The organism is Mycolicibacter hiberniae, from assembly GCF_010729485.1.
GTDB classification, from domain to species: Bacteria; Actinomycetota; Actinomycetes; order Mycobacteriales; family Mycobacteriaceae; genus Mycobacterium; species Mycobacterium hiberniae.
The window spans coordinates 4173500-4288842 of sequence record NZ_AP022609.1; the positions used below are offsets into that span (position 1 = coordinate 4173500).

101 protein-coding genes, 2 pseudogenes and 1 riboswitch (2 of these 104 running past the window's edge) are annotated in these 115343 nt (G+C 68.9%); of the genes and pseudogenes, 63 read left to right on the forward strand and 40 right to left on the reverse strand.

The window, feature by feature from the left end:
• Positions 1-916, reverse strand: the 5' portion of a protein-coding gene (glnX, locus tag G6N14_RS19450; protein WP_085126886.1) for a protein kinase G-activating protein GlnX. Its footprint begins 404 nt before the window's first position; only the first 916 of its 1320 coding nucleotides appear in the window; it begins with the start codon at positions 914-916; its stop codon lies off the left edge, out of view.
• A gap of 165 nt (positions 917-1081) precedes the next feature.
• Here glnX and G6N14_RS19455 point away from each other — a divergent pair, with 165 nt between their 5' ends.
• Positions 1082-1543 (forward strand): NUDIX hydrolase, encoded by a 462-nt coding sequence (locus G6N14_RS19455; protein WP_085126884.1) that lies wholly within the window; start codon positions 1082-1084, stop codon positions 1541-1543.
• A gap of 93 nt (positions 1544-1636) precedes the next feature.
• Here G6N14_RS19455 and thiE read toward each other — a convergent pair whose 3' ends face one another.
• Positions 1637-2326 carry a thiamine phosphate synthase gene (gene thiE / locus G6N14_RS19460; RefSeq protein WP_085136446.1) on the reverse strand — a complete coding sequence of 230 codons (690 nt, stop codon included), beginning with the start codon at positions 2324-2326 and terminating at the stop codon, positions 1637-1639.
• A 61-nt stretch (positions 2327-2387) separates the two neighbouring features.
• Between thiE and thiO the strand changes: the two genes are divergently transcribed.
• From thiO to G6N14_RS19495, 7 genes are all read left to right on the forward strand, one after another.
• Positions 2388-3404 (forward strand): glycine oxidase ThiO, encoded by a 1017-nt coding sequence (thiO, locus tag G6N14_RS19465; RefSeq protein WP_085136447.1) that lies wholly within the window; start codon positions 2388-2390, stop codon positions 3402-3404.
• Between the two features lie 50 nt (positions 3405-3454).
• The gene (thiS, locus tag G6N14_RS19470) at positions 3455-3652 is read left to right on the forward strand and encodes a sulfur carrier protein ThiS (protein WP_046319713.1); all 198 of its coding nucleotides are present in this window, start codon (positions 3455-3457) and stop codon (positions 3650-3652) included.
• Positions 3645-4406 carry a thiazole synthase gene (thiG, locus tag G6N14_RS19475; RefSeq protein WP_085136448.1) on the forward strand — a complete coding sequence of 254 codons (762 nt, stop codon included), beginning with the start codon at positions 3645-3647 and terminating at the stop codon, positions 4404-4406. Before thiS ends, thiG begins: the two co-directional genes overlap by 8 nt.
• Before the next feature lie 34 nt (positions 4407-4440).
• Complete coding sequence (locus G6N14_RS19480; RefSeq protein ID WP_085136449.1) at positions 4441-5199, forward strand: SGNH/GDSL hydrolase family protein; 759 nt, start codon at positions 4441-4443, stop codon at positions 5197-5199.
• A gap of 36 nt (positions 5200-5235) precedes the next feature.
• Positions 5236-6735: a M28 family metallopeptidase gene (locus tag G6N14_RS19485; RefSeq protein ID WP_109559886.1), complete on the forward strand. Its 1500-nt coding sequence runs from the start codon at positions 5236-5238 to the stop codon at positions 6733-6735.
• Positions 6732-8189, forward strand: a complete 1458-nt coding sequence (locus G6N14_RS19490) for a M28 family peptidase (RefSeq protein WP_085136450.1) — start codon at positions 6732-6734, stop codon at positions 8187-8189. Before G6N14_RS19485 ends, G6N14_RS19490 begins: the two co-directional genes overlap by 4 nt.
• A gap of 101 nt (positions 8190-8290) precedes the next feature.
• Positions 8291-9571 carry a TetR/AcrR family transcriptional regulator gene (locus tag G6N14_RS19495; protein ID WP_163787267.1) on the forward strand — a complete coding sequence of 427 codons (1281 nt, stop codon included), beginning with the start codon at positions 8291-8293 and terminating at the stop codon, positions 9569-9571.
• A 144-nt stretch (positions 9572-9715) separates the two neighbouring features.
• Here the strand turns inward: G6N14_RS19495 and G6N14_RS19500 are convergent.
• A pseudogene (locus G6N14_RS19500) lies at positions 9716-10081 on the reverse strand (NAD(P)/FAD-dependent oxidoreductase); the annotation flags it as partial.
• A gap of 259 nt (positions 10082-10340) precedes the next feature.
• On the opposite strand from G6N14_RS19500, the gene G6N14_RS19505 reads away from it, so the two are divergent.
• A complete protein-coding gene (locus G6N14_RS19505) occupies positions 10341-11342 on the forward strand; it encodes a beta-ketoacyl-ACP synthase III (protein ID WP_085136452.1) in 1002 nt (333 codons plus the stop codon).
• Here G6N14_RS19505 and G6N14_RS19510 read toward each other — a convergent pair whose 3' ends face one another.
• The 3 genes from G6N14_RS19510 to thiC are packed head-to-tail and all read right to left on the reverse strand — an operon-like array spanning position 11343 to position 14457.
• Entirely contained in the window at positions 11343-11978 is a 636-nt protein-coding gene (locus G6N14_RS19510) for an alpha/beta hydrolase family protein (RefSeq protein ID WP_085136453.1), read from the reverse strand.
• A complete protein-coding gene (gene thiD, locus G6N14_RS19515; protein WP_085136454.1) occupies positions 11975-12814 on the reverse strand; it encodes a bifunctional hydroxymethylpyrimidine kinase/phosphomethylpyrimidine kinase in 840 nt (279 codons plus the stop codon). Before thiD ends, G6N14_RS19510 begins: the two co-directional genes overlap by 4 nt.
• Positions 12814-14457 (reverse strand): phosphomethylpyrimidine synthase ThiC, encoded by a 1644-nt coding sequence (gene thiC, locus G6N14_RS19520; protein ID WP_085136733.1) that lies wholly within the window; start codon positions 14455-14457, stop codon positions 12814-12816. Before thiC ends, thiD begins: the two co-directional genes overlap by 1 nt.
• A gap of 260 nt (positions 14458-14717) precedes the next feature.
• On the opposite strand from thiC, the gene G6N14_RS19525 reads away from it, so the two are divergent.
• The gene (locus tag G6N14_RS19525; RefSeq protein ID WP_085136455.1) at positions 14718-16484 is read left to right on the forward strand and encodes an MFS transporter; all 1767 of its coding nucleotides are present in this window, start codon (positions 14718-14720) and stop codon (positions 16482-16484) included.
• Between the two features lie 147 nt (positions 16485-16631).
• A riboswitch (M-box (ykoK) riboswitch) is annotated at positions 16632-16799 on the forward strand.
• A 227-nt stretch (positions 16800-17026) separates the two neighbouring features.
• Entirely contained in the window at positions 17027-17221 is a 195-nt protein-coding gene (locus G6N14_RS19530; RefSeq protein ID WP_085136456.1) for an Rv1535 family protein, read from the forward strand.
• Positions 17222-17247: 26 nt separating this feature from the next.
• On the opposite strand, the gene G6N14_RS19535 is transcribed toward G6N14_RS19530, so the two are convergent.
• The 6 genes from G6N14_RS19535 to G6N14_RS19560 form a co-directional block, all read right to left on the reverse strand.
• The gene (locus tag G6N14_RS19535; protein ID WP_085136457.1) at positions 17248-17523 is read right to left on the reverse strand and encodes a hypothetical protein; all 276 of its coding nucleotides are present in this window, start codon (positions 17521-17523) and stop codon (positions 17248-17250) included.
• Complete coding sequence (locus tag G6N14_RS19540; protein ID WP_085136458.1) at positions 17520-21998, reverse strand: cation-translocating P-type ATPase; 4479 nt, start codon at positions 21996-21998, stop codon at positions 17520-17522. Before G6N14_RS19540 ends, G6N14_RS19535 begins: the two co-directional genes overlap by 4 nt.
• Before the next feature lie 10 nt (positions 21999-22008).
• Positions 22009-22545: a hypothetical protein gene (locus G6N14_RS20595; protein WP_085136459.1), complete on the reverse strand. Its 537-nt coding sequence runs from the start codon at positions 22543-22545 to the stop codon at positions 22009-22011.
• A gap of 106 nt (positions 22546-22651) precedes the next feature.
• Entirely contained in the window at positions 22652-23455 is an 804-nt protein-coding gene (locus G6N14_RS19550; protein ID WP_085136734.1) for an exodeoxyribonuclease III, read from the reverse strand.
• Between the two features lie 37 nt (positions 23456-23492).
• Positions 23493-24413, reverse strand: a complete 921-nt coding sequence (locus G6N14_RS19555; protein ID WP_085136460.1) for an N-acetylglutamate synthase, CG3035 family — start codon at positions 24411-24413, stop codon at positions 23493-23495.
• An 11-nt stretch (positions 24414-24424) separates the two neighbouring features.
• Positions 24425-25018 (reverse strand): peptide deformylase, encoded by a 594-nt coding sequence (locus G6N14_RS19560; RefSeq protein WP_085136461.1) that lies wholly within the window; start codon positions 25016-25018, stop codon positions 24425-24427.
• 283 nt (positions 25019-25301) lie between these two features.
• Between G6N14_RS19560 and G6N14_RS19565 the strand changes: the two genes are divergently transcribed.
• From G6N14_RS19565 to G6N14_RS19585, 5 genes are all read left to right on the forward strand, one after another.
• Entirely contained in the window at positions 25302-25610 is a 309-nt protein-coding gene (locus tag G6N14_RS19565) for a nucleoid-associated protein NapA (RefSeq protein WP_019735830.1), read from the forward strand.
• 66 nt (positions 25611-25676) lie between these two features.
• Positions 25677-26147, forward strand: coding sequence for a LytR C-terminal domain-containing protein (locus G6N14_RS19570; protein ID WP_085136462.1), 471 nt, complete (start codon positions 25677-25679; stop codon positions 26145-26147).
• A 9-nt stretch (positions 26148-26156) separates the two neighbouring features.
• Positions 26157-26867 carry a superoxide dismutase[Cu-Zn] gene (sodC, locus tag G6N14_RS19575; protein WP_085136463.1) on the forward strand — a complete coding sequence of 237 codons (711 nt, stop codon included), beginning with the start codon at positions 26157-26159 and terminating at the stop codon, positions 26865-26867.
• Positions 26848-28014, forward strand: a complete 1167-nt coding sequence (locus tag G6N14_RS19580; protein ID WP_085136735.1) for a glutamate--cysteine ligase — start codon at positions 26848-26850, stop codon at positions 28012-28014. The genes sodC and G6N14_RS19580 overlap by 20 nt, the downstream gene beginning before the upstream one ends.
• Positions 28014-28652 (forward strand): LON peptidase substrate-binding domain-containing protein, encoded by a 639-nt coding sequence (locus G6N14_RS19585; protein ID WP_085136464.1) that lies wholly within the window; start codon positions 28014-28016, stop codon positions 28650-28652. Before G6N14_RS19580 ends, G6N14_RS19585 begins: the two co-directional genes overlap by 1 nt.
• Positions 28653-28787: 135 nt before the next feature.
• Here the strand turns inward: G6N14_RS19585 and G6N14_RS19590 are convergent.
• Together G6N14_RS19590 and G6N14_RS19595 are read right to left on the reverse strand one after the other, a co-directional pair.
• Positions 28788-28892 (reverse strand): annotated as a pseudogene (locus G6N14_RS19590) (SDR family mycofactocin-dependent oxidoreductase); the annotation flags it as partial.
• A gap of 97 nt (positions 28893-28989) precedes the next feature.
• A complete protein-coding gene (locus G6N14_RS19595; protein WP_085136465.1) occupies positions 28990-29583 on the reverse strand; it encodes a TetR/AcrR family transcriptional regulator in 594 nt (197 codons plus the stop codon).
• A 125-nt stretch (positions 29584-29708) separates the two neighbouring features.
• On the opposite strand from G6N14_RS19595, the gene G6N14_RS19600 reads away from it, so the two are divergent.
• Positions 29709-30989 carry a cytochrome P450 gene (locus G6N14_RS19600; RefSeq protein ID WP_085136736.1) on the forward strand — a complete coding sequence of 427 codons (1281 nt, stop codon included), beginning with the start codon at positions 29709-29711 and terminating at the stop codon, positions 30987-30989.
• Positions 30990-31032: 43 nt separating this feature from the next.
• Positions 31033-31398, forward strand: coding sequence for a bleomycin resistance protein (locus tag G6N14_RS19605; protein ID WP_085136466.1), 366 nt, complete (start codon positions 31033-31035; stop codon positions 31396-31398).
• 8 nt (positions 31399-31406) lie between these two features.
• Here G6N14_RS19605 and G6N14_RS19610 read toward each other — a convergent pair whose 3' ends face one another.
• The gene (locus G6N14_RS19610; RefSeq protein WP_085136467.1) at positions 31407-33599 is read right to left on the reverse strand and encodes an AAA family ATPase; all 2193 of its coding nucleotides are present in this window, start codon (positions 33597-33599) and stop codon (positions 31407-31409) included.
• Between the two features lie 75 nt (positions 33600-33674).
• Here G6N14_RS19610 and G6N14_RS19615 point away from each other — a divergent pair, with 75 nt between their 5' ends.
• Positions 33675-34235 carry a chorismate mutase gene (locus G6N14_RS19615; protein WP_085136468.1) on the forward strand — a complete coding sequence of 187 codons (561 nt, stop codon included), beginning with the start codon at positions 33675-33677 and terminating at the stop codon, positions 34233-34235.
• Between the two features lie 8 nt (positions 34236-34243).
• On the opposite strand, the gene pssA is transcribed toward G6N14_RS19615, so the two are convergent.
• The 4 genes from pssA to G6N14_RS19635 are packed head-to-tail and all read right to left on the reverse strand — an operon-like array spanning position 34244 to position 38065.
• Positions 34244-35149 (reverse strand): CDP-diacylglycerol--serine O-phosphatidyltransferase, encoded by a 906-nt coding sequence (gene pssA, locus G6N14_RS19620; RefSeq protein ID WP_085136469.1) that lies wholly within the window; start codon positions 35147-35149, stop codon positions 34244-34246.
• Complete coding sequence (locus G6N14_RS19625) at positions 35146-35853, reverse strand: phosphatidylserine decarboxylase (RefSeq protein ID WP_085136470.1); 708 nt, start codon at positions 35851-35853, stop codon at positions 35146-35148. Before G6N14_RS19625 ends, pssA begins: the two co-directional genes overlap by 4 nt.
• 41 nt (positions 35854-35894) lie before the next feature.
• Complete coding sequence (gene moeA, locus G6N14_RS19630) at positions 35895-37127, reverse strand: molybdopterin molybdotransferase MoeA (RefSeq protein WP_085136471.1); 1233 nt, start codon at positions 37125-37127, stop codon at positions 35895-35897.
• 14 nt (positions 37128-37141) lie between these two features.
• A complete protein-coding gene (locus G6N14_RS19635; protein WP_085136472.1) occupies positions 37142-38065 on the reverse strand; it encodes an SDR family NAD(P)-dependent oxidoreductase in 924 nt (307 codons plus the stop codon).
• A 101-nt stretch (positions 38066-38166) separates the two neighbouring features.
• Between G6N14_RS19635 and G6N14_RS19640 the strand changes: the two genes are divergently transcribed.
• On the forward strand, positions 38167-38703 hold the full coding sequence (locus G6N14_RS19640) for a PH domain-containing protein (RefSeq protein WP_109559871.1): 537 nt from the start codon (positions 38167-38169) through the stop codon (positions 38701-38703).
• Positions 38704-38747: 44 nt separating this feature from the next.
• Positions 38748-40193 (forward strand): PH domain-containing protein, encoded by a 1446-nt coding sequence (locus tag G6N14_RS19645; RefSeq protein WP_085136738.1) that lies wholly within the window; start codon positions 38748-38750, stop codon positions 40191-40193.
• A gap of 16 nt (positions 40194-40209) precedes the next feature.
• On the opposite strand, the gene G6N14_RS19650 is transcribed toward G6N14_RS19645, so the two are convergent.
• A complete protein-coding gene (locus tag G6N14_RS19650) occupies positions 40210-41904 on the reverse strand; it encodes a DEAD/DEAH box helicase (RefSeq protein WP_085136473.1) in 1695 nt (564 codons plus the stop codon).
• A 56-nt stretch (positions 41905-41960) separates the two neighbouring features.
• Here G6N14_RS19650 and G6N14_RS19655 point away from each other — a divergent pair, with 56 nt between their 5' ends.
• The 3 genes from G6N14_RS19655 (at position 41961) to G6N14_RS19665 (ending at position 45992) form a co-directional block, all read left to right on the forward strand.
• Positions 41961-42671: a M24 family metallopeptidase gene (locus G6N14_RS19655; protein WP_085136474.1), complete on the forward strand. Its 711-nt coding sequence runs from the start codon at positions 41961-41963 to the stop codon at positions 42669-42671.
• A 225-nt stretch (positions 42672-42896) separates the two neighbouring features.
• Positions 42897-44522 carry a chaperonin GroEL gene (gene groL / locus G6N14_RS19660; RefSeq protein WP_085136475.1) on the forward strand — a complete coding sequence of 542 codons (1626 nt, stop codon included), beginning with the start codon at positions 42897-42899 and terminating at the stop codon, positions 44520-44522.
• 132 nt (positions 44523-44654) lie between these two features.
• Positions 44655-45992 (forward strand): bifunctional adenosylcobinamide kinase/adenosylcobinamide-phosphate guanylyltransferase, encoded by a 1338-nt coding sequence (locus G6N14_RS19665; protein WP_085136476.1) that lies wholly within the window; start codon positions 44655-44657, stop codon positions 45990-45992.
• Here G6N14_RS19665 and G6N14_RS19670 read toward each other — a convergent pair.
• Both G6N14_RS19670 and G6N14_RS19675 read right to left on the reverse strand, forming a co-directional pair.
• Complete coding sequence (locus G6N14_RS19670) at positions 45973-46374, reverse strand: pyridoxamine 5'-phosphate oxidase family protein (RefSeq protein ID WP_085136477.1); 402 nt, start codon at positions 46372-46374, stop codon at positions 45973-45975. The two genes, G6N14_RS19665 and G6N14_RS19670, sit on opposite strands and share 20 nt — an antisense overlap.
• A 27-nt stretch (positions 46375-46401) precedes the next feature.
• Positions 46402-46788, reverse strand: a complete 387-nt coding sequence (locus tag G6N14_RS19675; protein WP_085136478.1) for a hypothetical protein — start codon at positions 46786-46788, stop codon at positions 46402-46404.
• 61 nt (positions 46789-46849) lie between these two features.
• Here G6N14_RS19675 and G6N14_RS19680 point away from each other — a divergent pair, with 61 nt between their 5' ends.
• Positions 46850-47866: an aldo/keto reductase family protein gene (locus G6N14_RS19680; RefSeq protein ID WP_085136479.1), complete on the forward strand. Its 1017-nt coding sequence runs from the start codon at positions 46850-46852 to the stop codon at positions 47864-47866.
• 4 nt (positions 47867-47870) lie between these two features.
• Here the strand turns inward: G6N14_RS19680 and G6N14_RS19685 are convergent, their stop codons facing one another.
• Together G6N14_RS19685 and G6N14_RS19690 are read right to left on the reverse strand one after the other, a co-directional pair.
• Positions 47871-48674 carry a class I SAM-dependent methyltransferase gene (locus tag G6N14_RS19685; protein ID WP_085136480.1) on the reverse strand — a complete coding sequence of 268 codons (804 nt, stop codon included), beginning with the start codon at positions 48672-48674 and terminating at the stop codon, positions 47871-47873.
• A 73-nt stretch (positions 48675-48747) separates the two neighbouring features.
• Positions 48748-50472, reverse strand: coding sequence for an N-acyl-D-amino-acid deacylase family protein (locus tag G6N14_RS19690; RefSeq protein WP_085136481.1), 1725 nt, complete (start codon positions 50470-50472; stop codon positions 48748-48750).
• 46 nt (positions 50473-50518) lie between these two features.
• On the opposite strand from G6N14_RS19690, the gene G6N14_RS19695 reads away from it, so the two are divergent.
• The 5 genes from G6N14_RS19695 (at position 50519) to G6N14_RS19715 (ending at position 55102) form a co-directional block, all read left to right on the forward strand.
• Entirely contained in the window at positions 50519-50902 is a 384-nt protein-coding gene (locus G6N14_RS19695) for a VOC family protein (protein WP_085136739.1), read from the forward strand.
• Between the two features lie 10 nt (positions 50903-50912).
• Positions 50913-51440, forward strand: a complete 528-nt coding sequence (locus G6N14_RS19700; RefSeq protein WP_085136482.1) for a mycothiol transferase — start codon at positions 50913-50915, stop codon at positions 51438-51440.
• Positions 51441-51499: 59 nt separating this feature from the next.
• Positions 51500-53023, forward strand: a complete 1524-nt coding sequence (locus G6N14_RS19705; RefSeq protein ID WP_085136483.1) for an aldehyde dehydrogenase family protein — start codon at positions 51500-51502, stop codon at positions 53021-53023.
• Entirely contained in the window at positions 53023-53853 is an 831-nt protein-coding gene (locus G6N14_RS19710; RefSeq protein ID WP_085136484.1) for a hypothetical protein, read from the forward strand. Before G6N14_RS19705 ends, G6N14_RS19710 begins: the two co-directional genes overlap by 1 nt.
• A 94-nt stretch (positions 53854-53947) precedes the next feature.
• A complete protein-coding gene (locus G6N14_RS19715) occupies positions 53948-55102 on the forward strand; it encodes a YciC family protein (RefSeq protein ID WP_133054936.1) in 1155 nt (384 codons plus the stop codon).
• Here G6N14_RS19715 and G6N14_RS19720 read toward each other — a convergent pair.
• Positions 55099-57135: a prolyl oligopeptidase family serine peptidase gene (locus G6N14_RS19720; RefSeq protein WP_085136486.1), complete on the reverse strand. Its 2037-nt coding sequence runs from the start codon at positions 57133-57135 to the stop codon at positions 55099-55101. The genes G6N14_RS19715 and G6N14_RS19720 overlap by 4 nt on opposite strands.
• Before the next feature lie 56 nt (positions 57136-57191).
• Between G6N14_RS19720 and exaC the strand changes: the two genes are divergently transcribed.
• The 6 genes from exaC to lpdA all read left to right on the forward strand — a co-directional run bounded on the left by exaC (position 57192) and on the right by lpdA (position 62685).
• A complete protein-coding gene (gene exaC, locus G6N14_RS19725) occupies positions 57192-58715 on the forward strand; it encodes an acetaldehyde dehydrogenase ExaC (RefSeq protein ID WP_085136487.1) in 1524 nt (507 codons plus the stop codon).
• Positions 58715-59119 carry a DUF779 domain-containing protein gene (locus G6N14_RS19730; protein WP_046315350.1) on the forward strand — a complete coding sequence of 135 codons (405 nt, stop codon included), beginning with the start codon at positions 58715-58717 and terminating at the stop codon, positions 59117-59119. Before exaC ends, G6N14_RS19730 begins: the two co-directional genes overlap by 1 nt.
• A 29-nt stretch (positions 59120-59148) precedes the next feature.
• On the forward strand, positions 59149-59427 hold the full coding sequence (locus tag G6N14_RS19735; RefSeq protein ID WP_085136488.1) for a putative holin: 279 nt from the start codon (positions 59149-59151) through the stop codon (positions 59425-59427).
• Positions 59420-59971 carry a hypothetical protein gene (locus tag G6N14_RS19740; RefSeq protein ID WP_085136489.1) on the forward strand — a complete coding sequence of 184 codons (552 nt, stop codon included), beginning with the start codon at positions 59420-59422 and terminating at the stop codon, positions 59969-59971. The genes G6N14_RS19735 and G6N14_RS19740 overlap by 8 nt, the downstream gene beginning before the upstream one ends.
• A gap of 159 nt (positions 59972-60130) precedes the next feature.
• Complete coding sequence (locus tag G6N14_RS19745) at positions 60131-61033, forward strand: hypothetical protein (RefSeq protein ID WP_133054937.1); 903 nt, start codon at positions 60131-60133, stop codon at positions 61031-61033.
• A gap of 257 nt (positions 61034-61290) precedes the next feature.
• Entirely contained in the window at positions 61291-62685 is a 1395-nt protein-coding gene (lpdA, locus tag G6N14_RS19750) for a dihydrolipoyl dehydrogenase (protein ID WP_085136491.1), read from the forward strand.
• 10 nt (positions 62686-62695) lie between these two features.
• Here lpdA and G6N14_RS19755 read toward each other — a convergent pair whose 3' ends face one another.
• From G6N14_RS19755 to ramB, 3 genes are read right to left on the reverse strand one after another with little or no spacing between them, the layout of a single operon-like run.
• Positions 62696-64150, reverse strand: coding sequence for a DUF92 domain-containing protein (locus G6N14_RS19755; RefSeq protein WP_234808969.1), 1455 nt, complete (start codon positions 64148-64150; stop codon positions 62696-62698).
• 6 nt (positions 64151-64156) lie between these two features.
• Entirely contained in the window at positions 64157-64696 is a 540-nt protein-coding gene (locus G6N14_RS19760; RefSeq protein WP_085136492.1) for a carboxymuconolactone decarboxylase family protein, read from the reverse strand.
• Positions 64693-66120 carry an acetate metabolism transcriptional regulator RamB gene (gene ramB / locus G6N14_RS19765; RefSeq protein WP_085136493.1) on the reverse strand — a complete coding sequence of 476 codons (1428 nt, stop codon included), beginning with the start codon at positions 66118-66120 and terminating at the stop codon, positions 64693-64695. Before ramB ends, G6N14_RS19760 begins: the two co-directional genes overlap by 4 nt.
• 85 nt (positions 66121-66205) lie before the next feature.
• Here ramB and G6N14_RS19770 point away from each other — a divergent pair, with 85 nt between their 5' ends.
• The 3 genes from G6N14_RS19770 to G6N14_RS19780 all read left to right on the forward strand — a co-directional run bounded on the left by G6N14_RS19770 (position 66206) and on the right by G6N14_RS19780 (position 69686).
• A complete protein-coding gene (locus G6N14_RS19770) occupies positions 66206-67021 on the forward strand; it encodes an acyl-[acyl-carrier-protein] thioesterase (protein ID WP_085136494.1) in 816 nt (271 codons plus the stop codon).
• Positions 67022-67332: 311 nt separating this feature from the next.
• Positions 67333-68619, forward strand: coding sequence for an isocitrate lyase (gene aceA, locus G6N14_RS19775; RefSeq protein WP_085127603.1), 1287 nt, complete (start codon positions 67333-67335; stop codon positions 68617-68619).
• A 212-nt stretch (positions 68620-68831) separates the two neighbouring features.
• Positions 68832-69686: a 3-hydroxybutyryl-CoA dehydrogenase gene (locus G6N14_RS19780; protein WP_085136496.1), complete on the forward strand. Its 855-nt coding sequence runs from the start codon at positions 68832-68834 to the stop codon at positions 69684-69686.
• A gap of 122 nt (positions 69687-69808) precedes the next feature.
• Here G6N14_RS19780 and G6N14_RS19785 read toward each other — a convergent pair whose 3' ends face one another.
• Positions 69809-70543, reverse strand: a complete 735-nt coding sequence (locus G6N14_RS19785) for a TetR/AcrR family transcriptional regulator (protein ID WP_275986589.1) — start codon at positions 70541-70543, stop codon at positions 69809-69811.
• 73 nt (positions 70544-70616) lie between these two features.
• On the opposite strand from G6N14_RS19785, the gene G6N14_RS19790 reads away from it, so the two are divergent.
• The 6 genes from G6N14_RS19790 to deoC all read left to right on the forward strand — a co-directional run bounded on the left by G6N14_RS19790 (position 70617) and on the right by deoC (position 74560).
• On the forward strand, positions 70617-71969 hold the full coding sequence (locus G6N14_RS19790; RefSeq protein WP_234808970.1) for a DUF445 domain-containing protein: 1353 nt from the start codon (positions 70617-70619) through the stop codon (positions 71967-71969).
• An 87-nt stretch (positions 71970-72056) separates the two neighbouring features.
• On the forward strand, positions 72057-72449 hold the full coding sequence (locus G6N14_RS19795; protein ID WP_085136743.1) for a helix-turn-helix domain-containing protein: 393 nt from the start codon (positions 72057-72059) through the stop codon (positions 72447-72449).
• Between the two features lie 61 nt (positions 72450-72510).
• Positions 72511-73137 carry a heparin-binding hemagglutinin gene (locus G6N14_RS19800; protein WP_085136497.1) on the forward strand — a complete coding sequence of 209 codons (627 nt, stop codon included), beginning with the start codon at positions 72511-72513 and terminating at the stop codon, positions 73135-73137.
• A 61-nt stretch (positions 73138-73198) separates the two neighbouring features.
• On the forward strand, positions 73199-73462 hold the full coding sequence (locus G6N14_RS19805) for a DUF2516 family protein (RefSeq protein WP_179960905.1): 264 nt from the start codon (positions 73199-73201) through the stop codon (positions 73460-73462).
• Positions 73463-73466: 4 nt separating this feature from the next.
• Entirely contained in the window at positions 73467-73868 is a 402-nt protein-coding gene (locus G6N14_RS19810; protein ID WP_085136501.1) for a DUF2599 domain-containing protein, read from the forward strand.
• 8 nt (positions 73869-73876) lie between these two features.
• Positions 73877-74560 carry a deoxyribose-phosphate aldolase gene (gene deoC / locus G6N14_RS19815; protein ID WP_085136744.1) on the forward strand — a complete coding sequence of 228 codons (684 nt, stop codon included), beginning with the start codon at positions 73877-73879 and terminating at the stop codon, positions 74558-74560.
• Between the two features lie 16 nt (positions 74561-74576).
• Here deoC and G6N14_RS19820 read toward each other — a convergent pair whose 3' ends face one another.
• Together G6N14_RS19820 and G6N14_RS19825 are read right to left on the reverse strand one after the other, a co-directional pair.
• On the reverse strand, positions 74577-75167 hold the full coding sequence (locus G6N14_RS19820; RefSeq protein ID WP_085136503.1) for a cysteine hydrolase family protein: 591 nt from the start codon (positions 75165-75167) through the stop codon (positions 74577-74579).
• Positions 75168-75219: 52 nt separating this feature from the next.
• Positions 75220-75864 (reverse strand): winged helix-turn-helix transcriptional regulator, encoded by a 645-nt coding sequence (locus G6N14_RS19825; RefSeq protein WP_163787272.1) that lies wholly within the window; start codon positions 75862-75864, stop codon positions 75220-75222.
• Positions 75865-76001: 137 nt separating this feature from the next.
• Here G6N14_RS19825 and G6N14_RS19830 point away from each other — a divergent pair, with 137 nt between their 5' ends.
• The 5 genes from G6N14_RS19830 to G6N14_RS19850 are packed head-to-tail and all read left to right on the forward strand — an operon-like array spanning position 76002 to position 80400.
• Positions 76002-77030: a ferritin family protein gene (locus G6N14_RS19830; RefSeq protein ID WP_133054938.1), complete on the forward strand. Its 1029-nt coding sequence runs from the start codon at positions 76002-76004 to the stop codon at positions 77028-77030.
• Complete coding sequence (locus G6N14_RS19835; RefSeq protein WP_163787274.1) at positions 76994-77380, forward strand: MmoB/DmpM family protein; 387 nt, start codon at positions 76994-76996, stop codon at positions 77378-77380. The genes G6N14_RS19830 and G6N14_RS19835 overlap by 37 nt, the downstream gene beginning before the upstream one ends.
• Positions 77377-78879: a ferritin family protein gene (locus tag G6N14_RS19840; protein WP_085136508.1), complete on the forward strand. Its 1503-nt coding sequence runs from the start codon at positions 77377-77379 to the stop codon at positions 78877-78879. Before G6N14_RS19835 ends, G6N14_RS19840 begins: the two co-directional genes overlap by 4 nt.
• Complete coding sequence (locus G6N14_RS19845; protein ID WP_163787276.1) at positions 78876-79925, forward strand: 2Fe-2S iron-sulfur cluster-binding protein; 1050 nt, start codon at positions 78876-78878, stop codon at positions 79923-79925. The genes G6N14_RS19840 and G6N14_RS19845 overlap by 4 nt, the downstream gene beginning before the upstream one ends.
• A gap of 46 nt (positions 79926-79971) precedes the next feature.
• The gene (locus tag G6N14_RS19850) at positions 79972-80400 is read left to right on the forward strand and encodes a rhodanese-like domain-containing protein (RefSeq protein ID WP_085136512.1); all 429 of its coding nucleotides are present in this window, start codon (positions 79972-79974) and stop codon (positions 80398-80400) included.
• Between the two features lie 37 nt (positions 80401-80437).
• Here G6N14_RS19850 and G6N14_RS19855 read toward each other — a convergent pair whose 3' ends face one another.
• Genes G6N14_RS19855 through G6N14_RS19870 form a run of 4 tightly spaced genes read right to left on the reverse strand, consistent with a single transcriptional unit; the run spans position 80438 to position 83583 of the window.
• Positions 80438-81211, reverse strand: coding sequence for an LmeA family phospholipid-binding protein (locus tag G6N14_RS19855; protein WP_085136513.1), 774 nt, complete (start codon positions 81209-81211; stop codon positions 80438-80440).
• Positions 81212-81220: 9 nt separating this feature from the next.
• Positions 81221-82237 carry an LmeA family phospholipid-binding protein gene (locus G6N14_RS19860; RefSeq protein WP_165756893.1) on the reverse strand — a complete coding sequence of 339 codons (1017 nt, stop codon included), beginning with the start codon at positions 82235-82237 and terminating at the stop codon, positions 81221-81223.
• A complete protein-coding gene (locus G6N14_RS19865; RefSeq protein ID WP_085136516.1) occupies positions 82234-83052 on the reverse strand; it encodes a carbon-nitrogen hydrolase family protein in 819 nt (272 codons plus the stop codon). The genes G6N14_RS19860 and G6N14_RS19865 overlap by 4 nt, the downstream gene beginning before the upstream one ends.
• Positions 83053-83061: 9 nt before the next feature.
• A complete protein-coding gene (locus tag G6N14_RS19870) occupies positions 83062-83583 on the reverse strand; it encodes a DUF2505 domain-containing protein (protein WP_085136517.1) in 522 nt (173 codons plus the stop codon).
• Positions 83584-83609: 26 nt separating this feature from the next.
• On the opposite strand from G6N14_RS19870, the gene G6N14_RS19875 reads away from it, so the two are divergent.
• Positions 83610-84677 carry a UDP-N-acetylmuramate dehydrogenase gene (locus G6N14_RS19875; protein WP_085136519.1) on the forward strand — a complete coding sequence of 356 codons (1068 nt, stop codon included), beginning with the start codon at positions 83610-83612 and terminating at the stop codon, positions 84675-84677.
• Between the two features lie 12 nt (positions 84678-84689).
• Positions 84690-86036 carry a L,D-transpeptidase gene (locus G6N14_RS19880; protein WP_179960906.1) on the forward strand — a complete coding sequence of 449 codons (1347 nt, stop codon included), beginning with the start codon at positions 84690-84692 and terminating at the stop codon, positions 86034-86036.
• A gap of 151 nt (positions 86037-86187) precedes the next feature.
• Here G6N14_RS19880 and G6N14_RS19885 read toward each other — a convergent pair whose 3' ends face one another.
• Complete coding sequence (locus tag G6N14_RS19885) at positions 86188-86961, reverse strand: SDR family oxidoreductase (protein ID WP_085136521.1); 774 nt, start codon at positions 86959-86961, stop codon at positions 86188-86190.
• A gap of 210 nt (positions 86962-87171) precedes the next feature.
• Here G6N14_RS19885 and G6N14_RS19890 point away from each other — a divergent pair, with 210 nt between their 5' ends.
• Genes G6N14_RS19890 through G6N14_RS19900 form a run of 3 tightly spaced genes read left to right on the forward strand, consistent with a single transcriptional unit; the run spans position 87172 to position 90321 of the window.
• Entirely contained in the window at positions 87172-88455 is a 1284-nt protein-coding gene (locus G6N14_RS19890; protein WP_085136523.1) for an ROK family protein, read from the forward strand.
• 22 nt (positions 88456-88477) lie between these two features.
• Positions 88478-89815, forward strand: coding sequence for a D-inositol-3-phosphate glycosyltransferase (gene mshA / locus G6N14_RS19895; protein WP_234808971.1), 1338 nt, complete (start codon positions 88478-88480; stop codon positions 89813-89815).
• Positions 89812-90321, forward strand: coding sequence for a type III secretion system chaperone family protein (locus tag G6N14_RS19900; RefSeq protein WP_085136525.1), 510 nt, complete (start codon positions 89812-89814; stop codon positions 90319-90321). The genes mshA and G6N14_RS19900 overlap by 4 nt, the downstream gene beginning before the upstream one ends.
• 3 nt (positions 90322-90324) lie before the next feature.
• Here G6N14_RS19900 and G6N14_RS19905 read toward each other — a convergent pair whose 3' ends face one another.
• Positions 90325-91728 carry a wax ester/triacylglycerol synthase family O-acyltransferase gene (locus tag G6N14_RS19905; protein ID WP_085136526.1) on the reverse strand — a complete coding sequence of 468 codons (1404 nt, stop codon included), beginning with the start codon at positions 91726-91728 and terminating at the stop codon, positions 90325-90327.
• A 235-nt stretch (positions 91729-91963) separates the two neighbouring features.
• Here G6N14_RS19905 and G6N14_RS19910 point away from each other — a divergent pair, with 235 nt between their 5' ends.
• The 8 genes from G6N14_RS19910 (at position 91964) to G6N14_RS19945 (ending at position 111469) form a co-directional block, all read left to right on the forward strand.
• Complete coding sequence (locus G6N14_RS19910) at positions 91964-92713, forward strand: phosphoglyceromutase (RefSeq protein WP_085127627.1); 750 nt, start codon at positions 91964-91966, stop codon at positions 92711-92713.
• A gap of 130 nt (positions 92714-92843) precedes the next feature.
• Positions 92844-94013, forward strand: coding sequence for a sensor histidine kinase (locus G6N14_RS19915; RefSeq protein ID WP_085136528.1), 1170 nt, complete (start codon positions 92844-92846; stop codon positions 94011-94013).
• Between the two features lie 64 nt (positions 94014-94077).
• Positions 94078-94761, forward strand: coding sequence for a winged helix-turn-helix domain-containing protein (locus G6N14_RS19920; protein ID WP_046317457.1), 684 nt, complete (start codon positions 94078-94080; stop codon positions 94759-94761).
• 173 nt (positions 94762-94934) lie between these two features.
• Complete coding sequence (locus tag G6N14_RS19925) at positions 94935-102062, forward strand: type I polyketide synthase (protein ID WP_085136529.1); 7128 nt, start codon at positions 94935-94937, stop codon at positions 102060-102062.
• Complete coding sequence (locus G6N14_RS19930) at positions 102059-107479, forward strand: non-ribosomal peptide synthetase (protein WP_085136531.1); 5421 nt, start codon at positions 102059-102061, stop codon at positions 107477-107479. Before G6N14_RS19925 ends, G6N14_RS19930 begins: the two co-directional genes overlap by 4 nt.
• 4 nt (positions 107480-107483) lie before the next feature.
• The gene (locus tag G6N14_RS19935; RefSeq protein ID WP_085136532.1) at positions 107484-108473 is read left to right on the forward strand and encodes an NAD-dependent epimerase/dehydratase family protein; all 990 of its coding nucleotides are present in this window, start codon (positions 107484-107486) and stop codon (positions 108471-108473) included.
• Between the two features lie 249 nt (positions 108474-108722).
• Entirely contained in the window at positions 108723-110699 is a 1977-nt protein-coding gene (locus G6N14_RS19940) for an ATP-binding cassette domain-containing protein (RefSeq protein WP_085136533.1), read from the forward strand.
• A 14-nt stretch (positions 110700-110713) separates the two neighbouring features.
• Complete coding sequence (locus G6N14_RS19945; protein WP_085136746.1) at positions 110714-111469, forward strand: energy-coupling factor transporter transmembrane component T family protein; 756 nt, start codon at positions 110714-110716, stop codon at positions 111467-111469.
• Here G6N14_RS19945 and G6N14_RS19950 read toward each other — a convergent pair.
• The 3 genes from G6N14_RS19950 to G6N14_RS19960 form a co-directional block, all read right to left on the reverse strand.
• The gene (locus G6N14_RS19950; RefSeq protein ID WP_163787278.1) at positions 111443-112948 is read right to left on the reverse strand and encodes an amidase family protein; all 1506 of its coding nucleotides are present in this window, start codon (positions 112946-112948) and stop codon (positions 111443-111445) included. The two genes, G6N14_RS19945 and G6N14_RS19950, sit on opposite strands and share 27 nt — an antisense overlap.
• A 93-nt stretch (positions 112949-113041) precedes the next feature.
• On the reverse strand, positions 113042-114409 hold the full coding sequence (locus G6N14_RS19955) for an FAD-binding oxidoreductase (RefSeq protein ID WP_085136535.1): 1368 nt from the start codon (positions 114407-114409) through the stop codon (positions 113042-113044).
• Positions 114410-114438: 29 nt separating this feature from the next.
• Positions 114439-115343: the end of an FtsX-like permease family protein gene (locus tag G6N14_RS19960; protein ID WP_234808972.1), read on the reverse strand. 1627 nt of this gene lie beyond the right edge of the window; the window shows 905 of its 2532 coding nt (coding positions 1628-2532); the start codon falls outside the window, past its right edge; it ends in the stop codon at positions 114439-114441.

Sequence of the window (115343 nt, forward strand, 5' to 3'; positions counted from 1 at the left end):
TGCGGGTCTCCTCGTCACCGCGCCGGATCAGTGACAGCGTCTCGTCGGCGCGCGCCTGCTGCGCGGTGATCGCCAGGTTGGTGATCGCCTTGAGCGATTCGGCCCCGGTGTCTTTGGCATTGCGGCTGCCCGCGGTGGAGATCACCAGCACCGTGCCGACCCAGATGATCATGAGCAGGATCGCCAGGCCGCCGGCGACCAGGCCGGGGTTGATCCGGCGCCGGGTGTGCCGGGCCAGCCAGCGGTGGGCGAAAGCCCCGAACAGCACGGTGGTCGCCACCACCAGGATCACCGGGGCCGGCACCCGCGTGGACGCCGTGGTCTGCTGATCCACCGCCGCCGAGGTCGCCTGGTAGAGACGCTGGGCGTCGGGAAGGATGGTGTGCTGCATCAGCTCGGAGGCTTCCGACAGGTAGGAGGAACCGACCGGATCGCCGGATCGATTGTTGGTCCGCGCCGTCTCGATCAGGCCGGTGTATACGGCCAGCTGCGCGTTGATCCGGCCGAGCAGTAGCAGCAGCGGCTCGTCGTCGAGGCCCCCCGAAGCCCGGGTCACCGCCACCGCCGCGGCGGTGATGGCCTGTTCATAGCGCTCCCGCACCGCCCGCGGCTCACCCTGGGCGATGAACGCGGTGGCCGCCGCGGCGTCGGCAACCGACAGGGTGGTGTAGAGCTGCCCGGCGGCGTACGCCAACGGCTCGGTGTGGTTGAGCACTGTGGTCAGGGTGTTCTGCCGGTTGTTGATGGTGGTGGCGGTGGCGAAGGCGCTGATTCCGCCGAGGGCGGCGAGGATGAGTCCGATGGCCAGAATGCGTCCGGGTGTGGTGGTGAAGAACCACCAGCGGGGTCGGGCCGGTTCGTTGGGCGACCGCGACCCCGCCGGCTCGGTTGACGGGTGCGCCAACTCAACGGTCACGTCTGATCGGACTCCATCTCTGCGGCTGCTCGCGGCACCAACGATAGTAAAAGGATTCTAAGAGCGCAGGCGGTGTCCGCGGGGACTCTCGATGCGGTTGGTGTCGAAAACGTCGCGCGATCTCGCCAGAACCGAGACCTTGCCAGTGCCGATACGCTTCCAGGCGTGCGTGGTGACGGCGATGGGTGGGCGTTCTCCGACACCGGCGCCCGGTTTTGGGGCCGGCATGGTGCGGCAGGTCTGCTGCTGAGGGCACCGCGTCCAGACGGTGTGCGCACCGTGTTGCTGCAGCATCGCGCCTGGTGGAGCCATCAGGGCGGGACCTGGGCATTGCCCGGTGGTGCTCGCGACAGCCACGAAACCGCCGAAGAGGCCGCCATCCGCGAGGCGCAGGAAGAGGCCGGCCTGCCCGCGGATCGGATCGTGGTGCGGGCCGCGGTGGTGACCGCATCGGCCAGCGGAACCAGCTGGACCTACACCACCGTGGTCGCCGACGCCGACGAACTGCTCCCGGTGGTGCCCAACGGCGAGAGCACCGAACTGCGTTGGGTGGATGAACATGAGGTCGCCGGGATGCCGTTGCACCCGGGTTTCGCCGCCAGCTGGGAGTTGTTGCGCGGGTATTGAGCTGGCGGCCGCCGCCCGGCCGCGGCGAACGTGCACTCAGGGCGAGAAATGCGGGGAAATCTCGGTCTCAGTGCACGTTCGGCGGCGCCGGGATCATCGAGTGTCTGCCAACCCCGCCCGCAGGGCGGCAGCGGCCGCGCGCGGATCCTCGGCGGCGGTGATCGCCCGCACCACCACCACCCGGCTGGCCCCGGCCGCGACCACCTCGCCGAGCCGGTCGAGGTCGATCCCGCCGATGGCGAACCACGGCTTGGGGTCGTGGCGGTCCGCGGCGAAGCGCACCAGCTCCAGTCCCGGTGCGGAGCGGCCCGGCTTGGTCGGGGTGGGCCAGCACGGCCCGGTGCAGTAGTAGTCGACCGCCTCGACCAGCGCCGTGCCGACCTGGTCGCGGTCGTGGGTGGAGCGCCCGATCAGCACGTCGGGTCCGACGATCTCGCGGGCGTCTGGCAGGGGCAGATCGTCCTGGCCCAGGTGCAGGACGTCGGCACCCGCGGCGCGGGCGATGTCGGCGCGGTCGTTGACCGCCAGCAGAGCCCCGTGCCGGCGTGCGGCGTCGGCCAGGATCTCGCACGCCGCCAATTCGCCCCGCGCCTCCAGCGGGCCGAACCGCTGCTCGCCCGCCGAACCCTTGTCCCGCAGCTGGATGATGTCCACGCCACCGGCCAGTGCGGCGTCGGCGAACTCGGCCAGGTCGCCGCGTTCCCGGCGGGCATCGGTGCACAGGTAGAGCCGGGCCTGGGCAAGCCGATCGAGGCGGGACGGACGGTCGGAGCGTTTATGCACACCGCGACGCTAGCGGCTAGCTTGGTGTGTTGACACGCGAGCAGGTGGAAGGGAGCAGCGCATGCCCGCACCCTCGCTCGGTTCGCTGGCCGTGATCGGCGGCGGCGTCATCGGGCTGTCGGTGGCGCGGCAGGCTGCCCGTGCCGGGTGGACGGTGCGGGTGCACCGCACCGCCGAGTTCGGCGCGTCCTGGGTGGCCGGTGGCATGTTGGCCCCGCACAGCGAGGGCTGGCCGGGCGAGGAGCAGCAGCTGCGGCTTGGCCTGCGCTCCCTGGAGCTGTGGCACGACTTCCTCGACGGGCTGCCCGTTGAGCTGGTCACCGCACGCGAGTCGCTGGTGGTGGCCGCCGACCGCGCCGACGTGGCCGACCTGCGCAGGGTCGCCGATTGGTTGTCCGCGCAGGGCCACCCGGTGTTCTGGGAGTCTGCGGCCCGCGACGTCGAACCGCTGCTGGCCGGCGGCATTCGGCACGGATTCCGCGCCCCCACCGAGCTGGCGGTCGACAACCGCGCGGTGGTGGGCGCGCTGGTCGGCGCCTGTGCGGAACTCGGGGTGTGCTGGGCTCCGCCGGTGCATGACTTGGCCGAGGTGGCCGCCGATGACGCTGTGGTGATCGCCAACGGGATCGACGCCCCGGCGCTGTGGCCCGGTCTGCCGATCCGGCCGGTCAAGGGGGAGGTGTTGCGGCTGCGCTGGCGCAAGGGCTGCCTGCCCCCGCCGCGGCGGGTGATCCGCGCCCGGGTACACGGCCGCGCGGTCTACCTGGTGCCGCGCCCGGACGGCGTGGTGGTGGGCGCCACCCAGTACGAACACGGCCGGGACACCGCGCCCGCGGTCTCCGGGGTCCGCGACCTGCTCGACGATGCCTGCGCGCTGGTCCCGGCGCTGGGGGAGTACGAGCTGGCCGAGTGCGCCGCGGGCCTGCGACCGATGACCCCGGACAACCTGCCGCTGGTGCACCGGCTCGATGCGCGGACGGTGGTGGCGGCCGGACATGGCCGCAACGGGTTCCTGCTGGCACCGTGGACCGCTGAACAGGTTGTGTCCGAATTACTTCCAGTGGGAGTGCAGCAATGATCATCCGCGGCGCCGACGATGCAGAGCGAAGCGATGAGGAGGAGCGGCGCATGATCGTCAATGTCAATCAGAAGGCGGTGGAAGTGGCCGAGCAGACCACGGTCGCGGCGCTGCTGGCTTCGATGGGGTATCCCGACCGCGGGATCGCGGTGGCGGTCGATGAGGCGGTGCTGCCGAAGTCGCGATGGTCCACCCCGCTGTCCGACGGTGCCCGGCTCGATGTGGTGACGGCGGTGCAAGGTGGTTGACGCCTCGAAGCTGACTATCGCCGGCCGGGAGTTCAGCTCTCGGCTCATCATGGGAACCGGTGGGGCGCAGAGTCTTACCGCCCTGGAAGAGGCGCTGGTGGCGTCCGGTACGGAGCTGACCACCGTCGCGATGCGCCGCGTCGACGCCGAAGGCGGAACCGGCATGCTGGATCTGCTGAACCGGCTGGGAATCACGCCGCTGCCCAACACCGCCGGCTGCCGCAGTGCCGCCGAGGCGGTGCTGACCGCCCAGCTGGCGCGTGAGGCCCTCGGCACCGAATGGGTCAAGCTGGAGGTCATCGGCGACGAGCGCACGCTACTGCCCGACGGCATCGAACTGGTTCGTGCTGCAGAGCAATTGGTCGACGACGGGTTTGTCGTTCTGCCCTACACCAATGACGACCCGGTGCTGGCCCGCCGGCTCGAGGACGCCGGATGCGCGGCCGTGATGCCGCTGGGCTCGCCGATCGGCACCGGCCTGGGCATCGCCAACCCGCACAGCATCGAGATGATCGTCGCGGCGGCCGGGGTGCCCGTGGTGCTCGACGCCGGAATCGGCACGGCCAGTGATGCGGCACTGGCCATGGAGCTTGGGTGCGACGCGGTGTTGCTGGCCACCGCGGTGACCAGGGCGGCCGACCCGCCGGCGATGGCCGCGGCCATGGCGGCCGCCGTCACCGCCGGGTATCTGGCGCGCCGCGCCGGCCGCATCCCCAAGCGGTTCTGGGCACAGGCGTCGAGCCCGGCCCTATGAGGCCGACCGGCCGCGTCCGGGCAGGCCGGCGGGCGTGAACCGCTATGTTGCCCTGGGAAGTTCGATGGCGGCAGGTCCCGGAATCCGTCCCCGCGCCATCGGGGCGCCCCGGGCCTCGGGCCGCTCCGCGCGCAACTACCCGCACCTGGTCGCCCGGGCGTTGAACCTCGATCTGGTCGACGTCACGTTCTCCGGCGCCACCACGGCCCATCTGCTCGGCGAGCGCCAACACGGCGCGCCACCGCAGATCGACGCCCTCGACGGTTCGGAATCTTTGGTCACCGTCACCATCGGCGGCAACGACGTCGGCTATGTGCCGCTGCTGATGGCTGCAACGTTGCCGGTGGCATTGCAGTGGCTGCCCGCTGTCGCGAACCTGCTCGATCCGCAGCAGCGCGAGCGGGCGCTGGGCGAGGTCGAAGCGGCGCTGCGAGCGGTGGGCGCAGCCGTGCGGGACCGGGCGCCGCACGCGCGGGTGATCTTCGTCGACTACCTGACTCTGCTGCCACCGGCCGGGCTCCGGGCCGGCCGGCTGCCGGCCGGCGTCGTGGACCTGGCCCGGCACATCGCCACCACGCTGGAACGCCACACCGCTGTGGCGGCGGCCGCGACCGGCTGTGAGATCGTCCGGGCCGGCCATGCCAGCCGCAAGCACCATCCGTGGTCGGCGCGCCCATGGACGGTGGGCGCCGGACTGCCGCTGCCGTGGCGGCCGTGGCCGTTTCATCCCAACGCCGCCGGGATGGCCGCGGTCGCCGAGTTGGTCGCCGTGCACTGCGGCGGCCGGGCCTGAGTCCATACCCCATGTGCACCCACTAACGTGGGCACGGTGGAGTACAAGTCGAAGTTGATCCCCGCCCTGAGCGTCGTGCTGGTCAGTGCACTGTTCGGCGCCGGCTGCAGCCGCACCACCGACGGGGTCGAGCACGCAGCCGATCCCGCCGCGGCGGCGGAGTTCGCCAACGGCCTGCGCGACAAGGTCGCCGTGGACGCGATGATGGCCCACCTGCAGAAGCTGCAGGAGATCGCCGATGCCAACAACGGCACCCGCGCCGTCGGCACCCCTGGCTACGAAGCCAGCGTCGAATACGTGGCGGGCAGCCTGCGGGAGCACGGCTTCGATGTGCAGACTCCGGAGTTCGTCGCCCGGGTGTTCAAATCCGAGCCCGGGTCGGTGCAGCTCGGCGGCAAGACCGTCGAGGCCCGTGCCCTGATGTACAGCCTGGGCACCCCGCCCGAGGGAGTCACCGGCCCGCTGGTGGCCGCTCCGGCTGACGACAGTCCGGGCTGCAGCGCCGAAGACTATGAGGGGCTGGCGGTCAAGAACGCCGTCGTACTGGTAGACCGCGGCACCTGCCCGTTCAAGGAGAAGATGGCCGTGGCCGTCGAACTGGGCGCGGTGGCGATGGTGGTTGCCGACAGCGTCGACGAACCCAAGATGGGCGGCACGCTCGGCGAGCAGACCGAGGTCAAGGTTCCGGTGGTGAGCGTGACGAAAGCTGACGGAGCGATGTTGCGCGCCGGACACGGTCCCATGACGGTCAAACTCGACGCGCACACCGACAACATCCCGGCCCGCAACGTGATTGCCCAGACCAAGACCGGAGCCACCGACAACGTCGTCATGGCCGGGGCGCACCTGGACAGCGTTCCGGAGGGGCCGGGCATCAACGACAACGGATCGGGTGTCGCCGCAGTGCTGGAAACCGCTCTGCAGCTGGGACATTCGCCGGACGTGCACAACGCCGTGCGGTTCGGCTTCTGGGGTGCCGAGGAGCTCGGCCTGATCGGATCGCGCAAGTACGTCCAGTCGCTCGACGTCGAGCAGCTCAAAGACATCGCGCTGTATCTGAACTTCGACATGCTGGGTTCGCCGAATCCGGGCTATTTCACCTACGACGGCGACCAATCGCTGCCGTTGGACAAGCGGGGTCAGCCCGTGGTGCCCGAAGGTTCGGCCGGTATCGAGCGGACGCTGGCCGCCTACCTCAAGTCCGCCGGCAAAGAGCCGCAGGACACTTCGTTCGACGGCCGGTCGGACTATGACGGCTTCACCCAGGCCGGTATTCCGTCCGGCGGGCTGTTCTCCGGCGCAGAGGCCAAGAAGTCGGCTGAGGAAGCGGAGCTGTGGGGCGGCACCGCCGACGAGCCCTTCGATCCGAACTATCACCAAAAGGGCGACAACATCGACAACATCGACCGCGACGAACTGGCCCTCAATGGCCGCGGTGTGCCCTACTCGATCGGGCTGTACGCGCAGGATCTCAGTGGCCGCAACGGAGTTCCGGTGCGCGACGACCGCACCCGCCACATTCTGACCCAGCCATGATCCGCCCGGCGGGAGTCCTGCTGGTCGCCGTCGGCGTGCTGGCGGGCTGCTCGCCGGAGCCGGCCCAACCGCTGCTGCCCGACCGGCTCGCCGAACAGGTCACCGTGGCGGCCATGCTCGTGCACCTGCAGCGACTGCAGGAGATCGCCGACGGGCACCAGGGGAACCGGGCCGACGGAACGCCGGGCTTCGACGCCAGCGCCGACTACGTTGCCAATGCCCTGCGCGACAGGGGTTTCGAGGTGACCACCCCGGAGCTGACCAGGTTGGACACCACCTCGCCGGGCAGGCCCTCGCTGACTGTCGGCGGCATCGGCTATCCGGTCGACCAGGCGTCGCTGCTGGTGCGCACGCCGGCCGGCGGGGTCAGCGGCCCGGTGATCCGGCCGGCGCGACCGTCGGGCTGCGCCGCCGCCGACTACCCGCCGGACATGCCCCGCGGGGCGGTCGCGGTGGTCGGCGATGCCGACTGTTCGGTGGTGGCCAAGCAGGATGCGGCAGCGCAACGGGGAGCTGCGGCCCTGGTGGTGGTGAGCCCGCCGAGTCGCGCCGGAGCGCCCGCCGGATTGTTTCCGCCCGACTACTACGACCAACTCAGGATGCCGGTCGCGGTGGCCGGGCGCGACGCGGACGGTGCGTTGCGCCGCACGACCGGCCGGGTGAAGCTGGTGCTGGACGGCGAAACCGTCAAGACCACCTCGCGGAATGTCCTGGCGCAGACGAAGACCGGCTCCGAGCGTGACGTGGTGATGGTGGGCGCGCACCTCGACGGTGCACGGGGCGGGCCGGGAATCAACAACAACGGTACGGGCGTGGCCGCAGTGTTGGAGACGGCGTTACAGCTGGGGCCGCAACCGGAGGTGGCCAACGCAGTCCGGTTCGCGTTCTGGGGTGCTGCCGAACAAGGGCTTGGGGGTTCCAGCGACTACGTGTTCGGGCTTGATCGTGATGAGCTCAACGACATCGCGCTCTACCTCGACTTCGACATGCTGGCGTCGCCCAACCCCGGGTACTTCACCTACGACGGCGACCAGTCGGCGCTGCCGGGCCGCGACATCGCCGCGTCCGATGTGCCGCTGGGTTCGGCCGGAATCGAGCGCACGCTGGCCGGCTACCTCAATCTGGCCGGGGTGCGGCCCGCCGATATGCCGCTGTCCAGTGACACCGACTACAGCCCGTTCGTCTTCGCCGGGGTGCCGGTCGGGGGGATCACCACCGGGGCGTCTGGGCTCAAGACCGCCGCGCAGGCCCGGTTGTGGGGCGGAACGGCGGGTGCGGCGTTCGACCCGAACTACCGCGGTCCCGGGGACACCGTCGAGCACATCGATCGCGGCGTGTTGGAGCTAACCGGCGCCGCAGCGGCGTTCGCAGTGGCACACTATGCGCAGTCCATCGGCGGACCCAACGGGGTCCCGGCCCGCGACAAACGTCAGCGGGCGCCAATGGGGCCGTAGGAACAAGCGGACTCAACGCCGAGGCCGCTGTAGGCCGTTAACCCGGCTGTGTTAATAATGCTGTGCACATGACAACGCTGACCTGAGTTGATCGGGGGGTGGTGACCTCGCTAGGTGCCACGAACGACCCTGTCGCCCGTAATGGCGCCCGAATAAAGCGGCGCCCCAAAGATCGCAAGGCCCAGATCACGCGTGCTGCCGCGGAGACCTTCAGCGCGCAGGGCTACCACGCCACCAGCATGGAGGCGATCGCTTCCAAGGTCGGGATCTCAGCGCCGGCGCTCTACCGGCACTACCCCAGCAAGTACGAGATGTTCGCGGTCGTCGTCGGCTCGCTCGGCCAGCAGTTGGTGGATTCCACGGCGTTTGTCGATGAGGTGTCCGATGGCGAGGTGCACGACGACCCCTCGGCCGTGCTGGACCGGATCATCGACGGGCTCATCACGTCATCGATCATCAACCGCGAGGCCAGCGGACTGTTCCGGTGGCAGGCCCGCTATCTGCAGTCCGACGACTACACCAAGCTCATGGCACAGATGCAGACGGTCGGTGCTCGCCTGAAACGGCCGATCGCCGTACTGCGTCCCGAACTGAACACACTGGAGCAGTGGACGCTGACGGTGGCGCTGGTCAGCGTCACCCGCAGCATTATCGGGCACCGGCTGCAACTGCCGGACGACGAGATCAAGCCGCTGCTCATCGCCGCGTCGCGATCCGTGGTCGCCGCGCAACTGCCGCGAGCCGACGAGATCGTGGTCAGCCGGCCCTCGGTGTGGCGCATCTTCACCCCGGACGCCGGCCCCTACGAGGCGCTGCTGCACTCGGCGGTGCTGCTGTTCGGCAAGCAGGGATATGCCGAGACCGGCGTGACCGAGATCGCCGACGCCGTCGGCGTGCCGGCGTCCGGCGTCTACCGCTACTTCTCCAGCAAGAGCGATATTTTGACCACCGGGCTGCAGCGCGCAGTGGACCGGATCGCCGGGGAGATGTCGGCCATCGCCGGTGTCTTCGCCGAGCCGGACGAGGCGCTGCGCCGGTTGATCGAGGCCTACGTGGCCACGGTATTCGCCAACCCCGAGTTGGCGTCGGTCTATGACACCGAGCGGGTCAACCTGGCGCCCGCCGAGCGCGAACTGTTGCGCGCTTCCGAACGAGCGTTCATCGAAACCTGGACCCGGCCGCTCATGACGATCCGGCCGGAGCTGGATCGCAAGCACGCGAAGTTCCTGGTGCACGCGCTGGCAGCACTCGTGGACGACTTGAGCCGGGTGGCCCGAGGCGGCGAGATTCCCGGTCCCGGATTCCTCGCCGGAGGACCGGGTTACGCGCAGGCCTGCCTGCGCAGACTGATGGAGTCCATCGTGTTCGACGGGATCAGCTGACGCGGATCGGCGAACTCGCCCGGCCTATGAGGCGGTTCCAGCTTCGCCTCTCCTGCGTCGAGCCTCGCTGAACCGCCCGGCCTATGAGGCGGTTCCAGCTTCGCCTCTCCTGCGTCGAGCCTCGCTGAACCGCCCGGTGGACCAGGCGATTTCGTAGTCCTCCAGCGGAAAGTGGGAGCCGTCGCGCACCGCGTTGCGCACCGTGGTGGGCCGCAGCAAGGTCGCTTCGCCGCTGGGCAGCTCGCCGAACAACCGGCCGATGTGGCGCATCTGGTACTCCATGGTGTTGAAGAACGACAAGCCGCAGAACGCATACGGGCTGGCCAGGCTCAGGAAGTTCGGGAAGGCCGGAATGGACACGCCCTGGTAGGCCTGGAAACGGGTCTCGCGCCAGCACTTTCCGAGGTTGCGGCCGCCGCGCCCGACGATCTCGATGGCCGGGAAGTTGGCCTCCCACATGTCGAAACCGGTGGCCAGCACCAGTGTGTCGATCTTGGCCTTGCGCCCGTCCACCAGCCAGCGCTGTGCTCGGAGTCCCAGCGGGCAGGCCACAACCATCCTCCGAAGCCCGCACCCACGATGACGACGTCGAACTGCTCCATACTCATGAAAATTACGGTGGCCGACCCCCGGTGGCCGCGATGCGGTGCTAAGGCGGGGCACGGGCGTGTACCGCTGCCGGCGGCGTACCGGTGGACGTGACGGCCTGTAAGGGCCGTTATGGTTAGGCGCTTGATTCAGCTGTTGCCTACCACCGAGAGACGTCCTGTTGAGCGAAATTCGCCACCCTGCGGCATCCAGATCGATCGGTCTGCTCGGCGTCGGGGCTGCTCGCCCGGCCCGGGTGGTCACCAATGACGAGATATGCGCGCGTATCGACTCCTCCGACGAATGGGTCTATTCCCGGACCGGGATCAAGACGCGCCGCTTCGCCGGGGACACCGACACGACGCTGAGCCTGGCCGTCGAGGCCGGCCGCGGGGCGCTGTCTCAGGCCGGTGTCGACGGGTCCGGGGTCGGCGCGGTGATCGTGGCGACCAGTACCAACTTCCGGCAGACGCCGTCGTGTGCGCCCGCGGTCGCAGTCGCCCTGGGCGCGAAAGGCGTCCCCGCCTTCGACGTGGCCACCGGCTGTGCGGGGTTCGGATATGCCCTCGGGGTGGCAGCGGATCTGTTGCGCGGCCGCACTATCGACACCGCTGTGGTCATCGGCTCTGAGGTGCTTTCCCGGACCATCGACATGGACGATCGCTCGAACTGCTTCATCTTCGGGGATGGCGCCGGTGCGGTCGTGGTCGGCGAGACGACGGGTAATGGCATCGGACCGACGGTCTGGGGCAGCGATGGCGAGAACTGCGAAGCGATTCGCCAGGACATCGACTGGATCAGCTACACCGAGCAGCCGCACGGTCCCCGGCCGTACCTGCGCATGGACGGCAATGCGGTATTCCGCTGGGCGGCCTACGAGATGAGCGGGGTGGGGCAGCGCGCCATTGCGGCGGCCGGACTGCAGGCCCACGACATCGATGTCTTCATTCCCCACCAGGCCAACTCCCGGATCAACGCGCTGATCGCCAAGAGCCTTGAGCTTCGTCCCGACGTGGTTGTCGCCAACGACATCGAGAACAGCGGCAACACCTCGGCGGCATCCATCCCGCTGGCGATGGAGCAGCTGCTGGCCGGTGGCCTCGCCAAGTCCGGCGACCTGGCCCTGCTGCTGGGATACGGATCGGGTCTGAGCTACGCGGCCAGCGTCGTCACGCTGCCCTGATCAGCGGGTTTCGCCCAGCAGTCGCAGCGCCGCGTCGACCGCCAGCGCCGGGACGTCCAGGGTCTTGGATGCCAGATCGTGGCGGGCGCCGGTGATCTCGACGACGTCGTGCGGCGCGGGCATGAGCGCGGCGGCGGCGCGGATCTCCGCGCAGGTGCCGAAGCTGTCGGAGCTGCCGTGCGTGAACACCGTCGGTACGCCGATCTCGGGCAGATGCTCGGTGCGGGTGCGCTCCGGCTTTCCCGGTGGGTGTAGCGGATAGGAGAACAGCGTCAGCAGGTCGACGCGTGCGTCGCCGGCGGCCACCACCATCGAGGTCTGCCGGCCGCCGTAGGAATGACCGCCGACGATCAGCGGACCGTCGGCCAGGGCACGGGCGTATCCGATCGCCTCGGTGATACCGTCTCGATCCCCGGCACCCGACCCCGACGGAGGGCCTTTGGGGCGGCGTCGCCGGAACGGCAGGTTGTAGCGGATCGCCAGGAATCCGCGGCGAGACCATTCGTCGCACAGCCGCTGCAGCATCGGTGAATCCCGGTCGCCCCCGGCGCCGTGGGTCAGCGCCACCACGCCGGTGGGTGTGCCGGCCGGGTGATGGGCGACCCCGGCCAGTTCCGGCAGTTCTTCGCAGCTCATGAGCCGTGGAGCCCCAGGCGGAACAACGGTGAGACGGGGCCGTGCCCGCGGCCCAGCGGGTATGCGGCGCGCAGGCACTCGGTCACCCAGCGTTTGGCGAACGCCACCGCGTCGACAACGCCGAACCCATGGGCCAGCGCGGCCGCTGCGGCCGCTGCCAGCGTGTCGCCGGCACCGTGGTCGTCGGCGGTGGCCACCCGTGGGCCGGGGAACTCCAGGAAATCGGTGCCGTCATAGAGCAGGTCCGGGCTGTGCTGCGCCGACGGCAGATGCCCCCCTTTGACCAGTGCCCACTGCGGCCCCAGCGCATGCAGCGCGCGTGCTGCCGCACGTTGGGAGGCGGCGTCCACTACCTCGATGCCGACCAGCAGCCGCACCTCGTGCAGGTTGGGAGTGACCAGAGTTGCCAAGGGAAAAAGCTTGTCGCGCAGCGCATCCAATGCCGATTCGGCCAGCAGTGCATCGCCGTGCATGGACGCCGACACCGGATCGACCACCAGGGGGACCGTCATGCCCAGTTCCCGCCAGGTGTCGGCCACCGCGGTGATGATCGGCGCGGAGGCCAGCATGCCGGTCTTGGCGGCCTGGATTCCGATGTCGGGCACCACCGCGGCGATCTGGGCGGCGACGGTGTCCGGCGGCACCTCATGAAAGCTTTTGACTCCCACGGTGTTTTGGACGGTCACCGCGGACACCGCGACGCAGGCGTGAACCCCGAGCAGCGCACAGGTACGCATGTCGGCCTGTATGCCGGCTCCGCCGCCGGAATCCGATCCGGCCACGGTGAGGATGCGCACCGGTGTGGCCCCGGGCGGGGCCAGCGGCAAAAACCCCACTAGGAGGAGATGGGCAGGTACACCCGGTTGCCGTGGTCGGCGAACTCGGCTGACTTCTCGGCCATGCCCTGCTGGATGGCGGCGTCGATGTCCTCCTGAGACTCCAGCCCGTGCTCGCTGGCGTAGTCGCGGACATCCTGGCTGATGCGCATGGAGCAGAACTTCGGGCCGCACATCGAGCAGAAGTGTGCGGACTTTGCCGGCTCGGCGGGCAGGGTCTCGTCGTGGTACTCGCGTGCGGTGTCGGGGTCCAGGGACAGTGCGAACTGGTCATACCACCGGAACTCGAAGCGCGCCTTCGACAGTGCGTTGTCACGCTCCTGGGCGTGCGGGTGTCCCTTGGCCAGGTCGGCGGCGTGCGCGGCGATCTTGTAGGCGATCACCCCGTCCTTGACGTCCTTGCGGTCGGGCAGGCCCAGGTGCTCCTTGGGGGTGACGTAGCACAGCATCGCGGTGCCGGCCTGGGCGATGATGGCGGCGCCGATCGCCGAGGTGATGTGGTCGTAGGCCGGTGCGATGTCGGTGGCCAGCGGTCCCAGCGTGTAGAACGGCGCCTCGTCGCACCATTCCTCTTCCAGCCGGACGTTCTCGACGATCTTGTGCATCGGGACGTGGCCCGGGCCCTCGATCATCACCTGTGCGCCGCGGGATTTGGCGATCTTGGTCAGCTCACCCAGGGTGCGCAGCTCGGCGAACTGGGCTTCGTCGTTGGCGTCGGCAATCGAACCGGGCCGCAGCCCGTCGCCGAGGGAGAACGTCACGTCGTAGCTGGCCAGAATGTCGGCCAGTTCCTCGAAGTGGGTGTACAGGAACGACTCCTGATGCCGCGACAGGCACCACGCCGCCATGATCGAACCGCCGCGCGACACGATCCCGGTGACCCGCTTGGCGGTCAGTGGTACATAGCGCAGCAGTACCCCGGCGTGCACGGTCATGTAGTCCACGCCCTGTTCGCACTGCTCGATCACGGTGTCGCGGTACAGCTCCCAGGTCAGTTTGGTCGGGTCGCCGTTGACCTTCTCCAAGGCCTGGTAGATCGGCACGGTCCCGATCGGCACCGGCGAGTTGCGCAAAATCCACTCGCGGGTCTCGTGGATGTCCTTTCCGGTGGACAGGTCCATGACGTTGTCGGCGCCCCAGCGGGTCGCCCACACCAGCTTGTCCACCTCTTCGGCGATCGAGCTGGTGACCGCCGAATTGCCGATGTTGGCGTTGATCTTCACCTTGAACGCCTTGCCGATGATCATCGGCTCCAGCTCGGGGTGGTTGTGGTTGGCCGGGATCACCGCCCGCCCGCGGGCCACCTCGTCGCGAACCATCTCGGCGGGAAAGCCCTCGCGGGCGGCGATGAAGGCCATCTCAGCGGTGATCTCGCCGGCTTGGGCGCGCTGCAGCTGGGTGCCCCGATTCCGCACCACACCCGGGCGCGGGGGCAGGCCTCGGTGCAGGTCGATGTCGGCATGAGCGTCGGTGTAGGGCCCCGAGGTGTCGTAGACGTCGAAATGCTCACCGGTGGTCAGGTTGATCCGCCGAAACGGCACCTTCATGACTACGCCGCCGGGGGCTTCGATCTCCCGGTAGACCTTCTCGCTGTAGGGGATGGGCCCGGTGGTCACCTGCGGCTGGACTGCGACATCAGTCATGATCTTCCTCTCCCTTGCCGGAATTACCCGGTCAGGTTCGTACGGTCGACGGCTCGGGCCGTCCTCTCAGCGCACCGGTTGCGCTCCCGCGGTTGTGTGGTGTGTGCACTGCGATCCGTGCACCTGCCACGCTATCGCAGCCGGGCAGCCGGCGTAAGACGCTGTGCTGGGTGCTGAGCGAGGAAGCCGGCCGGGGATTAGGCAACTGATCATTTGCTTAGCTAATATATGCGCCCAGGGAATAGGGAGCTGGGAGACTCATGACGGCGCAGATCGAGCGGGAGGGCCTCGGCGCCGGGGACCCGGGCGCCGGCGCCGAAGATGCCACCGCCGGTCGCCGCCTGCGCTTGGACCGCGATCACCCCCGATACAAGTGGATCGCGCTGTCCAACACCACATTGGGCGTACTGCTGGCCACCATCAACGGCTCGATCGTGCTGATCTCGATGCCGGCCATCTTCCGCGGGATCGGCCTGAACCCGCTGGAACCGGCGAACGTCAGCTATCTGCTGTGGATGCTGATGGGCTATCTGCTGGCTTCGGCGGTGCTGGTGGTGTTCTTCGGCCGGCTCGGCGACATGTTCGGCCGGGTGCGGATCTACAACCTGGGTTTCGTGGTCTTCACCGCCGCGGCGATAGCGCTGTCGATCGACCCCTTCGACATGGGCCGCGGCGCCCAGTGGCTGATCGGGTGGCGGGTGGTGCAGGGCATCGGCGGGGCGATGCTGATGGCGTCGTCGTCGGCGATCATCACCGACGCGTTCCCGGCCAATCAGCGCGGCATGGCCCTGGGGGTCAACCAGGTGGCCGCGGTCACCGGCTCCTTCGTCGGTCTGCTGATCGGCGGCGTCCTCTCCGAATGGGACTGGCGTGCGGTGTTCTGGGTGGGGGTGCCGATCGGCGTGCTGGGCACCGTCTGGTCGATGCGTTCCCTGCACGAGCTCGGTGAGACGGCGCGGGCGAAGTTGGACTGGGCGGGCACCGTGACGCTGGGACTGGGGCTGACGGTGGTGCTGACGGCCATCACCTACAGCATTCAGCCGCACGGGTCTGCGCCGACCAGTTGGACGAGTCCCGTCGTACTGGGTGCGCTGGTAGTGGGCGTGGCGCTGCTGGTGCTCTTCTGTGTCATCGAGCTTCGGGTTGCCGCGCCCCTGCTCGACGTACGCCTGTTCGCCGTTCCGGCGTTCGGCATGGCCAACGCGGCCGGGCTGTTGGCGGCGATCGGTCGCGGCGGCCTGCAGTTCATGCTGATCATCTGGCTGCAGGGCATCTGGCTACCGCTGCACGGCTACAGCTATGAATCGACCCCGTTGTGGTCGGGCATCTATCTGCTGCCGATGACCGTCGGGTTCCTGCTGGCCGGTCCGGTGGCCGGTTCGCTGGCGGACCGCCGTGGTGCCCGTCCGTTCACCGTCGGCGGCATGGTGCTGATGATGGCCACGTTCGTGGGGCTGGTGCTGCTTCCGGTGGACTTCGACTACCGGGTGTTCGCGGCGCTGGTGTTCCTCAACGGGCTGGGCGGCGGGATCTTCACCGCGCCCAACAGCGCCGTCATCATGTCCAGCGTGCCGGCCGCTCAGCGTGGCGCAGCCTCAGGTGTGCGGGCAACCTTCTTCAACGCCGGCACGTCGCTGTCGATCGGGATCTTCTTCTCGCTGATGGTGGTCGGCTTGGCCAATACGCTGCCGGCGGCTCTGAATGCCGGGCTCCAGCAGCAGGGGGTGCCCGCGGGTGTCGCCGAGCAGCTGGCCGACACCCCGCCGGTGGGCAGCCTGTTCGCGGCGTTTTTGGGCTACAACCCGATCGCCGAACTGCTGGGGCCGTCCGGAGCGCTGGGGCAGCCCGGCGTCGACGCCGCCACCCTGACGGGCCAGAGCTTCTTCCCGCAGTTGATCTCCGGACCGGTCCACACCGGGCTGGGTGTGGTCTTCACCGCCGCTGCGCTGATGATGCTGCTCGGGACGCTCGCATCGTTGCGCACCCCCGGCCGCTACGCCCTCGAACCGGTGCGCCTGCCAAGCTGAAACGGCGTGGGGCGACCCGCAATAGCGACCGGTGGGGCACCCGGAATACCGCAGGTGCAACGCCGGGGTGTCGGTTGGGCAACGGTGTGCCGAGACACGCCGATGTCGAGTTGACCGAGCCTGGTGCGTCGTGCACTATGGACAGTGCAAGCACCTCGCTAGGTGAGGCGTCTGCACGGACACAGGCCACTGACCCCGAACGTCGAAAGACGCCCCGGGTCAGGACAGCTCCTCCCGGCTTAAGGGTTGAGCCCAAGTGGCTTCCCGAATGGGACACGCCGTGCAGTGCCAAAGCTCTGACGAGAGGGGTGCGGTCTCCCGACAGTAGTCGGAGCAGCCTCCCTGAGCATGCGGTGAATCCGGCGCGCTGGTGCGCGCCCGCGACCGAGAGGAGGTGAGGGACGAATGAGTTCCGGTGATAGTCCGAGCCGATATCTGACGTCTGTTCCGTCCCCAGCCGAACGGTCGCATACCGCCTCCAGCTGAGCCCCTACCGGCCTCCAGCTGAGCGCGTAGCGCCGTTACGCGACAAGGAGGCCATCATGGTTGCAATCGCTTACACCGACATCACGGCTCCGGCTTCGCCTGCTGTCAGCATGGCCAAGAAGCTGGACCGCCGTCCCGCCGCGCCCGCATCGGACCCGGTGGTCGACGTGACCACTCGGCTGCTCAGCGGTCCGCTGCACCAGATGTACGCATTCCTGTGGCGCGTCGGCGTGCTGACGGTCAACGACTGAGCCGCGCTCACGCGTCGGCCGCGGCGTCAGGCCTCTTCCAGGGCCTCGCCGATCTGTTCGAGCACCTCGCTGCGGTGGTTGCTGGCCAGGATGTGGCCGGCAGCCACCGCCACGGCCACCGGCCAGTCGATGATCTCGAAAGCGGCCAGCAGGGCCAGCCCGCCGTAGTAGGCCAACTGCTCCGGCCGCGGCACAGCCACCTTGCCGATCACCGGCAAGTCGACGGCGAACCCCTCCGCCTCGCGAATACGGGCAACTGCCTCGCTCTGCGATGCGCTGCGCCGCGGCGTGTCCGCCATCATGAACCTCCTGGGGGCGACGTATCGCCGGATGATCGGGCCGCGACCGGCGCGCGGCGGGAGTCAGTGTCCTCATTGTGCACAAGCCGCAGTCGCGGCGCCGCCTGACCGTTGGCCGGTTGCGGGTGGTCGGGCTGCCGCGGTCCGGGAACGATGAACTCCCGGGGCTTGGCGGCGTTGTCCTGCACGCCCGACAGCAGCCGGGGCACCACGGCTGCCCCGAAGGTGGCGACTGTCGCGGTGCCCAGTGCCTGCGACCAGCCCAACGGGCCGATCGGGGTACAGCCCAGCAGCTGACTGATACCCGGGATGGTGATCAGCGTCCCCATCACCCCGAGCGAGCCGACAGCGGTCGCCACCACCAGGGGATCACGCGAGTCCAGCAACGTCTGCCCCAACTGGGTGGCCACCAGCGACACCAGCGCCACCGTGGAAGCCCGCTGCGGACGCCCGGTGACCGAGGCCAGTCCCCACGCGGCCACCGCGGCAGATGCTGTCGTCACGCCGCGCACCGCCACCGTGCGCCACAGCGCGCGCTCGTCGGGGCCGTGTCCGCCGTGGGCGGCCTGTTCGTTGAGCGAGCTGACCGCCAGTGCGGTGGCCGGAAGGGCGTCGGTCAGCATGTTGACCAGCAGCAGCTGGCGGGCGTTGAGCGGTGACCGACCGGTCAACGCACTGCCGATGATCGCGAACGCCACCTCGCCGGCGTTCCCGCCCAGCAGCACCGCCACCGCGGCCTGGACCCGCTGCCACAGCTCGCGGCCCTCGTCCAGCGCGTCCAGCAGGGTGTCAATCCGCTCATCGAGCAGAACCACATCGGCAGCGGTGCTGGCCGACTCGCTGCCGTGCGCCACCACCGCGATCCCGACGGTGGCGGCTCGGATCGCCGCGGCGTCGTTGGCGCCGTCGCCGACCATCGCCGACACCTTGCCGGCGCGCTCCAGCGTCTGGACGATCTGCACCTTGTTCTCCGGAGACATCCGGGCGAACACGACACGCTCGTTGACCGCCTGTTCCTGGCCTTTGCGGGACAGCGCATCCCACTGGGCCCCGCTGATCACCTGATCGTCGGCTACCTCCAGGCCCATTTCCCGGGCGATCGCCGTGGCGGTCAGCGGGTGGTCGCCGGTGATGAGCCGCACCGGGATCTGGCGGCGCCGCAGGTCGGCGAGCAGTTCGGCGGACTCGTCACGCGGGGTGTCGGACAGTCCGAGCAGACCGACGAAGGTCAGTCCGTCGTGGCAGTATTCGGCGATCTCCTCGGGCTCCGGATCCTCGCCCAGCGCCGCACGTTGGGCGGCGGTCAGCTCACGCCGGGCCACCGCGATCACCCGCAGGCCGTCGGCGGCCAGGGCAGCGACCGACTTCTTGATCGCCGGACCGGCCCCGGTGCAGGCCAGCACCACCTCGGGCGCACCCTTGAGGGTCAGTTCGGTTCCCCGCACCGACGCCGAGTACGGGCGCCCGGAACGGAACGGCAGGTGCGAGACGGGCCCCTCGGATGCGCCGATGACGACGCCAGCCTTGGCGGCGCCCTCCACGATGGCGGTGTCGGTGGCGTGCACCTGGCGGGCTCCGTTGGGCACCGGGGCCGCGCTGGCCGCGAACCGCAGCACGTCCTCGTCGCTGAAACCGGACGCGGGGTGTACCTGCGACACCCGCAACCGGTTCCGGCTCAAGGTGCCGGTCTTGTCGAAGCAGACCACGTCCACCCGGCCAAGCGCCTCCACCGAGCGCGGCACACGCACCAGCACCCCGGCTTTGGTCAACCGGCGGGCCGATGCCTGCTGTGACAGGGTGGCCACCAGGGGGAGCCCCTCGGGGATGGCTGCGACGCTGACAGCGATGCCGCTGGCCACCGCCTGACGCAGCCCGATCCGGCGGGCCGTGCCCAGGCCGGTCACCAGGGCGCCGCCGGCCAGGCTGATCCGCCACGCCTTACTGGTGAGCAGGCTCAGCTGATGCTGAAGTCCGACCGCCGACTGTTCGCCGGCCACCAGGTCGGCCGCCCGTCGCCCGTGGGTGTCGCCGCCGACGGCGGTCACCAGCGCCAACGCGGTTCCGGTCACCACGGTGGTCCCGGCGTAGATCATGCATTCGCGTTCGGCCAAATCGGCGCCTGGCGTGGCCTCGACCTGCTTGACCACCGTCAGCGACTCCCCGGTCAGCGAGGATTCGTCGACCTCCAGGTCGATCGCCTCGATCAACCGGCCGTCGGCGGGTACCACCTCGTGGGCGTGCACTTCGATCACGTCGCCCAGACGCAGTTCCTCAGCCGGAATCTCGCAATGGCTGCCGTCGGGCAGCACCTTGCGGGCCGGCGGCACCTGTTCGTTCAGCAGGACGTGGAGCCGGCGCTCGGCGATGAGGCGCTGCGCGGCCGCCAGCATCGCATTGCCGCTCAGGACCGAACCGACCAGAATCGCGTCGACGGGGGAGCCCAGCACCGCGCTGGCCGCGGCCCCCAGCGCCAGCACCGGGGTGATCGGGTCGGACAGCTCGCTGCGCACGGCCTGGGCGAACTGCAGCAGCAACCGGGGTGGCGCGGTCTTCTGCGCCCCGCGGCGTGCCAAGTCCACGGCGGCACGGGCAGCTGCAGCGGCGGGCGGCGCATGGCTTTGTTCCGGCTCCGGTGCCTCCGGCGCAGGCAGCGCCGCCCGGACCTGCTCGACCGACATCGCATGCCATTCGTGCGCCGGCGCCGGCCGCGGCACTGCGGCGTCCACGGCACGCCGCGCCAGCCAGTAACCCGACACTGCGCCCGCGGCCGCGCCGGTGATCACCGGTCCCGGCCCGCTGCCGCGCACGCCGGGCAGCAGCAGCAGTGAGCCCAATGCAGTTGCGCCCGTGGAGATTTCGACTCCACGGTGGCTGGCAGAGCGGGCGGCGGGCAAGGCGTGCAGCACGCGCCAGGCTGCAGCCAGGTCGGTCAGCAACACGTCGGCGCACCATGGCGGCGCGCCCCCGTCCGGCGCCACGCCCAGCGCCACGTCAGCGGCCGCCAGAGCTTCCACGGCCACCGAGGACAGCACCGCGACGTCGTGACCGTCGGCCTGGTAGGCCTCTACCGCGGCCAGCAGTGCCAGGTCTATGGACACCCCGTCCAGAGACCGGATCTCGTCGAAGATCGGCCGCAGCTCGCCGAGCACCTCGGCCTCTACCGAGACCACCTCGACGTCGGCACGGCGGGCCTCGGTCACCAACGCCGATGCCAGCGGCAGCAGCGCGGGCTGGAACGATGCCTCCACGCCGGGGCGTGGGCCGATCGGATGCCATCCGGCCTGGAGTTCGGGGTCGCTCAGCCGTGCCTGCGCCTGTGCCCACACGGCGCGCAGTTCGTCGTCGTCGGCGCCGCGCACGTGCATCACCCGCAGGTCCTCCCCGCAGAGCACCCGGGGGTCGATGATCACAGTGTCGACGCGGTCGAGCTCACGCAGGCTGCCCGGTCGCAGCACCACGGTGTCGTGCCGATCGGCCAGACCTCGGCCCAGGGTCGCGGCGAACGATTCGCGGGCGGTGCGGGTGGCCTTCGGCGCGGTCACCGCCGCGGCCGTTCCGGCCAGATCGGGATTCCTGGTTGCCGCGCCGATCACGCCGGCGCCGAGGACTTGCGCAAAGGCGCTGCGCGTCAGGTGGCGTTCCACCGGCCCCGGGGGCCGCGGCGCCGGGCGCTCAGGGACGTCGATCGCCGGCTGCTCGGCGTGGTCGGCGAGCGCCGGTTCACGGCGGCGCCAGGCCCGTGCCTCAGCGCGTTCCTCCCCGGCGCGCATCGCCTCCACCGACAGGTCGACCGCCAGCGCGGTGGGCGCCTGGTTGAGGGTGTGTACGCCGGCGCTGGCCAGTGCCAGCAGGGCATCGGTCGCCTGTTTGCCGATCCTGTCCTCCAGCACCCGGCGGATCCGAGGCTGGTAGTCGATGACCACCACCCCGGCCTCCAGGCCGAGGGGCAGGCCCGGCAGGCGCAGCAGCTGGCCCACCGTCGCCGCCCCCAGCCCGACGACGTTGGCGCCGACGGTCAGGGCGCGCAGCGCTTGGGTCAATCCGTCGCCGGGCAGGCTGACGGGGGCCTGCCCGCTGGTTTTCGCCGGGCGGAATCGGTGTTCGGTCTCGGCGACCACCTCGCACAGTTCACTCATCGAGACGACGCCGATGCCACCGGATTCGAGCCCGACCACCAGCCGCGACAAGGGCTGGTTCAACCGGACGGAGACGACACCGGGCAGAGCGCGGGCTGCGTCGAGGACGGCTGTCGCCAGTTCGGCCCCGGCCGGACCGTCGAGGCCCCGGATCTCGACCCAGGCCCGGCCCTCGCCGCGGAAGCACCGCCGGGACAGCACCTGGGCGCCCTGGCCGGTCGCCACAGCACCGATGAGGCCGGCGGTCTGAGTCGAGGCGTCGATCAGCGCCGATGTGAGTTGAGCACCGAAGTTTGCTGCACGCAGCGGGAGAGAGCGCCTGTCGGCACGGCCTGAATTCACTCGGACCCGTCTAGTGGCGAGTGCGGTTGCCGGCGGCAGTGCTGCGCGTCTGCCGGGCCGCCGTCTTCTTCGGAGCCGGGCTTCGACGCGACCGCGTGGACGCGCCGGTCGGCTTGGCAGCCGACTTCTCCACCGGCTTGGCCACGGACTTCGCCGCTGGCTTCGCGGCCGGCTTGGCCGCGGGCTTCGCCGCCGACTTCGGCGCTTGCGCCACCTTCAACGACCGTGCCGGCGCGGCGGGAGCCTGCCCGTCATGCGACCGGTTGGTCAGTTGCCTGAGCACCAGCGCGGTGCCGCCCACCGCCACCAGCACCGGCCACTCGACCAGTCCGGCCACACCGAGCGCGCCCAAGGTCAGTCCCGCCGCGGCGGTCGAGTGGCTGCCGGAACGCAGCCCCTGTTGCACACCGCTGGCTGCCCCCTTCACACCGCCGATCGCCCCGTTGATTGCGGCTCCGCCGATCGCTCCGGCAGCCTCAGTGGTCATGGTGACCGCGCGGTTCGCCGCTCCGGCCACCTTTTGTACCGTCCCTGCGACGGCGTTCATGGGAATTCCCTGCCCTTCGAATGAGCAAATTGGTTAATCCGCCTATCCTATGCGCGATTCGGGAATCGGGCCGAAATCCACACGGAATTCATAGAACCGCGCCCGCTCAATCCCGCCGGATGTCCACCAGCACAGGGGCGTGATCGCTCGGTGACTTGCCCTTGCGTTCCTCGCGGACGATCTCGGCGTGCGTGACGCGCGTCGCCAGCGCCGGTGAGCCCAGAATGAAATCGATGCGCATGCCCTGCTTCTTCGGGAACCGCAGCTGGGTGTAATCCCAGTAGGTGTAGACACCGGGTCCGGGCGTGAAGGGCCGCACCACGTCCAGGAACTGCGCGTCGGTGATCGCCTGGAACGCCTTGCGCTCCGGTTCGGAGACGTGTGTCGCTCCCTCGAAGAACTCCATGCTCCAGACGTCGTCGTCCTGCGGCGCGATGTTCCAGTCACCCGCCAGGGCGATCGGCGCCGACGGATCGTCGCGCAGCCAACCCGCCGCGGTGTCCCGCAGTGCGGCAAGCCAATCCAGTTTGTAGGCGTAGTGCGGGTCGGCCAGGGTGCGGCCGTTGGGGACGTAGAGGCTCCACACCCGCACTCCGCCGCAGGTGGCGCCCAACGCCCGCGCCTCCACGGCGGGATCGGCGTCGGCCTTGCCCCACGCCGGCTGGCCGGGAAACCCGATTTCGACGTCGTCCAGACCGACCCGCGAGGCGATCGCCACCCCATTCCACTGGTTGGCGCCGACATGGGCCACCTCGTAGCCCAGTTGGTGGAACGGCAGGGTCGGAAACTGCGCGTCGGTGCACTTGGTCTCCTGCATGGCCAGCACGTCGACCTCAGCGCGGGCCAGCCAGTCGGTCACCCGGTCCACGCGGGTGCGGATGGAATTGACGTTCCAGGTGGCCAGTCGCAGCGCAGTCACGCAGCCACCCTAGAACGCGGGCGCCGGGTCAGGGCCGCGCGGTGCGGGCGTCGATGTAGCGGGTGCGGTGCTGGCCGGCGAACCCCGCCGCCTCGAAGAACGTGAACGCGCGGGTGTCGGAGCTGGGCACCTGGACGTAACCGCGGGTGGCGCCACGTTCGGCCCCCCAGGACCGCAATGCGTCGCAGACTGCGCGGCCGTGGCCCTGCCGGCGCCGGTCCGCGCTCACCCGCAGCGCTGTCAGCCCCAGCCAGCGCGTTCCATCGGGCCCGTCGGTGACCGCGCCCCGCCCAACCGCCACCCCCGGGATCGTGGCGAAGACCACCTCGCCGCCGGCCACCGCGGTCAGCACCTGCAGCGGTGCCGCCGCGTCGTCGGTGCGGTAGACCGCGAGCCAGTCGGTGCCGGGCGCGGCGGCCAACACCACACCGTCCGGGGCCGTCGCGGTCGCGATGTCGCCCACCATGGTGCGGGTCTCATGCCGGGCCGGAAGGTCCGGCGACATCCGGAGCAGCCGCTCCGGCACCGCCAGGTAGGGCGGCAGGCCCCGCTGGGCGTACCAGTCGATGATCGCTGCCGCGGTGTTCAGGTGGGCGAACATGTCGAGTGGCACAGCCGAATTGGCGGCCAGGTCGGCGCCCGGCCCGGCCCGCAGCAGCCAGCCGTCGAGCCATTGGTGTTCGCTGCCCGGCCAGGCCAGCGCGGCGGCGTGCTCGACGGAGCGGATCGCCGAGTTCTTCACCGGCCGGTCGGTCAGCCGCCGCACGTACAACACATCGGCGTGCCGGCAGTCGTGGAGCGCGCCGTCGGCCGAGCGAACCCGCACCAGCGGCCCGGTCTGCTCCAGATGCCCGATCACGTCGCCCATCGGGGGCTGCGAACCGGGTGGCCGCAGATAACGCAGGCTCACCCGCGTTCCGACTTCGGGCAGTTCGGGCGGCGGGCTCATCGCCGGCTCAATCAGTGACCGAACGGATCGGGTACGTCGCCCGGCGTCCACGACAGGCCGGGGACACCCCAGCCGTTGGCCTTGACCGTCCGCTTCGCGCCGCGGGCGTACCGGCCCACCAGCATGTCCAGGTAGAGCAGTCCGTCGAGGTGGCCGGTCTCGTGCTGCAACATCCGGGCGAACAACCCGGTGCCCTCCAGAGTGACCGGGTTGCCGTCACCGTCCAGACCCGTGACTCGCGCCCATTCGGCTCGGCCGGTCGGAAACGATTCGCCGGGAACCGACAGGCAGCCTTCGTCGTCCTCGTCGGGGTCGGGCATGGTCTCGGGCCGCTCCGAGGTCTCCAGCACCGGGTTGATGACCACGCCGCGGCGCCGCGTGGTCGACCGTCGGTCGTCGGCGCAGTCGTAGACGAAGAGCCGCAGGCCCACGCCGATCTGATTGGCCGCCAAGCCCACACCGTTCGCGGCGTCCATGGTCTCGAACATCGTGGTGATCAAGTCGCCCAAGTCGGCCGGCAGCGAGCCGTCGTCGGCGACGGGCACCGGGCTGGTGGGGGTGTGCAGGACGGGATCGCCCACAATGCGGATGGGTAGGACGGCCATGACCGCAAATCTTAGGTGGGCGGTTTAGCGAGGCTCGACGGAGGAGAGGCGAAGCTGGGACCGCCGGGTTGGTGGGCGGTTTAGCGAGGCTCGACGGAGGAGAGGCGAAGCTGGGACCGCCGGGTTGGTGCCGCCGCCGGTCAACTGCAGCGGCCACGGCGACTCGCCAAGCGGGCTCCCCGTTCAACACGGCTTGCCGTGATTCAATATTCGCTCAGGACACGCCGCCGAAAATAAGCGAACGTTGCAGCGAGAGACTTTCCGGAAGGGCCCAGGAAACGATATGGACGGCGCCATGGCGCAGGCGAATCGGTCAGGGGACGATTCGGAACCCACCGACGGTCTGAGCCGTCGCGAACACGACATCCTGGCCTTCGAACGAGACTGGTGGAAGTACGCGGGCGCCAAAGAGGAGGCCATCAAGGAGCGCTTCGCGTTGTCGGCCACGCGCTACTACCAAGTCCTCAACGCGCTTGTCGACCGGCCTGAGGCGCTGGCCGCCGACCCGATGCTGGTCAAACGCCTGCGTCGGCTGCGCTCCAGCCGACAGAAGGCACGTGCCGCGCGCCGCCTCGGTTTCGACATCACCTGATCGCGCGACCACCTTGATTGCTGGGCGTTTATAGGTCATGGCCCGCCTCTGGATACAGTGGGCGCAATGAACGACCACGTTCCCGACTCCTCCCGCCTTCCGCTCCGGGCGATGGTGATGGTGCTGCTGTTCTTGGGCACCGTCTTTTTGCTGGTGGGATTCCAGGCACTCGGATCGTCGGGAACCGACGACGACACCGGCCAGCCGCCGACGGCGCAACCGGTCACCACCGTCTCGGCGCCGGCCAAGCCGGAACATCCCGTCCACAAGGCCGACGTGCGGGTCTTCAACATCTCCGAGCAGCCCGGCCTGGCCGGCCAAACGGCCGAGCGGCTACGCGAAGCCGGCTGGAACGTCACGGAGATCGGCAACCTCGAACTGCCCGAGGTAACGCAGACCACCGTCTACTTCGGCGACGCCGAAGGTGAGCAGGATGCGGCCCATTCGGTGGGCGAGGTGCTGGGAGCCGCTGTTGAGCCACGCATCCCGGACGTGGTGGAGCAGCCACCGGGCGTCATCGTGGTAGTCGCGGGTTAAGCTCCTCGCATGGTCACAGGTCACCGCAGAGCTCTCGCCGCCGTCGTTTTCGCCACCCCGGTTGTACTGCTGGCGGCGTGCAGTCCCCCCAACGAGGTGCCTTCCGACGTGCCCGGCACCACTCCGGCAATCTGGACCGGCTCGGCGGCGCCGTCGACCGAACCGGCAGAGCCGGGTGCCTCGGCCGGCGCGGACAACCTCGTCGCGCACCTGAACACCCCCGATGGCGGCCAGGTCGCCACCGCGACGTTCGAGTTCAGCAAGGCCGGCGGCAAGGAGTTCGCCACCGTGACCGTGCGGACCACCAGCGCCGGGGCGCTGACCCCCGGTTTCCACGGCCTGCACATCCACGCCGTCGGCAAGTGTGAAGCCGAGTCGGTGGCCCCCACCGGCGGGGCGCCGGGCAGCTTCCTGTCGGCCGGCGGGCACTTCCAGGCGCCTGGGCACAACGAGCACCCGCAGAGCGGGGACCTGACCTCGCTGCAGGTGCGCTCCGACGGCAGTGGGCTGTTGGTGACCACCACCGACGCGTTCACCAAGGCCGACCTGCTGGCCGGGGACGGAACCTCGATCATCGTCCACGCCGACGACGACAACTTCGCCAACATCCCCGCGGACCGCTACACGCAGGTCAACGGCACGCCGGGCCCGGACCAGACCACGCTGACCACCGGGGATGCCGGAAAGCGGATTGCGTGTGGTGTCATCGGCGCCGGATAGCCTGCCGGTCAACAGGGCTTCTGCGAGGTCGCAAGCCCGAATTGAGTTTGCCCGCAGCCCCCGGCCCACCATTGGCGTGGAATGGGAATTGGCTCTGGTCGACGCTCAGACCCGCGACCTGAGCAACGAAGCCAGCGCGGTCTTGTCCGAACTCGGCGAGAACCCGCGGGTGCACAAGGAATTGCTGCGCAACACCGTCGAGCTCGTGACGGGCATCTGCGACACCACCGGTGAGGCCATCGAAGATCTGCGCCAGACCCTGGCGACGGCCCGGCCCATCGTGCAGGGCCGGGGGATGGAGCTCTTCGGTGCCGGCACCCATCCGTTCGCCCGATGGTCGGCGCAGAAGCTGACCGATGCGCCGCGCTACGCCGAGCTGATCAAGCGCACCCAGTGGTGGGGCCGGCAGATGCTGATCTGGGGCGTGCACGTCCACGTCGGGATCTCCTCGGCGTACAAGGTGATGCCGATCATCACTTCCTTGTTGCAGCACTATCCGCACCTGCTGGCGTTGTCGGCGTCGTCGCCGTGGTGGGACGGTCACGACACCGGCTACGCCAGCAACCGCGCGATGATGTTTCAGCAGTTGCCCACCGCCGGTCTGCCGTTTCAGTTTCAGACCTGGGCGGAGTTCGAGGGTTTCGTCTACGACCAGAAGAAGACCGGGATCATCGATCACACCAACGAGATCCGCTGGGACATCCGCCCCTCGCCGCATCTGGGCACCATTGAGGTACGCGTGTGCGACGGCGTGTCCAACCTGCGCGAGCTAGGCGCACTGGTGGCGTTGACGCACTGCCTGATCGTCGACCTGGACCGGCGGCTGGAGGCCGACGAAGCCCTGCCCACCATGCCGCCCTGGCATGTGCAGGAGAACAAGTGGCGCGCGGCCCGCTACGGGCTGGACGCGGAGATCATCCTCGATGCCGACAGCAACGAGCGGTTGGTCACCGAGGACCTCGACGAGCTGCTCAACCGATTGGAGCCGGTCGCGGCGCGGCTGCACTGCGCCGATGAGTTGGCCGCTGTCGCCGACATCTACCGCACGGGCGCGTCATATCAGCGGCAGCGCCGGGTCGCCGAGGAGCACGACGGCGATCTGCGGGCCGTGGTCGACGCGCTGGTGGACGAGCTCGACAGCGCGTGATGCAGCTGCCGATGTTCCCGCTGGAATGGGTTTTGCTGCCTGGCGAGGAACTGTCGTTGCGGATCTTCGAGCTGCGCTACACGGCGCTGGTCGGCGACCTGATGCGCAGCGGCGATCCCCGGTTCGGGGTGGTGCTGATCGCCCGTGGCCGTGAGGTGGGCGGAGGCGAGCAGCGCAACGATGTCGGCGCCATGGCCACCATCACGCGATGCACCGAGCTGGGGGCCGGCCGTTATGCGCTGCGCTGCCTGATGGGGGAGCGAATCCGGGTGCGCGACTGGCTTGCCGACAATCCCTACCCCCGCGCCGTGGTCGAGATGTGGCCCGACGAGCGGTCAGAACCGTTGACCGAAGAGCAGTTCCGCGCGCTCGAAGACCGCATCGACGCGCTGCACCTGCGGATGGCCCAGACCGGCCGGTATCCGGTTGGGCCGGCTCGAGGCAGTCTCGCGGACGCGCAGCGCCTGCGATCGCTGAATCCGGAGCAACGGCTGTATTCGCTGGCCTGCCGGGTCCCGATGGGGGAAGCTGACCGCTACGCGGTGCTGGCGGCGCCGGCGCTGCCGGAGCGGGTGGCGGCGCTTTATGAGGCGATTGCGACCGTATCGGCCCGGATCGAGTTCGATACCCCTCGTTGACTCTGCGTCCACCCGGAAAAAGTGCGAGTGAGGTGTCTGGTGGACGCAGAGTCACCGGGGTACTTCAGGCAGCTACCCGCGTCGACAGTGAGGGTCAGTCCGGTGATGTAGCGCGCCTCCTCGGACGCCAGGAACGATGATGTCCGCGCCCTCCTGCGCCAGCCGTTCGGCGTGACTGCGGCCCTGACCGCGCGCCGCACCGGTGATGAAGGCGACCTTGCCGGCCACTCTTGCGCTCATGTTCCGCGCCTCCGCGATATTGGTCGATCGATCAGCAGTAGGCGCAACCGTGACACCGGCGCGGTGGTGTTGTCAATGGTCGGTGCTGCGGCAGCCCTCAGGTGGTGGCCCGCGGCGGTGTCAGCGTGCCCAGCAGACGATCGACCAGCGCGCGCAGTTCGTCATGGCCCCGGGTGACGCCGACGCCGCTTTCATTGCACAAACTTCGGGCGGTCTGGGCGATCAGCATCGAGACCGCGACGGGAGGGTAGAGCTGCAGGTCGACGTCGTTGGCGCGCAACGCCACCGTCACCGCTGCGGTCTCGATGTCACGCACCCTCTCCGCATACGCCTTGAGCTCGGCGCCGATGGCCTTGCGGTGGTTAGCCAGCGCCATGAACTCGGTATTTAAGCTGGTCACGCGATCATCGCTGTTGATCTCCCACAGGGCGCGAAGCGGATCGTCGTGGGTCAGGGCGGCGCGCATCCGCTCCAGGGCGGCGTCTGCTCCGGACCGCAGTACCTCCACGAAAAGGTCGTCCATGGTGGGGAAGTAGTAGTAGACCAGAGCCTGCTTCACCCCGGCCTCGGCCGCGACCCGGCGCGATGTCGCCGCGGCGTAGCCCTCCTCACGCATCAGTCGCGCCGTCGCCTCGATCAGGCGGCGACGGGCGGCGTTGTCGGTCGATTTGGCCTTGCGTGTGGCTGTCATTCACGTCAGCCCGGGATGCGGAATGCTTGACCGTCCGGCGCCGCGCGTGGTAGGCATGACCCATTGTAGCAATTTGATCGGTCGATCAGCACGACGAGAGCGTGGACACGGGCGAAGGGCGGGCGATGACGGATCTCGCAGTGGTCGACTACTTCTCCGACCAGGCCGTCACGCAGGATCCCTACCCCTACTACGAATACCTGCGTGGATGCGGGCCCGTGTTCGCCGAGCCGCATCACGGCGTCGTCGCCGTCACCGGCTACGACGAGGTGCTCGCCGCTTTCAAAGACCACGACTCGTTCTCGGCGGTCAACGCCATCGGCGGGCCGTTCCCCCCGCTGCCGTTCGAGCCCGAGGGCGACGACATCATCGAGCAGATCGAGGCGCACCGCCACGAATTCCCGATCTTCGAGCACCTGGTGGTCATGGATCCGCCCGCCCACACCCGGGCCCGTTCGCTGCTGAGTGGGCTGCTCACCCCGAAACGCCTGCGGGAGAACGAAGAGTTCATCTGGCAACTGACCGACACTCAACTCGGCGAGTTCATCGGCAACGGGCGCTGTGAATTCCTGTTCGACTACGCCAAACCGTATGCCACCCTTGCCATCACCGACCTTCTGGGGGTCCCCGAGGAGGATCGCGCCGAATTCCGCAGTGCGCTGGGCGCGGGATACCGGCCGGGACAGCATGTCGGATCCCTCGACGGAACTCCGGTGGGCCTCAACCCCTTGCAGTACCTCGACGAGAAGTTCAGCGGCTACCTCGCAGAGCGGCGGCGCCGGCCCCGTGGCGACGTGCTGAGCGGTCTGGCGGCCGCCACCTACCCGGACGGCGCCACGCCGGACTTGCTGGAAGTGGTGCGTCCGGCCACGTTCCTCTTCGCGGCCGGCCAGGAGACCGTCACCAAGTTGCTCGGCTCCGCAGTGCAAACCCTGGGTGACCGCCCCGATCTCCAGCAGGCCTTGCGCGCCAATCCCGCCCTGATTCCCGCCTTTATCGAGGAAGCGCTGCGCATCCAGAGCCCCACCAAGATCGACTTCCGGCTGGCCCGCAAGACCACCACTTTGGGCGGGGTGCCGATCAAGGCCGGAACCGTGCTGATGCTCTGCCTGGGCGCGGCGAACCGGGACCCGCGCAAGTTCGACAACCCCGACCAGTTCCGCCTGGACCGTAAGAACGTGCGTGAGCACCTTGCCTTCGGTCGCGGAATCCACACCTGCGCCGGAGCGCCGCTGGCCCGGGTCGAAGGCCGCATCACCATTGCGCGGATGCTGGACCGGATGCGCGACATCAGAATCAGCGAGACCCGGCACGGACCGGCCGACCGGCGGCGCTACTCCTACGAGCCCACCTTTCTGCTGCGCGGACTGGCCGAGTTGCACATCGAGTTCGACCCGGTGTCCTAGTATTCGGCCGCCCGGACTGCCTTGCCGGACGTACGCTCGCGCCATGACCGACATCGCGTTCACCTCGGTCGCACCGGTCATCCCGGTTCGAGACCTCGATGCAGCGCTCGAACGTTACCGCCGGCTGGGCTTCACCGCGCTGTCCTACAGTGGCCCAGCTCGGTACGGATTCGTGGATCGCGGCCGTGTTTCGCTGCACCTATCCGAGTGGGCCGAGCACGACCCGCAGCGCACCGCCGCCAGCGTGTACTTCTACGTCGACGATGCCGATGCGCTCTATGCCCAATGGACATCGTCGGGAGTGCCGGGTCGCTTCACCGAACCCGCCGACACCGACTACCAGCTCCGGGAATTCGCCTATATCGACCCCGAAGGCACCTTGCACCGGGTCGGCTCGCCGCTGTCGTAACAGCGGAGTCAACGGTTGTCGGCAAAGGACCGCAACGCCTCGATCTGAGCGGGATCCAGTGACGGGCGCACCGTTTCGCGTGCAACGGCGACGTCCTCGGGGGTGACATCGGCGGCGTCGATGTCGCGCCGCATCGCGGTCAGTGCCGCCTCACGCAGCAGCGCCACGCAGTCCGCGGCGCTGTAACCCTCCAGATCCGCAGCCAGCGTGTCGAGGTCGACATCGGCGTGCAGGGGGACGGATTTTCCGGCCACCCGCAGAATCTGGCGCCGGGCGTCGGCGTCCGGCGGCTCGACGAACACCAGCTTCTCCAGCCGGCCCGGCCGGGTCAGAGCGGGGTCGATCAGATCCGGTCGGTTGGTGGCACCGACCACCACCACGTCGCGCAGCGGGTCGACGCCGTCAAGTTCGGTGAGCAGCGCGGCGACCACCCGATCGGTCACCCCGGAGTCGAAGCTCTGGCCGCGGCGCGGTGCCAGGGCGTCGATCTCGTCGAGGAACACCAGTGACGGCGCCGAATCGCGGGCCCGCTGAAACAGCTCGCGCACCGCCCGCTCGCTGCTGCCCACCCACTTGTCCATCAACTCCGCGCCTTTGACGGCATGCACGCTGACCCGGCCCGAGCCCGCCAGGGCCCGGATCACAAAGGTCTTGCCGCACCCCGGCGGTCCATAGAGCAGCACCCCGCGCGGCGGGTCGACGCCGAGCCGGGTGAACGTGTCCGGGTGCTGCAGCGGCCACAGGATCGCCTCGGTCAGGGCCTGCTTGGTGGCGACCATGTCGCCGACGTCGTCGAGGGTGACTGATCCCACGGAAACCTCGGCAGCCGCCGACCGCGACAGCGGGCGGATCACGCTGAGCGCGCCGAGGAGGTCCTGCTGGGTCAGCTGCGGCTCCTCGTCGTTATCGCTTGCTCGCGACGCCGCCCGCAGCGCCGCCTCCCGGACCAGCGCGGCAAGATCTGCGGCCACGAAACCCGGTGTGCGATCGGCGATCTCGCTCAACGTCAGGTCCACGGTGGGAACCGCGATCAGCAGCGTCGCCAACAGCGCGGCGCGGGTCGCGCCGTCGGGAAGGCTCAGCCGGATCTCGCGGTCGCACAGTTCCGGCGCCCGCAACCGAGGATCGGCATGGTCAGGCAGCGCCGAGGTCGCGATGAACGCCACCCCTTCGGTGGCCACCACCGCACGCAGTTCGACGAGGATCAGCGTGGCCACCGGCTCCGGCGGCTCGGGCAGCAGGGCGTCGACGTCGGCGATCAGCAGCACGCCCCCGCCGTCGCAGACCTGCGCCGCCGCGGCGCGCACCGCGGCCAGCCGCTGCTCGGCGGCGAGCGCCCCGATCTCGGGGCCGTCCAGCTCGATCAGCCGGCGGCCCTCGCACACCGCCCGGACCATGGTCGTCTTGCCCACGCCTGCCGGGCCCGACACCAGCACCCCGAGATTCGTTCCGGCGCGCAGGGCCTTGAGCAGCGCAGGTTCGTCGAGCGCGAGTTTGAGCCATTCGGCGAGCTTTGCCGCCTGGGCTTCGCAGCCCTTGAGTTCGTCGATGGCGATCCGGGCCGGTGCGGCCGGTGCGGCGACAGTCGCCGCCGGGGCACTGGGCCCGGCGCCGAAGGTGACCAGCGAGTTGGGCTGCACGCTGACCGGCCCCGCCGGGTCCACCCCCGTGACCGTCAACAACTCCGACGTCCAGCTGATCCCCACCGCCGAGGCCAGCGCGGAGGTGGCCGCCGACGTCGAGGTGCCGGGACCCAGATCACGGGGCAGGAGCGAGACCGCGTCGCCGACGGTCATCACCTTGCCCAGCAGCGCTTGGCGCAGCGTGGTCGGCGACAACGTCTGAGACGCCAGGGCAGAGCCGCTCAGCGTCACCGACCGGGCGCCGTAGACGGTCACCGCGGCCACCACCACCTCGGTGCCGTCGCGCAGGCCGGCGTTGGACAGCGTCACGTCGTCGAGCAGCGCCACCCCGGCCGGAGCGTCCGGGCCGGTGAGCCCCGCCACCGCCGAGGTGGTGCGAGAACCGGTCAAGGACACCGCATCCCACTCCCTGATACCCAGGGCGGCAACGGCTTCGGGGTGCAGTCGGACGACTCCACGGCGGGCGTCGACAGCGGAGGTGTTGAGCCGGGCGATCAGTGTCAGATGCCGGGAGGTGCCCACTCGGCGGTCTTCTTGGCGCTCATCGATGGAACCCACCCGGCCATTATCGGCATAGCGGTCAGTGGCCTCCCCGGTAACAGGCGGATCCGCCGGGCAGGTTTGAATATCACCATGCGGACTGGTGTGCTGGTATGGGTGATCAGTGCGGTCGGTGTGCTGATGATCCCCGCCCCGGCCGGGGCGCAGGGCCCATCGCCGTTGGCCGAGCTGGTGGATGCCGCCGCCCAGCGGCTGCAGATTGCCGATGACGTAGCGGCGGTCAAGTGGCAGACCGGCGGTGCCATCGAGGATCCCGCCCGGGTGGGGCAGCAACTCGACAAGGTCGCCGCCGACGCTACCGGTGCCGAGCTGGACCCCGACTACGTACGCCGGATCTTCGCCGACCAGATCGCCGCGACCGAGGCCGCCGAGCACTATCGGTTCGCGCAGTGGAAGCTGGATCCTGCGGCCGCCCCGGCCGCCGCTCCCGAACTGGCGGCTTCCCGGGCGCGCATCGACGGTTTCAACCAGGCGATGCTGGCCCAGATCGGCCGCCGATGGGAACTGCTGCATTCGCCCGCGTGCCCCGGTGAACTCCGGGAGGCGACCCGGGCCGTCAGCGACGCACGGCAGCTCGACGAGTTCTACCGGCAGGCGCTGTCGTCGGCGACGAAGGACTACTGCGCCGGCTGACCGCGCCGTCAGCGACTCGGCTTGCGCAGCCGCAGCCGTGCCATCGACTGACCGCCGGGCCGGCGGATTCCCCGCCGCACGCCCGGGCGGCGGCTCGGCTGCGCCCGCCGGATGGCCCGCCGCGCGGCCCGGCGCTCCCTGGGGGCGTCCTCCCATGCCTCCGGGTGGGCGGCCACCCAGCGCTGGCTGCGGACCGAGAACGGGATGGTGCACAGGTAGGCCCCGATCAGCACCAGCACCAGCACGTAGGGGAACAGGAACGCCGCGGCTGCCACCAGTGCCAGCACCGCCAGCAGGGCCGCCGCCAGATGCGGCGGCACCGACACGGCGTGCATCTTGCGCATCGGGATCCGGCTCACCAGCAGCATCGAGGTGCCCACCACCCAGATGCAGGTGAACCACTGCGACGTCCACCATCCCTCGCCGAACTGCAGCTTGGCGGCCAGCAGTCCCATTAAGGTGATGGCTCCGGCCGGTGCCGGCATCCCGACGAAGAACTCCCGGGTGTAGGCGGGCTGGGTGGCGTCGTCGAGCAGGGTGTTGAACCGGGCCAGTCGCAGCACCACACACACCGCGTACAGCAACACCACGATCCAGCCCGCCGGTTGCGTCGACAACAGCGACACATAGATCACCACCGCGGGAGCCACCCCGAAGTCGACGGCGTCGGCCAGGGAATCGATCTCGGCGCCCATCCGCGACTCGGCGTCCAGGATGCGCGCCACCCGGCCGTCCAGACCGTCGAGGATGGCGGCGGCCGCGATCAGCGCCATGGCGATGTGGGGCTGCCCGTCGAGGGCGTACTTGATCGAGGTCAGCCCCGCGCAGATCGCCAGGACCGTCATCGAACTCGGCAGGATGTGCAGACCTACCGGGCCCCGGCCCCGGGCCGGGTCGGCGGTGGTGGTGGTCATGGCAGGTGGGCCAGGACGGTTTCGCCGGCCACCATGCGCTGGCCGACGCCCACCAGCGGCTGAGTCCCCACCGGAAGGTAGACGTCGAGCCGTGAACCGAACCGGATCAATCCGTAGGTGTCACCGATCGCCAGGTAGTCGCCGGGCCGGGTGTCGCAGATGATGCGCCGCGCGACCAGTCCGGCGACCTGCACGGCGATCACCTCAGCACCGTCGGCGGTGCGGATCCGCACGCTGTTGCGTTCGTTGTCCTCGCTGGCCTCGGTGCGGTCCGCCGACCCGAACCTCCCGGCCCGATGCAGCACCGCGATCACCTCGCCGCCGACCGGAGCCCGCTGGACGTGGGCGTCGAAGACCGACATGAAGATGCTGACCCGTGGCAGCGGGGTATCGGGCAGATCCAGCTCCGGAGGCGGAGCCGCCGAGTCGACCAGGCACACCGTGCCGTCGGCGGGAGCCACCACCACACCGGGGCGGGTCGGCGGCACCCGGTGCGGATGCCGGAAGAACCCGGCGCTGGCCCCGGCCGCCAGCAACCCGGCGGTGCGCGCCCAACGGCGCTTACGGCCCAACAGCGCCACGCTCAGCGCGCCGCCGACGAACGGTAAGCCAGCGCTGTGCATCGGCGGCACCGTCGAGCGCACCAGCTCGATCAGATGCCGAAGGCCGCCGGGATCATCTGCTGCGCGAGGGCGTCGGGCCATTGGGCCATCTTAGAAGCTGCGGTGTCAACGCACCGCCGGGATCACCACCCGGTCAGGTCCCAGACTTGCACTTCGGCGCCCGCGGGCAGTTCGGTGACGTCGTCGGCGATGTCGAGCAGGCAGTTCGCCGAAGCCAGGTAGCGCAGGTGGTGCGAGGCCGGCGGTCCGTAGCTCGTGACGGTAGCGGTCTCGTGGTCGAGCAGTCCGCGGCGGAACTGCCGCTTACCGGCCGGAGAGATCAGCTTCTCGCGCAGAACGGCGTTGCGGCGCGGCCGATCCGGGGACGGCAGGTTCATCGCGCGGCGCAGGGCGGGCCGGACGAAGACCTCGAAGGACACCTGTGCGCTGACCGGATTGCCGGGCAGCGTGATGATGGCGGCGCCGCTGCCCGCGCCGCCGATTCTGCCGATACCCTGCGGCATCCCAGGCTGCATGGCCACCTTGACGAAGTGCACACCCTGATCGCCGTCGCGCCCGAAGACATCCTTGACCACCTCGTAGGCGCCCGCACTGACCCCGCCGCTGGTGATCACCAGATCCACCGCCCCGTCATACACGCCGTACCGTTCGAGCACTCCGGTGAACGCGGCGGTGTCGTCGGCGACGGTCGCCGTGGCCACCACCTCGGCGCCGGCCTCCCGCACCGCGGCCGAGAGCATCACGCCGTTGGACTCGTAGATCTGTCCGGGTGCCAGCGGCGTGCCCGGTTCGACCAGTTCGGACCCGGTGGAGATCACCAGAACCCGCTGCCGGGGCTGCACCGGCAGTTCGGCCAGGCCCAGCGCCGCCGCCAGGCCGGCCGTCGGCGCGTTGACCAGCTGCCCCGCCCGCAGCACGGTGGCGCCCGCGGAGACATCGCTGCCGGCCGGCCGGATGTGGCGGCCCCGCGTGGTGGCGGCGCCGATCCGCACCACATCGGCGCCGCCGTCGGTGGCCTCCACGGGAATCACCCCGTCGGCGCCGTGCGGAACGGGTGCGCCGGTCATGATGCGGTGCGCGGATCCCGGTGTCAGCGTGGGGATATCGGTGCGGCCGGCCGGAATGTCCTCGGTGACGGGCAATGTCACCGGATTGTCGGGCGTGGCGCCGGCCACGTCGTCGGCGAGCACGGCGTAGCCGTCCATGCCGGAGTTGTCGAAGACCGGCAGCGAGATCGGTGCGATCACGTCCGCGGCCAGCGCCAGGCCCTCGGCATCGGACAGTGCGACCGTGACCGGTGGCCGGGGACGGATCAGATCGGCGACGGCCCGCTGGTGCTCTTCGACGGATCGCATGCCGACAGTCTGACTCAGACCGGGAAGGTGACTCCCGTCAGCTCCTGCGAGACCGCCCACAGCCGCTGCTGCAACTCGACATCGTGCGCCTGCTTGCTGGCCTCGACGAGCTTGGGGTATCCGCGCTGCTCACCGATGCCGCCGGGACCGTAGTACTGGCCACCGGTCACCTCAGGGTCGGTGGCTGCCCGCAGCGTGGGCAACGCCCCCATGGCGGCGCTCTGTACCACCAGCGGCATCAGCAGCCGGTCCGCGGGGCGCAGGAACGGCGGGAGGTGCCGGGTCAGTTCGGTGTTGGCGGTGCCGGGGTGGGCGGCGACGGCGATGGTGGAGCGGCGTTTGGCGGCCAGCCGGCGCTGCAGTTCGTAGGTGAACATCAGGTTGGCCAGCTTGGACTGCCCGTAGGCGGCGATCCGGTTGTAGCCGTGCTCCCACTGCAGATCGTCGAAGTGGATCGCCGCCATGATCCGGTGCGCCATGCTGCTCACGGTCACCACGCGCGACTGCCGCACCCGCAGCATTCGTGGCAGCAGCAGACCGGTCAGTGCGAAGTGCCCCAGATGGTTGGTGCCGAACTGGAGCTCGAATCCATCGGCGGTGTGCTGTTTGGGCGTATACATGACGCCGGCGTTGTTGATCAGCAGGTCGATGCGGGGATGTGCGGCGCTCAGGGCCTCCGCGGCGTCGCGGACCGAGGCGAGCGAACTCAGATCGAGCTGCTGAACCTCGACGGCGGCCTGCGGGCTGGTCTCGCGGATCCGCTGTGCCGCAGCGTCGCCCTTCGCCAGGTCGCGGACCGCCAGCACCACCCGAGCGCCGTGCCCAGCGAGCTCCGCGGCGGTGTAATACCCGATTCCGGTGTTGGAGCCGGTGATCACTGCAACGCGCCCGGTTTGATCCGGTAGGTCCGCAGTCGTCCACCGATCCCGCCCACCCATGTGTCAAACGATACTCAGGTGGCGCGGCGTGCGCTGGATGAGTTGTCGCAGAAGCGGCGGTGACGATGCGGTGCGGACCGCACCCTGCCATCCTCTCCTACATGACGCAGCACGCAGACCAGTCCGACGAGATCATGCTGCTCGATCCCGCCACTCCGCCCAGTTCCCGCGCACCTCTGGTGTGGGCCATGGTCGGTGCGGTGCCCTGGCTGATACTGGCCCTGCTGCAATTGGGTTGGGCGCTCGCCGACGAGCAGGTGGCCGAAGCGACCGTGCGCTACCCGCAATGGCTGCACACCGCAGCCCTTGCCGTCACGGCGCTGGGCCTGTTGGTGTCGGTGGTGATCGCGCCGTTGTGGCGCTACCGCGTGCACCGGTGGGACATCAGCGACCGCGCGGTGTACACGCGCACCGGCTGGTTGGTGCAGGAACGCCGGATCGCGCCGCTGTCGCGGGTGCAGACAGTCGACACCTACCGGGGCCCCCTGGATCGGCTGTTGGGCTTGGCCAATGTGCGGGTGACGACCGCGTCTTCCGCAGGTGCGGTGCACATCGTTGCGCTGGATGCCTCGGTCGCCGACTGGGTTGTCGAGCAGCTGACCGACATCGCCTCACTGGGGGCAGGAGATGCCACGTGAGCACCATCGCCGAGGAGCCGGCCTGGCAGCGGCTGAGCCCGCGGATGCTGTTGGTTCATCCGCTGCACGAGGTGCTGCGCGAGCTGCCGCTGTTGGTCGCCGTGGTGGTGTTCGGCTCAGCGACCGACAATCAGCTCTGGGTGCTGCCGCTGGTCGGGTTGATCGCGGTAGTAGGTGTGACGCGTTGGTTCACCACCAGCTACCGCATCGAACCCGACCCCGAAGCCGGCCGGGTCCAGCTTCGGTCAGGTCTGGTGCGCCGCAAGGTGCTGTCGGTGCCTCGGAATCGAATTCGCTCGGTGGAGACCGACGCCCGGCCGCTGCACCGTCTGTTGGGTTTGACCGTGCTGAGGGTCAGCACTGGCCAGCACGCAACTGGAGACCGCGCCTTTGAACTGAACGCGGTCCCGAGCAGCCAGGTGCCGCAGTTGCGGGCGACGCTGCTGGCGCATACCGGGCAGCCCGTACCGACGCCGACGGAGCCCGCGCGTGCGACGGTGCTGGCGCGCTGGGAGCCGTCGTGGCTGCGCTTCAGCCCGCTGAGCCTGTCCGGGCTGGTGATGGTCGGTGCCGCGGTGGGGGCACTGTTTCAGAGCGGAGTCTGGGCGGCGCTGCAGGATTCACCGGTGAGCAGGGGCTGGATCGAGGCCGCTGAACAGTTCGGCCTTCGGCAGAGCGCGGTACTGATCGCCGCCGTGCTGTGGGTGGTCTCGATGGTGCTGGCGGTGCTGCGGTCTTTGCTGACCTACGGGAACTTGGTGCTGTCTCGCAGTTCGGGGGCGGCTGCGGACGTGCTGGCGTTGCGATATGGGCTGCTACGGGTCCGTCACTACAACTACGACATGCGTCGGTTGCGCGGCGGAACAGTGCGCCGGCCACTGCTGGTGCGGGTGTTCGGTGGCGCGCGACTGGACGCGGCGATGACGGGAATCACCGGTGAGGGTGAGTCGTCGATCCTGCTGCCTCCGTGTCCCCGAGCCACCGCTGAGCAGGTGCTGACCGGGTTGATCGGCGATCCCTTGGTGGTCACCGGGCCGCTGCGCAAGCACGGGCCGGCCGCGGTGCGCCGGCGTTGGACCCGGGCGATGATGGGACCGGTGGTTCTGGGGGTGGGACTCGCTGTTGCGGCGGCGGTCGGCGACGTGCCGCAGTGGTGCTGGCCGGCGTGGGCGGCGATGACGGTGGGTGCGGCGTTGCTGGCCGCCGACCGGGCGCGTGCCCTGGGGCATCGTGTGGACGCGCACTGGCTGTCGGCGCGCACCGGCAGCTGGGAGCAGCGCCGCTACTGCATCTCCACCGCCGGCATCGTCGGCTGGACCGTGCGTCAAAGCTGGTTTCAGCGCCGCGCCGGGGTGGCCACCCTGATCGCGGCCACCGCCGCCGGTGTCAAGGCCTACCGGGTGATCGACGTGCCGCAGGAGTGGGCCTGGTCGGTAGCGGCGCAGGCCTCGCCGTGGGTGGCGCACAGTCGCTGGACGCGGCGGGGTTGAGCGACGGCGCCTTCGGTTACAGCTGCCGGATGGCCTCGATACGCGCCCGCAACTGATCCGACGTCGCCGCCGCCACCGGGGGGCCGCCGCAGATCCGGCGCAATTCGTTGTGGATCCAGCCGTGCGGCTTGCCGAGACGATGATGTGCCGCCGACACCAGCGCGTTGAGTTCGTGACGCAGCGCCCGCAACTGACCATGCGTGGTCACCGGTGCAGGAGCGGCCCCACCCGCGGCCGCCACCTTCGAGCGGCGGTCCAACTGCTCTTCCTGGCGTCGCCGCAGCAGGTCACGCATCTGGTCGGGGTCGAGCAATCCCGGGATGCCCAGGTAGTCGGCCTCTTCCTCACTGCCGGCGGGGGTGGCGGTGCCGAACGAGGCGCCGTCGAAGATCACCTGGTCCAGCTCGGCGTCGGCCCCCAACGATTCGAATTTGTTCTCCATTTCCGAGGGCTCGTCGCGACGGCGCTCGGCCTCGGCGAACTCGTCGCGCTCGGACTCCCGGTGGGGTTTGCCCAGCACGTGGTTGCGCTGCTGTTCGAGTTCGCTGGCCAGGCCCAGCAGTGACGGCACCGACGGCAGGAAGATGCTGGCGGTCTCCCCGGGGCGCCGTGACCGCACGAACCGGCCGATCACCTGAGCGAAGAACAACGGGGTGGACGCGCTCGTGGCGTAGACGCCGACCGCCAGCCGGGGCACGTCGACGCCTTCGGAGACCATCCGCACCGCCACCAGCCAGGGGCTAGTGGCGGCGGAGAACTGCGCGATCTTGTCTGAGGCCCCGGCGTCGTCGGAGAGCACCACGGTGGGCGCCTCCCCGGTGAGGTTCGTCAGCAGCTTGGCGTAGGCCCTGGCCGCCTTCTGATCCGAGGCGATGATCATGCCGCCCGCATCGGCCATGCCGCCGTCACGCAACTGGCGCAGCCGTTTGTCCGCGGCGGTGATCACCGCCGGCATCCATTCCCCGGCCGGGTCCAGTGCAGTGCGCCATGCGCGGGCGGTGTACTCGGCGGTCAGCGGCTCGCCGAGCCGGGCCGAGTATTCCTCGCCGGCGCTGTCACGCCAGCGCGCTTCGCCGGAGTAGGCCATGAACACCACCGGGCGCACCACGCCGTCGGCCAGCGCATCGGTGTAGCCGTAGGTGTCATCAGCCACCGACCGCAGGTGGCCGGCACCGTCGGGCTCGTAGTTGACGAACGGGATCGGGCTGTCGTCGCTGCGGAACGGGGTTCCGGTCAACGCCAGCCGGCGAGTCGCGTCGGAGAACGCTTCCCGGATGCCGTCGCCCCAGCTCTTGGCGTCGCCGCCGTGGTGGATCTCGTCGAAGATCACCAGTGTCTTCATGGCCTCGGTGCGCACCCGGTGCCGGGCCGGGTGGCTGGCGACTTGGGCGTAGGTCACGACGACGCCGTGGTACTCCGCGCTGGTCTGCGAGTCGGAGTTGGAAAACCGCGGATCCAGGGCGATGCCGTGGGCCGCGGCGGCTGAGGCCCACTGCACCTTGAGGTGCTCGGTGGGGACCACGATCGTGATCCGCTCGACGGTGCGGTCGGCCAGCAGTTCGGCCACGATGCGCAGAGCGAACGTCGTCTTACCGGCGCCGGGGGTGGCGACCATCAGGAAATCTCGTGGCTTGGCGCTCAGATAGCGCACCAAAGCCCGGCGTTGCCAGCCCCGCAAAGCCCGGGTGCTGGGCGCTGGTTCAGCCCGCACCCGGTCTCCTATCTGATCAAGATCGAAGTCTAGGGCAAGCCGATAGCATCGCTGGTGTGTCCACCCCGCCGGAACCGGAATCCGTTCGAGTCGAGCGGCTTCGCGACGCGCAGGCCAAGGCGGGCGCCCTGTTCGACGAAATCGAGCGCCGCGCCATGATCCGCCCCGGAGTCGGCGAGCGCCGCCTTTCCGAGGAGATCGCCGCGCTCGCCGCCGACCTGTTCGGGGTGACGCGGCACTGGCATCGGCGGGTGGTGCGGGCCGGGGAGAACACCCTGCTGCCGTTCCGCGCCGACCCGCCGGACCGGGTCATCACCGACGACGACATCGTCTACCTGGACCTGGGGCCGATCTTCGAGCAGTGGGAGGCCGACTTCGGCCGCACCTTTGTGCTCGGCGGTGCTGATGCTGACCCGGACAAGCTGGCGCTGCGCGACGCGCTGCCCCGGGTGTGGAATGCCGGCCGGGAGTTCTTCGAGGCCCACGCCGACGTCACCGGTGCGCAGCTGTTCGACCACGTCGTCGGCTTGGCCCGGGACGAGGGCCTGGAGTTCGGTGCACCGATCGCCGGACACCTGCTGGGGGAGTTTCCGCACAAGAAGATCAGCGGGGACGAAGCCCGGTTCTACGTCGCGCCCGGTTCCGATGAACGGATGCGCCGGACCGACGCCACCGGCCGGGTGTGTCACTGGATCCTCGAGGTTCACCTGGTGAACCGCGCCCGCGGGTTCGGGGGTTTCTACGAGCAGCTGCTCGACATCGTCTGAGGCCCGGTTGACCGGCCGGATCGCCCCCTGCCGGATCCGAGCTGGCAACCTTGCACTCTCCATGGCCGAGTGCTAAAAATGACATTGGCACTCGCGACCAGTGAGTGCTAGGTCGGGACGGTGAGGCGCGGGGCCGCACCTGCGGAGCACACCCACAGCCGTCCGTCGCGGGCACTGACCCGACCAACAAGACGTGCACCCCCTAACCGGAGGAAACACTTCGCAATGGCTAAGCAAATTGCGTATGACGAAGAGGCCCGTCGCGGCCTCGAGCGGGGCCTCAACGCCCTCGCCGACGCGGTCAAGGTGACGCTGGGCCCCAAGGGCCGCAACGTCGTCCTGGAGAAGAAGTGGGGCGCCCCCACGATCACCAACGATGGTGTGTCCATCGCCAAGGAGATCGAGCTGGACGACCCGTACGAGAAGATCGGCGCCGAGCTGGTCAAAGAGGTCGCCAAGAAGACCGACGACGTCGCGGGTGACGGCACCACCACCGCCACCGTGCTGGCCCAGGCTCTGGTCAAGGAAGGCCTGCGCAACGTGGCCGCCGGCGCCAACCCGCTCGGCCTGAAGCGCGGCATCGAGAAGGCCGTGGAAAAGGTCACCTCGACTCTGCTGGCGTCGGCCAAAGAGGTCGAGACCAAGGAGCAGATCGCGGCCACGGCCGGTATCTCCGCGGGCGACCAGACCATCGGTGACCTGATCGCCGAGGCCATGGACAAGGTCGGCAACGAGGGTGTCATCACCGTCGAGGAGTCCAACACCTTCGGCCTGCAGCTGGAGCTCACCGAGGGTATGCGCTTCGACAAGGGCTACATCTCGGGCTACTTCGTCACCGACCCCGAGCGCCAGGAAGCCGTCCTGGAGGACCCCTACATCCTGCTGGTCAGCTCCAAGATCTCGACCGTCAAGGACCTGCTGCCCTTGCTGGAGAAGGTCATCCAGTCCGGCAAGCCGTTGCTGATCATCGCCGAGGACGTCGAGGGCGAGGCCCTGTCGACCCTGGTGGTCAACAAGATCCGCGGCACCTTCAAGTCCGTCGCCGTCAAGGCCCCGGGCTTCGGTGACCGTCGCAAGGCGATGCTGCAGGACATGGCGATCCTCACCGGTGGCCAGGTCATCAGCGAAGAGGTCGGCCTGTCGCTGGAGAGCGCCGACGTCGCCCTGCTGGGCACCGCCCGCAAGGTCGTCATCACCAAGGACGAGACCACCATCGTCGAGGGCTCGGGCGACTCTGACGCCATCGCCGGCCGGGTGGCCCAGATCCGTTCCGAGATCGAGAACAGCGACTCCGACTACGACCGCGAGAAGCTGCAGGAGCGCCTGGCCAAGCTGGCCGGCGGTGTTGCGGTGATCAAGGCCGGAGCTGCCACCGAGGTGGAGCTCAAGGAGCGCAAGCACCGCATCGAAGACGCCGTGCGCAACGCCAAGGCTGCCGTTGAAGAGGGCATCGTCGCCGGTGGCGGCGTGGCCCTGCTGCAGGCCGCTCCGTCGCTGGACGAGCTGAAGCTCGAGGGTGACGAGGCGACCGGTGCCAACATCGTGCGCGTCGCGCTGTCGGCTCCGCTGAAGCAGATCGCCTTCAATGCGGGCCTGGAGCCCGGCGTCGTCGCCGAGAAGGTCACCAACTCGCCCTCGGGTACCGGCCTCAACGCCGCCTCGGGTGTGTACGAGGACCTGCTCAAGGCCGGCGTTGCCGACCCGGTGAAGGTGACCCGCTCGGCGCTGCAGAACGCGGCGTCCATCGCGGCACTGTTCCTGACCACCGAGGCCGTTGTCGCCGACAAGCCGGAGAAGGCGTCCGCACCTGCGGGCGACCCGACCGGTGGCATGGGCGGCATGGACTTCTAAGTCAGTAGCCAACGGGAAAGCCCGGTCCCCTCGTGGGGCCGGGCTTTTCTTTTGACGCCGAGCAGACGCAGAATCGCACGAAGTCGACGCAATAAGTGCAATTCTGCGTCTGCTCGCCGACGGGGAGGTGCCATGGAGATCGTGCTGCTGGGGACCGGCAGCGCCGACGGGTGGCCGAACCCGTTCTGCGGGTGTGCCTCCTGCCGGTCGGCGACCGCAATCCGCGCCCAGACCGCGGCGCTGGTCGACGGGGTTCTGCTGCTGGACTGCGGGCCGGAGGCGCCGCGCGCCGCGATGCACTGGGGCAGGTCACTGGCGCAGGTCCGGCACATTCTGTTCACCCACGGCCACCCCGACCACGTCGGACCGGCGGCCCTGCTGATGCGGCACTGGACCGGGGCCACCGAACCGCTGGATGTGGTCGGCCCGGCCGGCGCACTCGACCAGTGCCGGGACTGGGTGGCGCCGCACGATCCGGTCCGGTTCCAGACCGTGCGGGCCGGTGACCGAATCCGGCTGGGGGACTATGACGTGCGGGTGCTGGCCGCCGCCCACGGTTCCGACATCGGCGGCGACGCGGTGCTCTACGACGTGGGCTCAGCCGACGCCCGCGTCCTGTGGGCCACCGACACCGGTCCACTCCCCGAGTCCACCTACACCGCGGTGTCCGGGGCCGGCTATGACGCGGTCTTCTTGGAGGAGACTTTCGGGGCGTACACCGAACACGGCACCGAGCACCACGACCTGCCGGGGTTCGCGACGACGGTGGCGCGGCTGCGCGACTGCGCCGCCGTCACCGATGCGACCAGCATCGTTGCGGTCCACCTGAGTCACCACAATCCTCCTGAGCCGGAATTGACTGCGATACTGTCGGATTCGGGCGCTCGGCCGGGACGCGACGGTGAGGTGGTGCGAGTGGGGGCAGCCACGAGTCGACCGGTGCGCACCCTGGTGCTGGGCGGCGCACGTTCCGGCAAGTCGGCGCACGCCGAGGCGCTGCTGGCCGGCAAGCCGGAGGTGACCTACCTGGCCACCGGCGGGGTGCGCGAGGGCGACGCGGAATGGGCGGAGCGGGTGCGGGCGCACCGGGCGCGGCGCCCGGACTCCTGGCGCACCGTCGAGACGGCCGAGGTGGCCGAGGAACTGCGGTGCGCCCGCCAGGCGGTGCTGCTCGACTGCCTCGGGACCTGGCTCACCGCCCGAATGGACCTGCACCGCGTGTGGGACGGCGGCGACGATGGGCGCAACGCCGTCTCGGCCGATATCGACGAGCTCGTGTCGGCCTGGCGGGCGTGCCCGGCCCCGGTGGTGGCGGTCAGCAACGAAGTGGGCAGCGGCGTGGTTCCGCCCACCGCATCGGGGCGGCTGTTCCGCGACCTGCTCGGAGTGCTCAACGCGCGAGTGGCCGCCGAGTCCGACGAGGTGGTGCTGATGGTGGCCGGGCGACCGCTCAGGCTTCCCGCTGACTGACTGAGAGATCGATACAATCGTTGTAACAGCGTGTCCCACGCGGTGATTCAGGGGTAGGTACCCGGATCAGGACGGCTCGGCTGGCGCAGATGGACACCTGCGCCGACTCACCGGTGCCGGACACCTGCGCGGTGCCGTCGACGATCACGGTGTAGCCGCCCGGCGCCGGTGGCGGCCACAGCACGGTCACCTCGGCGGTGCGGGCCAGGTTCGCCCGGCTGCGCCGGCCGCCGAGCGCACCGATGTAGACCGTGCCGGCCCGCAGGACCGGCGTCACCGGGACCGGATGCGGACGATTCTCGGCGTCGACGGTGATCAGGTAGGCGTGGTCGTAGCCCACCAGCTTCTCGGCGAGCCGAGCGAAATCCACCTCGGAACTCATGAATCTCCAGCCTAACCCCGTGGGCCCTCAGTCGGCTTTGAGCTGCACACAGTCATGGGCCGTGCCTTGTGCGCGCTGGGTGCCCGGATCCAGCACCGGCCGGTGCAACAGGGCCTTGGTGGGCGTCACCAGCACCGGAGCGGCCGGATCCGCGGGCACCTCAGCCTGGCCGTCGACCAGCAGCGAGTAGTCGCCGACGTCGCGGGCCGGCCAGATCACGGTGACGGCCGTGCAAGACGACAGGTTGGCCCGGCCGTGCGATCCCACCGGGCCGACATCGAGCCGGACGCCGTCGAAGGTCGGGGTGATCGCGGTGGTGTGGATGCGGTAGTCGTCACCGACGGTGACCAGGAAGGCGAAGGGATAGTCGGCCAGCAGTGCGGCAAGGCGTGCGAGGTCGACGGGCTTGGCCATGACGTCGAGGATAGTGATCCGCCAGCAGACACACCCAGGTCTGGTGAGCCATGATGGCGTTATGGAATTTCGCTACCTGGGCAACTCCGGCCTGCAAATTTCGGAAATCACCTATGGGAACTGGCTCACCCATGGTTCGCAGGTGGAAAACGACGTCGCCACCGCCTGCGTGCACGCCGCGCTCGAGGCCGGGATCACCACCTTCGACACCGCCGACGTCTACGCCAACGGGCGGGCCGAGGAGGTGTTGGGCGCTGCGCTGAAGGGCCGGCGCCGCGAATCGCTGGAGATCTTCACCAAGGTCTATTGGCCGATCGGCCCGGCCCCGTTGGGCCGCAACGACACCGGCCTGTCCCGCAAGCACATGATGGAGGCCATCGACGGATCGCTGCGCCGGCTGGGCACCGACTACGTGGACCTGTATCAGGCGCACCGCTACGACTCCTTCACGCCGTTGGAGGAGACCATGCAGGCCTTCGCCGACATCGTGCGGGCGGGAAAGGCGCTCTACATCGGTGTCAGCGAATGGACTGCCGAACAGATCCGGCAAGCCCACGGATTGGCCCACCAGCTCGGCGTCTCGTTGATTTCGAACCAGCCGCAGTATTCGATGCTGTGGCGAGTGATCGAACCCGAAGTGATTCCGGCCTGCGCAGAGCTGGGGCTGAGCCAGATCGTCTGGTCGCCGATGGCGCAAGGTGTGCTCTCGGGCAAGTACCTGCAGGGCCGGCCGCCGCCGGCCGGCTCGCGCGCCACCGACGAGAAGGGGGGTGCGAACTTCATCAAACGTTTCATGACCGACGATGTGCTGACCCGGGTGCAGCAGTTGAAGCCGATCGCCGCGGAACTGGATCTCAGCACGGCCCAACTGGCGATCGCCTGGGTGCTGCAGAACGACAACGTCGCCGCCGCGCTGGTGGGGGCGTCACGGCCGGAGCAGGTCAGCGAGAACGTCAAAGCGGCCGGCGTGCGGATTCCCGAGGAGTTGCTGGCCCGCATCGATGAGGTGCTCGGCGATGTGGTCACCAGCGACGCCGCGCTGGTCGCCCGCTCCACCCCGCAGCAGCGGCTGATCTAAGCGGCTACACCCGACACAAGATCTCGCTGTTCAGGAACGCCAGCCAGCCGTCGGGATGATCCGCCCAGGTACGCCATGCCAGCGAAATCGCCTGCAGTTCGGCCGGATCGGCGGCACCGCTGGCGAGTAGCTGTTCGGTGATGGCGGACTGCAGAATCCGATCGGCCCACATGGCGCCCCAGTGCTGCCGGTCGGCGGGCGTGGCGTAACACCATGCGGTCGCCGTCGGGGTGACGTCGGTGAATCCGGCCGCGTGCGCCCAGGCCAGCAGATGCCGGCCGGCGTCGGGCTCGCCGCCGTTGGCCCGCGCCGCGTCCCGATACAGCCGCAGCCAGTCGTCGAGCTCCGCCGACGCCGGATACCAGGTGAACGACGCATAGTCGCTGTCCCGGGCGGCCACCACGCCGCCGGGTCTGCAGACCCGGCGCATCTCGCGCAACGCGGTCACCGGATCGGCGACGTGCTGGAGCACCTGATGGGCGTGAACCACGTCAAAGCTGTTGTCGGGGAACTGCAGTGCGTGCACATCGGCGACCACGAAGTCGATGTTGTCCTGCCCCCGCTCGCGCGCGCAGGAGCGGGCCAGATCCAGCGCCCCGGGCACGGGCTCGACGGCCGTCACCCGGCCGGGTGCCACGAGAGCCGCCAGATCGGCGGTGATGGTGCCCGGCCCGCAGCCCACATCGAGCACCCGCAAGCCCGGTGCCAGCGACGGCAGCAGGTAGGCCGCCGAGTTCTGCGCCGTTCGGACCCGGTGGGCCCGCAGAACCGATTCGTGATGGCCGTGGGTGTAGCGGGGCGACGTCACATCTGGAGACGGTACTCGCCGGAATCGGCGCCCCGCCCGGATCGCTGCGCGGGGAGTTCGCCAGGCCGGCGGGTCAGGCCGGCGCCGGCTGGCGCCCGCGTACCAGCTTGCCCGGACGGGCTGCGGTGGGTTTGCCGTTCTCCGCGATGATCTCGCCGGAGACGATCGTCGCGACGTAGCCGTCGGCGGTCTGGTCCAGTCGGCGGCCGCCGGCGGGCAGGTCGTAGGTGACCACCGGCTTGTGCAACCGCAGATTCCGGTGGTCGATCACGTTGAGATCTGCCTTGTAACCGACCGCGATACGTCCGCGGTCGTCGAGTCCGGCGACGCCGGCAGGGGTAGACGTCAATTCGCACACCGCCGCTTCGACACTGAGCCGGCCGGCCGCGCGGTCACGCGCCCAGTGTGTCAGCAGATAGGTGGGAAAGCTGGAGTCGCAGATCATTCCGTAGTGCGCGCCACCGTCGCCCAGGCCCAGCACCACGTCGTCGCGCCGCATCAGAGTGCTGACGGTGTCCAAGGAGTGGTTTTCGAAATTGGCCAGGGCGTCGAGCAGGATCGCCTGCCCGCCGTCGTCGAGCAGCCGGTCATACGCTTCCTCAGCGGGGGAGACACCTCGCGCTTTGGCGCGCGCCGCAATGCTTTTCGACGGGTCGGGTTCGTAGTCGGGGTCATCGCCGAGGGGGAACATCCAGTCCCAGGACTGGGTCATGTAGGCGATCGGGTTGGCGGCGGTGATCGTCGGGCGATCAGCGAGAATCCGTTGCCGCACCTCCGGTTTGCGCATTTCGGCGACGCGCTGCTCCAGGGGCAGGCCGGCGATCTGCTGGTAAGCCGGGTACAGCATGAACGGGTGCATACTCAGGTCCAGGCCGACCATCAGCCCGATCGGGCGCGGAAAGACCTGCGCGGTGATCGAGGCGCCGGCGGCATTGGCCTGCTCCACCATGGCGATGGCGTCGTGCCACAGCGGAGGGCCGTAGTTGCCGATCAGCAAGCTGAACGTGACGGGCAGGCCGGCGTCGGTAGCGGCGTCGAAAACCTGTTGCAGGACGGGGCGGTACGTGCCGGAGGGCAGATCGGGGACAAACTGGATCAACCCGCCGCCGCCGTCGGCCAGGCCGCGGCTGATTGCGAGCAGTTCGGTGTAGGCGGCGTCAAAGCTCGGGATCTGGGAGCCGGTCCCGGTGCGGTGGGTGTTCAGCCGCGACGACGAGAACCCCAGTGCTCCGGCTTCGGCGGCCTCTTTGGCCAGCCGGCGCATCTTCGCCAGGTCTTCGGCTGTCGCGGATTCGCGGTCCACACCGCGTTGACCCATCACGTAGACGCGCAGCGGCGAATGCGGCAGGAAGGCCGCGACGTCGATGTCGCGGGGACGCTGGTCGACCGCGTCCAGGAACTGCGGGAAGGTCTCCCAGGTCCACGGCAGGCCGTCGGTCATCACAACGCCGGGAATGTCTTCCACGCCGGCCATCAGATCCACCAGCACGTCGTGGTCATCGGACCGGCACGGGGCGAAGCCCACCCCGCAGTTGCCCATCACCGCCGTCGTCACGCCGTGCGCCGAAGAGGGATTGAGCCGATCCGACCAGATGGACTGCCCGTCATAGTGGGTGTGCAAGTCGACGAACCCCGGAGTGAGCAGCAGCCCGGTGGCATCGATCACCCGGCGTGCGTCGCCGGAGACGGTCCCGATCTCGGTGATGACGCCGTCGCGGACCGCGACGTCGCCGACATAGGGTCCGCCGCCCAGGCCATCGACGATCGTGCCGTTGCGGACCACGAGGTCGAGGCTCATCCGGTTAATCTACGACCCCGCGGTACCGCATGCCAGGATGTCTTTCGTGATGGACCACGTGGGCATCAACTGCGCCGACTACGCCAAATCCCAGAAGTTCTACGACGCCGTGCTCGAGGTGCTGGGCTACTCGCGGCAACTGGACGTCGGCCCGGCCCTCGGCTACGGCCGGGACGGCAAGCCGACGTTCTGGATCGCCGATGCGACCGCCGGCGACGCCACGGGGCCCAACCGCGAGGTCCACGTCGCGTTCAGCGCCGTCGATCGCGAGCAGGTGCGGGCGTTCTACGACACCGCCGTGCGTCTGGGGGCCGAGGTTTTGCACGCCCCGCGGTTGTGGCCGGAGTATCACCCCGCCTACTACGGTGCCTTCGTTCGCGACCCGGACGGCAACAACGTAGAGGCGGTCTGCCACTGCCCCCAGGGGTAGCGTCGCAGGTATGACCGACACCGCGACCACCGCACTGCAGCGCCTGCTGGCAGACGCGTTCACGCGGCTGATCGAACACGCCGACGAACTCACCGACGGGCTGACCGACGAGGTGGCCGACTACCGGCCGACCGAGCAGGCCAACAGCATCGCCTGGCTGCTCTGGCACAGCGCGCGGGTGCAAGACATCCAGATCGCCCAGATCGCGGGCGTCGAGCAGGCATGGACCCGCGACGGCTGGGTGGACCGGTTCGGCCTGGACCTGCCGCGCGGTGACAGTGGTTACGGCCATGGTCCTGCCGAGGTCGCCAAGGTGCGGGCGCCGGCGCAACTGCTGGCGGGCTATTACCACGGCGTACACCAGTTGACGCTGGGCTACCTCGACACCATCACCGTCGAGGAGCTGGACCGGGTGGTCGACGAGCACTGGGATCCGCCGGTGACGGCGGCGGTACGGCTGGTCAGCATCATCGATGACTGCGCGCAGCACCTGGGCCAGGCTGCTTACCTGCGGGGCTTACAAGGCCAAGCGCCCTAGACTTGACACCTGTCGAGGCGGGGTGCGATCCGGGTCACAACGCGGGTTAGCATGGCGTTATGACCGCGATCACTCCCGCCAGCGCCCCGCTCTCCGGCACCGATACGGTGTCCAACCCCGCCACCGGGGAGTCGGCCGGCCAGGTGCGCTGGACCGAGCCCGCCGAGGTCGACAAGATCGCCGCCGGGCTGCGCACCGCGCAGCGCGAGTGGGAGCACCGCGGCGCCAAGGGCCGGGCCAAGGCGCTGGCCCGCTTCGCGCTGTGGCTCGGCGACAACCGGGACGAGATCGAGCGCCTGCTGATCGCCGAGACCGGCAAGTCCGCCACCGACGCCGCCCAAGAAGTCCCCCTGCTGATCATGATCCTGTCCTACGTGATCAAGGTGATGGAGAAGGCGGTGGCCCCGGAGACCCGGCCGGCGTCCACCCCGGTACTCAAGGTCAAGAAAATCACCATCCACTACCGGCCGCGGCCGGTCGTCGGCGTCATCGCGCCGTGGAACTACCCGGTGGCCAACGCGATGATGGACGCGATCGGCGCGCTGGCGGCCGGGTGCGCCGTGCTGCTCAAGCCTTCCGAGCAGACCCCGCTGACCGCCGAACTGCTACGCAAAGGCTGGCTGGACTCCGGGGCTCCGGACGTGTTCGCGGTGGTGCAGGGTGCCCGCGAAGTGGCCGAAGCGGTGATCGACAACTCCGACTACGTTCAGTTCACCGGCTCCACCGCCACCGGGCGCAAGGTCGCCGAACGGGCCGCCGGCCGGCTGGTGCCGGTCAGCCTCGAACTGGGCGGAAAAGACCCGATGATCGTGTGCGAGGACGCCGACATCGACCTGGCTGCGCACGCGGCGGTCTGGGGCGCGATGTTCAACGCCGGCCAGACCTGCGTGTCTGTCGAGCGGGTGTACGTGCTCGAACCGGTCTATGACAAGTTCGTCGCCGCGGTGGTCCGCGACGTCGAGGCGCTGCAGGTGGGCACCGGCGAGGGCAAGCACTTCGGGGCGCTGATCAGCGAACAGCAACTCGCCATCACCGAGCGGCATGTGAAGGAGGCATTGGCCGCCGGCGCCCGCGCGCTGACCGGCGGTGAGCGCTCTCCCGGACCCGGCAGCTTCTACCCGCCCACCGTGCTGGTCGACGTCGACCATTCGATGGCTTGCATGACCGAGGAGACCTTCGGGCCGACCCTGCCGATCATGAAGGTCAGCAGCGTGCAGGAGGCGATCCGGCTGGCCAACGACAGCCCCTACGGGCTGAGCGCCTCGGTGTTCTCCAAAGATGTCGCACGAGCGAAGGACATCGCGCTGCAGTTGGACTGCGGAGCGGTCAACGTCAACGACGTGATCTCCAACCTGATGTGCACGACAGCGCCGATGGGCGGCTGGAAGACCTCGGGTATCGGGGCGCGCTTCGGCGGCGAAGACGGCATCCGCAAGTTCTGCCGGCAGGAGACCGTCGTCGTGCCGCGCACCAACGTCGGCGCGGGTGGTAACTACTACCACAACTCGCTGGCCACGCTGGCTCGGACCAACCGGTTGCTCACCCGGATCGTGTTGGCCCGCCCGCGCCGTACCGCGAAATAGTGCGGCTCTTCTCGGCGGCGCTGTTCTGGTTGCTGACCACCGCGACACTTGCGGTGGCGCTACCTACCGCGTGGGCGCAGCACAACCTCGTCGATGCCGACGGTTACGCCCGGCTGGCCGCCCGGGCCGCAACTGTGCCCGCCCTCCAGGACGCGGTCGCGGCCGAGCTCAGTGCCCAGACGGTGCAGCTGATCCGGGGGAGCGGCTTGCGCATCGACCCGGCAGAGGCCCGCGAGGCGGCTCGCGAGTACACCGCCGGACCGGAGTTTCCGGCTCAGTTCGTTCGGGTCAACCGGGACGGGCACGCCTGGTTGCTCAACGTCGGCGATCCCGGGCCCTGGGAGATCGACGTGATGCCGATGCTGCGTAGCGATGCCTTCGCCCAACTGCTGGCCGTCTACCCCGTCACCCTGCCGGCCTCGTTGACGGTGCCGCTGACCTCGACCTCCACCGAGGTGATGCGCCCGGCCGGGCTGCACCGGCTCGCGGTGTGGGGCCCGTTGCTCACCGTCGTGCTGGGCGCCATGGCCGGGTTGTGCGCGGTCATGACGGTGGTCGCCGCCCGCCACCGCGGCAGGGCCCTGGCCAGCTTGGGTGTCTCGGCGCTGCTGGTGGGAGCCGGCGTCTGGTCGGCCGTCGAAGTGGCGCGGCGCTACCTCGATCAAGTGCTGCGCCAGGCCACCGGCGACATCCGCCGGATCGCCGAAGCCTTTGCCGACGTGGCCGAAACAAGTCTGCATCAGTGGCTCACCGTAACCTTGGCTGCCGGGGCGGTATTAGTGCTGGTAGGAGTGGGTGTGGCATTGCTGGGTGGGCTGCGCAAAACCTGAATGTCGCCCGAACGGTGGATACCGAACGGCCGTTGACTTTTGCAATGATCTCGGCGAAGGAGTTTCTTTTTCCCCGAGAGGCGGGTTCGCCCCCATGAGTGACCACGACGTGGCGTCGGTCGGACCGAACGCGGACGGGCCTGGGCCACTATCGCCGGCTCCGTTGGTCCGGTTCGACTTTCAGCCCTATCACGTGCTGCGTGTACTGGCCGGGGCCTGGGCGGTGGCCGGCCTGGTCACCTGGCCGGGTATCGGCTGCTGGGTCAGCGCCGCGGTGTCGGCCTGGGCGGACTGGTACACCCGCAAAAACCGGATCGGCTGGCCGATCGATGTGGAGGACTTCCTGGTGGAGCGGGGATGGGCGCTGCGTCGGCCCCGGCACCGTGCTGCCGACAATCGGCCCCTGATCCCGTTTCGCCCCATGACCGTTCCCGAGTTGTATGCCGCCGCCGTCAAGATATTGCTGCGCAACTGGCCGACTCTGGTCGGCGTCCCGGCCGTCATCTGCACCGGATTCGGGGCGGTCTTCGTGATGATCATGCACAGCCTGGAGGCGCCTACGCCTGCGCATGTGGCGCAGCTGCTATTCAGCGGCCACGACACGATGCTCAGCGTGTCGAGCATGACGCTGGCGGTGCTGGTGGTGCTCTACGCCCTGGTTCTGCCGGCCGATGCGCTGCTGATCCTGCTGGGGGTGCAGGCCACCGACAAAGTGATCGGCGGCAAGCGCGTTCGATTCGAGGAGATGCTCTGCAGTGCTACCGAACGGGTGTGCACGGTGTGTCGCCTGACCTTCGCCTACTACATGATCGGGGTGGTGGCGTTGCTCCTGCATGTGGTGGCGCGTTACAGCGGTTTCTATGCCGCAACCATTCCCCTCCTCGTGGTCGCCAGCGTCGCCGCATTTGTGCTGGCACGGCTGCTGAGCATGTCACCGATCGTGCTGATCCGGGAAAACCGCGGAGTCGCCGAATCATTCAGGCGTTCGATCGAGCTCTGCAAGCCCGCGGCGGGACGGATCATCGGTATCTACGTGCTGTGGATGGCCGGCATGGTGGCCGTAGCGCTGCTGTCTTCGGCGCTGACCTGGGTGACCGTGGTGATCACCTACCCGGTGTTGATCGGCCTGGTCCGGTGCCTGCAGATGCTGGTCTACACCGACCTGCGGATTCGGCAGGAGAATTACGCGCCGGAGCTGTTCGCCGAGTGGATGCGCAACATGGGCCGGGAGGGGCTGGCCAGCGGCTAGCCTGCGGCGGGGCCGCCCAGCATCCGCCGCAGGAACGAAAAGCTCAGCGCCGACTTGAAAGCTGCCTGGGCGTTGTCGGCCGCGCCGCCGTGGCCGCCCTCGATGTTCTCGTAGTACCAAACCCGGTGTCCGGCCGCCTCCAGTGCCGCGGTCATCTTTCGGGCATGTCCGGGATGCACGCGGTCGTCACGGGTCGAGGTGGTGATCAGCACCGGCGGATAGACGGTATCGGCCGAAATGTTCTGGTACGGCGAGTACTTACTGATGAACTCCCACTCAGCCGGGTCATCGGGGTCGCCGTACTCGGCCACCCAGGACGCACCGGCCAGCAGCAGGTGGTAGCGGCGCATGTCCAGCAGCGGTACCTGGCAGACCAACGCCCCGAACAACTGCGGGTAGCTGGTCAGCATGATGCCCATCAGCAGTCCGCCGTTGCTGCCGCCCACCGCGCCGAGCTGCGCGACGGTCGTGATGCCACGGTCCACCAGGTCGGTTGCGACCGCGGCGAAATCCTCGGCCACCAGGTGCCGGCCCGAGCGCATCGCCTGGGTGTGCCAGTGCGGGCCGTACTCGCCGCCGCCGCGGATATTGGCCAGCACGTAGGTGCCACCGCGTGCCAGCCACAGCCGGCCCAGCACGGCGTCGTAGCCGGGGGTGCGTGCCACCTCGAAGCCGCCGTAGCCGCCCAGCAGCGTCGCACCGGTCGCATCGGCCGGGCGAACCACGAAGTAGGGGATCGCGGTCCCGTCTTTCGAGGTGGCGAAGTGCTGCTGCACGGACAGCCCGTCGGCGTCGAAAAGCGCGGGAGCCGATTTGATCTCCGTCAGGTCGCCATCGGCGGGACCGTGCAGCAGGCGTGACGGCCTGTCGAATCCGCTGGAGTCCAAGAAGATCTCGTCGCCCGTGTCGTCGGCGGCCACGATCACGGTGTTGGTGTTGGGCGGCACCGCATCGATCGGTCGCCGTTGCCAGTCGACCGGCGAGACCACTTCCACCCGGCTGGCCACGTCGCGCAGGGTCACCAGCACGAGATGATCACGGGTCCACGCGTAGTGATGCAGGGCGGTGTGGGCGTCCGGTTCGAAGACGACGCGGCACTGCGCGGTGCCGGCGAGGAATTCCTCGTAGTCGGCGGCCAGCAGCGACCCTGCTCGATACGACGCGGTGCCGGTGTCCCAGTCGGTGCGCAGCTCGATCAGGATCCACTGCCGGTGTACCGACACCGAGGCGTCGGTAGGGGCGTCGATGCGGATCAACTCTCCGGCACGCAGCTCGTAGACCTGATCGTTGTAGAAGTCGATCGCCCGCGACACCATGGTGCGCTCGAAGCCCGGGGTACGGTCTGCGCCCGCGGCCACCAGCACATCGGTGACCGAACCGGTGAACACCGTCTCCGCCTGGGCCAGATCCTGGCCGCGACGCCACCGTTTCACCATCCGGGGATAGCCGGATTCGGTCAGTGAGTCGGCGCCGAAATCAGTACCCACCAGGACGGTGTCGTCGTCCTCCCAGCTGATCCGCGTCTTTGCCTCGGCAAGCGCGAATCCCTGACGGTCCGGCTCAACGAATTCTCGTGTCGTCATACCGAATTCGCGCACCACCACGGCGTCGGACCCGCCCCGGGACAGCGATATCAGGGCTCGGCTGTGATCGGGCTCGATCACGTTGGCGCCGCCCCACACCCAGTTCTCGTCGTCGGCGCGGGCCAACTCGTCGAGGTCGATGACCACATCCCAGTCCGGGTTGTCGGTGCGGTAACTGTCCAGGCTGGTGCGCCGCCACAGACCCCGGGGGTTGGCGGCGTCACGCCAGAAGTTGTAGAGGTAGGCGCCGCGGCGCCGCACATACGGGATGCGGGCGTCGGTGTCGAGCACCTCGCGCGCGGCGGCGCGCATCGCCTCGAAATCGTCGCCGGCGAACTCGTCGACAGTGGGGGTGTTGTGGGCGCGCACCCACTCCAGGGACCGTTCGCCGGTGACGTCCTCCAGCCACAGGTGGGGGTCGTCGCAGTCGTGGGCGGGCATGGAGTTCATTGTGACCGTGACGGTAATGTGAGTTGAGTAACACCCACGCCTAAGGAGCAACATCGATGACCGTTTTCGCACGTCCGGGTACCACAGGTGCGGTGATGAGCTATGAGTCCCGGTACGGGAACTTCATCGGCGGGCAGTGGGTGGCACCGGTGGGCGGTGAATACTTCGAGAACACCACTCCGGTCACCGGGCAGGCGTTCTGCGAGGTTCCGCGCTCCACGGCGGCCGACATCGACTTGGCGCTGGACGCCGCGCACGCCGCCGCGCCGGCCTGGGGCAAGGCGTCCCCGGCCGACCGGGCGGCGATCCTGACCAAGATCGCCGATCGGATCGACCAGCACCGCGAACAGCTGGCGGTCGCCGAGGTGTGGGACAACGGCAAGCCGGTCCGGGAGACCCTGGCCGCCGACATTCCACTGGCCGCGGATCACTTCCGCTACTTCGCCGCGGCGATCCGCACCCAGGAGGGTGCGCTCAGCCAGCTCGACGACGACACCGTCGCCTACCATTTCCGCGAGCCGCTGGGCGTGGTCGGCCAGATCATCCCGTGGAACTTCCCGCTGCTGATGGCCGCCTGGAAGCTGGCGCCCGCGCTGGCCGCCGGAAACGCAGTGGTGCTCAAGCCGGCCGAGCAGACGCCCGCATCCATCCTGTTCCTGATGAGCCTGATCGGCGACCTGTTGCCGGCCGGAGTCGTCAACGTGGTCAACGGATTCGGTGTCGAGGCGGGCAAGCCCCTGGCGTCGAGCAACCGGATCGCCAAGATCGGCTTCACCGGCGAGACCACCACCGGGCGGCTGATCATGCAGTACGCCAGCCAGAACATCATTCCGGTGACTTTGGAACTGGGCGGCAAGAGTCCCAACATCTTCTTCTCCGATGTGCTCGCCGCCAACGACGACTTCCAGGACAAGGCGCTGGAAGGCTTCGCCGGTTTCGCCCTCAACCAGGGCGAGGTGTGCACCTGCCCGTCGCGGTCCCTGGTCCAGGCCCCCATCTACGACGAGTTCCTGGAACTGGCCGCGATCCGCACCAAGGCGATCCGCCAGGGCGACCCACTCGACATCTCCACGATGATCGGGGCGCAGGCCTCCAACGACCAGCTGGAGAAGATCCTGTCCTACATCGCCATCGGTAAGGAGGAGGGCGCCACCACCGTCACCGGTGGCGAACGCGCAGAGCTGGGCGGCGACCTGTCGGGTGGCTACTACGTGCAGCCGACGATCTTCGCCGGCCACAACAAGATGCGCATCTTCCAGGAGGAGATCTTCGGCCCGGTGGTCTCGGTGACCTCGTTCACCGACTACGACGATGCGATCGCGATCGCCAACGACACCATCTACGGCCTGGCGGCCGGGGTATGGAGCCGCGACGGCAACACCGCCTACCGGGCGGGCCGCGACATCCAGGCGGGGCGCGTGTGGATCAACTGCTACCACGCCTACCCGGCGCACGCGGCGTTCGGCGGTTACAAGCAGTCCGGCATCGGCCGGGAGAACCACAAGATGGTGCTCGACCACTACCAGCAGACCAAGAACCTGTTGGTGTCCTACTCCCAGACGGCGAACGGCTTGTTCTGATGGCCGCCCCGGACCGGGTGCTGGTCACCGACGCCGCCGCGGAACTTCTGGCGCGGCTGGTGGCACGCCACGGCCCGGTGATATTCCACCAGTCCGGTGGCTGTTGTGACGGTTCGGCGCCGATGTGCTACCCCGACGGCGACTTCATCATCGGCGACCACGACGTGTTACTCGGTGTGCTCGACGCAGCGGGCGCCGAGGTCCCGGTCTGGATCTCCGGTCCGCAGTTCGCGGCCTGGAAACACACCCAGCTGACCATCGATGTGGTGCCCGGCCGGGGGGCGGGCTTCAGCTTGGAGGCGCCCGAAGGGATGCGGTTTCTGACCCGCAGCCGGGCCTTCACCGAGGCCGAGAACGCGGCGCTGGAATCGCTGCCGGTGATAACCGGGTCGCTACCGGGCTGACCGGCGTAATCGCCGTAAAATCTGGTGGTGTGATTCCGCTCCCGCGCCCCTGGTTGCTCAGCAGCGCCATGCTGGTCGGGGCGGCGCTCGGCATCCTGGCCGGTATCGGTGTGACCCTGCTGATCAGCGCGCCGCTGCGCCCGGACGTCGCGATCACCCTGGTGCTCGGTGCGCCCAGTGCCGCGGGGCTGGTGCTGGTGTTCGTCTCCTCGCGTCGGTGGGTAACCGCACTGGGTGCGTTTCTTCTCGCGCTGGGGGTCGGATGGTTCGGCACGCTGGCCGCGATTCAGGTGGTCTCCGGTGTCTGAGGCCACCGACACCGGGTCGCTGCCGATGACCGAGCCCCATATGGCTCCGATTTTCGACACCGGGCCCCACCCGGTGCCGCTGCCGTCCGAGGAGGTGGGTGAGCCGCCTGCCGACGATGTACCGCCGGCGCGGGTCCCCGATGCGCAATCCCGGCTGTCGCCGGCCAAAATGCCGGCCAAACCCGCCAAGCCACCCAAGCCGGTGTTCGTCGCGGGCCAGTATCAATTCCTCAAGTGGTGGCAGCTGGCCTTGGCGCTGGCCGCGGTGTGGATCCCGGCGGCAGGCATCGGCTTGGGGCTGTTCGCCTGGTGGTACTCCCTGGCCGACAAGGCGCCGGCCGTCTTCGTCGTCGTTGCCTACGCGGTGGTGTGTACGGTCGCCGGGTTGATCGTGGCGATGGTCGGGGAGAGGCCGATGGTCTCGGCGGTCGCGATCGCGCTGCTGTCGGCGGTGTTCGCCTCGGCGGTAGCCGCCGCGCCGCTTTATGGGCATTACTACTGCCAGCACGTCAGCCGGTGCGTCGCCGGCGTTCTTCCGTACTGACACTCAGGGACTCTGGACGATCCGCGGGGCCACTGACTCGATCCGGCGTTCCGCTCTGCAATTCATTTTTATGGACAAAGGCCTTGCAAAATGGCCGAGGCTCCCTTCTAATGTACTAGTTGATACCTTGAATTCTTTCAAGCGGAGGGTGGCGGCGTCGTGCGCGATCAGGCAAACCGAAAGGCCATGACGGGGCAGGGGCATCCGGCAAACGTGGCCGTCGCATTGACTTGGGTCTTGACTGCCACATTGATTCCGCTGGGGTGCGTTAGCTCGGCCCAAGCGCAGGTGGTCCCGGGCCCTCAAGCGGGCTTCATGGCAATGCCGTTTCCGTTTCCAGGCTACGACAACGCGGACACCTATCTCTGGAATCATCCCGACGCAAGCCAGGCTGATATCGACGCGCTGATCAACTGGGGTTATCAATACGGTTGGGGGGCAGATTTCGGCACTTATCAGATAGTTTATGATTCTGCACTGTCGAAGTACAACGCTATAATCGACACCAACGAGATGTTCCCCGGGTACTACCCGGTAGTGCTCGCTGAATATTACGCCGACATCGTAAACTTTCTGGCTGCCAAGGGTTTTGGTGAGGCCATTGGCGAGCCCGGTTTGCCGGAGAACCCCGACGAAGACAATGGCGGCCCGGATGCGATTAGGTCCTTCTTTTCATTCTTGGGGGCGATGTTCGATCCGTCATCTACATACGGGCCGGGCGACGCCGGAAGGTTCCTCGGCGACGGTATCAATAGCATTCTCGGACCGTTTGCTCAATTCGTGGACTTGCTAGGAATTGACCTGGGGCCGGTCGGCGGTATTCTCTCGATGCAAGATATTGCTGCAACCGTCATGGACTTGGGAACGCACTGGGCGGGCTTTCTCAACGGGGATCCGCTCGACGCAACCCACGTGTGGATTGAGATGCCGCAGATCCTCTTCGCGGGGGCTGGGGCGTTGCTCGGTGAAGTGCCCCTGCTGATGCCGCTGTCAATCGGATTTGAGGCGATCGGTAACGGACTAGGTGGTCTGGACTGGCTAGTTACAGAGATATGGGGGTGAGTTAGCGTTCGGCCCAACCTCCTAAAGTGGGCCTTATCGCCGGTGCTGAAGTTGACTTCTCATGGCTTGTCTACCTTCGGCAGGAGGAATACGCCTACGCCGCGGCCGGGTAGCCGGAGGCTGGTGGACGCCGCAAGTTCCCTGTCGACGACGCGAGGATGGCGGCTCGTCCTCGGTCGTCCGCCGACTTCCCGCCGGAGGCGGCCAACGGCTGCCGAGTCGGGCGCCGAGCAGGGACCTGACGCTAGGGTGGGCTGGTGACCCACTTTGACGTCGTCGTTCTCGGAGCCGGCCCGGGCGGATATGTCGCGGCAATCCGCGCTGCCCAATTGGGCTTGAACACTGCCATCGTCGAGCCGAAGTACTGGGGCGGGGTCTGCCTCAACGTCGGCTGCATTCCCTCGAAAGCACTGCTGCGCAACGCGGAGCTGGCACACATCTTCACCAAGGAAGCCAAGACCTTCGGCATCTCCGGAGAGGCCACCTTCGACTACGGCGCCGCCTTCGACCGCAGCCGCAAGGTCGCCGAGGGCCGGGTGGCCGGGGTGCACTTCCTGATGAAGAAGAACAAGATCACCGAGATCCACGGCTACGGGACTTTCACCGACCCGCACACGTTGTCGGTGGCGCTCAACGACGGTGGTGCCCAGACGGTTACGTTCAACAACGCGATCATCGCCACCGGGTCGAGCACCCGGTTGGTGCCGGGTACCTCGCTGTCGGACAACGTCGTCACCTACGAGCAGCTGATCCTGAGCCGGGAGCTGCCGAAGTCGATCGTCATCGCCGGCGCCGGGGCCATCGGCATGGAGTTCTCTTACGTCTTGGCCAACTACGGAGTGGACGTCACCGTGGTCGAGTTCCTTCCGCGGGCGCTGCCCAACGAGGACGCCGACGTGTCCAAGGAGATCGAGAAGCAGTTCAAGAAACTGGGCGTCAAGGTCCGCACCGGGACCAAGGTGGAAAGCATCACCGACGACGGATCGACGGTGTCGGTCGTGGTGAGCAAGGACGGCCAGACCGAAACGCTGCAGGCCGACAAGGTGTTGCAGGCCATCGGCTTTGCGCCCAATGTCGACGGCTACGGGCTGGAGGCGGCCGGGGTCGCGCTGACCGAGCGCCGCGCCATCGGGGTCGGGGAGTACATGCAGACCTCGGTGCCGCACATCTACGCCATCGGCGATGTCACCGGGTTGCTGCAGCTGGCGCATGTCGCCGAGGCGCAGGGCGTGGTGGCCGCCGAGACCATCGGCGGGGCCGAGACCATGTCGCTGGGCGACTACCGGATGATGCCGCGGGCCACCTTCTGCCAGCCGCAGGTGGCCAGCTTCGGCCTCACCGAGGAGCAGGCCAAGGCCGAGGGTTATGACGTCAAGGTGGTGAAGTTCCCGTTCACCGCCAACGGCAAGGCGCATGGCGTGGGCGACCCGAGCGGGTTCGTCAAGCTGATCGCCGACGCACGCTACGGCGAGCTGATCGGCGGCCACCTGGTCGGCCACGATGTGTCCGAACTGCTGCCCGAGCTCACCTTGGCACAGAAGTGGGATCTGACGGCCAACGAACTGGCCCGCAATGTGCACACCCACCCGACGATGTCCGAGGCGCTGCAGGAGTGCTTCCACGGCCTGACCGGCCACATGATCAACTTCTGACAGCCCGCCGCTAGGAAATCAGCGCGAACACCGCCAGCCCGGTGGCCATGCCGGCCACGTTCGCGCAGGCATTGACCACGTCATTGCCCACCCAGGGCCAGCCGGTGGACGCTTGTGCCGGGGCACCGCAGTGCCGTGCGTCCTCCACCGTGGCCCCGCACGTCGCGCAGACGAAGCGGGCCTGCACGGTGGCCCCGATCAGCGTGTCGACCAGCGAGCCGACGACTCCGGCCGCCAGGCCCACCGGCACCATCGCGACACCGCCGTACACCGCGCCGAACAGGCCGACGGCCAGCGCGCCCAGCACGGTGGCAGCAGAGCCCAGCGGGGACACCGCCCCCGAGGTGCCCTTGGGCACTCGGCCCCGGGTCCGCAGCGACAGCGGCTCGCGGGAGGAGAAGCGCCCGATCTCCGAGGCCCAGGAGTCGGCGATACCGGCCGCGATCCCGCCGATCGACACGGCGTACCAGTACGTGCCGCCGGTGAACGCATAGCCGATCACCGGGACCAGCACCGGCAGGCCGGCGTTCACCACCACCTGGCTCAGGGTGCGCATGCCCCCGGCCCGGGTCGGCCGGCGATACGCGGTGAGCAGGCTGGTGAGGGAGAAGAACAGGGCGGCCGGGATGATCCACGCCCACCCGCCCAGGCCGACCGCCACCGCGGCGATCAGGCCGCCGCACAGCGCGCCCGGCAGATCCAGCCAACGCATCCGGAGCATGAACGGCACGATTGCGCAGCCGAATACGATCGCCGACAGCCAGCGCAGCGCGTCGTCGGTGGACAGCTCGCGCGCTACGTGCAGCAGCAACGCAACCCACGGCGTGATCAGCAGGTTGTCGGCCGCCGGCAGGACCAGTAGCTCGACGGCGGCCGTCGTCATCGCGACGAACAGGGCAACCGACACCGCCATGAACATGTTCAGTTCAAGGCCGGCCCGGCAGAACGTCCACGTCACAGCGAAGGCGATGGCCACGAACGCCACCGAGCCCTCAAGGGAGCGAACTCCGCCGCCGGCCGCGACATGGTGGCGCCCATAGCGATCCCCGATCAGCGCCGCGCCGGCATCGGCAAGCCCCAGCACCAGGACACCGCCCGCGATGGCGACCCGGTCCGGCCAGAACGCCAGCACCGCCACCAACGCCCCGGCGGCAAATCCCACCAGTCCGTAGTCGCGGGACCGGGTCCCGTCGAAGACCCCCGGCACCGGGACCAGTCCGCGTTCCACGATGACCGCCAAGGCCACCGTGGCGACCGCCAGCACGCCGGCCACCACTGCCCCATGCGACAGCTGGAAGGCGGCCAGGGCCGCGAACAGTCCGCACAGCGCATGGGGGATCTTGCGGGTGACCAGGGGGCTCGCCCCCCGCCGCGCCAGTGCTCGCCCGACGACGATCAGCACAGCCGCGATGAACAGGACCCCGCCCCCGGCGACGGCCAGGTCATGGCTCACGGTGGCCGTCACGAAGGTCTACTCATCGAAGTCCAGCGGCACCCGCAGCGCGCTCAGGGTGGCGGCCAGTGCGTCGTATTGGCTGGTGAGCATGACGAATTCGATCAGCCGGGGCCGATCCAGATGCGTTGCCAGCAGCGCCCAGGTGGCATCGGAGAGGCTACGGGTCTCGATCAGCTCGTCGACCCCGGTCAGCAATGCGCGCTGACGGTCGGCGAGCCCGGGCGCATCCGGCCCCTGAAAGATCCGCTCCTGGGTGGCCTCGTCGAGCCCGACCGCCCGGGCCATCCGGCGGTGGTGCTGCAGTTCGTACTGGCTGTCGCGCAGGTGGCCGACCCGCAGAATCACCAACTCGGTGTCGCGGGCCGAGAACTTCCCGCCCCGCATGAGCATCCCGCCGAACGGCAGCCAGGACCACATCAGCCGCCGATGCTGTCCGAGCGTGGTGAACAGGTGCGCTCGGGGCACGCGCTGGCGGGCCGCGATGACTTTGCAGACCAGCCAGTTCGTGACGCCGAGGTCACGCAGGCCGGGGGATTCGGGGATACGAGCAATCACCGCTGTTGCTTTACCAGATACGGCGAGACAGTGCTGCGATGTTCGTTGAGATCCAGGTCACGCCCGAGCGCCGGGAAGGCCCGCTGAGGGCAGTTGTCGTGGTCGCAGACCCGGCAGCCCACCCCGATCGGCGTGGCCGGGACGTCGTGGCCGGCCGCCAGATCCAGACCTTCGGAGTAGACCAACCGGTGGGCGTGGCGCAGTTCGCAGCCCAGCCCGATCGCGAAGGTCTTGTCCGGCTGGCCCCAGCGGGAGGCCCGGCGCTCGACGGTGCGGGCGACCCACATGTACTTGCGCCCGTCGGGCATCTCGGCGATCTGAACCAGGATCTTTCCCGGATTGCCGAAGGTCTCGTAGACGTTCCACAGCGGGCAGGTACCGCCGCTGGAGGAGAAGTGAAAACCGGTGGCCGACTGTCGTTTCGACATGTTTCCGGCTCGGTCGACCCGGACGAAGGAGAACGGCACGCCCCGCATGGACGGCCGCTGCAGGGTGGACAGCCGGTGTGCGATGGTCTCGTAGCTGACCCGGTAGAAGGCCGACAACCGCTCGATGTCATACCGGAACGTCTCGGCGCGATCGTGGAACTGTCCGTAGGGCAACACGATCGCCGCGGCGAAGTAGTTGGCCAGCCCCAGCCGGGCCAGCGTCCGGGAGTCCTTCGAGGTGAACTTGCCCTCATCGACCATGGCTGCGATCTGCTCGTCGAACTCCAGGTAGGCCAATTCGGCGGCCATCTTGAACACCCGCTGGCCCCAGGACAGATGGTTGGAGATGTCCAGGGTGCGGGTCGCCGGGTTGTACCGGTGCAGCATCGTCTCGCCGAGGTCGATCCGGCGGTTGATGCGCACCCCGTGCACTTCGGTCAGGCGGTTGGCCAGCTCGACGGCCAACTCGCCCTGGTGCCGGCGCATCCGGGTGGCCAATTCTTCGGCCGCGGTGTCGAGTTCGTGCAGGTAGTTCTGGCGCTGGTAGAAGTAGTCGCGGACCTCTTCGTGCGGCATGGTGATCGCCCCGGTGCCGCTGCCGTCGGAGAAACGCTCCTCGGTGGCCGCGGCGAGTTGGGCCGTGGTGATGCGGTAGCGGCGGTGCAGGTTGACCATCGCGCGGGCCACTTTGGGGTGGGCGCTGACCACCTCGGCCACCTCGGCCAGGTCGACCTCGACGTCGAGGTCGCGGTCCATGGCGACCTCGCGCAGCTCGGCCACCAGCCGGGTGTCGTCGGGAGAGGCGAAGAAGCTGGCGTCCACGCCGAAGACCTCGGCGATGCGCAGCAGCACCGCGACCGTCAGCGGCCGGACGTCATGCTCAATCTGGTTGAGGTAACTCGGCGAGATCTCCAGCATCTGCGCCAGTGCGGCCTGGCTGAAACCGCGCTCGCTGCGTAACTGGCGCACTCGGGAGCCGACGTACGTCTTGGCCACCCCACCGACCCTACCTGCTGTGAAGCCGACATTCGCATTGTTGGCATGGCATGATCCGCTCAGGGAATGTCGACGGGGAGCCTCGATGCAGCAGACACAGCAGCCGATCGGCCTGGCCAAGGAATTGATGCCGGTGCCGGACCCACATCCCGACGTGTTCGACCGGCAGTGGCCGCTGCGGGTCGCCGACATCGACCGCGCGGGGCGGCTGCGGATGGACGCCGCCGCCCGCCATATCCAAGACATCGGCCAGGACCAGCTGCGCGAGTGCGGATATCAGGAAACGCACCCGCTGTGGATCGTCCGGCGCACCATGATGGATCTGATCGCGCCCATCGAGTTCCAGGACATGCTGCGGATCCGGCGCTGGTGTTCGGGCACGTCCAACCGGTGGTGTGAGATGCGGGTCCGCATCGACGGCCGTAAGGGCGGGCTGTTCGAGTCCGAGGCGTTCTGGATCAACATCAACCGCGAGACCCAGGGGCCCGCGCGCATCTCCGACGACTTCCTGGCTCGACTGAAACGCACCACCAGCGTCGACCGGCTTCGCTGGAAGGCTTACCTGACCGCGGGCAGCCGTGAGGACGCCGCCGAGATTCATGAGTACCCCATCCGTTTCACCGACATCGACCTGTTCGACCACATGAACAACTCGGTGTACTGGAGCGTGGTCGAGGATTACCTGTCGAGCTATCCAGAACTGCTCGGCGCCCCGCTGCGCGTCACCCTCGAGCACGACGCACCCGTCGCGCTGGGCGACAAGTTGGAGATCGTCTCCCACGTTCACCCGCCCGGCTCGACCGACAAGTTCGGTCCCGAGCTGACCGACCGCACTGTTAGAACGCTCACATACGTGGTGGGCGACGAAGTCAAGGCGCTCGCAGCGATCTTCCCGCTGTAACGCGTTCTAGTCAGTACGCGCGTACTGCTAAAAGCGGCGCTGACCTGTGCGGATAAGTTACCGGCCGGTAGCTTTCCGGGCGATTTCACGACCGGCTTTTCGGACGGTTCTTCGCAAACTTTGCAAATCGGGGTCGATGCATGGCGGAAGTTGGCAATGAAACGGCTGGACCTGGGCAGATGTGCTGTGCCAAGGTCGCTTCATCACACCAGTGGAAACGTCGGGGTGTTAGCAAAGCCGGGAAGCGATCCTCAGCGCTGCGCTAGGGCACGTCCGCCCCGACGAATCGAGACCGCAAAGGAGCGCATCCGATGTCGACCGTTGGCACGCCCAAGAGCCCCGAGCAGATCCAGCACGACTGGGACCACAACCCGCGCTGGAAAGGCGTCACCCGCACCTACACCGCCGAGGACGTCGTCGCGTTGCAGGGCCGCGTCGTCGAGGAGCACACCCTGGCCCGTCGCGGCGCCGAGGTGCTCTGGGAGCAGCTGCACGACCTGGACTACATCAACGCCCTGGGCGCGCTGACCGGCAACATGGCCGTCCAGCAGGTCCGGGCCGGCCTCAAGGCCATCTACTTGTCCGGCTGGCAGGTCGCCGGCGACGCGAACCTGTCCGGACACACCTACCCCGACCAGAGCCTCTACCCGGCCAACTCGGTCCCGCAGGTCGTGCGCCGGATCAACAACGCGCTGCTGCGCGCTGACGAGATCGCCAAGGTGGAGGGCGACACCTCGGTGGACAACTGGCTGGCCCCGATTGTGGCCGACGGCGAAGCCGGCTTCGGTGGTGCGCTCAACGTCTACGAGCTGCAGAAGGCGATGATCGCCGCCGGTGTGGCGGGCTCGCACTGGGAAGACCAGCTGGCCTCGGAGAAGAAGTGCGGCCACCTGGGCGGCAAGGTGCTGATCCCCACCCAGCAGCACATCCGCACCCTGACCTCGGCGCGCCTGGCCGCCGACGTCGCCGACGTGCCGACTGTGGTGATCGCTCGCACCGACGCCGAGGCCGCCACCCTGATCACCTCCGATGTCGACGAGCGCGACCAGCCGTTCATCACCGGCGACCGGACGGCGGAGGGCTTCTACCGGGTGCGCAACGGCCTGGAGCCGTGCATCGCCCGGGCCAAGGCCTACGCCCCCTACGCCGACCTGATCTGGATGGAGACCGGCACCCCGGATCTGGAGCTGGCCCGCAAGTTCGCCGAGGGCGTCAAGGCCGAGTTCCCGGACCAGATGCTGGCCTACAACTGCTCGCCGTCGTTCAACTGGCGCCAGCACCTGGACGACGCGACCATCGCCAAGTTCCAGAACGAGCTGGGCGCCATGGGCTTCAAGTTCCAGTTCATCACCCTGGCCGGCTTCCACGCGCTGAACTACTCGATGTTCGATCTGGCCCACGGCTACGCCCGCAACCAGATGAGCGCCTACGTCGAGCTGCAGGAGCGCGAGTTCGCCGCCGAGTCGCGTGGCTACACCGCCACCAAGCACCAGCGCGAGGTCGGTGCCGGTTACTTCGACCGGATCGCCACCACGGTGGACCCGGCGTCGTCGACCACCGCGCTGGCCGGCTCGACCGAAGAGGGTCAGTTCCACTAGGCCTCAGTGGCGGCCTCAGTGGCGGCAGCCAGGAGGCGAGATTCGCGCCGAGCGTGAACGTAGGGCGGCTTTCTTGTCGGATTCCCGCCCTACGTTCACACTCGGCGGTCAGCACCCCGGGGAGTTGACAGCGCAGGCCCCGTCCAGCCATGTTGGGCGGGGCTTGTTGCTGCCGCCGAGACAAAACTTGCCGTGAGGCCGAAAGGAACACAGTGTCGATCCAACGAGTAGGTGTCATCGGAGCCGGTCAGATGGGCGCCGGAATCGCCGAGGTGTCGGCGCGCGCCGGCGTCGAGGTGAAGGTTTTCGAGACCACCGACGCACTGGTGACCGCCGGGCGTAACCGGATCGTCAAGTCGCTGGAGCGCGGCGTGAGCGCCGGCAAGATCACCGAGCGCGAGCGCGACGACGCCGTCGGCAACCTGTCCTTCACCACCGATCTCGGGGACTTCGCCGATCGGCAGCTGGTGATCGAGGCCGTCATCGAAGACGACACCGTCAAGTCGAAGATCTTCGCCGAGCTGGACAAGGTGATCACCGACCCGGACGCCGTGCTCGCCTCGAACACCTCGTCCATTCCGATCATGAAGATTGCCGCCGCCACCGCCAACCCGCAGCGCGTGCTGGGCCTGCACTTCTTCAACCCGGTTCCGGTACTGCCGCTGGTCGAACTGGTCAGCACGCTGGTCACCGACCCGGCCGCCGCCGACCGCACCGAGGAGTTCGCCAGCGCGGTGCTGGGCAAGCAGGTGGTGCGCTGCTCGGACCGGTCCGGTTTCGTGGTGAACGCCCTGCTGGTGCCCTACCTGTTGTCGGCGGTGCGCATGCTGGAGTCCGGCTTCGCCACCGTCGAGGACATCGACAAGGCGATTGTCGCCGGACTGTCGCACCCGATGGGCCCGCTGCGGCTGTCCGACCTGGTCGGCCTGGACACCCTGAAGCTGATCGCCGACAAGATGTACGAGGAATTCAAGGAGCCGCTCTACGCCGCGCCGCCGCTGCTGCTGCGCATGGTCGAGGCCGGCCAACTCGGCAAGAAATCCGGCCGGGGCTTCTACACGTACTGAGCCGTTATCGCCCCGGCTGACGTCGATGCCCAGGCGTCAGTGCGTGGGGGTCACGCCGTACGCCGCCCAGCAGGGTTTGCCCTCCATGGGCGAGTCGAACGGCGTCGCGGTGCGGCGGAACCTCAGCGGCGGTGCGCGGCCGCCGCCCGCCGCCACGGCAGCACGGGCGACGGGTGCGGCCCGGCGTTGAACTTCTCCAGCGATCCGCCCACCTCGACGATCCCGCAGAGCGCGTTCCAGCTCAGCATCGTCAGGTAGTCGATCAGGTCATCGGCGCTCATCCGCGGGTCCAGCAGCCACGAGTGGGTGGCCAGTTGCACCCCGCCGACGATCATGTAGGCCCAGGGCTCGACTCCCTGGGTGTCCATGCCGACCGCTTTCATCCGGCGGCGCAGCATCACGGCGAGCATCCGCGCGATGATCCGCTCGGAGTCGGCGATCACCTTGCTCTTGCTGGCTGAGCTGTTGGCCATCACGAACCGGTACGGCTCGGGTTCGTTGGCCACCGTGTGCACGTAGACCCGGATGATCTCGCGGACCAGGTCGTAGCCATCGAGGTTCGCCGAGAGCGCCGAGGCCATATTCGGGATCAGCGTGGTCTGCGCGAAGCGCATCATCACCGCGGTGGTGAGGTCGTTCTTGTCGACGAAGTACCGGTACAGGACCGTCTTGGACACGCCGATCTCCGCGGCGATCTCGTCCATGCTCACATAGCGGCCACGGCGCCGGATCGCATCGATCGTCCCGTCGACGAGATCGTTGCGGCGATCGACCTTGTGTTGGTGCCATCGCCGTTTGCGCCCGTCGGTCTTAGCGGTGCCGGTATCGAGCTGCTGTGCCACTATCACGGATTCCATTCACTAGACCTAATAGATAATACGGCCTGGTCCAGCAAACTTCGTGGTCCGGTAACAGTAACCGGCGGCGCTGATGGCGGATGATGGTGTGGTGGCGGATCTACAGAATCAGCCGAGTTGGCCCGGGGCTGCGCAGACTGTGCAGTCCTTGGCGCAGTCGTTCGCCGGTGCTGATCCGGCCGCGGACGCGGACCGATTGCGGGACCTGCGCCGGATGAAGGTGGTGGCGCTGAGCTTCCTGCTCGGTGCCACCGTGGTGTTTCTGCTCTGCCGGTGGGCGCAGGCGGAGGGCCTGGCCCCGGCCTGGGTGGGCTACGTCGGCGCCGCGGCCGAAGCCGGCATGGTGGGCGCGCTGGCGGATTGGTTCGCCGTCACCGCGCTGTTCAAGCACCCTCTGGGCATTCCCATCCCGCACACCGCGATCATCAAGCGCAAGAAGGATCAGCTGGGGGAGGGGCTGGGCACCTTCGTTCGGGAGAACTTTCTGTCACCTCCGGTGATCGAGACCAAGCTGCGCGACGCGCAGATCGCCGGCCGGGTGGGCAAGTGGCTCTCGGAGCCGGCGCACGCCGAGCGGGTGGCCGGCGAAACCGCGACGGTGCTGCGGGTCTTGATCGAGATGCTGCGCGACGACGACGTTCAAGACGTGATCGACCGGATGATCGTGCGTCGGATCGCCGAGCCGCACTGGGGACCGCCCATCGGTCGCGTCCTGGGATCGCTTTTGGCCGAGAACCGACAGGAGGCGCTGATCCAGCTGCTGGCCGACCGGGCCTTCCAGTGGTCGCTCAACGCCGGTGAGGTCATTCAACGGGTGGTGGAGCGTGACTCGCCGTCCTGGTCGCCGCGCTTCGTCGATCACCTGGTGGGCGACCGCATTCACCGGGAGCTGATGGATTTCACCGACAAGGTGCGCCGCAATCCCGACCATGAGCTGCGGCGCAGCGCAACCCGATTTCTGTTCGAGTTCGCCGACGACCTGCAGCACGACCAGGCGACCATCGCGAAAGCCGACGCCGTCAAGGAGCAGCTGATGGCCCGCGATGAGGTGGCCAACGCCGCGGCCACCGCCTGGCGCACGCTCAAGCGTCTGGTGCTCGAGGGTGTCGACGATCCGTCCAGCGCGCTGCGCACCCGGGTGGCCGCGACCGCGGTCCAGGTCGGCGAGTCGCTGCGCGACAAGGCCGAACTGCGCGACAAGGTGGACAACTGGATCGTGCGGGGCGCCCAGCATCTGGTGGGCCACTACGGGGTGGAGATCACCGCGATTATCACCGAGACCATCGAGCGCTGGGACGCGGCCGAGGCCAGCCGGCGCATCGAACTGCACGTGGGACGCGATCTGCAGTTCATCCGGATCAACGGAACCGTGGTGGGCGCACTGGCCGGCCTGGCGATCTACACCATTGCCCAACTTATGTTCTGACCTGCGCTAGCAAGTGCTTGCAAAAGTTAGCACTAGGCATTATCGTGACACGTGTCAGCAATGATCGGATCGCGAAAGGGGTCACCGGTGTCGCAGGACGACAAGCTCGCGGCAGTGGTTTCCACGGCAGCGGCGGATATCGGCACTTTCATCCGGACACAGCGCGAAGCCGCGCAGGTGTCCATGCGGCAGTTGGCCGAGAAGGCCGGTGTCAGCAACCCGTATCTGAGCCAGATCGAACGAGGGTTGCGCAAGCCCTCTGCTGATGTCCTCAATCAGATAGCCAAAGCCCTGAGGGTCTCCGCTGAGGTGCTTTACGTCCGGGCGGGAATCTTGGAGCCGAGTGAGAAGAGCGAGGTTCGTGACGCCGTGGTCGCCGACATGGCAATCACGGAACGGCAGAAGCAGGTTCTGCTCGACATCTACGGCTCCTTCGTCCAGCAGAACGAAGCCGACGGTGAGGAGACGCCACCTGCCTGATCCTCATGCGTTCTCCTGACCGAATTGCCCACGCAAGATTTCAAACCGAAAGGAACCCGAAATGGCTGAGAACCCGACCATCGAAGAACTGAAGGCCCCGCTGCTCGCCGCGCTCGGCGCCGCCGACCTCGCCCTGGCCACCGTGAACGAACTCGTCACCAACCTGCGCGAGCGCGCCGGTGAAGCCCGCGAGGTCTCCAGCAGCCGCGTCGAGGAGAGCCGCGCTCGCCTGACCAAGCTGCAGGAGGAGCTGCCCGAGCAGTTCGCCGAGCTGCGCGAGCGTTTCACGGCCGACGAGCTGCGCAAGGCCGCCGAGGGCTACGTGGAGGCCGCCAGCGAGCGCTACAACGACCTGGTGGCGCGCGGTGAGGCCGCCCTGGTGCGGCTGCGCAGCCAGTCGGGTCTCGACGACGCCTCGGCTCAGGTGGAGGGCTACGTGGACCAGGCCGTCGAACTGACCCAGGAGGTGCTGGGCAACGTCGCGTCGCAGACCCGCGAGGTCGGTGAGCGTGCCGCCAAGCTGGTCGGCATCGAGCTGCCCAAGAAGGAAGCGGCCGCGCCGGCACCCGCCGAGAAGCCCGCGGCTCCGGCGCCCGCCAAGAAGGCTCCGGCTGCCAAGAAGGCCCCGGCCGCCAAGAAGGCCCCGGCTGCCAAGAAGGCTCCGGCCAAGAAGGTCACCCAGAAGTAGTCGCAGTTCGACGCCCGGGACGGTGCCCGCCTAGGCTTGCAGCGTGATCGCTGCGAACCTGGTGGGTACCGTCCTTGGCGTTTTGCAGATCGCCGTCTTCGCGACATCGGTGTATGCCTTCGTCCACGCGGCGCTGCAACGCGCCGACGCCTACACCGCCGCCGACAAACTCACCAAGCCGGTCTGGCTGGTGATCCTCGCGGTGTGCGGGCTGATGGCGCTGCTGCTGCAGGTGATGGGCATGGCCATCGCGGCCTGCGCGGCGGGGGTCTACCTGGTCGACGTGCGCCCCCGACTCCTCGAGGTGCAAGGCAAGTCCCACTAGCGCCATGCTGCGTTCGGTGTTTACAGGGGCGCTGGCGGGTGCCGCGGTCGCGGTGTGTTGTGCTGCGCCGGCCGTGGCAGAGATCAGCGGATACGTCGACCGCGCCGAGTGGGCCAGCTATGACGACGGCCTGAGCCTGCGGGTGTATCCGAGCGCCTCGGCCCGGGCGGCGGCGCTTCGCCTCGACGCCGCGGCAGGCGAACAGGCGTGGCGCGAGGTGCTCCAACATGCCCCGGAGGCCGATCGGCCCGGAATGCGCGAGCAATTCCTGTGTCACTGGAACTACGCCGAGTTCGCTCGGCCCGGCAAGCTCAGCTGGAATCTGGAGCCGTGGCGGCCCGTCGTCGACTGGGTCACCATGCTGGAGTCCGGCTGCAACCCCGGCGCCGCCGAGGAGGTCTTCTGATGTCCGCGATGTCCCCGAGCCGCTGGGGCCCTGACCAGGTTGCGCAGCGGGTCGACCACACGCTGCTCAAACCCGAGGCGACCGCGGCCCAGGTCGTGGCCACCGTCGCCGAAGCTGCCGAACTCGGCGTCGCCGCGGTCTGCGTGTCGCCCCTGATGGTGGCCGTCGCGGCGGCGGCGAACCCGGCCGGTGTCCCGATTGCCGCGGTCGCAGGCTTCCCGTCCGGCAAGCATCGGCCGGAGATCAAGGCGCGGGAGGCCGCGCTGGCCGCGGCGGACGGGGCGGCTGAGATCGACATGGTGATCGACATCGGTGCGGCGCTGGCAGGTGACTTCGCCGCGGTGGGCGCCGACATCGCGGCCGTGCGGGCCGCGGTGCAGGGCGCGGTGCTCAAGGTGATCGTGGAGTCCGCCGCGCTGCTGGAGTTCGCCGGTGATGCCACGCTGGTCGCCGCCTGCCGAGCCGCCGAAGACGCCGGGGCCGATTTCGTGAAGACCTCCACCGGCTTTCATCCGTGCGGCGGGGCATCGGTGCACGCGGTGTCGCTGATGGCCGACACGGTCGGGGGCCGGCTGGGGGTCAAGGCCAGCGGCGGGATCCGCACGGCCGCCGAGGCGGTGGCCATGCTGCAGGCCGGGGCGACCCGGCTGGGGCTGTCGGGCACCCGCGCGGTGCTCGACGGGTTGGGGTAGCCCAGCTCGCCGGCCCTCAGTCGGGAATCGAAGCCGGAGTGGGGACCACCACGGCGAAGAGATCCGCCATCGCCGCCAGGCTCGCGGCCTGCATGGCGGCGGCTGACACGGTGCCGTCGCCGCTCGGCAGGGCCCGCGTGGCGGTGGCCGAGGCAACCACGGTGGGCGCATAGCCCAGATTGAAAGCCCCACGCGCCGTGGAGTTGACGCACATGTGCGTCATGAATCCGGCCAAGATCAGATTCGTCGCGCCGCGTTGGCGCAGCAGGTCATTCAACTCGGTGCCGACGAAGGAGTTCGGATAGGCCTTCACCACCACCGGCTCCCCGGCGCGCGGCGCCACGGCGGAGACGATGGCGCCGGACTCGCCGTCGATGTCGTAAGGCGACCCGGGGCCGGCGTTGTGTTGGATGTGGATGACGGGAATCCCCGCGCTACGGGCCCGGTCCAGCAGAGCCGCTGTGCTGAGCAGGGCATCGCCGACGCCGTCGAGTTCCATCACGCCGCGGGTATAGGTGTTCTGGCAGTCGATGAGAACCACGGTGGATTCGCCCAATGCCGCAGGAGTGGTGGGCAATCCGGTCAGCGTGCGCAGGGTTTCGGTCATGGGTGCTCTTCTCCAGTAGTCGGGTCGATGATGCGTCGTGAGGTTGATTCGGTCATCCGGCGGCTGACTTGGCGGCTAGAACGTCGGATGAGAACGGGCTCAGCGCGAACCACTTCGGGAGGGCTCGCGCGAGCTTGGCCGGGCCTTCTACCAGGATCTCACCAGTGGCAATCGCGTCTTCCAGTTGACGATGGCCGAACCAGATCTGGTGCCACAGGCGACCGCTCCCGGTCACGCTGAGATCGACCGGGAAACGGGGATCGTGAAGGCAGACGGAGACTTCGGCGTTGGTGGCCACGATCCAGCCTCGTCTCACCTCACCGTCGGTGAAGTCGAACTGGATGGTGGTGCGCCCTTCGGGCAGCGCAGAGGTGACTCCTGCGCGCATGCGCCACAACAGCAGGGCATTGTCGACCTGTTCGGGCGCTGGTTCGGGGAACCACCAGCGCACCGTCCAGCGCCCCAGCGCGTAGATCAGTTCGTGGAGGTCTTCACCGGCTTCGGTGAGCCGGTATTCGTGGGTGCGCCCACTGCCTGTGGGCACCCGGGTGAGCACCCCGACTGCCTCCAGGTGCCGCAAGCGGGCCGCGAGCAGGCTACGGGACAATCCGGGCAATCCCCGCAGGATCGCACTGAACTGGCTTGAGCCGACCATGATTTCACGGACGATCAGCAGGCTCCAGCGATCACCGAGCACGCTCGCCCCGATCGATACGGGACAGTATTCGGCAGGTACTACGGGCATGACCGAGACGTTACACCCATATGGTCCATATTTAGAACTAAAATAGTAGTGATTCTAAACCTAGATCAGAACCGGCCTTCCTGGTTTGGTTGGCGCCTAAGACAGCAACCTCTGCCATGGAAACAGGTCACATGACGCTCGGAACTGCCTATGAGGATCTCACGATCTTCCAACAGATCTCTCCGGAGACTGATGCCGTGCAGGGCTGGCCCCTGCACTTTCCCGATGGGTCGCCGCCACTGTCGCCGGATTCGACCGCGCTGCGGTCACAGAACTGGTATGGATTTCGTGACCCGAACCGGTCCGTCTACGTCGACTGGGTAGCCGAGGCGCATCAGAATGAGACCGCGCTGGCCGACCAACTTGAGTTGCTGGACAAGGCGGTTGGCTCCGGTGGCGTTGATCCCGACTGGTTGCGCGAGGGGATCGCCGGTGTCGCGGCAGTGCTGCCATATGCGGACCGGTCCTACTTCCGGGTGCTCAGTCGTGCTCAGCGTTTGGCATTGTCTGACACGGTGACGCTCGCGCTCGTCTTCGGCGCCGCCGACGCACTTCGCCATGTCGAGCATGCGGCAGCTCAGCGTGCCGCCATCGAAAGCAGCTCCGGAGAAGCGACTTTCAGCGCTGTCGAGCATGCGTGGACGGCGGGCGCGGGCTGGCAACCGTTTCGTTCCGCAGTCGAGCAGGTGCTCGCCACCAGCGATTGGGTCGAGGCGTTGTTCGCGGTCAACACCATCCTGGAGCCGCTGGTGGGCCGGTTTCTGCGGCTGCACTACCTAGAGCGGGGTGGTCGCCGTTACGGCGATACCTACACCATTTCGGCAACCGCGACATGGCTCCAGGACCGTGACCGGGCCGGACGCTGGACCTTCGCGCTGATCGATCATCTGCTCGCCGACCCCGAGTACGGTGCCGCCAACCGGGTGATACTCACCGATTGGGCCAATCGGTGGGAGGCCCGGGCGAGCGAGGCGGTCGCCGCTCTTTCGGCACATCTGGGGGAATTCACTACCGCCCCAGACGGACTCGATGAAGCCTGGGCAGATGTTGTGCACACCTATCGTCGTGAGGTCGGCGACCGGTGGGCCACGAAGCTCACCGCGACGGGACTTTTCTGATGGCGCGCACAACGGCACAGCCGGCCGCGCGTGGCGTGGGCGCCAGCCTCATCAAGGGACCGGAAACCGACGCCATCGCCCGGTACCTGCGGCGCACCCAACCGACGGTCAACGTCACCGATCGGGGTGTGTACCTCAAAGCAGACGCTCCCGACGAGATCATCATCGATCTCGCCGAGGTGTCTGCCGAGTTCGGGCGACCGCTCGAAATCGAAGACGTCTTAATCGTTTTAGCAAGCTATTTCGGAGAGATCGACCCACAGCGTGGAGCGCGTCCCGGCGCCGGCCGACTGGTGTTGCGCGCAGACTCCCTGAGCGATCGCTCCCAGGAAGACGAAGGTATCCGATGACCGCGCCGACTACTCGCACCCACGATCTGATCAAGCAATACACGTGGGATAGCACCAGCACTCCGCCCGCCGCGGTCTTCCCGAGCCGCTACCGCATCCCGGAGCGGGGCCGGGATCCGTTCAAGCTGCTGTTCCGGGACTACGCGCGCATGGAGGTGGAGAAGGATCTCCGGGTGCAGCGGGCCATGGACAGCGCCGCGTCGCTGCGTACCACCGAGGCAATCGAACCGCGGTGGATAGAAGGGCTCAAGCTGGCGCTGCCCCTCACCGCCGAGGCGGAGTACCAGGCGATGAAGGGTGCCGGGCTGCTGATCTCCTCGATCAACAATCCCGAACTGCAGCAGGGCTACGCCGCTCAGGCGCTCGACGAGGCTCGCCACCTTCAGATCGTCGGTGCGCTGCGGCGGCACTACCTGTCCCACGCACCCGATACCGACGGCCTGCAGTTCGGGTCGCGGGCGCTCGCCCGCCACCCCATCGGTGCCGTCGCGCGAGCCGCATTCGCGCCCAATTCCGTCAACGACCCGATCGACGCGGTGATCGCGCTGAACGTTGTCCTCGAGACCGCTTACACAAACCCCCTGACCGTCGCATTGCCCCAAGTGGCCGCCGCCAACGGCGATGACGCCTATGCAGCGGCCTACCTGTCGATCCAGTCCGACGAAGTGCGCCATATGGCCAACGGGCACGGCACGCTTCGTGCCGTTGCTGAGATTGCGGACAATATTCCCCTGGTGCAGGGTTCGTTGGACCGCGCATTCTGGCACCAGCATCAAGGCGGCGACACCGCGACCGCTGTGGCGGCCGAATACTATGTCCGCCACCGCCCGTGGGCCTACCGAGACGCCTGGGAAGAATGGGTGGTCGATGACTTCATCGGCTCGTTCTCCCGCCGCTTCGGACCGTTCGGGCTACGCGAGCCCGCGCGGCTGGCTGACGTCGCTCGTGGCGTCGAATCCCAACACCACGCTGTCGCCATTGGGCTGGCTGCGCTGTGGCCGTTGAACTTCTTCCGGACCGATCCGCTCGATGAGACCGACTTCGAATGGTTCGAAGCGAACTACCCCGGTTGGTCGGCCGTCTACCAGCCGCTGTGGGAGGCATACGCAGCACTGTCAGACCCTGCCAACGGCCGCCTGTTGCTCCAGGAATTGCCCGGCGTGCCGCCGTTCTGCCAGGTGTGCCAACTGCCCTGCATCGTCCCCCGCTTCGAGGCGCCGGAAACCCGCATCATCGAATACCAGGGCGCTCGCTACGCCCTGTGCAGCGAAGGATGCGAGATCAATTTCTCGTGGAATCCGGTGTCGTACACCTCGTTCGGGACATTCTGGAGCCGTTACCATGGCTGGGACCTCGCCGATGTGGTGCTCGACCTGGGCTTCCTGCGATCGGACGGCCGGACCTTGGTCGGGCAACCGCATCTGCGCTCCGAGGGCCTATGGACGATCGACGACATTCGCGCGATCGGTGTCACTGTTCACGACCCATTGGCCTCGTGAGTGTCGACATGTCGCAGCCGGGCACCCTGACCGTAGAACCCTTCGGGGTGCGGCTGGCCGTCCAACCCGACGAGAAGCTGCTGCAGGCCATTCTGCGTAACGGCAACTACGTCCCGTTCGGCTGCAATCACGGCGGTTGCGGAACGTGCGCCGCCCAGCTGGTTGCCGGGGACCTTGAGCAAGACTCCGGAACCCTGACCACCCTCGATGAGCGAGCGCGAGCGCACGGACAGGTGTTGCTCTGTTCCTCGCGACTGGTCAGTGACAGCGCCGTGGTCGATGTCACCGCCAGTGGGATATCCGGTGAGGAATTCGCCGGCGCTCCATTGCATGACAGGGAGGTCACCGTCGACGACGTCACCGCTGTCAGCCCCGGTCTGAGCGTTCTCACGCTCAGTGCGCCGCCGCCACCGTGGACCCCGCGCCCCGGGCAGTTCGTCCACATCGAACTGCCGGACCGTACGGGATGGCGGGCCTATTCCCTTGCCTCGCCTGCTGAGGCGTCCCTGTTGCAATTCGTCATCCGGGCCGTGCCGGGTGGCGCGTTCACCACGGCCCTCGACGAGATCCGCCCTGGCGGCACCCTACGCATCCGCGGGCCGTACGGAGCATTTCAGCTGCGCACCTCCCATCGGCCCAAATTGTTCATCGGCAGCGGTGCCGGGATCGGGCCGATCCGCTCCATGATTCACGACCTCCTGCGATCTCCCGGGCATCCACCGGCTCACCTCGTCCATGTCGCGCGCAGTGCAGCAGAGTTGGTGTTCGGCGAGGAATTCGCAGCTCTGGCCAAGGCCGACAACGACTTCGCCTATCACCCGCTGCTGCCGCAGCACCCTCGCCGGGGTACCGACCGCGTGCTCGAATGGCTCGCTGCCCACGCCACCGCCGTCGAGTTACGTCGGACGGAGGCTTACTTATGCGGCCCGGATCGGTTCGTCGACATCACCGCCGGCGCTCTCTGCGCGGCGGGACTGCGGTCGCGCTATCTCGCTGCGGATCGTTTCACCGCGTCCGCCGGCCCAGCCGTTACCCCGCCCGCCTAGCAACCCCAACGAGGTCATCCCTCACCGCCGAACCAAGGAGACACCCATGACGGACACCCCGACCAGCCGCACCCTGGACATCGTCTATGCGGCACAGGAAGGACTCGATCGCCTCACCCCGCAGGAGGCTGCCGCCGCACTCAACGAAGGCGCGTTGTTCATCGACACGCGTACCAGTGAGGAACAGCAGGCCGACGGCACGATCCCCGGCGCGATCCACGTGCCGCGCAACGCTGTCGAAGCCTTCCTCGACCCAACGCACCGGCCGCTGTTCACGGCCGAGGAACTGGCCGATCTCCCGCCGGTGCCGGAGCCGGGCCAGCAGATCATCGTCCTGTGCAACCTGGGCCTGGCCTCCAGCCTGTCCGCCGCATCCTTGCAGCGCATCGGGCTCACCGGTGCCACCGACGTCGAAGGGGGATTCCAGGCCTGGAAAGCCGCCGGTCTGCCCGTCATCAGGCCAGGCGCAGTCTGATCCGCCGATGCCCTGGCTGCGGGCGGCGGTGTGCGCTTTAGAGCGAGGCGAAACATTCTCTCGACGAGGACGCCGGAATGGTGGCGTTGCGCGTCGAGAACGTCACCTGCACCCCGGAGTCGGTGACGCCGACGGTGTCGAGGTGAATACCCAGCGGGAGGTCGTCGGTCACCTTCGCGGTGAGCTCGTCGAGGTTGCGCTGCACACTGTCGCGGTCCAGATCACGGCCCAGGAGCTCTAACTCGGTCACCTGCAGTGACAGCCCGTTGTTCACCAGCTGCGGCTTGACCGTCGCCTTGTTGAGCAGGCCCTTGAGCTGCACGGTGCCGGCGTCGGGATCGGCGGTGACGCTTCCGGTGACGATGCTGCCGATCACCGGGACGACATCTTGGATCGAGTCCTTGATGCCCTCAGCCGGCCAGGTGATGGTGCCGTCGACCGAGCCGATGGTGCCCTTGGAGTCCGGCGTCGCGGAGTTCTTGGCGTCCTTGTTCAATCGCACGTCGCGGATGTCCAGGGCCAGTCGCATCCCCTTCGCCTGCCGGATCTGGTTGCCCGCGGTCTTCACCGAGATGTGGCTGTAGGCGTCGGTGAAGTACTGCGTCAGCACCGGGGGAGTGGTCCCGAAGGACACCTGGGCACTGTCCTGGGTCTCGCACGTGACGGCCTCGGCGACCAGAGTCTTGGCGCGGTGCCGGGCGTAGAGCTCACCGCCGATCATCGCCACCAGGGCCACCGCGAGGACCACGGTCAGCGCCAGCATGACTGCCGGCAGGCCGGAAAACCGAGGGGATGTTCCGGGAGCGCTCATCTTTGCAGGTTACAGATTGGCGAAGCAGGGGTCATCCGACCGCGGGATGGGGGCGTTGCGGGTGGAGAACCGCGCCACCACCCCGGTGTCGGTGACTTCAATGCCGTCGGCGCGCAGCCCGAGCGGATAGCGCTTCGTCAACTCCTTGGCGAACCGGTCCAATTCGGGCTGCAGCGACTCCCGCGGCAGGGTCAGCGCGCCCAGGCCGGTCAGCTTCTGCACCCGCAGGGACAGGCCCCCGTCGACGACCTCGGGTTTGACCACGACGCTGGCCAGCCCGAAAGCGCCCTTGAGCTCGACCGTGCCGTCCTGCGGGTTGGTCTTGAGGTCCGACACCAGGTTGCCCAGGACCGGCACCATGTTCTGCACGGTCTCCTTGATGCCGGCAGCCGGCCAGGTCAGCGTGGCCTGCAGCGAACCGATAGTGCCCTTGGAGTCAGCAGTGCCGTGCAGGTCGACGTCGGAGATGTTGATCTCGGCCGTCATCTGTTTGGCGTCTTTGACCTGGTTGCCGGCGGTGCGGATGGAGATGTTGGTGTAGTTGCCGGTGATGTGCTGCCACAGGAACGGCGGCGTCACCCCGAACGAGGCACTGGCCTTGTCGTTCACCACGCATTCGGTCGCCTTGGCCACCTTGCTGTCGCCGATACGGCGGGCGATCAGCTCGGCGCCGATCAACCCGGCCAGCGCCAGGGCGATCACCGTGACCAGGATCAGAACCAGCGCCAGCGGGTCGCGCAGGATCGACGCCGACCGCGGCGCAGTCTCGATCGCGGTGGTGGGCGCCTCACCGGCGGCCGCCGGCTGTGCGGACGGTGCAACGGGCTCCTGCGGGGGCCGCGGCGCCTGTGGCGGCGCCGCGGGAATCTGGGTGGTGGGTTCCTCGCGAGTGCCCGCCGGCATCTGCCGGGTGGGCGACGCGGAGGGCTCCGGCGGGCGCTGGGGAGCGCTGCCGTGCGGATCGGGCTGGCCGGTGGGGCGAGCCCACGGTGACTCGCCGTGGGGAGGTCCGGACGGGTTGCTCACCCGCGTGATTCTGCCTTACCGACGTGAACGAAGTCGGCGCGATTGCCCAACACGGCCAGCGCGCGACGGGCGGCGGCGACCGCCTCGAGGTCGATGTCGCAGACCAGTAGCTGCGGCGATGCACCGGCAGCGGCCACCACTTCGCCCCACGGCGAGGTGACCAGGCTGTGTCCCACACCGGTGGGTGCGCCCGAGGGATCCGCCGGAACGCCGGGGTCGGCCTGCCCCACCGCGAGCACGTAGCTGGTCGAATCCAACGCGCGGGCGCGGGCCAGCAGTTCCCACTGGGACAGTTTCCCGGGCCCGGAGCCCCAGGAGGCGCAGACCGCGATCAGCTGGGCGCCGCGGTCGGCGAGCTCGGTGTAGAGCGCCGGAAACCGGATGTCGTAGCAGGTCGACAGCCCGACGCCGATCCCGTCGACCTCGATCACCACCGGCTCGGACCCCGGCGCAACCGTGCGCGATTCGGTGAAACCGAAAGCGTCGTACAGGTGGATCTTGTGATAGTGGGCGTCGGTTCCCGGGCCGACGGCCAGCAGCGTGTTGGCCACCCGGCCGTCATCGGCGGGAGTGAACATCCCGGCAACGATGGTGATCCCGGTCCGCGCGGCGACCCCGCGAACCGCCGTCGCCCAGGGCCCGTCGAGCGGTTCGGCGACCGGGCCCAGCGGCACCCCGAACCGGCACATGGTCGCCTCGGGGAACACCACCAACGAGGCCCCCTGCGCCGCCGCCCGCTCGGCGTAGTCGCTCACCAGCGCCAGATTGGCGGCCGGATCGGTGCCGCTGAGTATCTGCGCACAGGCAATCCGCATGGCTCCACCCTAGGGCGTCGGCCCGGCACCGCCCTGCTGCAGCCACGCCACGGTGAACCGCTGCTCGGCGGTCATCAACTCGGCCAGCTGCCCGCCGATGAAACGTTCGATCTTTCCGCCGACCAGCGGGATGTCGACCTGCACCGTCGCAGTCAGCCGCAACTCGCTGCCTCCGGTGGCCGACACCAGGCTCGCGTCGCCGGACAGCTTCGCCGGGGCGCCGACGATCTTGCCGGTCACCTGGGCGCGGGTGCGGCCGTCGCGCACCGGCTGCCATGTCTCGCGCCGCGCCACGTCCAGGTGGCCGTGGTGGAACTGCGCCGCCAACGCGGGCAACTTGTGCCGGTGGATGCTTTGCGTGGTGGCGATCTCGACGCCGCCGTCGGAGCCGACGACCATCGATTCCAGCTTCACCGCATCGGCTCCCGAGTCGGCCAGCCGGGCCCGCCAGTAGCGCTCGTCGGCGAATGCGGCATACACCTGCTCGACGCTTGCCGGGTAGTGCTCGGAGAGCGTGAATGTACGCGGCATAGCTGGTCACGCTACCGTTACCGGCCGTGGGCGGTTCCGAGTTCGCGGGCGCGCGTGTCGCCGAGCAGGTGCCGCTGGCACCGTTGACCACCCTGCGGGTGGGACCGGTCGCCCGCCGGGTCATCACCTGCACCGAGACCGAGCAGATCGTCGCAACGCTGACCGAGCTCGACGCCGCCGGTGACCGCCCGCTGCTGCTGGCGGGGGGCTCCAACGTGCTGATCGCCGACGATCTGGCGGACCTGACCGTTGTCCTGCTGGCCAACGCCGGCATCACCGTCGAGGGCAGTCTGCTGCGAGCCCAAGCCGGCGCGGTCTGGGACGACGTCGTCGCGCGCGCGGTGGCAGCTCAGCTGGGCGGGCTGGAGTGCCTGTCGGGTATCCCGGGCTCGGCCGGTGCCACCCCGGTGCAGAACGTGGGCGCTTACGGGGTGGAGGTCGCCGACCGCCTGACCCGGGTTCTGCTGCTGGACCGGCGCACCGGTCAGGTGCGCTGGACGCCGGCCGGCGAGTTGGAGCTCGGGTACCGCACCAGCGTGCTCAAGCGCTCCCCCGAAGATCGGGCAGCGGTGGTGCTGGAGGTGGAGTTCGAACTGGATCCGACCGGGCGCAGCGCGCCGCTGCGCTACGGCGAGCTGAGCGCCGCACTGCACGCCGCCGACGGCGAGAGCCGAGACCCGGCGGCGGTGCGCGCCGCGGTATTGGCGCTGCGCGCGGCGAAAGGCATGGTGCTCGACGCCGATGATCACGACACCTGGAGTGTCGGTTCGTTTTTCACCAACCCGGTGGTGTCCGGGGATTTCTACCGCAGCCTGGCCGATCGCCTCGGTGGCCCGGTGCCGCATTGGGACGCTCAGGGTGGCGTGAAACTGGCGGCCGGCTGGCTGGTCGAGCGGTCCGGTTTCGGCAAGGGCTACCCGGGTCCGGGTGCGCCCGCGCGGCTGTCGGGCAAGCATGCGTTGGCTCTGACCAACCGGGGCAGTGCCACCTCCGCCGACATCCTGAGCCTGGCCCGCACCGTGCGAGACGGGGTCTATGAGGCGTTCGGCATCACGCTGCACCCCGAGCCGGTGCTCGTGGGGTGCACGCTGTAAGTCCCGGGTGTAATCAGCATCGCAGGTGGTCAGGCCCCCGGGCCGGTATCTTGGGATGCCGTGGACCTGAACCGGCGACACGCATTGGCGGCGCTGGCTGCCGGGGTGCTGGCGCCGGCCGCGCTGGCCGGATGCACAAGCCGGTCCGGTAAGAACGCCGGGAACGCGCCGCCGGCGGAGCCCACCCTGACCTTCGAGCCCGCGCTGGACGACGGCGCGGTGACCGATGTGCTGCCCACCGCCGAGGTCGGCGCCTCGGTCCGCGACGGCTGGTTTCAGCGGGTGACCCTGACCAGCCCGGCCGGGAAGGTGCTGGCCGGAACGTTCAACCGGGAACGCACCCGCTACAGCATCACCGAACCGCTCGGCTACGACTCCGTCTACACCTGGAGCGGGTCGGTGGTGGGCCACGACGGCAAGGCGGTGCCGGTCAGCGGCAGGATCACCACCGTTGCGCCCACCACCGTCATCGACGGGGGCTTTCAGTTAGCCGATGGGCAGACGGTCGGAGTGGCCGCGCCGGTGATCTTGCAGTTCGACGCTCCGATCGCCGACAAGGCAGCCGTCGAGCGGGCACTGACCGTCGTCACCGAGCCCCCGGTGGAGGGCGGTTGGGCCTGGCTTCCCGACGAGGTGCAGGGGGCCCGGGTGCACTGGCGCAGCCGCGACTACCTGCCGACCGGAACCACCGTCCATGTCAGCGCCAAGCTGTACGGCCTCGCGTTCGGCGAGGGCGCCTACGGCGCGCAGGACATGTCCCTGGACTTCTCGATCGGGCGGCGCCAAGTGGTGCGGGCCGAGGTCTCCTCGCACCGCATCCAGGTGATCCGCGACGAGGGCGTGATCATGGATTTCCCCTGCAGCTACGGCCAGGCCGACAAGCCCCGCAACATCACCCGTAACGGCATCCACGTGGTCACCGAGAAGTACGCGGACTTCTACATGTCCAATCCGGCCGCCGGTTACAACAACATCCACGAGCGCTGGGCGGTTCGGATCTCCAACAACGGGGAGTTCATCCACGCCAACCCGGCCAGTGCGGGCGCCCAGGGCAACACCAACGTGACCAACGGCTGTATCAACCTGTCGACCGAGGATGCCGAGCAGTACTTCTACAGCGCCGTCTACGGCGACCCGGTCGAGGTGACCGGCAGCTCGATCCAGCTCTCTTACGCCGACGGGGATATCTGGGACTGGGCCGTGGACTGGGACACCTGGGTTTCGATGTCTGCGTTGTCGGCCGCCGAGCCGGGCCGGCCCACGCTGCCCAGTACGGCGCCGGCCACCCCGACCGACGCGCCGACGCTGTCGGGCACGCCGACGACCACGCGGGCCGCTACTCCGGCACCCGGCGGCTAGCGAGGCTCGACGCAGGAGAGGCGAAGCTGGGCCGCCGCATCAGACCCGGCGGCTAGCGAGGCTCGACGCAGGAGAGGCGAAGCTGGGCCGCCGCATCAGACCCGGCGGCTAGCGAGGCTCGACGCAGGAGAGGCGAAGCTGGGCCGCCGCATCAGACCCGGCGGCTAGCCCGGGTCGCCGACGCCTGGTCGCGCGGGCGGATGACGATCTGATCGAGGTCGACGTGCGGCGGCCGGGAGGCCACGAACCCGATCACCTCGGCGATGTCGGCGGCGCTCAGCGGGGTCAGACCGGAATAGACGGCGTCGGCGCGCTCGCGATCGCCGTCAAAGCGCACCAGGGAGAACTCGGTGTCCACCATGCCGGGCGCGATTTCGGTGAGCCGCACCGGTTTTCCCAGCAGCTCGCCGCGCAGCGTGCGGTGCAGCGCGCTCTGGGCGTGTTTGGCCGAGGTATAGCCGGCGCCGCCGTCGTAGATCTCGAAGGCGGCGATCGAGGTCACGGTGACCACCAGGCCGTCGCCGGAGGCGACGAGGTGGGGCAGCAACGCACGCGTCACGTGCAGGGTGCCCAGCACATTGGTCTCCCACATCCAGCGCCAATGCTCGAGGTCGGCCTGCTCCACCGGAGCCAGGCCTTTGGCGCCGCCGGCGTTGTTGACCAGTACGTTGATCGACCCCGACAGCGAATCGCAGAGGTGTTCGCAGATCTGGGCCAGGGCGGCCACCGCGCCCGGGTCAGTGACATCCGTCACCACCGCGGTGCCGCCGATCTCCTCGGCCAGTGCGGCGATCCGCTCCTCGCGCCGCGCGGCGACGACCACGTGAAAGCCCTGTCCGGCAAGAACTTTCGCGGTTGCCTCGCCGATACCCGAGCTGGCTCCGGTCACCACGGCAATACGACGGTCGCCTGCGAGTGTCTTCATCGCACCAACCTTAGTGACCGTGATAGATTCTCAGCTATGTCTCGCAGTGCCCGCTTTCTGACAGCGGTCTGTCTGGTCGCCCACGGCGCGTGTTGTCGCGCTTGTTGCTGCGCCTGACCTGCTGCGAGTAGCGCTCCTTGGGAGAGTCCGCCGGGTCGAAGGCGCAAACGGCCCTGATTCGGATTTTTCTTTCAGACAAGGACACCCCTCGTGCGCACTACCGTTCTCACCGCTCACCTTCCCAGCCACCGGCCCGCGCGGACCCGCTCTCATCCGCGGGTGCTGGCTCCGGCCCTGCAGTTGGCCGACAGTGCGGGTGCTGAGGTCTTCGCTGCGGTGCGCCAGCATGGCCCGGTCGCCCGAGAGGCCATTGCCGGCGCCACCTCGCTGAGCGTCGCCACGGTCAACCGGCAGGTCAGCGCCCTGCTGGAGGCCGGTCTGCTGCTGGAGCGCGCCGACCTGGCCACCTCCGGTGCCATCGGAAGGCCGCGCCGGCCGGTGGTGGTCAACCACGAGCCGTTCCTCACGCTGGGTCTGCACATCGGGGCCAAGACCACCAGCATCGTGGCCACCGACCTGCTAGGCCGGACTCTCGACGTCGTCGAGACCCCGACGCCCAACAACGGGTCGGCGCGCGCACTGGCCTCGCTGGCCGCCAGCGCCAGCCGGTATCTGACCCGCTGGCAGAAGCGTCGCCCGCTGTGGGTGGGGGTGGCGATCGGTGGCGCGGTCGACGGCGCCACCGGCCACGTCGATCACCCGCGGCTGGGCTGGACCGCCGCGCCGGTGGGACCGGTGCTGGCCGAGGAACTGGGGCTGCCGGTGTCGGTGGCCTCCCATGTCGACGCGATGGCCGGAGCGGAGCTGCTCTTCGGCGGGCGGCGGTCCACGTCGAACAGCACCACCAGCCTCTATGTCTACGCCCGGGAAACGGTCGGCTACGCCCTGGTGATCGGCGGCCGGGTGCACAGCCCGGCCAGCGGCCCCGGCACCATCGCCGGCCTGCCGGCCTTCTCGGAGCTGCTCGGGGGAACAGGGCATCTGGAGACCACCGTCAGCGACGAGGCGGTGCTGGCTGCGGCTCGCCGGCTGCGGCTGCTGCCGGAAGGCAGCGGCGCCGTCTCGGCGGCGGTGACGACGCTGGTGCGCGAGGCGCGCGGCGGCGACGAGCGGGCAGCGGCGCTGCTGTCCGAGCGCGCCCGCGTCCTGGGTGAAGCGGTGGCGATGCTGCGCGACGTACTCAACCCCGACGACCTGGTGGTCGGTGGACAGGGATTCACCGAGTACCCGGAGGGTGTGGCCGAGGTGGAACGGGCGTTTCGGCAGCGCTCGGTGCTGCCGCCGCGCAGCATCCGGGTCACGGCGTTCGGCAACCGGGTGCAGGAGGCCGGCGCGGGCACAGTGGCCCTGGGCGGGCTCTACGCCGATCCGGTCGGCGCGATGCGCCGCTCCCGCGGACCGGTCGCCCGCGTGGTCCCCGAAGTGTCCGCCTGACCGAACCTGTCAAGATGACTGGGTGGGGTACGGGGTTGGAGGCGTCAGATCCGATGTGCACCGGGTAGCGCTGCTGTCGGTCCACACCTCGCCGCTGGCCCAGCCCGGCACCGGCGATGCGGGCGGCATGAACGTCTACGTCCTGCAAAGCGCCCTGCATCTGGCGCGGCGCGGAGTGGCCGTCGAAGTGTTCACCCGGGCCACGTCATCGGCGGACCCGCCGGTGCAGCATGTCGCGCCCGGGGTGCTGGTACGCAACGTGGTGGCCGGGCCGTTCGAGGGCCTGGACAAGAACGACCTGCCTACCCAGCTGTGTGCGTTCGCCGCCGGGGTGCTGCGCGCCGAGGCCGCCCACGAGGCCGGCTATTACGACGTCGTGCATTCGCACTATTGGCTCTCCGGTCAGGTGGGCTGGCTGGCCGCCGACCGCTGGGCGGTCCCGCTGGTGCACACCGCGCACACCCTGGCCGGAGTCAAGAACGCCGCCCTGGCTGCCGGAGACGCCCCCGAGCCACCGCTGCGCGCGGTCGGTGAACAGCAGGTCGTCGACGCCGCGGACCGGCTGATCGTCAACACCGAAGACGAAGCACGCCAACTCGTGGCATTACACGACGCCGACCCGCGCCGCATCGACGTGGCGCACCCGGGGGTGGATCTGGACGTGTTCCGGCCCGGGGACAGGCGGGCGGCCCGACAGGCGCTGGGGTTGCCGGCCGACGAACCGATCGTGGCGTTCGTCGGACGCATTCAGCCGCTCAAGGCGCCCGACATCTTGTTGCGGGCCGCCGCGAAGCTGCCGGGGATGCGGGCGGTGGTGGCCGGCGGCCCCTCGGGGAGCATCGGGCTGGCGGAACCGGGCAGCCTGGTTGGGCTGGCCGCCGAACTGGGTATCGATGACCGGGTGACATTCCTGCCGCCGCAGTCCCGTGACGATCTGGCGAACCTGTTCCGGGCAGCCGACCTGGTGGCGGTGCCCAGTTACTCCGAATCCTTCGGCCTGGTGGCGCTGGAGGCGCAGGCGTGCGGCACACCGGTGGTCGCCGCGAAAGTGGGTGGCTTGCCGGTGGCGGTCCGAGACGGCGTCACCGGCCGACTGGTCGACGGGCACGACATCGATGCCTGGGCGGCCGCGCTCGACGAGCTGCTGCGGCTGGGCAGCGGCCCCCGCGGCTGGGCGATGCGGCGGGAGGCGGTCGAGCACGCGGCGCAATTCTCCTGGGAGCGCACCGTAGACGCCCAGCTGGCCAGCTACTCCCAGGCCATCGAAGACTTCGCATCCGCGCGGGGTGCGCGGATGCGAGTGCTCACCTCGGCGCGACGCGCCCGCCGCTGGCCGATACGGCGGGGAGCGCGCGCGTGAACCGCGACGAAGTCCAGGAGCTCGTCGAGACCACCCTGCGGGCGGCGGAGCTGACCTACACCCCGACCCCGGGCTCGCACGGTGGGCTGCCGGGCCTGGTCGTGGAACTGCCCGGCGAGCGCAAGCTCAAGACCAACACCATCCTCAGCGTGGGAGAGCACTCGGTGCGGGTCGAGGCGTTCGTCTGCCGCAATCCCGACGAGAATCACGCGGGGGTGTACCGGTATCTGCTCAAGCGCAACCGGCGGCTCTACGGGGTTGCCTACACGCTGGACAACGTCGGCGACATCTACCTGGTCGGCCGGATGTCCCTGAGTTCGGTGACCGCCGAGGAGATCGACCGGGTGCTCGGACAGGTGCTCGAAGCCGTCGACTTCGACTTCAACACCCTGCTGGAGCTGGGCTTTGCCACCTCGATCCAGAAGGAATGGGAGTGGCGGGTGTCCACCGGCCAGTCCCTGAAGAACCTGCGGGCGTTCGAGCATTTGATCGAGCCGGGCAGCTGACCGTCAGCCGCGCGGCGGCCCCGCGCCGACGGCCGACTCCAACTCGCTCAGGGCGCGCCCGGTTCGCGACACCATGGTTGCGATATCGGGCATCACATCGCTGTCGGCGACATAGCCGATCCCGATGCGATCGGCATAGGAGCACACCGTGACGTTGAGCGTCTGGCCGTCGAAGACCGCCGACACCGGATAGATCTCTTCGACATGTGCACCGTTCCAGTACATTTCAGCACCCGGACCGGGCACGCTGGACATCGGAAGGTTGTATCCGGTGCTGATCCGCGGGCCGGCCGGTACGAGGGCCTGCACGATTGTCGAGGCGATGCTGGGTGCAGCCAGCGACAGTGATCCCGCGGAGCCATACCGGGCGACGTAGCGCTTTCCGCCGACCATCGACCGGTGCACCCGCCGCAGTCGTTTCAGCGGGTCGGCGAGGTCGGTGCCCATCGGGCATAACCATGCGCCGAAGCGGTTGCCGGCGCCGTTGTTTGCCGGGTCATGGGCGCGGACGCTGATGGGACAGAACGCAACCAGCGATCGCCTCGGCAGGTCGCCGTGATCGCTGAGCCAGTCGCGCAGCGCCCCGCCGACAACCGCGGTGGCGACATCGTGGGCCGTGGTGCCGGTGATCTCCTGCACCGCCCGGATCCGGCTCTTGGCCCAACTGGCGGCGATGACGCCGCGGTGGGGTCCCAGCCGCGTGTTGAATGGTGTGAACGGGGCGCCCACCGCCGGGACGGTGGCGCGGCCGGTGACCATCGCCAGTGCTGCGCACGCCTGGCTTTCGGGGATGCGTGCCAAGGCGGTGATGCCGGAGCCGGCCAGGCCGGCCAGCCGCCGCAGCGGTGCCGACAGGTCCCATCGGGCACCGGCGGTTGCCGGCGGGTGGTCTCGTTCGGCATAGAACGGCGGCATTGCGCGCCGATCAGGATCTGTGCTCAGGGCACTGCCGATCAGCCGCATCCCCGCGACCCCGTCCACCATGACGTGCTGGGCCTTGACGTAGAAGGCGAGTCGGCCGTCGGCGAGCCCGTCGATCAGAAACGCTGCCCACATCGGCCGCGACCGGTCCAGCCTCTGCGCGTGCAGCGTGCCGATCAGCTGCCAGAGTTCGGCGCTGCCGCTGCCGTCCGGCAGGGTGCGTCGCGTGAGGTGGCGCCCCACGTCGAGGTCACGTTCTTCGCGCCAGACCCACAGACCGCCGGTACCCGGGCTCCGGTGCGGAACGCGGCGGAACAGCCGATCGACGACGACCGGTTGGGCCAACGTCTGGTGGTAGAGCCGGTCGGCGAAGTGTTCGCCGGAGTTTCGCGGCGGCGCGAGAATCATCACCGCGCCGATATTGATCGGGTGCAGCAGCGCATCCCCGGTGATCATCGCCGCGTCGAGCAGGCGCATCCCGTTCATGGCTCACCTCGCCCCGACGGCCCGTCGCGCTGCGGGCCGGCGGCGCGGGAATCTCAGGCCACCCCATGACGCTATCGCCGCGGGCAGCGCTGCGGCAGGGTCATTGGCCTCAGCAGCGGTGGGCCAATGGCAGGCAAACCAGCCGCCCGCGGACTCGATCGGACCGAGGCCACCGGTGGGTTGCCCGACGCCGCCCCGGCTTGTCCGGCGGGGCCGCCGTGAGACACTGACGCCCATGTCTGACACTGCCACTCTGGTGCTGCTGCGCCACGGGGAAAGCGAATGGAACGCCAGCAACCAGTTCACCGGCTGGATGGACGTCAACCTGACCGACAAGGGCCGCGCTGAGGCGGTTCGCGCCGGTGAGTTGCTGGTCGAGCACGAGCTGCTGCCGGACGTGCTCTACACCTCGCTGCTGCGACGGGCGATCACCACCGCGAACCTGGCGCTGGACGCCGCGGGCCGGCACTGGATTCCGGTGCACCGCACGTGGCGGCTCAACGAGCGTCACTACGGCGCGCTGCAGGGCCTGGACAAGGCCGCCACCAAGGCCCGCTACGGCGACGATCAGTTCATGACGTGGCGGCGCAGCTACGACACCCCGCCGCCGCCGATCGAGGCCGGCAGCCGGTACAGCCAGGACACCGACCCCCGCTACGCCGACATCGGCGGCGGGCCGCTGACCGAATGCCTGGCCGATGTGGTGGCCCGCTTCCTGCCCTATTTCACCGATGTCGTGATCCCGGACCTGCGGTGCGGCAAGACGGTGCTGATCGCCGCGCACGGCAACTCCTTGCGGGCGCTGGTGAAGTACCTCGACGGCATGTCGGATGAGGCGGTGGTCGGCCTGAACATTCCCACCGGTATCCCGCTGCGCTACGACCTGGACGCCGACCTGCGGCCGAAGGTCGCCGGCGGCGTCTACCTGGACCCCGAGGCGGCGGCCGCCGGTGCCGCGGCGGTGGCCAGTCAGGGCGCCAAGTAGCGGACGTGGGCCGGTCCGGCGTGAATACGGGGTGGAGAACGGGTGAAATCTTCGCGTTGAATTCACGTTCCGCGCACGTCGGAGTCGAACGGCAGTCAACTGAGGGGCGCAGACTGCGTACGATTTGGCCGTGGCTGCGACCTCAGCGCTGACGCTCGCTGCAGCGTCGGCGATTCCTGCGCTCGTTGCGGGGGTGGCCGCCGGCGTATGGCTCACGCCGCGGCTGGCCGAGCGGCGCCGCCGGGCCGCCACCGAACGGTCCGGGATCACCGTCGCGGAGATGTTGCAGCAGATCGTCTCGCATGCCTCGCTGGGGATTGTGGTGGTCGACTCCCACCGTGACGTGGTCTATCTCAACGAGCGCGCCACCCAGCTCGGTGTGGTGCACGGCAGGCTGCTCGACGACGAGGCCTGGGCCGCGGCCCAACGTGCACTGGCCGGGGAGGAAGACGTCGTCTTCGACCTGTCGGTGGCAAAACGGGCGCCCGGTGCCACGCGGGCGGACCTGTCGGCGGTGCGCGGTTACGCGCGGCTGCTATCGCAGGAGGACCGCCGGTTCGCGGTGGTGATCGTCGACGACCAGTCCGAGCAGGCCCGGATGGAAGCCAGCCGCCGCGACTTCGTGGCCAATGTCAGCCATGAACTCAAGACCCCGGTGGGGGCCATGGGCCTGCTCGCCGAGGCGTTGCTGGCCTCGGCCGATGACCCCGAGGCGGTTCGGCCGTTCGCGGAGCGGGTGCTGATGGAGGCGAACCGGCTGGCCAGCATGATCGGTGAACTGATCGAGCTGTCCCGGCTCCAGGGCGCCGACCCGTTGCCGAATCTGGGTGTCGTCGATGTCGACGCGGTGGTCAACGAGGCGATCTCCCGTCACAAGGTGGCCGCCGACAACGCCGAGATCACGATCACCACCGACGCCCCGAGCGGTTTTCGGGTGCTCGGCGACGAACCGCTGCTGGTCACCGCGCTGGCCAACCTGGTGTCCAACGCGATCGCCTACTCACCGCACGGTTCCCCGGTCTCGATCAGCCGGCGCCGCCGGGACGGCTTCATCGAGATCGCCGTGACCGACCGAGGAATCGGCATTGCGCCCAAGGATCAGCTTCGGGTGTTCGAACGGTTCTTCCGCAGCGACAAGGCGCGCTCGCGGGCCACCGGTGGCAGCGGGCTGGGGTTGGCGATCGTCAAACACGTCGCGGCCAACCACAACGGCACCATCACGCTGTGGAGCCAGCCGGGCACCGGATCGACGTTCACCTTGGCGATTCCCGAATGCCAGGGCAGTGTGGACCACGAGTAGAAGGAGTAGTCATGACACGCGCTGTCGACCGCCTCGAGCGCAGCGATGAACAGGAGCACTGCCGATGACACACGTCTTGATCGTCGAGGACGAGGAATCACTGGCCGATCCATTGGCATTCCTGCTGCGTAAAGAGGGGTTTGAGGCAACCGTGGTGGGCGACGGGGCCGCGGCCCTGGCCGAATTCGAGCGGATCGGCGCCGACATCGTGCTGCTGGATCTCATGCTTCCGGGGATGTCGGGTACCGACGTGTGCAAGCAACTGCGTGCGCGTTCCAGCGTCCCGGTGATTATGGTCACGGCCCGTGACAGCGAAATCGACAAGGTCGTGGGCCTGGAACTGGGTGCCGACGACTACGTGACGAAGCCCTATTCGGCCCGCGAACTGATCGCGCGGATCCGTGCGGTGCTGCGCCGCGGCGGCGACGACGAAAGCGGCGTCGGGGAGGGTGTCCTGGAGTCCGGCCCGGTGCGCATGGACGTCGAGCGGCATGTGGTGATGGTCAACGGCCAACAGATCACTTTGCCACTCAAAGAGTTCGACCTGCTCGAATATCTGATGCGCAACACCGGCCGGGTACTGACCCGCGGCCAGTTGATCGACCGGGTCTGGGGCGCTGACTACGTGGGCGACACCAAGACGCTCGATGTCCACGTCAAACGACTTCGGTCCAAGATCGAGGCCGATCCCGCCAACCCGGTGCACCTGGTGACCGTTCGCGGGCTCGGTTACAAGCTAGAGGGCTGAACCAGCACCTATTGCGTCCGCAGGGTCTCCGACTTGCTCAGCGGGGCTCTCGTCGCCGAAGATCACGGGGCTGGACGTCCGGCTTCTTAAGGTAACCTTAATCAAGGTTGGCTATGAAAGCTTTGGGCCCCATCTAGAACCCATCTTCGTCAGGGATACGGGAGACGCGATCGATGAGCGGGCCGGACGACACGGTGCAACCTTTGCGCACGCTGGTGGACTTGCTGACGCAACGCGCGCAGCAGCGCGGCGACCAGCTGGCCTTCTCCTTCTCGCGGGACGGCGACGAGCACGAGGTCAGCCGGATCACCTACCGGGAGCTGGACCGCCGCGCCCGTCAGATCGCGGTGGACCTGCACGCCAACGGCGCCACCGGGGAACGCGTTCTGGTGCTGTGCCCCCCGGGCCTGGACTTCATCGCCAGCTTCTTCGGCTGCCTGTATGCCGGGGCCATCGCGATCCCGGTGCATCCGCCCATGCGCGAGCACCTGCTGCCGCGCGTGGAGTCGATCATCGCCGACGTCGAGCCGGGCTTCGCGCTCACCACCAGCGAGATCGAGCCCAAGATCAAGCCCGCGATCGACGGCCTGCCGGGTGGGCCGGCACTGCGCTGGTCGCTTACCGACAACACTGCCGCGGGCAGCGAAGCCGCCTGGGTGCCGCCGCAGATCGACGGCGAGAGCATCGCGATGCTGCAGTACACCTCCGGGTCGACGAGCGCGCCCAAGGGCGTCGTGCTGACCCACGGGAACCTGGTGCACAACTTAGTGACCATCGCCGAAGCCTGGGGCGCCCGCACCGACATGCAGGCCACCGGTGTGTTCTGGCTGCCGCCGTACCACGACATGGGCCTCATCGGGGGCTTGCTGGAGACGTTGTATGTGGCTGGCAACTCGATCCTGATGCCGCCGACGGCGTTCATCAAGCGGCCGATGCGCTGGCTGGAGGCGATCTCCCGGCATCGCGCCATGATCACCGCCGCGCCGAACTTCGCCTTCGACCTGTGTGTCGAGCTGAGCACACCGCAAGAACGAGCCGCGCTGGACCTGTCGCATTGGACGGTGGCGCTCTGCGGAGCGGAACCGGTGCGCACCGCCACCCTGGACAGCTTCGCGGAGCTGTTCGCACCGGCCGGCTTCCGGGCGGAGTCGTTCTACCCGGTCTACGGGCTGGCGGAGGGCACCCTGCTGGTCTCCGGCGGATCGGACCTGCCGGTGCCGATGGTGCAGCACATCGACCGGGTCGCCCTCGGCGACAACCGGGTGATCGGTGTCGCGCCCGAGGACCCCAACGTGGCGACCATGGTGGGCTGCGGCAAGCCGCGCGGCGGCCAGCGGGTGATCATCGTCGACCCCGAGACCCGCCTGGAATGCGCCGGCGACCGGGTCGGCGAGATCTGGGTGTCGGGCGGCAGCGTCGCGCACGGTTACTGGGGCGCCCCCGAACTGTCCGCGGAGACCTTCGGCGCCACGCTGGCCGATACCGGCGAGGGACCGTTCCTGCGCACCGGTGACCTGGGCTTCCTGCATTTCGGGGAGCTGTTCGTCACCGGTCGCCGCAAGGACCTGATCATCATCCGCGGCACCAACCACTACCCCAACGACATCGAGCTGACCGTTCAGAACACCAACCCGGCGCTGCTGCGCGGTCGGGGCGCGGTGTTCTCGGTCGCTCCGGAGCCGGGTGCGGCGGAGCAGCTGGTCGTGGTCCAGGAGGTGGACCCGAGCAGGATCAGCGGCGATCAGGCCGACGAGGCCATGCGGGCCATCCGCACCGCGGTCACCGAGAACCACTCGGTGCGCACGCACGCCGTCGTGCTGGTCCAGCCGTTGCAGCTGCCCACCACCTCCAGCGGCAAGATCCAGCGCAGCGCGTGCAAGCAGCGGTATCTCGACGGCGAACTGCCCTTGGTGGCGCAATGGCCGTCGGCAGCCGATGCCCAGGCCCAGCCCGCCTCGCAGCCGGCCCCGGCCGCGCAGAGCTCGTCGGACACCCCGGGAGCCGCGGAGATCAGCGCCTGGCTCATCGAGCGGCTGGCCCAAGATCTCGAGTTGCCGGTAGCCGAGATCGACCCCTCCAAGCCCTTCGCCTTCTACGGCCTGGACTCCATCCACGCGGTCCGGCTCTCCAGCGCCCTCGAGAAGTGGTTGGGCTGCGAGCTGGTTCCCACCATCGCCTACGAATACCCGTCGATCGATCTGCTGTCGGCGCATCTGGCACGCATCGCGGCCGAATCCCCGACGGCTCCGGCGGCGGGAGCCGCCGCCGAACGCCCCGACAGGCCGGCGCCCGACGAGCCGATCGCCATCGTGGGCATCGGCTGCCGGTTCCCCGGCGCCGACTGCCCCGAGGGCTTCTGGCGGCTGCTGTCCGGCGGGGTCGACGCCACCAGTGACGTCCCGGCCGACCGGTGGGACGCCGATGCCTTCTACAACCCCGACCCGTCGGTGCCGGGCACCGCGGTCACGCGGCGCGGCGGCTTCCTGGGCCAGGTCGACCAGTTCGACTTCCAGTTCTTCGGGATCTCACCGCGCGAATCGGCGCAGATGGACCCACAGCAGCGACTGCTGCTCGAGGTGGCGTGGGAGGCGCTGGAGGACGCCGGTCAGGTACCGGATCAGCTGGCCGGCAGCCGCACCGGCGTGTTCGTCGGCATCTCCACCAACGACTACGGCTTCCTGCGGCTGGGACAGCCGCAGCTCGTCGACGCCTACACCGGCACCGGCAACGCGCTGAGCATCGCCGCCAACCGGCTGTCCTACACGTTCGACTTCCACGGCCCCAGCATGTCGGTCGACACCGCCTGTTCGTCCTCGCTGGTCGCGGTCGACCTGGCGTGCCGCAGCCTGCGAGACGGCGAATGCACCATGGCGCTGGCCGCCGGAGTGAATGTGATCCTGTCGCCGGCGCTGGCGATCAACTTCAGCAAGGCCCGGGTGATGGCGCCCGACGGCCGCTGCAAGACATTCGACGCCGACGCCGACGGCTATGTCCGCGGCGAGGGTGCCGGGGTGGTCGTGCTCAAACCGCTCAGCCGGGCCCTGCAGGACAACGACCCGGTGTACGCGGTGATCCGCGGCAGTGCCACCAATTCCGACGGCCGGACCAACGGCTTGATCGCACCCAGCGGGCGCGCGCAGGAGGACGTGCTCACCGAGGCGTTCCACCGGGCCGGCCTTCCGGTCAGCGCGGCGCAGTACATCGAGGCGCACGGCACCGGAACGGCGATCGGCGATGCCATCGAGGCCAACGCCCTGGGCACGGTTCTGGCCGAAGGCCGGCCGGCGGGCAGCCGCTGTCTGGTCGGCTCGGTCAAGACCAACATCGGCCACCTGGAGGCGGCGGCCGGCATCGCCGGCCTCATCAAGGTGGCGCTGTCATTGCAGCACCGCGCGATCCCGGCCAGCTTGAACTACACCGAGCCCAACCCGCACATCCTGTTCGACAGCCTGCCGCTGGAGGTGGCGCAGAGCCTGACCCCGTGGCCGGCGGCCAGCCGCGCGGTGGCCGGGGTCAGCTCGTTCGGGTTCGGCGGCACCAACGCCCACGTCGTCTTGACCGAAGCCCCGCAAGCCCGCAGCAGCCACCCCGACGACGGCGGGGCGCCGCGCACCGAGCTGCTGGCCCTGTCCGCACGCTCGCCCGAAGCGCTGACCGCGCTGGTCGGCGAGTACGAGATGGCCCTGTTCTCCGGGGGCCTGGTGGGCGGCAGCGCCCTGACCGACCTCTGCTACACCGCCGGGGCCCGGCGCGGCCACCACGACTACCGGCTCGCGGTGGTCGGTGACACTCCGGCGGCGATATTCGAGTCGCTGTCGGCCTACCGGCTCGGTGAGTCGCGCCCGGGATTGGCGGTGGGGCACTGTGCGCCCAGCCGGCCCGGCCCGGGTGTCACGTTCGTGTTCTCCGGACAGGGCTCGCAGTGGCACGGCATGGCGCTTCGACTGCAGGCGCAAGAGCCGGTGTTCGCCGATGCGCTGGCGGCCTGTGACGACGCGCTGTTCCCGCACCTGGGGCATTCGATCCTCAAGGAGCTGGCCGCCCAGGACGGTCCGCAGGACCGTTGCAAGCTCTCCGACATCGGGATTCTGCAGCCGACCATCTTCGCGATTCAGGTCGCACTGGCGGCGCTGTGGCGGTCGTGGGGTGTCGAGCCGGCGGCTGTGGTGGGGCACAGCCTCGGCGAGGCCGCGGCTGCCCACGTCGCGGGCGCGCTGAGCCTGGATGACGCGGCCCGGGTGATCTGCGCGCGTGCCCGGATGCTGCGCGGCGTCCGCGGGCGCGGGGCGATGATGGTCACCGAAACCACCATGGCCGAGGCGCAGGATCTGATCGCCGGCCACGAGACGGAGGTGGCCGTCGCCGCGAGCAACAGTTACCGGTCGACGGTGCTCGCCGGCGACCGCACGGTGCTCGAACAGTTGATGGCCAAGCTCCAGCAGCGAGACCGGTTCTGCCGGTGGATCGAGGTCGACGTCGCCTCGCACAGTCCGCAGATGGAGGCCCTCGGCGCCGGGCTGCGCGGCAGCCTGGTGAAGCTGAAGCCGACCGCCCCGACCGTGCCGATGTATTCGACGGTCACCGGCGAACTGGTGGGCGACAAACTGCTGGACGCCGACTACTGGGTGGCGAACCTGTGCTCGCCCGTCCGGTTCTCGCCGGCGCTGCGGCGGCTGCTCGAAACCGGGCACAACACGTTCGTCGAGCTCAGCCCGCATCCCATCCTGCTGACGGCGGCCCGCGAAGATGCCGAGCATCTGCATCGCAGCGCCACGCTGCTGCCCTCGATGCGCCGCGACGACGAGGGCCGGGCGACCATGCTCGGTTCCCTGGGCACGCTCTACACCATGGGGCAGCGGGTGGCCTGGGAACAGATCTATCCCTCCGGCAGCCGCTGTGTGCCTGCCCCGACCTACCCCTGGCAGCGGGTGCATTCCTGGCTCAACGCCGGTTCGATCGCGGCGCCGCGGCACAGCGCCGCGGGGGCGCCCGGCGGCGGTGGCTGGCGCGGACCGATCAGGTCGGCGGCGCAGCCCGAAACCGTGCTGGCCGAGGTGGACATCACCGGTCCGGCCGCCCTGTCGGCCGACGGCCTGCGCGAGTTGGCGCTGACCGCGGCTGAAGTCGCCTTCGGCCCCGGCGACCGTTCGGTTGCCGAGCTGAACCTCGGTGCCCCGGGCCAGGGGCCTACGGTGCAGTTCGCGCTGACCGGAGACAGCTTCGAGTGCTACGTCTGCGACCACACCGGAACGCAGTGGTCGCTGCTGGCCACCGGAACCCTGGCCGCCGGGGCGTCGCCCGCGCCGGCCGTCAGCACCGCCCCCGCAGACCCGCGGGCCCGCAGCTACCAGATGCGTTGGCAGCCGGCGTCGTTGGCGACAGACGCCGAACCCCGGCCCCAGGGTGCCGGGAGCTGGCTGATCCTGTCCGACGGTCCGGTCGCCGACATCCTGCGCGACTACCTCGAGGCGCAGTCGCAGTCCTGTGTGCTGGTCGAACCGGTTGTCGGACTCGCCGAGATCGAACGGATCTCCGCCGACAGTTATCGCATCGACCCGGCCCGCCCCGAACACTTCGGGGAGCTGCTGCGCGCCGCGTTCGGCGGTGACCGCCCGCCGTGCCGGGGGGTGGTGCACCTATGGAACGTGCTGGACGCAGCACCGGCCGACACCACCGACGAGTCGCTACAGACGGCGATCACGCTCGGATCGCTGAGCGTCGTCCACCTGATCCAGGCGCTGACGCGCACCGGCTGGCCGGAATCGCCGCGGCTGTGGCTGGTGACCCGCGGGGCGCAGCCGGCGGGGGAGGACGACGGCGAAACGGGGGCGCTGTCGGTAGGCCAGGCACCGGTCTGGGGGCTGGGCCGCAGTATCGACCACGAACACCCCGAGCTGCGGGCCACCGGCGTCGATCTGTCCGCCGCCGGCGGTCCCGAAGAGCTGCGGGGCCTGCTCGGCGAGATCTGGTCGGACAACCCCGAGACAGATGTCGCCCTGCGCGGTCACCGCCGCTATGTCGCCCGGCTGGAGCCCTACATCGCACCGGCGGCACAGACCGGCGAGGTAGCGCCGCGGGACGACGCGACCTACCTGGTCACCGGCGGCCTCGGCGCGGTCGGTCGCACAGTGGCCCGCTGGCTGGTCGAGCGCGGTGCTCGCCACCTGGTTCTGATGGGCCGTAGCGCACCGTCACCGGCCGCGCAGGCGGCCCTGGACGGCCTGCGCGCCGCCGGTGCGCACGTCACGGTCACTCAGGGCGACGTCACCAAGCCGCAGGATGTGGCCGCGGCGCTGGCCGTCATCGCCGACTCGATGCGGCCGCTGCGCGGTGTGGTGCACGCCGCCGGAACTGTCGACGACGCGATTCTGGCGCGCCTGGACGCGGAAAAGCTGCGTTCGGTGACGGCCCCCAAGGTGCAGGGCGCCTGGAACCTGCACACCCTCACCGCCGGCGCGGAGCTCGACTTCTTCGTGATGTTCTCCTCGGCGGCGTCGGTTCTGGGATCACCCGGTGCGGCCAACTATGGCGCCGCGAACGCCTTCCTGGACGCGCTTGCCTGGCAGCGCCGGGCGGCCGGCCAGCCGGCGCTGAGCATCAACTTCGGCCCGTGGGCCGGGCTGGGCATGTTCACCAACTCCGAGCTGCACCGGCACTTCGCCCACTACGGCGTCGAAGGAATGCCGGCGGAACAGTATTTGGCTGCTCTGACGGCGCTGCTGGCAGACGGCGCCACCCAGGCGATGGTGCTCGACATCGACTGGGCGCGGTGGCGCCCCAGCGCGAGGTCGCCGCTGCTGCGCGAACGGCAGGACGCGGGCGCGGCGGGCGGTGCGGAATCCGACAGCGGTCTGTTCGCCGCGGTTGCGGCGGCCGGTCCGCAGGAGCGCCAGCAGCTGCTGGAGACCTACCTGCGCGACCTGGTCGCCGGAAAGCTGGGTCTGGCCCCGACTGGACTGGACGTGAGCGCACCGTTGAACAGTCTCGGGGTGGATTCGCTGATCACGCTGGAATTGCGCATCCAAGTGGAGCGGGAGCTCGGTATCGTCGTTCCGGTTGCCCGGCTGCTGGACGGGCCGAGCGTGGTCAGCCTGTCCAGCTGGCTCGCCGAGCAGCTGGCCGCGGCGCCGGTCCCGGCGGTGGCCGCCGAGACCGCCGTGGCGCCGGGCGCCGCCGAGGTGGCCTCGCCGGAGATGGAGCTGCTGGCGCAGGTCACCGAGCTGTCCGACGAAGCGGTGGATGCGTTGCTGGCCAAGATGATGGCCGACGACGAACAGGTCAAAGACGGAGGCAGCGCGTGACGGACCATCCGGACGTGCCCGCCGACCTCGCCGGCCTCTCCCCGGAGAAAAAGCGTGAGCTGCTGGCCCAGCTGTTGTTGGCCAAGGCCAAGGACGCGGCGTCCGAGCACGAGCTGTCCTACGGGCAGCGCTCGATGTGGTTCATGCACCGCCTGGCGCCGGACAGTGCGGCATACACGGTGGCCTACGCCGGGCGTGTGCACGGCGACCTGGACATGGCGGCCCTGCAGCGCGCCGCGCAGGCACTGGTGGACCGGCACCCGATGCTGCGGACCACCTACACCGAGCGCGACGGCCATCCGGTTGCCCTGGTGCACCCGCGCTGGCCCCTGCGTATCGCCGTCCACCAGACCGGTTCGGACCCGAGTGAAGTCGACAGGTGCGTCCAGACCGAGATCAATCGGCCGTTCGATCTGCGTACCGGCCCGGTGCTGCGACTGACGGTGCTGCAGCGGCCGGACGACCACGTGTTGCTGCTGACCGTGCACCACATCGCCGTCGACTTCTGGTCCATCGACGTGATCCTCGACGAGTTGCGTGCGCTCTACGCCGCCGAACAGGGCGCACAGTCCTCGACTCCGCCGGGGCCACCCGCGGACCGCTACGTCGACTACGCCGCGCAGCAGGCCCGGATGCTGGCCGGGCCTGAGGGCGAGCGGCTGTGGGAGTACTGGCGCGAGACGCTCACCGGCGACCTGCCGACCTTGGCACTGAGCACTGACCGGCCCCGTCCGGCGGTGCAGACCTATGACGGCGCGCTGCACCGATTCAGCATCGACGCCGCGGTCACCGCCGGTGTCAAGCAGTTGGCGCGGACTGCCGGAGTGACGCCCTACATGGCGTTGCTGGCCGCCTATGCGGTGCTGCTGCAGCGCTACAGCGGCCAGGACGATCTGGTGATCGGGTCGCCGTTCGCCTGCCGCGACCGGGCCGGTCTGATGGGCATGGTCGGCTACGTGACCAACCCGCTGCCGCTGCGCGTCGACTTAAGCGACGACCCAAGCTTTTCCGCGCTGCTCGGTCAGGTCAAGGACACCGTGCTCGGCGCCATCGGCCACCAGGAGTACCCGCTGCCGCTACTCGTTGAACGGCTGCGGCCGGTGCGCGACGCCGCACGCACGCCGTTGTTCCAGGTGTCGTTCGCCTGGCAGCAGGTCCGGCTGTTCGACGAGAGCTCTGCCGACGCCCTTTCGCTGGAAACCCTCTACATCGGTCAGGGTGGCTCGCCGTTCGACATCACCATGCAGGTCGGAGAGCAGGGCGACCAGCTGCAGGTGGCGCTGCAATACAACACCGCCCTGTTCGACGCCTCGACCATCGACGCGATGGGGCAGCATTTCTCGCTGCTGTTGTCCGGCCTGGTGGAGCAGGGGGCGGCCGAGGCGCCCCTGTCGCAGCTGTCGCTGCTCACCGATGCCGAGCGCGCCACCCTGCGGGCTTGGAACGACACCGCGGTCGAGTACCCGTCGGCCCCGCCGTGCCTGCACGAGATGGTCGCTGCGGTCGCCGTGCGCACGCCGGATGCCGTAGCGGTCAGCTACGACGGCCGCGACCTCAGCTACGGCGAATTGGATCGGCGGGCCAACGGCCTGGCACATCGGTTGCGGCAGTTCGGGGTCGGAGCCGGGCCGGGACCGGCCGTGGTTCCGGTGCTGCTGGAGCGCTCCGAGGACCTGGTGATCGCCCTGCTCGGGGTACTGAAGGCCGGTGGCGTCTTCCTGCCGTTGGATCCCGCCCAGCCCACCGGCCGGATGGAAGCGATGCTCGCCGACATTCCGGATGCTCCGGTATGTGTGACGCACCGTGCGCATCTGCCGCATGTCCCAACAGCTTTCACCGGAGCTCGGCTGTGCCTGGACCAGCCGTCCACGGCGCCCGCCGAAGAGGCGGCCGCGCCCGAGACGGGCACGACGTCGGCGGACCTGGCCTACCTGATGTACACGTCCGGTTCCACCGGAGCGCCGAAGGGGGCGCTGAACACCCACGCCGGCATCCGCAACCGACTGCTGTGGATGCAGGACGCCTACGCGCTGACCGAACAGGACCGGGTGCTGCACAAGACCCCGATCAACTTCGACCCGTTCGTCTGGGAGATCTTCTGGCCGTTGACGGTCGGCGCCCGCGTGGTGGTTGCCAAACCAGAAGGTCACAAGGACGCCGCCTACCTGGCCCGTACTATCGTCGAGCAGCGCGTCACCACAATGCATTTCGTGCCGTCGATGCTGCGCCGCTTTCTCGCCGAGCCGGAATCGGCCGCCTGTGGCGGCCTGCGCAAGGTGTTCTGCAGCGGCGAGGCGCTCACCGCGGATCTGCGCGACGCGTTCTTCGACGCACTGCCCGCCGAGCTGTACAACCTTTACGGCCCAACCGAGGCCGCCATCGATGTCACCCATTTCCATTGTGTGCGCGGGGATTCCGACCCCATCATTCCGATCGGGCGGCCGATCGCCAACATCGCGATCCATCTGTTGGACGCGGCGGGAAACCCGGTTCCGGTGGGAGTCCCCGGTGAACTGCACATCGGCGGCGTGGGCGTCGCCCGCGGCTACCTGAACAGGCCCGAGGCCACTGCAGCGGCGTTTCGCGCCGACCCATTCGGCGCTCAGCCCGCCGAGGGCAGTCCGCCGCCGCTGCTCTACCGCACCGGCGACCTGGCCCGCTATCGGCGCGACGGCAACATCGAGTACCTGGGCCGGCATGACGACCAGGTGAAGATCAACGGCTTCCGGATCGAGCTCGGCGAGGTGGAGGCCGCGCTGGCGCGCCACCCGGGGATCGCCGAGAACGCTGTGGTGGCCCGCAAAGACGCCGCCGGCAACAACCAGCTGATCGCATACATCGTGCCGGTCGCGGCCGCCCCCGCCACCGCCGAGCTGCGTCGCTTCCTGCTGCAACTGGTGCCGGCGGCGATGGTTCCCGCGGTCTTCCGCACCACCGACCTGCTGCCGTTGTCGGCCAGCGGCAAGGTGGACCGCCGGGCGCTGCTCGCGCGCGACAAAGACCTCGACGCGGCGCCTGCAGAATTCGTCGCCCCGCGCGACCCGACCGAAGAGGCCCTGGCCGCGATCTGGCGCGAGGTGCTCGAGGTGGACCGGGTCGGTGTCACCGACGACTTCTTCGCCCTCGGGGGCGCCTCCACCCAGGCGCTGGAGGTCGCGGTCCGGGTCGGGGAGCTGGGGCTGGAACTGCGGCCCGAGTCGTTGTTCGTCTACGGCACCATTGCCGAGCTGGCCGAGGCATTCGGCCCGATCGGTGGCGCGGGCACGAACACGCCGGCACCTGAGCAGGACCCGGAACCGGCGACCGCCCCGGCCGGTGCCGTCGCCGCTCCCCGGCCCGAACCCGCAGTCGCCGTATCGGCGCCCCAGCAGACACCGGTGCCGGCGCGCAGCCTTCCGGGACGCAACGTGGTGATCGAGAGTCTCGGTGTGTACCTGCCGCCGCGGGCGGTCTCGACCGAACAGGTACTCGCGGACTGCGTCAACGAGGTGAAGATCCCGCTGGAGCGGCTCACCGGCATCAAGAGCCGGCGGATGGCCGGCCAAGACGAATTCTCGATCGACTTGGGCCGCAAGGCGATCGCCGACTGCCTGTCCCGATCAAGCTACGCACCCGAAGAGATCGACCTGGTGATCGCCTGCAACATCTCGCGTTGCGACGGCCCGGAGCACATGTTCACCTTCGAGCCGAGCACCGCTTCGCAGCTGCGCGACCAACTTGGGCTGGCCAACGCCGTCTGCTTCGACATCAACAACGCCTGCGCAGGCATGTTCACCGGCGTCAGCGTGGCCCAGGACTTTCTCAAGACCGGCCTGGTGCGCAACGCCCTGATCGTCAGCGGCGAATACATCAGCCACATCACCGAAACCGCGCAGCAGGAAATCGAAGGGGCGATGGACCCGCGGCTGGCCTGCCTGACGGTGGGCGATGCCGGTGCGGCGGTGGTGCTCGAACTCGGGCCCAACGACCGGGTCGGTTTCCATGAGCTGGACCTGGCCACCTACAGCGAATTCGCGAAGTTGTGCATTGCCAAGGCCACCGACGGCCCGCACGGCGGCGCCATCATGGTCACCGACTCCGTCACCCAGACCGCGATCGCGGTGAAACACTCGGTGCCCTACGTGGCGGCGGTCATGCAGCGGCACGGATGGCGTCCCGAGACTGCCGATCAGCTGCTGATGCATCAGACATCCGAGGCGTCGATCAACGACGCCATCTTGACCATCAACCGGGTGTTCGGCGCCGGTGCGGCAACTCGGGCCAACACCATCTGCAATCTCGCCGAGCGGGGAAATACCGCCACCACGACGCATTTCGTTGCGCTGTATGACTACATCAACGCCGGGCGGATCAACTCCGGTGACAACGTGGTGCTGTCCATAACCGGCTCGGGCCAGACCATCGGCAGCGGTCTCTACACCTTTGACGACCTGCCCGACCGGATGCGCCGCGCCGGTACCGGCCAGTCCGGCCACGGTGCGCGGCCGGGCCGTTCCGCCGGTGGCCGCCGGGAGCTTCCGGCAACCCCGCGGGTGCGGATCGAGGGCATCGGCACCGCCCCGCACGCGGCGGGGACGCCCAGCTCCATCCAATTCGCCGTCGACGCGGCCCGCGCCTGCCTGCAGGACAGCGGCGTCGAGCGGACCGAGGTCGGCCTGGTGATTCACGCCGGCATCTATCGGGATGACTTCCTCAGTGAGCCGGCGGTCGCCACCCTGGTCGCCGGCGAAGTCGGCATCAACGCCGAGCCGGAGTCCGCGGACGCGGCGAAGACTTTCGCGTTCGACGTCCTCAACGGAGCGGTCGGCTTCCTCAACGGCTGCCACATGGCGGCCGGCATGATCGGCGCCGGCCGGACCGCGCACGCCATGGTGCTGGCCTCCGAAGTGGAGAACAACACCCCGGACAGCGGCTACGCGCGCAACGGCATCGCCGAGACCGGCTCGGGGATCATGCTCAGCCCCAGCCCCGGTCCGGAGGGCTTCGGCCGGTTCGTCTTCGGCCACCACCCGGAGCACCGGGCCGCCCTGGTCACCTATACCCAGGAACGCGACGGCCGGACCTGGCTGCGGGTGGACCGCGACCCGAACCTGGCCGCCATCTACGTGAGCTGCCTGCCGGGCACGGTCAAGGAGCTGTTGATGCTGGAGGGTCTGGAGCCCGCGGACATCGCACTGGTGCTCCCGCCCTATCTGCCCGGAGCTGCCCTCGATGAGCTGGCCGCGCACATCGGTGTGGACAGGTCGCGGTTCCTCGATCTGGCGGCGCACGGCCAGACCAGTGACCCGTTCACCTCGACACTGCCCTACCAGATCTCCGAGGCCCGGCAGCGCGGGCTGGTCAAGCCCGGGGACGTGGCGCTGATCATGGCGGTCGGCTCGGGTGTCGAGGTCGGTTGCACGACCTACCGGTTCTGATCCGATGCGCGCATTGGTCACCGGGGGAACCGGTTTCGTCGGCTCGAACCTGGTAGCCGCGCTGCTGCGGCGCGGTATCGAGGTGCGGGTGCTGCGGCGCTCGAGTTCGCCGCTGGCCGCCCTGGCGGGCTTGGACTGCGAAACTCGGGTCGGCGACGTCAACGACGGTGTCGACGCCCTGACCGAGGCGATGGCCGACTGCGATTGGGTGTTCCACACCGCCGCGATCTCGGACTACTGGCGCTACCGAACCCAGACCCGGCTCTACCGCACCAATGTCGATGGCACCCGCGACATGGCGGCCGCCGCTGCGCGGGCCGAGGTGAAGCGATTTGTCTTCACCAGTTCTCTTGCAGCACTGGGCGTCCCGGAGCGCGGCCGCCACCTGGTCGAGTCCGACGAATTCAATATCCGTCCGCGGCAGTTCCCCTACGGGCACAGCAAGCATCTGGCCGAGGCCGAACTGGGCAAGGCCGTCGCCGCCGGTCTGCCCGCGGTGATCGTCAATCCGTCGGTGGTGATCGGGCCCCGCGACGTCCACCGGATCGCCAGCGCGATGCTGGTCCAGGCCCAGCAGGGCCGGCTGTGGTTCGCCGCTCCCGGCGGCACCAACTTCGTCTCGGTCGATGACGTGGTAGCCGGGCATATCGCGGCCGCGGAGCATGGCCAGATCGGCCAGCGGTACATCCTCGGCGGGGAGAACCTGTTGTTCCGTGAGGTTTTCGGTGCCGCCAACGAGCTCTTCGGCCGGCGCCCACCGTCGGTGGTGCTGCCGCGCTGGCTGCTTCCGGTGGCAGCCGCCGGGGTCAGCGTCGCCCGGACCGTCGTGGGTCCGCGGTTGCCGATCGATGCCCGCCAGATGCGCCTGTCCACCGCGGAGATCTACGCCGATGCCACCAAATCCCGCACGGAGCTGGGCGTGCCGTTCACGCCGTTCACGACCGCGCTGCGCGCCGGCTACCAGTGGTACCGCGACAACGGCTATCTGGACTAGCAGCTAGCCGGGCCGCCCTCCGCGTTCGACGGCTGATGCGTGGCCACCCTGGGCATATTGGCATGCCGCCTGCAACTGGTATGGACGCGAGGTTATAAAGTTCCGACACAGTCGACTTATCGGGAAAGGGGTCTCAGCTGTGTGCCCGGGGTGTAAATCGGTGGAGCCGTTGCCGTGAGTTCACGGCGCGCATACCCGTGGCCTGCGGCGAAGCCCGAGAGCAGCACCACGGATCGACGGCCGCGGGGCATGCAGCCGGCCGAGCTGGCGCAGGCCGCCATGACCGCGGCGCTGATGGCCGGCATCGCGATCGTCTCGATCGTCCTGCCGGGTGCGGTGGTGTTGGCATGGATGGGTGCGGTGCCCATGGGAGTGCTGAGCTACCGGCACCGTCTGCGCGCCGCGGGTGCGGCGTTTGCCGTCAGTTGTCTGATCAGTTTCATGATCGCCGGTTTCGGGGCCATGGTGGCGGCGGGGACAGCGGCCTACATGGGCGTGATCACCGGCCGGGTCAGGCGCTACGGCCGCGGTGTGCCGACGCTGTTGGCCGTCGCAGCCGGGTGGGGCGTCGTGATGTCCGGAATCACCTTGGGGTTCTTCGCGGCAATGGCCCAGATGCGTGAGGTGCTCTTGAACACCTTGGCCGCCAACGCCGGTGGGCTCGCGGCGCTGCTGCACAACGTCCCCGTGCTCGGCGGGGCCGCCGCGAGTCTGGATTCCGCCATGGCGGGGTGGCGGGCGCACTGGGTCGTGTTCCTCGGAATCTCGGTCTGGCTCATCGTCATCTTCGGCACGTCCTTCGGCTGGCGGGTGCTCGCCCCCGTCCTGCGCCGACTCGAGGCGGTCACGGACCTCTCGCCGGCGAACCTGCTGCCGTTTGCCCCCGACGAGGGCGCCCCCGGCCCGCTGCCGGTCGTCTTGACCGATGTCGGCTACCGGTACCCGGGCGCCGAACACGATGCCTTGGCCCCGATCAGCATGCGCGTCGATGTCGGCGCCCATGTCGCGGTCACCGGTGCCAACGGCTCGGGGAAATCCACCCTGATGCGCATCCTGGCAGGCCTGCCGCCGACCACCGGGACCGTCGAACGACCCGCCGGCGTCGGCCTCGGCCGCTCCGGCGGTACCGCGCTGGTCTTCCAGCACCCGGAGAGTCAGGTGTTGGGTATGCGGGTCCGCGACGACGTCGTGTGGGGCCTGACAGCCGACCGGGACGTCGACGTCGAGAGCCTGCTCGAGGAAGTGGGCTTGGGCGGCATGGGCGCTCGCGACACCACCGGGCTGTCGGGCGGGGAACTGCAGCGGCTCGCGGTGGCCTCGGCGCTCGCCCGCGAGCCGGCGCTGCTGATCGCCGACGAGGTGACGACCATGGTCGACCAAGCCGGCCGGCAGCGGTTGCTGAGTGTCCTGGACGGTCTGACCGGGCACCACCGTCTGGGGCTGGTGCACATCACCCATTACCCGGCCGAAGCCGGCACCGCCGACCAGGTGGTCGCCATCGGCAACGGCGAGCGCGAAGCCGCCCGCATCGAGCCACAACCCGGCCCCGCCCCCGAACGCGGCAGGGAGACGATTCTCGACGTCCGCGATGTGTCATTCGACTACGCCGCAGGCACGCCGTGGTCCACGCCAGTCCTGCGCAACGTCTCGTTCCGGGTGGCCGCCGGCGACGGCGTCCTGCTCTACGGCGCCAACGGCTCGGGCAAGTCCACGTTGGCCTGGATCATGGCGGGGCTGCTGGAACCGTCGTCGGGCAGCTGCCTGCTCGACGGACGCCCTGCCGCCGAACAGGTGGGTGCGGTCGCGTTGTGTTTCCAGGCCGCGCGGCTGCAACTGCTGCGCGGCCATGCCGGTGCGGCGGTGGCCGCGCTGGCGGGGTGGGCGGTCACCGACACCGAGCGCATCCACCGTGCACTGGCCTCGGTCGGCCTGGATGCCGCGCTGGCCGACATGCTGATCGATCGGCTCAGCGGAGGACAGTTGCGCCGGCTCGCGCTGGCCGGACTGCTGGCACGTTCCCCGCGCCTGCTCATCCTCGACGAACCGCTGGCCGGTCTGGACGTCGACGCCCAGTCCGATCTCATCGACCTGCTCGTCGGGATCCGCAACCAAGGGCAGGCCATCGTGGTGATCTCGCACGACACTGACAGCATGGCGCGACTGTGTCCCCGCACCCTGTGTCTGGAACCCGCAACCCCGGCGAGCGCCCGAACGGAGCAGCCGTGAGCCGCCGGCCGCTGATGCTGATGCGCCCCGTGCCCGGGACCTCGCCGATTCATGCGCTGTGGGCCGGTACGAAACTTATTGCTGTACTGGCGATATCGGCACTCCTGACGATCAAGCCGACATGGCCGGTCATCGGTTTGGTGGTGCTTCTGGTAGGGATCACCGCCGCCCTGGCCGGCATCTCGCCGCGCTGCATCCCGTCGATACCCCGCGGGATATGGGGGATCCTCGCCGTGGGCAGCCTACTGACGATCGCCAACGGCGGCGGCCCGCAGATCACGCTCGGGTCCCACGCCGTCGGGGTGGGCGGGTTCCTGGACTTCATGCGCATCACGGCTCTGGGGGTGGCCCTGCTCAGCCTCGGCGCGGTGACCTCGTGGACGACGCATGTGGCCGATATCGCCCCGGCGGTCGCGCTGATCTTGCGGCCGCTGCGCATCGTGCGGCTGCCCGTCGAGGACTGGGCGGTCACGGCGTCGCTGGCCTTTCGGATGTTTCCGATGCTGGCCGAAGAATTCCGGCTGCTCTCGGCGGCGCGCCGTCTGCAGCCGCCGCAACCGCAGAAGCTGTCGCGCCGCGCCGAACTGGTCAATCTGTCCACCGCCGCCATGGTTGTCTCGCTGCGCCGCGCAACGGAGATGGGTGAGGCCATCACCGCGCGCGGCGGCGTCGGCCGCATCGCGGCCCAACCGCAGCCGCCCGGATGGCGTGATGCGCTCGCGGTGACGGTGCTCGCCGGGACGCTAGCGCTCGCTGTGCTGCTCGGCTGAGCGCACCGCTGCCGCCGACGGCATACCGTCGTAGAGTCCGGCCTGCGACAGCAGCGATTCGGTGGGTGGACGACGCTGCGCCCAGGGCGCAACCGACTCGATCTCCGCGGCCAGCGAAACCAGAGTGGCTTCGTCGTTGGCCCGCGCCACCAGATGCACCGCTTCGGGCAGGCCGTCGGACGAGATCCCGGTCGGAATCGACATGGCGGGCTGACCGCTGTAGCACTGGGGAAAGGTGAACGGGATGAACTTGAGCATCCGCAGCATGGCGCGGGTCGGTCCGAGGCCCTCGAAATAGCCCACCCGCACCGGGGGAATCGCCAGCACTGGGGTCATCAGAAGGTCGACGTCGGCGATCGGGCGCTGCGAGCGGGCGGTGATCCGGGGTTCGGCCGAGACGGCCCAGCGGGCCAGCCAATCCGGAACCAGCCTGCTGGTCCGGGCCTCGGCCTGCATACGCCGTTCCAGCAGTTCGGTTTTCGGTAGTCGTTCGACTTCGTGGGCGAAGCCGTTCATGAAGAGGGCAAGCACCGCGGCGATACCCGTCACCGGATAGACGGGATCGCGCTCGATGACCTCATGGCCCAGCGACCGCAACAGCTCCGCGGTCGCGAGAACCGGGCGGCGGACCTCGTCACTGACCGCCACCGGGACCACCGGCTTGAACGACATCGCGATCCGCAAGCGGCGCGGCGGCGTCAGCAGCGCCTCGGTCAGCGGCGGTGCCGGCGGCGGCGAAGCGATCTCGTCGTCGGGTTCGGGGCCGGTCATCGCGTCGTGCAGCAAGGCCGCGTCGATGACGCTGCGAGCCAGCGGCCCGATGTGGTTGAGGCCGTGGAACCGGTAGGCCCGTTCCGGCGACTCCTTGGTGCTGATGCGGCCGCGCTGGCCCTTCAGCCCGACCAGCCCGCAGCACGCGGCCGGAATGCGAACCGAGCCGCCGCTGTCACTGCCGGTGGCGCCGGGCACCATCCCCGCGGCGACGGCGGCCGCCGAACCGCCGCTGGAGCCTCCCGGGGTGCGGTAGAGATCCCACGGGTTGCGGGTCACCCCCCAGGTCGCCGATTCGCTCACCGGGTAGGCGCCGAACTCCGACAGGTGGGTTTTGCCGATGATCACCGCGCCGGCAGAACGCAGCCGGCGCACCGCGGCGCTGTCGGTGCTGGCGGGGCCGACGTCAATCCCGGTGCCGCACATCGACGAAACGCCCGCAACATCGGTGTCGTCTTTGATCGCGATCGGTACGCCGGCCAGCGGCAGCGCTTCCCCGGCAGCCAGTCGCTGCTCCACGCGTGCGGCTTCGGCCATCGCCCGGTCACCCAACACGGTGCGGAACACATTCAAAACGGGGTCCAGGCTGGCGATCCGGTCCAGATACAGCGCCACCAACTCGCGCGGCGAGACCTCGCGCGCACGCACCAACTGCGCCAAACGCGCGACGCCTGCGAAAACCAACTCCTCATCGTGCGCGGCAGACATCATGGCGTCCTTTCCCCCGCGGACAACAATACCCAGAACGCGGGGGCTCAACCGTGCGTCGGTGTTGGCGACACACGAAAGAACTGCTGAGGGTTAACTCCCCGTTGCGGGCTCGATGTTGTGGTTGAGGGTGAACCGGTTGTCCGGGTCCAGCCGCGCCTTGAGTTCGGCCAGGCGCCGGTAGCCGGCATCGCCGAATGTGGCGCGGATGCGGTCCTGCCCCTCGTCGCCGACGAAGTTCAGGTAGGCGCTTGCCGGACCCAGCGGACGCAGGATCTCGAAGGCCTGTCCGGCCCACGCCGTGCACCGTGCGCTGTCGGCGGGATCGGTCCAGGTCGCCATCAGGTGAATGATGTAGGGGTGCTCGCGGGCGACCACGGCCGTCGACTCCGGCGGAACCCGGCTGGCGTAACCGCCGAGCCGAATCAGGTGCAGCCGGGTCTGCGCCGAGGGACGCGACCGCCCCAGCAGCGCGATCCGCCGGATCGCCTCGTCGGTGAGCTCGGTGACGAACAGCGACTTCCAGTAGTTCAGCCAGCCGTACGGCGCGGTGTAGTCCAGGGCCTGTTGCCAGGTCGAATAATCCAGCTGGTGCTGGACTGCCAGCACCGGTTTGGCCGCCACGCCGCGGACATTGAGCAGCGCGCTCAGGTCCTCGCTGCCGACCACGTCGGTCCGTGTCGAGCAGCCCAGAACATTGACCAGTGACTGGCCCGTGGTCAGATCGGTCGAGAAGTCCAGAATCGACGCCAGGTGGTCGCCGGCGTTGTCCATCTGGGCGCGGAAGTGCTTGAGTGCGGCCTCCGCGTCGGTGTCGGGGTAGGACTGCACGCCGGCGGTCACACCATTCACCGGGTGCAACCGCAGCACGAATTGCGCGACGACACCGAAGTTCCCGCCCCCGCCGCGCAGACCCCACAGCACGTCGGCGTTCTCGGTCTCGCTGACCGAGAGCACCTCGCCCGACGCCAGCACCACGGTGGCGCCGATCAGGTTGTCGCAGGTCATGCCGTGGGCACGCGAGAGCCACCCGATCCCGCCGCCGAGCGAGAACCCGCCGACGCCCGTCGTCGAGACCACCCCGCCCGGGCAGGCCAGCCCGTGCCGGCTGGTCACCGGGTCGACGTCGCCCCAGGTGGCACCGGCATCGACGTAGGCGATCCGCGCCTCGGGGTCCACCCGCACCCCGCGCATCAGCGTCAGATCGATGACGATGCCGCCGTCGGTGGCCGAGTGGCCGGCGACGCTGTGACCACCGCTTCGCACCGCGATCTCGGCGCCGGAGGCCACGGCGTAGCGGACCGCGGCGACGATGTCGTCCTGGGTGCGGCACTGCAGCACCACCTGCGGCCGCTTGTCGATCAGCCCGTTGAAGACCTGGCGCACCTCGTCGTAGCGGGCGTCACCGGGGTAGACGGCGTCGCCGGCGAAGCCGGGGATGGTGGGGGCGGTGACTGTCATTGCATCCTTAACTGGTCAGCGCGGCGAACTCACTCGTCGCGGAGCTCGGTCGCCGGGGTGGACCGCGTGCTCTTCCAAGCGGGAATGATCGCCGCGAAGACCGCGGCGACGGTGGCCAGTACGGCGTAGATCACCGCATCGGTCCAGGGGAATACCAGGGGAGTGACCAGGCCGACGTTGACGACGGCCGCCCGCCGCACCGCCTCGGAGATGGCGATCGAGAGCACCGCGCCGAACAGACCGCCCGCCGCACCGGCGACGACCGCCTCGATGGTGGTGATGCTGAACACCCGAACCCGGGTGGCGCCCAGCGCCTGGATCAGCGCCACTTCCCGTCGGCGCCGGATGCCGACCAGCAGCAGCGTCGACAGCACCGAGATGAAGGCGATCGCCAGCAGGCCGTACTTGAGGGTGTTCAGCGGCGTCAGGTAGCGGCCGATGGAGGCGGCGATGTCGGCGGCATAACCGTCGGTGTCGACCGCGGTCACCGGTTGGTCGAACTCCGCGGCTCTGATGGTGTCGATGACTTGGGCGGCGGTGAAGCCGGCCGCCGGGGTGGCGAAGACCAGGCCGGCGGGCTGGGGGCCGTAGATCTGTTCGGCGACGGAGTAGGGCATGTAGATGCGCCGGCCGCCGTACTCGGGAGTGGCCACGATGGTGCCGATGCTCATAGCCTGAGCGTCAAGTCCACTGCCGAATACAAGAGTGTCACCGATGTGGAGATTCTTCTCCCGCGCCAGAACGCTGCCGAGGACGACCTGATTGGCTTTCTGACTGTCCTCCGGGGATTGTCCGGCGAGCAATCCGAACGGAAATGTCGGCCGGTCCTGGGCCTGAATATGCGCCAGCGAGCCGTCTTTGAGGCTGATCTCGATTTCAGCCATGCGTTCGATCTTTTCCACCCCGGTCAGCGAGCTCAGTTTGTTGACCGTCT

What these genes read in the sequence shown, in the direction of transcription:
- thiO (WP_085136447.1), top strand. Translation starts at nt 2,388, where the DNA reads ATGCCCGCACCCTCGCTCGGTTCGCTGGCCGTGATCGGCGGCGGCGTC.
- thiS (WP_046319713.1), top strand. Translation starts at nt 3,455, where the DNA reads ATGATCGTCAATGTCAATCAGAAGGCGGTGGAAGTGGCCGAGCAGACC.
- G6N14_RS19490 (WP_085136450.1), top strand. Translation starts at nt 6,732, where the DNA reads ATGATCCGCCCGGCGGGAGTCCTGCTGGTCGCCGTCGGCGTGCTGGCG.
- G6N14_RS19510 (WP_085136453.1), bottom strand. Translation starts at nt 11,978, where the DNA reads ATGAGCTGCGAAGAACTGCCGGAACTGGCCGGGGTCGCCCATCACCCG.
- thiC (WP_085136733.1), bottom strand. Translation starts at nt 14,457, where the DNA reads ATGACTGATGTCGCAGTCCAGCCGCAGGTGACCACCGGGCCCATCCCC.
- G6N14_RS19525 (WP_085136455.1), top strand. Translation starts at nt 14,718, where the DNA reads ATGACGGCGCAGATCGAGCGGGAGGGCCTCGGCGCCGGGGACCCGGGC.
- G6N14_RS19530 (WP_085136456.1), top strand. Translation starts at nt 17,027, where the DNA reads ATGGTTGCAATCGCTTACACCGACATCACGGCTCCGGCTTCGCCTGCT.
- G6N14_RS19535 (WP_085136457.1), bottom strand. Translation starts at nt 17,523, where the DNA reads ATGATGGCGGACACGCCGCGGCGCAGCGCATCGCAGAGCGAGGCAGTT.
- G6N14_RS20595 (WP_085136459.1), bottom strand. Translation starts at nt 22,545, where the DNA reads ATGAACGCCGTCGCAGGGACGGTACAAAAGGTGGCCGGAGCGGCGAAC.
- G6N14_RS19555 (WP_085136460.1), bottom strand. Translation starts at nt 24,413, where the DNA reads ATGAGCCCGCCGCCCGAACTGCCCGAAGTCGGAACGCGGGTGAGCCTG.
- G6N14_RS19560 (WP_085136461.1), bottom strand. Translation starts at nt 25,018, where the DNA reads ATGGCCGTCCTACCCATCCGCATTGTGGGCGATCCCGTCCTGCACACC.
- G6N14_RS19565 (WP_019735830.1), top strand. Translation starts at nt 25,302, where the DNA reads ATGGACGGCGCCATGGCGCAGGCGAATCGGTCAGGGGACGATTCGGAA.
- G6N14_RS19570 (WP_085136462.1), top strand. Translation starts at nt 25,677, where the DNA reads ATGAACGACCACGTTCCCGACTCCTCCCGCCTTCCGCTCCGGGCGATG.
- sodC (WP_085136463.1), top strand. Translation starts at nt 26,157, where the DNA reads ATGGTCACAGGTCACCGCAGAGCTCTCGCCGCCGTCGTTTTCGCCACC.
- G6N14_RS19585 (WP_085136464.1), top strand. Translation starts at nt 28,014, where the DNA reads ATGCAGCTGCCGATGTTCCCGCTGGAATGGGTTTTGCTGCCTGGCGAG.
- G6N14_RS19595 (WP_085136465.1), bottom strand. Translation starts at nt 29,583, where the DNA reads ATGACAGCCACACGCAAGGCCAAATCGACCGACAACGCCGCCCGTCGC.
- G6N14_RS19600 (WP_085136736.1), top strand. Translation starts at nt 29,709, where the DNA reads ATGACGGATCTCGCAGTGGTCGACTACTTCTCCGACCAGGCCGTCACG.
- G6N14_RS19605 (WP_085136466.1), top strand. Translation starts at nt 31,033, where the DNA reads ATGACCGACATCGCGTTCACCTCGGTCGCACCGGTCATCCCGGTTCGA.
- G6N14_RS19615 (WP_085136468.1), top strand. Translation starts at nt 33,675, where the DNA reads ATGCGGACTGGTGTGCTGGTATGGGTGATCAGTGCGGTCGGTGTGCTG.
- pssA (WP_085136469.1), bottom strand. Translation starts at nt 35,149, where the DNA reads ATGACCACCACCACCGCCGACCCGGCCCGGGGCCGGGGCCCGGTAGGT.
- G6N14_RS19625 (WP_085136470.1), bottom strand. Translation starts at nt 35,853, where the DNA reads ATGGCCCGACGCCCTCGCGCAGCAGATGATCCCGGCGGCCTTCGGCAT.
- moeA (WP_085136471.1), bottom strand. Translation starts at nt 37,127, where the DNA reads ATGCGATCCGTCGAAGAGCACCAGCGGGCCGTCGCCGATCTGATCCGT.
- G6N14_RS19635 (WP_085136472.1), bottom strand. Translation starts at nt 38,065, where the DNA reads ATGGGTGGGCGGGATCGGTGGACGACTGCGGACCTACCGGATCAAACC.
- G6N14_RS19640 (WP_109559871.1), top strand. Translation starts at nt 38,167, where the DNA reads ATGACGCAGCACGCAGACCAGTCCGACGAGATCATGCTGCTCGATCCC.
- G6N14_RS19645 (WP_085136738.1), top strand. Translation starts at nt 38,748, where the DNA reads ATGCTGTTGGTTCATCCGCTGCACGAGGTGCTGCGCGAGCTGCCGCTG.
- groL (WP_085136475.1), top strand. Translation starts at nt 42,897, where the DNA reads ATGGCTAAGCAAATTGCGTATGACGAAGAGGCCCGTCGCGGCCTCGAG.
- G6N14_RS19665 (WP_085136476.1), top strand. Translation starts at nt 44,655, where the DNA reads ATGGAGATCGTGCTGCTGGGGACCGGCAGCGCCGACGGGTGGCCGAAC.
- G6N14_RS19670 (WP_085136477.1), bottom strand. Translation starts at nt 46,374, where the DNA reads ATGAGTTCCGAGGTGGATTTCGCTCGGCTCGCCGAGAAGCTGGTGGGC.
- G6N14_RS19675 (WP_085136478.1), bottom strand. Translation starts at nt 46,788, where the DNA reads ATGGCCAAGCCCGTCGACCTCGCACGCCTTGCCGCACTGCTGGCCGAC.
- G6N14_RS19680 (WP_085136479.1), top strand. Translation starts at nt 46,850, where the DNA reads ATGGAATTTCGCTACCTGGGCAACTCCGGCCTGCAAATTTCGGAAATC.
- G6N14_RS19690 (WP_085136481.1), bottom strand. Translation starts at nt 50,472, where the DNA reads ATGAGCCTCGACCTCGTGGTCCGCAACGGCACGATCGTCGATGGCCTG.
- G6N14_RS19700 (WP_085136482.1), top strand. Translation starts at nt 50,913, where the DNA reads ATGACCGACACCGCGACCACCGCACTGCAGCGCCTGCTGGCAGACGCG.
- G6N14_RS19705 (WP_085136483.1), top strand. Translation starts at nt 51,500, where the DNA reads ATGACCGCGATCACTCCCGCCAGCGCCCCGCTCTCCGGCACCGATACG.
- G6N14_RS19715 (WP_133054936.1), top strand. Translation starts at nt 53,948, where the DNA reads ATGAGTGACCACGACGTGGCGTCGGTCGGACCGAACGCGGACGGGCCT.
- G6N14_RS19720 (WP_085136486.1), bottom strand. Translation starts at nt 57,135, where the DNA reads ATGAACTCCATGCCCGCCCACGACTGCGACGACCCCCACCTGTGGCTG.
- exaC (WP_085136487.1), top strand. Translation starts at nt 57,192, where the DNA reads ATGACCGTTTTCGCACGTCCGGGTACCACAGGTGCGGTGATGAGCTAT.
- G6N14_RS19730 (WP_046315350.1), top strand. Translation starts at nt 58,715, where the DNA reads ATGGCCGCCCCGGACCGGGTGCTGGTCACCGACGCCGCCGCGGAACTT.
- G6N14_RS19770 (WP_085136494.1), top strand. Translation starts at nt 66,206, where the DNA reads ATGCAGCAGACACAGCAGCCGATCGGCCTGGCCAAGGAATTGATGCCG.
- aceA (WP_085127603.1), top strand. Translation starts at nt 67,333, where the DNA reads ATGTCGACCGTTGGCACGCCCAAGAGCCCCGAGCAGATCCAGCACGAC.
- G6N14_RS19785 (WP_275986589.1), bottom strand. Translation starts at nt 70,543, where the DNA reads ATGGAATCCGTGATAGTGGCACAGCAGCTCGATACCGGCACCGCTAAG.
- G6N14_RS19790 (WP_234808970.1), top strand. Translation starts at nt 70,617, where the DNA reads ATGGCGGATGATGGTGTGGTGGCGGATCTACAGAATCAGCCGAGTTGG.
- G6N14_RS19800 (WP_085136497.1), top strand. Translation starts at nt 72,511, where the DNA reads ATGGCTGAGAACCCGACCATCGAAGAACTGAAGGCCCCGCTGCTCGCC.
- G6N14_RS19810 (WP_085136501.1), top strand. Translation starts at nt 73,467, where the DNA reads ATGCTGCGTTCGGTGTTTACAGGGGCGCTGGCGGGTGCCGCGGTCGCG.
- deoC (WP_085136744.1), top strand. Translation starts at nt 73,877, where the DNA reads ATGTCCCCGAGCCGCTGGGGCCCTGACCAGGTTGCGCAGCGGGTCGAC.
- G6N14_RS19820 (WP_085136503.1), bottom strand. Translation starts at nt 75,167, where the DNA reads ATGACCGAAACCCTGCGCACGCTGACCGGATTGCCCACCACTCCTGCG.
- G6N14_RS19840 (WP_085136508.1), top strand. Translation starts at nt 77,377, where the DNA reads ATGACCGCGCCGACTACTCGCACCCACGATCTGATCAAGCAATACACG.
- G6N14_RS19850 (WP_085136512.1), top strand. Translation starts at nt 79,972, where the DNA reads ATGACGGACACCCCGACCAGCCGCACCCTGGACATCGTCTATGCGGCA.
- G6N14_RS19855 (WP_085136513.1), bottom strand. Translation starts at nt 81,211, where the DNA reads ATGAGCGCTCCCGGAACATCCCCTCGGTTTTCCGGCCTGCCGGCAGTC.
- G6N14_RS19865 (WP_085136516.1), bottom strand. Translation starts at nt 83,052, where the DNA reads ATGCGGATTGCCTGTGCGCAGATACTCAGCGGCACCGATCCGGCCGCC.
- G6N14_RS19870 (WP_085136517.1), bottom strand. Translation starts at nt 83,583, where the DNA reads ATGCCGCGTACATTCACGCTCTCCGAGCACTACCCGGCAAGCGTCGAG.
- G6N14_RS19885 (WP_085136521.1), bottom strand. Translation starts at nt 86,961, where the DNA reads ATGAAGACACTCGCAGGCGACCGTCGTATTGCCGTGGTGACCGGAGCC.
- G6N14_RS19905 (WP_085136526.1), bottom strand. Translation starts at nt 91,728, where the DNA reads ATGAACGGGATGCGCCTGCTCGACGCGGCGATGATCACCGGGGATGCG.
- G6N14_RS19910 (WP_085127627.1), top strand. Translation starts at nt 91,964, where the DNA reads ATGTCTGACACTGCCACTCTGGTGCTGCTGCGCCACGGGGAAAGCGAA.
- G6N14_RS19920 (WP_046317457.1), top strand. Translation starts at nt 94,078, where the DNA reads ATGACACACGTCTTGATCGTCGAGGACGAGGAATCACTGGCCGATCCA.
- G6N14_RS19925 (WP_085136529.1), top strand. Translation starts at nt 94,935, where the DNA reads ATGAGCGGGCCGGACGACACGGTGCAACCTTTGCGCACGCTGGTGGAC.
- G6N14_RS19935 (WP_085136532.1), top strand. Translation starts at nt 107,484, where the DNA reads ATGCGCGCATTGGTCACCGGGGGAACCGGTTTCGTCGGCTCGAACCTG.
- G6N14_RS19940 (WP_085136533.1), top strand. Translation starts at nt 108,723, where the DNA reads ATGCAGCCGGCCGAGCTGGCGCAGGCCGCCATGACCGCGGCGCTGATG.
- G6N14_RS19945 (WP_085136746.1), top strand. Translation starts at nt 110,714, where the DNA reads ATGCTGATGCGCCCCGTGCCCGGGACCTCGCCGATTCATGCGCTGTGG.
- G6N14_RS19950 (WP_163787278.1), bottom strand. Translation starts at nt 112,948, where the DNA reads ATGTCTGCCGCGCACGATGAGGAGTTGGTTTTCGCAGGCGTCGCGCGT.
- G6N14_RS19955 (WP_085136535.1), bottom strand. Translation starts at nt 114,409, where the DNA reads ATGACAGTCACCGCCCCCACCATCCCCGGCTTCGCCGGCGACGCCGTC.